Genomic DNA, 114784 nt, shown 5'->3' with positions numbered 1-114784 from the left:
CTGGCGCTCGAGGCGCTGGGGCCGAGCTTCGTGAAGATCGGCCAGATCCTCGCGACGCGCGGCGACCTGCTGCCGCCCGAATGGATCGCCGAGCTCGAGCAGCTCCACAGCGACGCGCCGACGCTGGCCTTCGAGACGATCCGCGCGGCAGTGGAGGACGCGCTGGGCGAGCCGCCCGAGGCCGCCTTCGCGCATTTCGATCCGGTGCCGCTCGCCGCCGCGTCGATGGCGCAGGTCCACCGCGCCCGATTGAAGGATGGGCGCGACGTGGTGCTCAAGGTCCGCCGCCCCGGCATTCGCCGCGCGATGGAAGCGGACATGCGGCTGATCGCCGAACTGGCCGCGCTGGTCGAGCGGAGCAGCGCCGAGGCGCGGCGCTTCGAGCCGGTGGCGCTGGCGCGACAGCTGCGCCAGGCGATGCTGGAGGAGCTGGACTTCACCCAGGAGGGCCGCAACGCCGATCGCATCCGCGAGGACCTGGTCGGCCAGCCCGATGTGCTGGTGCCCGGCATCCATTGGGAGTGGACCAGCGAGACCCTGCTGGTGATGGACTATGTCGAGGGGGTGAAGCCGCTTTCCGCCGAGGCGCTGGCGGCGCGCGGGATCGATCCGGAGGCGATCGCCGAACTCGGCGCCGATCTCGTCATCGAGATGGTGCTGGTCCATGGCCGCTTCCACGGCGATCCGCACCCCGGCAACCTGCTCTGCCTGCCCGGCAACCGGCTGGCGCTGCTCGACCTGGGCTCGATCGGCCATATCGGGCCGGGGCGGCGCGAGGAATTCCTGGGCTTCGTCACGTCGCTGGCCTGGGGCAATCCGCGGGCGCTCGCGGAAACGCTGGCGCTCTGGTCCGAAGGGCATGGCGTGCCGCGTGGCCGCATCGACCGCGCCGCCGAGCAGATCGTCCAGCGCCATGGCGGCGGGCGCATCGTGATGGCGGAGATGGTGCCTGATTTCCTGCGGCTGCTGCGCGAGGAAGGGCTGGTGATGCCGCCGGACCTGCTGCTGGTGTTCAAGGCCTTTGTGACGATGGACGGCGTGCTCGCGCGGATCGCGCCGGGCTTCGACCTGTCCGGCGCGATCCGGCGGGCGGCGGCGCGGCTGGTGGCGGCGCGCTTCGCGCCGGGGCGGCTGGCCGCGAGCGGCGGCATGCTGGCCTGGACCCTGGCAGGGCTGGGCGATGACGCGCCACGGCTGCTGCGCGCCGCGATCCGGCGGATCGAGGCCGAGCCGCCGAACGACGCCGCGACTGCCGCCGCGATCCGGGCGGGCACGGGCTGGATCGCCGCCGCGCTGCTGGGCGGGGCGGCGATCCTGGCCGTGGCGCTGGTGCTGGTCTAGTCCAGGGCCCGAACCAGCATCCGGGATCCGGCGATCGGGCCCTGGCGCTACGCCATCACGTTGCGGCCGCGCGTCACCACGGCGGTGTGCCCCACGCTGGCCTTGGTCGTGCGCTGGGTGACCGTGTCCAGGAACACCCAGTCGTTGCTCGCCTTTTCCGGCGTGAGCGTGAGCGCCATATAGCCGCGGCGGCTGGTGTCGCACCATTTCAGCTCGGGATTGGCGGCGACCAGGCCGGCGGCGATGATCTTCGGATCGGTAGCGGTGCTGTTCTCATAGCCCGGCGACGTGACGCTATGGCCGGCGAATTCGACGCCGGCGGGCTTGCCGTCCTGCCCCAGGTCGAACGCCCAGGCATTGTGGCTGTCGCCGCACAGCACGATCAGATTGGCGCCCGCCGCCTGGGCGGACTTGAGGAAACGCGCGCGGGCCGCCGGGAAGCCGCCCCAATTGTCGAGGTCCGACGGCACGCCGAGCTTGCTGGCGATCACGCCCGACTGGACATAGGCGCGCGTGCGGGCCGGGGCATCCGGCTTGATCCAGTCGAGCGCCTGCTCCGGCATGCGCTGCTTGCCCATGATCGTGCCGAAGCCGACCAGCTGCCACTTCTGGCCGGCGCGCACCGACTTGCGCATCGCATGGCCAAGCCACGCCTCCTGCTCGGTGCCGAGCATGGTACGCGCCGGATCCTGCAGTTCGCCGTCGCGAAAGGCGATCAGCGCCTTCTGCGCGTCGGCGGAGCGGAACAGCGGCGCGAGATCCGGCTCGTCGCTGCGCGCGAGGAGGCGGCTCTCGGTGCGGAACAGCGTGGCGAGGCCGCCAATGTCGTAGCTGCCCCAGGGCGTCTCGGAGACCGGCATCCATTCCTTGAACGCCTGGAGCGCCGCCGCCTTGCGGATGCTCCAGTCGCCTTCGTCCGGCTGATGGTTCTGCGCGCCGCCTTCCCAGCTGTTGTTGGTCGATTCGTGATCGTCCATCTGGATCAGCATCGGCTTGACCCGGTGCAGTTCCTGGAGATCGGGGTCGCTGCGATAGCTGGCATAGCGCAGGCGATAATCGGCGAGATGGACCATCTCGGTCGCCGGCTCGGGCCAGCGATCCGCCACCGCCCCGCCGGCCGGCGCATAGCCGCCGCGCTTATACTCGTAGAGATAATCGCCGAGATGGACCCACAGGTCGATATCGGCGCGCGCCGCGGCATGGCCATAGGCGTTGAAGAAGCCGAACGGCATGTTCGCGCAGGAGAAGACGCCGATGCCGAAGCGGCCGACATTGCCCATGGGCAGCGTCTTCGTCCTGCCCACCGGCGAGAAGCTGCCGTCCGGGGCCACGAAGCGATAGAAATAACTGGTGCCGGGCTCGAGCCCCTCGACCGTGATCTTGGCGGTATGGTCGCGCCACGGGCCGGTGATCTGCTGGCCGCCCGAGACGATCTTCGCGAAATCCGCGGTCTTCGAAATCTCCGCCCTCAGCTTCACCGCGCCGCCATCGGCGGGCACGTAGCGCGTCCAGAGCAGCATCGTGTCCTGCCCCGGCTCGCCGCTGGCGACCGAATGGGTGAAGCCGGCGGCCAGCGCCTGGGCCAGGGAGAAGCCCGGAAGCGCGAGGGCGCCGAGGCCCAGCGTGCCGGTGAGAAGAAGCGAGCGGCGATCGGTACGAAGCGTCATTTGTAGCGTTCCCGGACAATTTCGTCGCACGCCTTGCCGCGTTCCCGTGGCGAGTTCGTGACAGCGCGCGCGCGCGGCGCTAAGCACGGACCGGAATTAACCGGGAAGGGCCCGTTCGACAATCATGCTGCATCTCCTTCCGCCCGGGGCGCCGCGCTCCTGATGGCAAGCAAGTCCGAAGTGCTGGGGAGCCGGACTGCTCGCCTTTCCGATCTGGTCGCCGCGATCGCCGCCTTGCCGCGCTGGTCGATCCTGCTGCTCGCCGCCGTGGCGGTGCGCGCGATCACCTTCGGCAATCCCGTCGTCCATATCGATGAGGAATTCTACCTCGTTACCGCCCAGCAGATGCTGCACGGCGCCGTTCCCTTTGTCGATGTCTGGGACCGCAAGCCCGTGGGGCTGTTCCTGATCTACCTGCTGCCCGCCGCCTTCGGGGTCCCGGCGGGCATCTGGATCTACCAGATGATGGCGCTGGCCGCGGTGGTGGGCACCGCGCTGCTGATCTGGCGGCTCGCCGACAAGGCCGGCTGGAGTCGCGGCGGCCTCCCCGCCGCGCTCCTCTATCTGTTCATGCTCAATTTCGCCGACGGCCAGGGCGGGCAGGCGCCGGTCTTCTACAACCTGCTGACGGCATGGGCGGTGCTGCTGATCGTGCCGCAACCGGACGATGCGAGCGACGACCGCCGGCGCATCCATCGCGCCACCGCGGCGATGCTGATCATCGGCCTGGCGATGCAGGTCAAATATTCGGTGGTCTTCGAGGCGATATTCCTCGGCCTGTGGCTGATGTGGACCGAGGCGCGCCTGGGGACCAGCGCGGCGCATGTGCTGCGCCGCGGCGCGCTCTGGGCGGCGGCGGTGTGGCTGCCCACGCTCGCCACCTGGGCGGCGTTCATCCTGCTCGGCCATGGCGACCCCTGGTTCTATGCCAATTTCGGCTCGATCCTGGCGCGGCAGAGCGATCCGCCGATGGTGCTGATTCGCAACTTCCTGGAAGTCGCGCTGATGCTGGCCCCGCTGCTGATCGTCTCCGGGCTCTCGCGCCATGTGCCCGTGGGCGCGCGCAGCGAGCATCCGGTGCGGGCATTGCTCTTCGGCTGGCTGATCGCCGCGGTGATCGGGCTGCTGGTGTTCGGTACCTGGTTCAATCACTATGCGCTACCGGTCCTGTTGCCCGCGAGCCTGTGCTGCGCCGGCTATCTGGGCGGCACCGAGACCGGCCGCAAATGGGTGGCGCCGCTGCTGCTGCTCGTGGCTGCCATCGGCGGCGAAGCCAGGCTGGTCAGCGTGAAATTGCATCGCGGCAATGCCGCGCAGCTTCAGGCGCTGGCCGACGGCATCGGCCATGGCCCGGGCTGCATGTACCTCTATTCGGGCAATCCGATCCTCTACGGCTATACTGGGCGCTGCACCGTGTCGCCCTGGGTCTTTCCGAGCCACCTTTCGCGCGAGCGCGAGAATGGCGCGCTGGGCGTCGACCAGCTCCAGGAGATCGACCGCATCTTCACCCAGCGGCCGGAGATCGTGGTGATGCGCCCCGTCTATTTCGGCGAGCGCATGGCGTCGCACCAGCTCGCGGTGAAGCGGATGGAGGAGCTCGGCTATCGCCTGCGCGGCCGCTGGCCGCTCGGCGACCTCAATATCTCGGTCTACGCGCTGCCGGCGCCGCGCGCGCCGGCGCCGCCGCGCCTCGCCTCCAGCAAGCCCTCGTAATAGGCCATCAGTTCGGCGGCGTGGTCGGCGTCGCTGCGCACCTTGCCCGCGGCGACGCGGGCGGCGTTGCGCAGGATGGCCTGCTCGCGGCCGAACATGCGCCGGATCGCGTCCGCCGCCGAATAGGCATCGCGCGCGCGATAGGTTTCGGCGAAGAGCGGATCGGCAAGCTCGGCGAAGCCGCCCTCGTCGGGCCCGATCAGCGGCAGGCCCGAGGCCAGCGCCTCGGAAGCGACGAGGCCGAAGGGCTCGGCATCGGAGCCGTGGATCAGCGCATCGCAGCTGGCCATGATCCGCGAGAAGCGCACCCGGTCATAGACCGGACGGAAGATCTTGATATGCGGGCTGCCGGCGATCCGGGCCTCGAGCTGGCGGCGCTGCGGGCCGTCGCCGATCAGCATCAGGCCGACGGGCAGGTCGTTCGCCGCAGCCTCCACTGCGTCGATCACCAGCGGCCAGCGCTTCTCCTTGTGATGCCGGCCCAGGCCCAGCAGCAGATGCCCTTCCGGCGGCAGGCCGAGCTGGGCGAGCAGCGCCACGCGCAGCTTCTCGTCGCGCAGGTCGGGCGAGAACCATTGCCGCTCGATCCCCAGCGGCATCGAGGCATGGACATGCATGCCGCGCCGGCGGAACCGCTTGGCCAGTGCCGGGCCGTTGGTGACGAACGCGTCGTAATGCCCGAGGAAGCGGCTCATGTACCGCGTGTACCAGGCAAAGGCTCGCTCGACCTGGATCGGCGTCGCCACGCTGTCGAGCCAGCGCTGCGGATAGGCGCCGATATTGTCGCCATGGGCGAAGAACACCTTCACCGCATCGCCCTGCCAGCGCGCCACCGTCCAGGCCGGGAGCCAGGGCGAGCTGGTCTCCACGATGTCGGGCTTCAGCGCGTCGAGCAGGTTCCACACCGGTTCGTCATGGACGAAGATGCCATAGTTGCGATCGAGGATCAGCGGCGGCGCCTTGACCCAGAAGATGCGGCCGCCGCCGGGCCGCTCCTCGACGCTCGATTCGAGCGCCGGCGCGATCACGGTCAGCTCATGGCCCATATCGGCCATGATCCCCATCTTGCGATCGAGATAGGTGCGCACGCCGCCACCGGTCGGCGAGTAGAACTCGTTGACGTCGACGATGCGCATCGCCTTGCCCCTCAGTCGTCCAGCGGCGCGAAGCCGCCCAGACCCCTGAGATATTGGGCCTTTATCGAGATCTGTCCACCGCCTGGGCCGACATTGACCAGCGCCTGGCGTACCTTGGGGCGGCTGCGGCCGAGCTTCTGGTTGCTCGGGAAGCCGGCGCCGTCCTCCCAGAAGTTGAACTTGTTCTTGCCGTCGCGATCGTGCGTGAACAGCACCGCCCAGGTGCCCGGGCCCGGCGCGCGGATGCACAGGCGGACGGGCCCCGAAGCCGGCGTCTGCGCCCAGATGCGGCGGAACGGCTTGTTCTCGCGCTTCAGCGACGTGTCGTCGCGCAGGAAATCCTCCTCGTTCGGCGGATAGATCTCCAGCTTGAGCCGGCCGGTGCGGTCCTTGAGGCCGGTGACGTTGACGTAGAGCGGCACGCCGGCCCGCGTCGCGCAATTGCCGTCGACCGGATCGGGCTGCGCGGCGGCCACGGCGGCAGGCGCCGCGGCGAGGGCGAGCGCGGTCGCGGCGCCGGCGGCCAGCGAGGCGATCGGGAGGCGGATCATGGCTGCTTGTTCCTCGTGAGCAGGGCCTGCACGCTGAAGCCTCCGATCAAGGTGACATGGACGAGAAGGGTGAGGCCGGCGATCAGCGCCATCAGCTCGGACATGGCCGAGCCCTGGCCGATCACCACCCCGGTGATCGCGGCAAAGGCGGCCTCCTTGCTCGGCACCAGCGGCAGGCGCCAGACGAGCAGGCGGCCGGCCGCCATCATCAGCCACACGCCGATCGAGACGTTCGGCATCGCCAGGTGCCAGGCGATCGCAACGAGCAGCGAGCCGGTGACGATGCGCGCGCAGTGCACCAGGAACACCCACCACAGCTCGCGGCGGGGCAGCGAGAACACGCGCTTGGAGAAGAGCAGGAACGGCACCGACATCAGCAGCAGCACCACCACCGAGCCGAGCACCGCGCCCTTCCATTGCGGCGGCACCAGGCCCAGATAGAGCGGCAGGCCGACGACCATCATGATCAGCGTGATCGCGTTGCCGGCGATGGCCGACAGGATCATCACGTCCTTCACCGCACCGAACGGCGCCGCGACCATCTGGGTGCGCTGGCGCGCCCAGGCGTAGAAATAGGCCTCGCCCGAATAGCCGAACAGCACTTCGTTCGAGATGCGCTTCTTGTGGAGCGCGGCGAGCCCGGCGAGCGGGATCTGCCACAACCGCTTGAAGATCACATAGTCGAAGGTCGGCGGGCCGACATAATAGAGGGCGAAGACCAGGTAGAAGAGCGGGTTGGTGGGCAGGCTGCGATAGAGGCCCTGCAGGCCCGAGCCGAACAGCTCGCGGCCGAGCGCCACGATCATGAGCAGCGTCAGCGCGCCACCGAGAATCGCCGGCCAGCGGCGCCTGATCTTTTCGACGGGTTCGAGACCCGCAAGGTCGGGCGCGCCCGGGAGGGGGACGGCCTCGACAACGCTCGTGTTCAACGAAGCCTCCAGACTTGGTTCGTTCACCGATTCACATTCCGCCGCCCAAAACGGCCGTTTCCAGCACTTTATCCGCGTCTTGCGGCGTACAGCCCCCCAGTTTACGCCAACACGAAAATGGCTGGTGGCAGCAGATTGCGGTTTATTGCGGGGGCGATTTGGGCTTAAGAGTGGCAATCCGCAAGACCTATGTTGCACCGCACCCAATCCAAAACCGCACAACACATCCTCACCTATGCCCAGCAATTGCAGGGCGGCGGTGTGGAACGCGCGATGCTGCGCATGGCCGCGGGATGGCACGCGGCAGGGCGCCGGGTGACGCTGGTGCTGGGCAGCAGCGAAGGGCCGCTGGCCGCGGAAATCCCCGGCGGGATCGAACTGATCGAACTGGGCGACGGGCGGCACCAGGCCCTGTTCCGGCTCGCGGACGAAGTCCGGCGGGCACGGCCGGACCTGCTGTTCTGCCCGGGCAACCGCTATACCGGAGTCACTGCGCTCGCCCGGCTGCGGCTGGGCGCCGCCGCGCCGCCGATCGTGGGCAAGGTCTCCAACGCGCTGGTGCGCCCCGAGCTCTCGCGGGGCGCGGCATGGCGCTATCGGCGCTGGCTGCGGCTGCATCCGCGCTTTCTCGATCATGTCGTGGCGATGACCCCGGCAATGGCGACCGAGGCGATGGCCGAGATGGGGATGCCGTCCGAGCGCGTAGGGGTGATCGCCAATCCGCCCGCCCGGCCGATCGCGGGCGCCGCGCCGGTTGCGCTGCCCGCGGGCCGCTATCTGATCGGCGTCGGGCGGCTGGAGCCGCAGAAGCGCTGGGACCGGCTGCTCGCCGCCCTGCCCCGGCTGGCCGACAAGCAGGTGAAGCTGCTGCTGCTCGGCGAAGGCGGCGCGCGCGGCGCCCTCGACGCGCAGATCGCGGCGCTGGGACTGGGCGACCGGGTGGTCATGCCCGGCCATGCCGGCGATCCGCTGCCTGCCCTCAAGGGTGCGGCGGTGGCGGTGCTGACGTCGGACTATGAAGGCGTGCCCGGCGTGCTGCGCGAGGCGCTTTCGGTGGGCACCCCGGTGGTATCGACCGAATCGAGCGTCGCGGTGCGCGAGATCGTCCATGCGCCGGAACTGGGCACGGTGATCGCCCGCGAGGATGGCGATGCGCTGGTCGCCGCCCTCGATCGCTGGCTGGGGCCGGACGCGGTACGGCCCACACCGGTGATGGCGACGGGCGATTCGATCGCGGACTATCTGGCATTGTTCGACCGCGTGGTGGACAGCCACCGGCAATGACGGGGATCAGCGCAGCCGCAACCGCACGCCCAGCCACAGGGTGCGCGGCAGCGCGCGCTCGATCGCGCCCGGGCCGCTGATCCCGGCCTGCACCTCGGCATCGAAGATATTCTCCGCCCGCGCCTGGAGCGCGAAATCGTGCGCGAGCGGCAGCGTGGCGGCGGCATCGAGCGTGAAGGCGCCCTTCAGCGTGCGGCGGTTCTGGTCGTCCTCGAACTGCGGCCCCGCATAGCGGGCGGTGAGCGACGCCCCGGCCTCGCCCCGCGCCCAGCCGAGCGTCGCGCTCGCCTGGTGCCGCGCGGTCTGGGCCGGGCGCATGCCATCGAGCGAAGCCGCGACGCCCGATGCGGCCACGCGCGAATCGGTGAAGGCATAGGATGCGGCCAGGCTGAAGGCGCCGGCCACCCAGCGCCCGTCGAGCTCCACCCCCCTGGCGGTGACTGCATCGAGGTTCCGGCGTTGGCGATAGAAGCCCGCCGCGGAGACGAAGCCCACGCCGGGAAAGCTGCCCGGCCCCTGCGCCAGCGTGACGTTAGCGATCGCGCCGTCGAGGCGGTTCCAATAGCCGGTGGCACGGATGGTCAGTGCCGCGACGGGGCGCCAGTCCACCCCGATCTCCGCCCCGACCAGCCGCTCGGGAGCGAGCGCGGCATTGGCGGCGGTGGCGTCGGCACCCGCGCGGAAGGGGCGGTAGAGCTCGTTGAGCGTCGGCAGGCGCCAGCCCCGATATGCGGCCGTGCGCAGCGTCACGGCGCCCAGCCGATAGGCGGCGCCCGCGCGGCCGGTGGCTTCCCAGCCCCGGCGATCGGGGAAGCGGCTGCTCGCGATCACCGGGCCGGGCGCGAGCGACGTCTCGAGCAGCGTACCGTCGGCGATGTCCCAATGATCGAGGCGCCCGCCCAGGCTGAGCGTGAGCGGCCCGCTTTCGTAGCTGGCATCGGCGAAACCGCCGACGGTCAGGCTCTCGCCTCCCGCGACGCGGCGGCGAGTCGGGCGGCCGGCGACATAGGTATAGAGTTCCTCGGTCCGGCCCGAGACGCGGCGCAGGTCCGCACCGAGGCGAAGCGTCACGCCCCCGCCGACGGGCGGGGCGACCTCCAGCCGCGCGCCCAGGCCGGTGGCGGGCACGGCATATTGGTCGAGCGCCGGCGTGACGGCGGTACGCGCATCGTTGACCGCCGCGAAGCCCGAGGCGAAATCGCGTGCCTGGAGCCAGGCAAGCGCCGACCAGCCCCAGGCGCCGCGCCCCACGAGGCGAAGGCTGGCATCGGCGCCTTCGCTCTTCGCCCGCGTGAAATCCATGCCGCGGTCGCGGCGGTCGGTGAAGGCCGAGAGATTGGCCTGGAGCTCGGTATCGGCGCCGATGCCGGTGACGGCGCGCAGGGCGATGGCGGCCTGTTCATAGGGCGCCGGCCGGTCGACCGGCCCGCGATCCGCCGCGACGATCGGCGTGAAGCCGTCGCCGCGCGCATATTGCCCGGCAATGGTGGCGAAGCCGCGCCCGAGCTCGACCGCGCCGACGCCCGAGAGATCGAGGCTGTCGCGGCTGCCGCCGAGCGCGTCGAGCGAAAGCCGGCCAAGCTGCGACGGGCTGCCACTCTCCAGCTCGATCGTGCCGGCGAGCGCACCCGGCCCGGCATAGCCGCTGCCCCCGCCCCGCACGATTCGCGCACCGGCAAGGCGCACGGGAAGATAGGCGGGAAAGGCGATCCAGCCGCCGAAGGGATCGGCCTGGGGCACGCCGTCGAGCAGCAGCAGCGCGCGGCTCGACGCATTGCCGCCCAGGCCCCGCAGCGTGACTCCCTGCGAAGTCGGATGGGCCGAGCGCGAATCGGAGCGGCGGAACTGGGCGAGGCCGGCGGCATCGCGCAGCGCATCCTCCAGCCGGCCGCTGGCGGTGCCGGCGATGCGGTCGCGCGCGATCGTCACCACGTCATAGGCGGCATCGCCCGGCGGCGCCGCAAGCCCGCGGCCGGTGACGACGATCGCGTCGGGCTCCTGTTCCTGCGCCAGAGCGGGGGCGGCGAGCAGCAGGCCCGCCGCCAGCCCGGCGGCCCTCACTTGGGCGCCACCGCGTCGGGATGGGCGGCGGCGAAGGCGGGCAGCGCGGTGGCGGCGGCGTCGATCGCGACCAGCCGGGGGAAGGCGTCGAGCGGCGTCTCGAAGCGCCGGGCATTGTACATCTGGGGCACCAGGCAGAGATCGGCGATCCCCGGCGCATCGCCGCCGAGGAAGCGCCCGCCCCCCGCCATCGCTTCCAGCGCGGCGAAGCCCTCGGCGATCCAGTGGCGGGTCCAGGCGTTCCGCTCCTCCTCGTCCACGCCCATCGCCTTCAGGCGCCGCATCACGCGCAGATTGTTGAGCGGATGCGTGTCCGCCGCGATGACGAGCGCCCGGGCCATCGCCCCGGCGCGGGCATCGGGATCGGCGGGGATCAGCCGCGGCTCGGGATGGCGCGCATCGAGCCATTCGATGATCGCCAGGCTCTGGGTGATCACCTTGCCATCGACTTCCAGCGCGGGGACGAAGCCCTGGGGGTTGCGGGCGAGATGCTCCGGCGAGCGCTGCTGGTCCTCGAGCAGCATGACGTCGCGCCGCGCATAGGCCAGGCCCTTCAGGTTCAGCGCGATGCGGACGCGATAGGCGGCCGAGGAGCGGAAATAGTCGTGGAGGATCATGGTGCACCCACCGGCGGATCGAGCGGCGTGGCCGCCTCTTCCTCATAGCCCCGGCGCAGGCGGACGCGCCATTTGAGTCGCGGGCTCTCCTCCTCGGCGGCGCGGGCGGCGCGCTCCGCCTCGCTCTCCAGCGCGACCTTGATCATCGCCACGATCGGATCGGCCAGCGCCAGGCCGAGCACGCCGAACAGCGTGCTGGCGAGGATCTGCGACGAGAGGGTGAGCGCCGGCGGCATGTCTACCGTGCGCCGCGCGACCATCGGGATCACCACATAGCCGTCGAAATTCTGCACGCCGAAATAGATGATGATCGCCCAGATGCCGGTCTCGGTGCCGGCGCTGAAGCCCACCGAGATCATCATCACGCCGGAGATGAAGGCACCGATATTGGGGATGAAGGCGAGCACGCCGGTGATGATCCCGAGCAGCAGCGCCATCGGCACGCCGGCCAGCCACAGGAAGAAGGCGGTGACCACGCCTTCGAAGAGCATGCCGAACAGGCGCCCGGCAAGCAGCCGCCGCATCGTCGTCGCCATGCGGCTGATGGTGAGCGCGAACGAATCGCGTGCGTCCCTCGGCACCATCCATTGCAGGCCGCGCTCGTAGATGCGCGGCTCCAGCGCCACGAACAGGCCGATGACCACGATCATCAGCAGCGACGAGACCGCGCCGAACACCGAGCCCACCGCCGAAGTGAGCCGCCCGACGCTGCCCAGCGCCTGCTGGGCGAGGCCGGTGAGATCGGAGCGGCCCGGCATCAGGCCCAGATCGGCCACCCATTGGGCGACCTTGTTCGCCTGCACTTCCAGCGTGGTGCGCAGCTGTTCCGCCTGGGCGGCGATCTGGACGCCGGTCAGGTAGAAGATGCCGGCGAAGAAGGCGATCACCAGCAGGACGACGATCACGATCCGCAGCGCGCGCGGGATCGGCAGGATGCGGCCGAGCAGCCGCGCGCCGCCATCCAGCATCGATGCGAAGACCAGCCCGCCGAAGATGATCAGGATCGGCTGGATCAGCAGCACGAACAGGGCGACCGCGATACCGAGGCCGAACCAGACGCTCGCCTTCTTCAGTTCGGCGCGGACCAGCGGGTCGCGCAGTTCGTTGGGCCCCGGCTCCTGGACGACATGGACGTGCGGGGAGGCTAGCGGATCGCTCATCATTGACTGTCCCGTTGCGGGTGAAGCGAGGTGCCGGCGCGGCCGGGGCGGAAGGATCGGGGCCAGGTCAGCGGATTCCAGCTGGCGCTGCCGTCGAGGCTGAAGGTGATGAACTCGGCGCGGCCGCCGATATTCTCCCACGGCACCGGGCCGCCCAGCCCGCCCTGCGCGAGCGGGAAGCGGCTGTCGGCCGAATTGTCGCGATTGTCGCCCATCAGGAACACCTTGTCCCGGGGCACGCGGATCTCGGGATAATTGTCCGCGCGGCCGGGACGGAAGCCAAGGTCGACCGTGTCGTAGGAGCGGCCGTTGGGCAGCGTCTCGCGGAAGATCGGCAGGCGGCAATATTGCCGGCCGGCCCGCGTGACGAGGAAGCCGGGATATTGGTCCTCGCTGCAGCGCGTATTGGGATCGACGGGAATGTAGCGATCGCCCATCGCGCGACGCGGGACCGCCTTGCCGTTCAGATAGACGATACCGCCCCTGACGGCGATCGTGTCGCCGGGCAGGCCGATCACGCGCTTGATATAGTCGGTGTTGGTGCCGGGCGGCGTGACGATCACCACGTCGCCGCGCTCGGGCAGCCTGCCCAGGATACGGCCGTGCATGAAGGGCAGCACATGGAAGGTCGGCGTCACCCAGCTATAGCCATAGGGATATTTGGTCACCACCAGCCGATCGCCGACGAGCAGGCCGGGCAGCATCGATTCGCTGGGGATGAAGAAGGGCTTGGCGATCAGGCTGTGAAAGCCGAGCACCGCGAGCACCAGCCACAGGATGCCGCGCGCTTCCGCCCACCAGTCGGTGCGCGTCCGGGCTTCGGCCTCTTCCTCGAACGCTTCGTGACTCAACGCGAGCTCGTCCGCCCCCATCAATCTTCCTTCACCGCCTCGATCATGACCATGGCGAACGCCCAGGGATGATCGTCCGTCAGCGTCAGATGCACCTTGGCGACGTGACCCGCGGGGGTGATGGCGTCAAGCCTCGCCTTCGCGCCTCCGGTCAATGCCAGCGCAGGCGCGCCGGAGGGCGCGTTGACGACACCGATGTCCTTCATGAACACGCCCGCCTTGAACCCGGTTCCCACGGCCTTGGAGAAAGCCTCCTTCGCGGCGAAGCGCTTGGCGAGCGTGGCGGCATAGTTGTGCGGGCGGGTCTTCGCCTTGGCGATCTCCAGATCGGTGAAGCTGCGCTGCTCGAAACGTGTGCCGAAACGGTCCAGCGACTTCCGGATCCGCTCGATATTGCAGAGGTCGGAGCCCAGGCCGAGGATCATGACGGCGCAACCCTCACCGCGCCGCGTCCATCAGCGCGCGCATCCGCCGAATCACCGGAACGAGGCCGTCGAAGATCGCCTCGCCGATCAGGAAATGGCCGATGTTCAGCTCCATGACCTGCGGGATCGCCGCGATCGGGATCACATTGTCGAAGGTCAGGCCGTGGCCGGCATGCGGCTCGATCCCCGCCTTGGCGGCGAGGGCGGCGGCATCGGCGATTCGGCGCAGCTCGGCGGCGCGATCCGTCTCGGCCAGCTCGCAATAGCGGCCGGTGTGGAATTCGACGACCGGCGCGCCCAGCCGCAGCGCCGCGTCGATCTGGCGCGCGTCGGGCTCGATGAACAGCGACACGCGACTGCCATTCTCGCGCAGCCTCGCCACCATCGGTGCGAGATGGTCGAAATGCCCCGCGACATCCAGCCCGCCCTCGGTGGTGCGCTCCTCGCGCTTCTCGGGGACGATGCACACCGCATGCGGGCGATGGCGCAGCGCGATCGCGAGCATCTCGCCGGTCGCCGCCATCTCGAGGTTGAGCGGCACCGTCAGCTCGGCGGAGAGCCGGGCGATGTCGTCGTCGGTGATGTGCCGGCGATCCTCGCGCAGATGCGCAGTGATGCCGTCCGCGCCGGCCTCGGCCGCGAGCAGGGCCGCGCGCACCGGATCGGGATAACCCGAGCCGCGCGCATTGCGCACGGTGGCGACGTGATCGATATTGACGCCCAGGCGGAGCTTTCCGTTCACCCTCGGCGCCTCCCTATGCCGTGATCGCCCGGCTGCCGGGCTTGATCGCGGGAATCGCCGCGAGTTCGGGGGGCAGCTGGTCCGCCGGATAGGCGGGCACGTCCATCTTGAGCAGCGAGACGAGCGGCACGCCGACGTCTGCGCTGCCGTTCGAACGGTCGACAATGCAGGCGGCGCCGAGCAGCACGCCCGGATGCTTGCGGATCGCGGCGATGCACTCGCGCGACGAAAGCCCGGTGGTGACGATGTCCTCGACCATCACGATCCGGGCGCCTTCGGGAATCTCGAAGCCGCGGCGCAGCTGGAATTCGCCGTCCTCGCGCTCGACGAACACCGCCCTGCAGCCCAGCGCCCGGGCCGTCTCATAGCCCGGGATGATTCCGCCGATCGCCGGCGAGACGACCATGTCGACCTGTCCGAACGATTCGCGGATCAGCTTTCCTAGTGCACCGCACACACGCCCGGTGCGAACGGGGTCCTCGAAAATACGCATCTTTTGCAAGAAGATGGGTGAACGAAGGCCCGAGGAAAGAATGAAATGGCCCTCGAGCAACGCACCTGCAGCACGAAACTCGTCCAGAATTGCGTTGCCTTCCAATGCTCGCTCCATCGCCACCGGGATTGTCGATTTCCCTTAGGACCACCCTCCAACGACCGCAACGGGCGATCAAAAAGGGTTGAGAATGGATGCGTGGCTCGTATACGCCAGTTGCACTGGGGGTAATCCTTTCCCAGCCCGGGGCTCTTGCGGAACAGGGTGAAGATAGACGATGCGCATGCTTGGGTTGACTTCGATCCTCCTGGCGGCGGGGATGGCGTTCGCCACGCCCGCCTCGGCCCAGGAGCCTGTTGCAAACACCGCGGCGCCGGTCGCGAACGCCGCCGCTCCGGCCGCGGCCGCCACGCCGGCAGTCGCCGATCCCACGCTCGATGCTTCGGGCAAGCCGTTGACCAAGGCGGCACCGGGCATCGGCCAGCCGACGGCCGACGCGATCACGCTCCAGCCGCAGGTGACCGCCACCGGCCGCGAGGCGCATGATTTCCACAACTACATCCTGCTGCCGCTGATCACCTTCATCTCGATCTTCGTGCTGATCCTGCTGGTGTGGGTGATCTTCCGCTATCGCCGCGCCGCCAATCCGGAGCCGAGCCGCACCGCGCACAACACCGCGATCGAGATCATCTGGACGCTGGTGCCGGTGCTGATCCTGGTCGCCATCGCGGTGCCGTCGATCAAGCTGCTCGCCGCGCAGTTCAAGCCCGCGCCCAAGGATGCGATCACCTTGAAGGCGATCGGCAACCAGTGGTTCTGGAGCTATGAATATCCGGACAATGGCGGCATCCAGCTGACCGCCAACATGCTCAAGGAGCAGAGCCAGGTCCCGGCCGGCACGCGCTACCGCACCGATGCCGACGGCCCGCGCCTGCTCGCGACCGACCAGCGCGTCGTGCTGCCGGTCGGCGTGCCGATCCGCCTGATCACCACCGCGCAGGACGTGATCCACAGCTGGGCCGTCCCCGCCTTCTGGATCAAGCTCGACGCGGTGCCGGGCAAGCTCAACGAGACGAGCTTCACCATCGAGAAGCCGGGCCTGTATTTCGGCCAGTGCTCCGAACTGTGCGGTGCGCGCCACGCGTACATGCCGATCGCGGTCGAGGCCGTGTCGCCGGCCGAGTTCGCCCAGTGGGTGAAGTCGAAGGGCGGCACCATGCCGGCCGAGGTCGCCGCTGCCGCGGCAGCGACGGCCGCGCAGAACGCCGCCGCGCCGGCCGCCGAGACCAATGCCGCCGCCGAACCGGCCGCCACCAACGAGACCGCGCCGGCCGCCAACGCCGCCGCCGGCAACACGACGGGCAAGTGAGACCATGACCGATATCGCCCTCCACGCGCATGACCATGCGCATGATCACCACGATGCCGATCACAAGCCGGGCTTCTTCGCCCGCTGGTTCATGTCGACGAACCACAAGGACATCGGCACGCTCTACCTGATCTTCGCGATCGTCGCCGGCATCATCGGCGGCGCGATCTCGGGCCTGATGCGCGTCGAGCTGATGGAGCCGGGCATCCAGTATCTGCCGACCTGGCTGAGCTACCTGCACGGCAACGAGACCAAGTTCGACGACGCCATGCACTTCTGGAACGTGCTGATCACCGCGCACGGCCTGATCATGGTGTTCTTCATGGTCATGCCCGCGATGATCGGCGGCTTCGGCAACTGGTTCGTCCCGATCATGATCGGTGCGCCGGACATGGCGTTCCCGCGCATGAACAACATCTCGTTCTGGCTGCTGATCCCGGCCTTCCTGCTGCTGCTAGCCTCGCCCTTCGCCGGCGTCGGTGCCGGCACCGGCTGGACGGTCTATGCTCCGCTCTCCACCTATGGCGAGCCGGGGCCGTCGGTCGACATGGCGATCCTGTCGCTCCACCTGGCGGGCGCCAGCTCGATCCTGGGCGCGATCAACTTCATCACCACGATCTTCAACATGCGCGCGCCGGGCATGACCCTGCACAAGATGCCGCTGTTCGTGTGGTCGGTGCTGATCACCGCCTTCCTGCTGCTGCTGGCGCTGCCGGTGCTCGCCGCCGCGATCACCATGCTGCTGACCGACCGCAACTTCGGCACCGCCTTCTACGACCCGCAATATGGCGGCGACCCGATCCTCTACCAGCACCTGTTCTGGTTCTTCGGACACCCCGAAGTGTACATCATGATCCTGCCGGGCTTCGGCATCGTCAGCCAGATCATCGCCACTTTCAGCCGCAAGCCGGTGTTCGGCTATCTCGGCATGGCCTATGCCATGGTCGCGATCGGCCTGGTCGGCTTCGTCGTGTGGGCGCACCACATGTTCACCACCGGCATGTCGGTGACGATCAAGATGTACTTCACCGCCGCCACCATGGTGATCGCGGTGCCGACGGGCGTGAAGATCTTCTCGTGGATCGCCACCATGTGGGGCGGCTCGATCAGCTTCAAGACCCCGATGGTCTGGGCGATCGGCTTCATCTTCATGTTCACCGTGGGCGGCGTGACCGGCGTCGTGCTCGCGAACGGTGGCGTCGACGACTATATGCAGGACACCTATTACGTCGTCGCGCACTTCCATTACGTGCTGTCGCTCGGCGCGGTGTTCTCGCTGTTCGCCGGCTTCTACTATTGGTTCCCGAAGATGAGCGGCCGCATGTACAGCGAGCTGCTCGGCCAGCTGCACTTCTGGATCTTCTTCATCGGCGTGAACATTCTGTTCTTCCCGATGCACTTCCTGGGCCTGCAGGGCATGCCGCGCCGCTATCCGGACTATCCGGATGCCTATGCGCTGTGGAACCATGTCGCCACCATGGGCTATTTCATCATGGCGCTCTCGATGGTGATCTTCTTCGTCAATGTGATCTGGGCGCTGGTCGCCGGCCGCAAGGCGGAGGGCAATCCCTGGGGCGAAGGCGCGACGACTCTCGAATGGACGCTGTCGAGCCCGCCGCCGTTCCACCAGTTCGAGACGCTGCCGGTCATCGAGGACGGGCATCACCACTGATGCTTGCGCCGACAGGCTGAAACGAGAAGCGCCCCGGGAGGAAACTTCCGGGGCGTTCTCGTTGGGCCGCCGCCGGGCCGTCCGGTTTCGTCGCGCCGGAAGCGATATTCGTCGCATGACATCCGCGGTTCATCGTGCAGAAAGATGCGCAGGCGGAACGAACGCCGGAACATTTTCAGGGAGACCCGGTGATGAAGTTCCTGCCCTGCGCCTTTGCGCTGCTGTTCGCCGCCATGCCCGCCGCCGAGGCGCAGACGGCACCGCCCGCCGCGCCCGAGGCGGTGATCCAGATGAAGCCGTGGCGCACCCGCTGGGCCATGGAAGCCGAGATCGCCGGCAAGAAGGGGCTGTACCTGCTCGACACCGGCGCCGGCATCACGCTCGTCTCGCGCGAGACGGCCACCCGGGCCGGCTGCGAGCCCTGGGGGCGCCTTACCGGCTACAACATGATGGGCAAGCGCTTCGACGGCCCCCATTGCGGCGAGAATATCGCGATCACGGTGGGCGGGATCGTCGCTGCCAGGCCGCCGATCACCGGGCTGATAAACATGGCGGCGGACAATCCGAAGAACGCCGCGCTGGACGGGATCATCGGGCTCAACCTGTTCGAGGGCCGCACGGTGACCTTCGACTTCGCGGCCGGCACGATGACGCTCGAATCCGAAGCGAGCCGGGCCGTGCGCGTCGCCGGCATGCGGCCGCTGCGCATCCGGCTGAAGCGCGAGATCGATGGCGGCGCGCTGGCGGTGATGGCCGCGGTGCCGAGCAAGAAGGGCAGCCTGTGGTTCGAGCTCGATTCGGGCAATGGCGGCACCGTGCTCGTCTCCAAGCCCATCGCCGAGCTGGTGGGGATGGACCCGAAGCAGGAAGGCAAGCAGCCGGCCGATTTCGAAGTGCTGGGCGATATCCGCGCGACCACCGCCGACGCCTTCACGCCGGACATGATCATGGACGGCAATCTCGGCATGCCGTTCCTGCGCAACTGGGTGGTGACGATCGACCTTGCCCGCGGCCTCGCCTGGATCGGCAAGCCGCCCGTGCCGCCCAAGGCGGCGATCCCGCTCGACGAAGCGGCGAAGCACTAAGCGCGACCGGCCGTCGCGGACGACGAGCCCCATCGGGCCGAGCCGAAGGGCTGAAACGCGAAGCACCCGGAGGGAAACTTCCGGGTGCTTTCATTGGGGGGCGCCGCGGGGTTTCTCAGGATCGTTGCAATGTAGGATCGCGAATGTTCTATCTTTGTTCCAAACAAGGAGAACCGAGATGGCTTTCGTTACCGACACCGATTTGGCCTCGATCGCGGCGGGCAAGGGCGCCGCGCTGGTCGGCTTCGCGCAGGACAATCTTTCCGCCGCAGCCCGGACTGCGCTCGACAAGCTGCGCGAGTTCGCGACGTTCGAGGATTTCGGCGCGGCGGGCGATTATGACCCCGCGACTCAAACCGGCACCGACGACACCGCCGCGATCCAGGCGGCACTCGATTGGGCGCACGACACCGGCGGCGCCGTCCTGATGACCGCCCGCAATTTCCTGTGCGGCGCGATCACCACCTATGAATTCACTACGATCATCGGCACCGGCCGCCAGACCTCGGCCTTCTGGTGCAAGGCCGGGACCACCGGCAAATGGTGGAGCAGCAACGGGCATGGCGCGCAGAAAGTGATGCTGTCGGGCATCGCATGGTACGGCCGCTGCCAGGCCGGCGTCACCCATATCCTCGAGCTTGGCAACAACCCCAAATTCAACGATCCGACACTTCAGGAAACGCCGTTCGGCACCGAGGGCCTGCTCGAGGGCCTCTGGTTGCGCGAGGCGCCCAATGCGGTCGCGCTGCAGGTGCTCGGCAATGTCGGCATCATCGACAACGTCACCGTGCAAGGCTGCGCCACCAATCTTCAGGTCTTCGGCAATGCCAATCTGCTTTCGGGCATCGTCTCTATGCAGGCCTCGGCGGTGGGCGCGGACATCTACGGCGCCGTGGTGAACCGGATGGAGATCGAGGCGACCGGGGCAAGCGGGCTGCCGCTGCGCATCAATGGCGACGTGAGCGTGGACGGCCTGTTCATCTCGACTGACAGCGGCACCCACTACAGCCACCTGATCGAGGTCGACACAACCAACTATGATGAATGGGCGCTCGGCCGAGTCACGCTGCTCGAAGAGCCCTTCCCCGCCACCAACGGCATCCTGAAAATCGGCTCCTCCTATTACGGCGGCACGTCGGCCACGGGATTCAACGGCTCGAGCTACCAGCGCAACCTTGCCCTCTATTCGAGCGACTTCGCGGTCAAGCATCAGAAGATCCAGGCCTTCACCGTGCAGATCGTCAACGATGGCGGCACGATCAGGCACCGCATGGGAGCGCTCGCCGATGCGTCGCTGGCCTGCAACTTCCTCACCCGGGTCAACGGCGCGACCGGCACGCTGACCGCGACACCGACGGGAGCGGACGCTTCGACGGGCTTTGCCGCTGGCGGGAAGATCAGCAGCACCTATCCCTCGATGTTCGTCCTCGACACCGCCAGCCAGCCAGCCGCCGACCAGCTGGCGACGGCGCAGCTGCTGTACAACCAGTCGGGGACCGCGCTTACGGCCTGGGCGACGATCCTGTCGCTTAACGTAAATGGCGTGACCCGGCCGCGCCTGATGGTGCAGTTCTTCGATTCGGCATCGGGCACGCCGTACAATCTGACCGCGCTTCCCTCGGGCAAGGCTATCGTACTTGGCGTCACCGGCTACATTGCCTGACGAAGCGGCGCCCCGAGGGACACAACTCCCCGGGGCGCTTTCGCTTGGGCCGCGAACGGCCACCCCTTCCCCCCCGCCCCCCACGCCCCTATAGCCGACGCACGACCATGAGCACCGCTTCCGCCACCGTCACCCTGCCCGCCGACTGGCGCGACTTCCTCGCGCTCACCAAGCCGCGGGTGATGACCCTCGTCGTCTTCACCGGGCTGTGCGGCATGCTGGCCGCGCCGGTGCCGATCCATCCCGTGCTGGGCTTCACCGCCATCCTGTGCATCGCGCTGGGCGCGGGCGCGGCGGGGGCGCTCAACCAATGGTACGAGGCCGATCTCGACGCCAAGATGAAGCGGACGCAGAAGCGCCCCCTCCCGGCGGGGCGGATGGACCGCCAGTCGGCGCTGCACTTCGGCGTGGGGCTAGCGGGCTTCTCGCTGGTGCTGATGTATTTCGCGATCAACCTGGCGGCGACGATCATCCTCGCCGCCTCGATCCTGTTCTACGTGTTCGTCTACACGATCTGGCTCAAGCGCCGCACCCCGCAGAACATCGTGATCGGCGGCGCGGCCGGGGCCTTTCCGCCGATGATCGGCTGGGCCGCGGCGACGGGCGACGTGACGCTGATGCCGGTGTTGCTGTTCGCGCTGATCTTCCTGTGGACGCCGCCGCATTTCTGGGCGCTCGCGCTGTTCGTGAAGACCGACTATGCCAATGCCGGCGTGCCGATGCTGCCGGTGGTGGCCGGCGAAAGGTCGACGCGGATCCAGATCGGCCTCTACACCCTGCCCATGATCCTGTGCGCCGCGGCGCCCTGGCCGCTGGGCTTTACCGGCCCGATCTACGGGATCGTCGCCGCGGTGATGTCCGGCCTGTTCCTCGCCATGGCGGTGCAGGTGGCGATCCGCCGGTCCGAGCCCGAGGACATGATGGTGCCGGAGAAGCGGCTGTTCAAATTCTCGATCCTCTATCTGTTCATTGTTTTCGGCGCGCTCGTCGTCGACAGGTGGTTCGCATGACCGATGATCTGATCCAGGCCCCGCCTCCGCCGCCCGGCCCCGCCGAGGAAGCCGAGCTGATCCGCGCCCGCCAGCGCAGCCGCGCCACCGTGATGGCGGTGCTGCTGGGCCTGTTCGTGGTACTCGTCTTCGCGATCTCGATCGTGAAGATCCAGCTGGGCCATGGGGGATGATCCGCATCGGCCGGAACCTGCGCGTCGCGATCCTTGCCGGGATCGGCGTGTGCTCGATGACCGGGCTGGGCTTTGCGGCGGTGCCGCTCTACCGGATGTTCTGCGAGGCGACCGGGCTGAACGGCACCACCCAGCGCGGGGCCCGCGCCCCGGGCAGCGTGGGCCAGAAGATCACCATTGCCTTCGACAGCAACGTCGCCAAGGGCATTCCCTGGAAATTCCAGCCCGAGCGGCGATCGGACACGATCGACATCGGCGGGCGCGACATGGCGTTCTTCACCGCCACCAACACGTCCGACCATGAAGTGACGGGCACGGCGACGTTCAACGTCACGCCGGTCTTCGTCGGCAAATATTTCACCAAGATCCAGTGCTTCTGCTTCACCCAGCAGACGCTGAAGCCGGGCGAGACGGTGCGCATGCCGGTGATCTTCTATGTCGACCCCAAGATCCTCGACGATCCCGATGCGCGCGACGTGCAGGAGATCACCCTCTCCTACACCTTCTATCCGGCCGAATCGCCGGCAGTGAAGGAAGCGGCCGCCAAGGCCCATTGACGCCGTAGCCGCCCGCGCGCGACTATTGTTGCGGGAAGCGATTTCGCACCGTAAAGCTTGCCGCAAAACAGGAGCAGGGAAGTTCGATGGCCGGGGCAAAGAATCACCAGTACCATATCCTTCCGCCTAGCGTCTGGCCGCTGTTCGGCTCGTTCTCGGCGCTGGTTCTCGCGTCGGGCGCGATCATGTGGATGCACGGCGCGCACATCTCCCCGGAAAAGGACAATGGCGGCGGCTGGGTGTTCCTGGCCGGCCTGGTCGGCGTGGCGTTCACCATGTTCGGCTGGTGGGGCAAGGTGATCGAGGAGGCGCATGCCGGCGATCACACGCCGATCGTGCAGCTCCACCTGCGCTACGGCATGATCCTGTTCATCGCTTCCGAAGTGATGTTCTTCGTCGGCTGGTTCTGGGCCTGGTTCGACTTCTCGCTCTTCCCCTCGCACGTCGAGGCGGTGGGCGGGCAATGGCCGCCCAAGGGCATGGAAGTGCTCGATGCCTGGAAGTTCCCGCTGCTCAACACGCTGATCCTGCTGCTCTCGGGCTGCACCGTCACCTGGGCGCATCACGGGCTGATCCACAATGAGCGCGGCGGCGAGAAGAAGGGCCTGTGGGGCCTGATCGGCGTGGGCGAGAACGACACGGTCAAGAAGGGCCTGTGGCTCACCGTGATCCTCGGCATCACCTTCAGCTGCCTGCAGGCCTATGAGTATAGCGAGGCGCCCTTCCCCTTCCATGCCGCATCCGAAGGCGGATCGAGCTATGGCGGCGCGTTCTTCATGGCAACCGGCTTCCACGGCTTCCACGTGATCGTGGGCACGATCTTCCTGATCGTGAACCTGGTCCGCGCCTATCGGGGCGACTTCACTCCCAAGCAGCATTTCGGCTTCGAGGCGGCCGCCTGGTACTGGCACTTCGTCGACGTGGTGTGGCTGTTCCTCTTCGCCTCCATCTATGTCTGGGGCGGCTGGGGCGCGCCGGTCCACGGCTGACGTGACCGACAACGCGAACGACATTTCCGGGGGAGGCGGTCCAGCATCGCCTCCCCCGATCCTTTCGGGAACCAGGGGCGCCTGCCCGTGCTGCGGCGCATCCACCCTGTTCCGGAGCTTCGCGGGCTTTGCCGACCGGTGCACCGCCTGCGGGCTCGACTTCACCCGGTTCAACGTCGGCGACGGGCCGGTGGTGTTCCTCACCCTCGGCATCGGCGCGCTGGTCACGGCGCTGGCGCTATGGGTGGAGTTCGGCTTCCATCCGGGCCTGCTGATCCATGCGCTGCTCTGGATCCCGGTCACCACGGCGCTGGTGATCCTGGCGCTGCGCCTTTCCAAGGGCCTGCTGCTCGCGCTCGAATATCGCAACCGCGCGGGCGAAGGGCGGGTTCGGAGCGAATGATGCCACGTTTCCCCCTGATCCCGACGATCGTCGTCGCCCTATCGGTCGCCGCGATGATCGGGCTCGGCATCTGGCAGCTCCAGCGCCGCGCGGAGAAGCTCGATGCGCTGAAACTATATGCCGCCAATTTCGACAAGCCCGAAATGGCGTTCCCGCGCCTGCCGGTGGGTGACCGGTATCTGTTCCGCCGCGCCAGCGCCTTCTGCCTCCAGGTGGTGGGCTGGCAGAGTCAGGGCGGACGCGCGGCCAATGGCACCAACGGCTATCGCCATGTCGCGCAGTGCCGCACCGGCGCCGAGGGGCCGGTGCTGCTGGTCGACATGGGCGTGGCGCCCGACCCCAAGTTCCAGCCGGTTTGGCAGGGCGGGCAAGTGACCGGAACGATCACCCATGCCCCCGATCACCGCCCGCTCCTCGCCGGGCTGTTCGACGGCGAGCCCAAGCATCTGATGCTGATCTCGGCAAATGCCGCACCCGGCCTGGCGCCGACGGCGAAGCCCGACCTGTCGAGCGTGCCGAACAACCATCTCTCCTATGCGGTGCAATGGTTCCTGTTCGCGCTGGTCGCTTCGGTGATCTATCTGCTGGCGCTCAAATGGCGCCAGAAGCCCAAGCCATAGCCGCCATCCCGGCGTTCGCCGGAATGACGAGGCCGGTCTAAACATAGCCTATCTTGTTCAGTTCCCTCCACGCGGCTAGGCCCCGCCCTCATGCAATATCAGAGCACCCGAGGCAGTGCGCCGCTGCTTGGCTTCCGCGACGTGACCCTTGCCGGCCTGGCGAGCGACGGCGGACTCTATGTCCCGACCACATGGCCGAGCTTCAGCCGCGAGGATATCGAAGGGCTCAAGGGCCTGTCCTATGTCGAGACCGCCGTCCGGGTGATGGCGCCCTTCACCGGCGAGGATCTGCGCGAGGACGCGCTGCGCGCGCTCTGCGAGCAGGCCTATGGCCGCTTCTCCCAGGCCGCGGTGACCCCGCTCGTCCAGCTCGACCATCGCCACTTCCTGCTCGAGCTGTTCCACGGCCCGACGCTGGCGTTCAAGGACGTGGCGCTCCAGCTGCTCGGCCTGCTCTTCGAGAAGTTCCTGACCGGCAGCAGCGAGCCGCTGACCATCGTCGGCGCGACGTCGGGCGACACCGGCAGCGCCGCGATCGACGCGGTTGCCGGCCGGCACGGCGTAGACATCTTCATGCTGCACCCCAGGGGCCGCGTGTCCGACGTGCAGCGCCGCCAGATGACCACGGTGCTGGCGCCCAATGTCCACAACATCGCGATCGAGGGCAGCTTCGACGATGCCCAGGCGATGGTGAAGGCACTGTTCAACGACGCCGCCTTCTCCGGCCGTTTCCGCCTCAGTGCGGTCAACTCGATCAACTGGGCCCGGCTGATGGCGCAGGTGGTCTATTATTTCTACGCTGCGGTCCGCCTCGGCGCGCCCGCACAGAAGGTCGCCTTCGCGGTGCCGACGGGCAATTTCGGCGACGTGTTCGCCGGCTATGTCGCGGCGCGGATGGGGCTGCCGGTGGAGCGGCTGATCGTCGCGACCAACGTCAACGACATCCTTCACCGGGCGCTTTCCAGCGGCGACTATTCGGCGGGCACGGTCACGCCGACCGCGGCGCCGAGCATGGACATCCAGGTGAGCTCGAATTTCGAGCGGCTGCTGTTCGACCTCGCCGGCACCAGCGTGGCGGAGCAGATGCGCGGCTTCGAGACTTCGCGGGCGATGCGTCTCACCAACGCACAGACCGAAGGCGCAGCGAAGATCTTCGCGAGCGACCGGATCACCCCGGACGAGATGAACGCGACGATGCGCTGGGCCTCTGCCGAAGCGGCGCAGGTGATCGACCCGCACAGCGCGATCGGGCTTGCCGCCGCGCGCCGGGCGGAGGTTCCCGCCGGCGTGCCGGTAGTGACGCTGGCGACCGCGCACCCGGCCAAGTTCGCCGACGCAGTCGAGCGCGCCACCGGCGTACGGCCGTCGCTGCCCGCACGTGTGGGCGACCTGTTCGACCGGCAGGAGCGCTACGACGTGCTGCCGGGCACGCTCGACGCGGTCCGCGATTACATCGCCGGGCTGGCCAAGCCGCGCGCCTGAACCTCAAGCGGATCGGCAACTGGTGAGGCTGTTCCCCGGCAAAGGCCGGGGAGCGGCCTGGCGTTCGCGCGACATTCCTCCAACCCGACATCCGTCGTCCATCCCGCGCGGGGATGACGAGGTGAGGACTCGGCTCTAAAGACTCGCCGATGGACCTGATCACTCTCACCGGCGAGCCCTGGGCCGATTACGGGCTCGTCGACAGCGGCCATGGCCGCAAGCTCGAGCGCTATGGCAAATATCGCTTCATCCGCCCCGAGCCCCAGGCGATGTGGGCGCCCGCCTCCGGCAATTGGGAGGCACATGGCGAGTTCGTGCCCGGTGCGGACGAGGATGGCGGCGGTCGCTGGAGCTTCACCGGATCCGTGCCGCAGGACGGCTGGCCGCTCGCCTGGGAGGAGGTACGCTTCACGGCGCAGAACACGCCCTTTCGCCACCTTGCCTTCTTCCCCGACATGGCGCCGGTCTGGCACTGGATGCGCGCGCAAATCGAAGGGATGGACGCGCCCGAATGCATGAACCTGTTCGGCTATACCGGCGTCGGCTCGCTCGCCTTGGCCGCCAAGGGTGCCAGGGTGACGCATGTCGATGCCTCGAAGAAATCGGTCGCGGAAGGCAAGGCCAATGCCGCGCTTTCGGGCATGGAGGATTTGCCGATCCGCTGGATGATCGACGATGCCGCCAAGTTCACCGCGCGCGAGGTGCGGCGCGGGCGGCGCTATGACGGGATCATCCTCGATCCGCCCAAATGGGGCCGCGGCCCCAATGGCGAAGTGTGGAAGCTGGAGGAAGGCCTGCCCGGGCTGATCGCCGACGCGACGAAGCTGCTCGACCGGGATTCGCGCTTCCTGTTCCTGACGGTCTATGCCGTGCGCATGTCGGCGCTGGCGATCGGCGAGTTGCTGCGCCAGCACCTCTCGCACCTGCCCGGCAGAGTGGAGTGCGGCGAGCTGGCCGTGCGCGAGGAAGCGCGCGGGCTGGAACTGCCGACCGCGATCTTCGCGCGCTGGCGCCGCTGATGGGCCTCTCGGTCTTCCTCGCCACTGCGGTGGCGGACACCGTCGAGGGCCGCCGGCCGGGCGGTCGGCATGCGATGCTGATCTATGTTTCGGCCGACAGCTTCGAGGAAGCGCAGGCCAAGGCCGCCGGTGTCGCGCTTGGCACGGGCTGGATGCTGGTGCGGCTGGAAAAGGGCATGGAAGTCGCCGACCCGGGTGCGAGCGAAGACCCCGTGCTGCGCGCCGCCGCCATGGATGCGCTGGCCGAGGGCTCGGCGATGGTGGTGTATGGCGACGAGCTGCCGCCCGAGGCGTAAGCTCAGCCGCGCCGGTGGATCGCCACCACCTCCGGCGCCTGCGCATCGAGGAACATATAGGCGCGGCCGAGCAGCGCCTGCTTGCCGAAATCGTCGAACTTGTTCGGGCCAAGCGGCGTGATGAGCACTTCGCCGGTGGTGAGGCCCTGGAGGTGCTTCGCCTCGATCTCTGCCCGATGCGCCTTGGCGATTTCGCTTAGCACGATGTTGCCGGTGTCATGGCCGTAGCGGACCAGGATGTTGCCGTCGTCCATCGGCAGCGGGTTCATGTCGGGATGCGCGCAGAACACGCCCGCCAGCGCAGTGCGCGCTGCTGCACGCGCAGCCTCGTCGGACAGCCCGTCCGCAAGGATCGCGAAGGTGCCGTGACGGAACAGCGCGAAATCACGCTTGCCGTCCAGATAATAGCGGACGCGATCGGCGATGCGATCGAGCGGCGTAGCGAAGGAAGGATGCCAAGCTGGAACGGGTGGGAGGAGCGCCTTGTCCTGTTCCCGTGCCTTGACCCGCGCGGCGCCAAGCAAAGCCCCCAGACCGCCAAGGAACGAACGCCGCATCGTCTCAGCCCCGCCCCATCCGTACCGCCGCGCCCGCCACGAACGGGCAGCCCGCCACCAGCAACAGGCTCACCGCGCCGAGCAGCTTGAGCGCGCCCGGCTGCCCGGCGGTGGCGCCGAAGATCAGCAGCGGCACGGCAAAAGGCAGCATCACCAGCCCCGCCAGCGCCCCTGCCCCGCGCAATCCCGCGACCAAGGCGGCGGTAGCGACGCCCAGTGCGGCAAGCCCCGGCGTGCCGATCAGCAACGCGATCAGCAGCGGAGCCAGTGCCTCGCCGGGAAGCTGGAGCAGGCCCGATGCGATCACCGTGGCGGCGAGCAGCGCCGGTGCGAAGCCCAGCCAATGGCCCGCCACCTTGGCGGCAGCGACACCGGCATCGGGCAGCCCGCGCACCGCCAGCTGATCGAGCACGCCGCTCTCCAGGTCCGGCGCTACCAGCCGCTCGACCGGCAGCAGCGCCGCCAGCAATGCCGCCGCCCAGATCACTCCCGGCGCGATGCGCCCGAGCAACGCCGCATCGGGGCCCACCGCAAAGGGGAAGAGAATCGCGACGAGCAGGAAGAAGACGACCGGCAGCGCCAGCCCGCCGGTGCTCCAGGCGCGCCGCAGCTCGCGCAGGACGATCGCGGCATAGACGCTCACAGCGCCACCATCCGGGCTTGCGGGAGCGCGATGGGCAGATGCGTGGCCACCAGCGCAATGCCTCCGGCGGCACGATGCCGCGCGATCAGGCCCTCGAGCAGGGCGACGGAGCCGGTGTCGAGTCCGTTGGCCGGCTCGTCGAGCAGCCAGACCGGCGCGGCGCTCGCCACCACCCGCGCCAGCGCGGCACGGCGGCGCTGGCCAGTGGAGAGCATGCGGACGGGAACTGGGGCGAGATCGGCGAGATTCACGGCCGCCAGCGCCTCGCCCACCGCCATGCGCCGGCCGTCGATCCCGCTCCAGAAGCGCAGCGCCGCGCCGAGCGACAGCTCGGGATCGAGCGCCGGCACTTCGGCCATCAGCGCACGGGCGCCCTCGCCTGTCACGCTGCCGGCCGCGGGCGCCAGCAGCCCGGCTGCGATGCGGATCAGGCTCGACTTGCCGGCGCCGTTCGGGCCGGTGACCAGCGCCGCCTCGCCCGGCGCGAGCGCAAGGTCGAGCCCTTCGAACAAGAGCCTGCCTCCGCGCAGGCACGCGACGCCGCGAAGGGCGAGGGCGCTCACTCGGCCGAGTCTTCCAGCGCGTGCATGTCGTCGTCGGAAAGGCCGAAATGATGGCCGACTTCGTGCACTACCACATGCGTGATCAGCGCCTCGAGCGTCACGCCGGTGTGCACCCATTCGTCGAGCAGCGGGCGACGATACAGATGGATCTCGTCGGGCATGGTCACGCCGTCCCAGGCCGATTTCTCGCCCACCGGCCGGCCGCGATACAGGCCGGTCAGGTCGAACGGATCCTCGATACCCATGGCGTCGAGCGTCTCGTCATCGGCGAAATCCTCGATCACGAGCACGATGTCGGCAAGATGCGCCTGGAACGGTTCGGGAATGCGTGCGAGGGCGGCGCGGGCAAGGCGCTCGATCGCTGCGGCGTCTGGGGCTTGCCCGGTCATTCCGGGGGGAATAGGCCGGACAATGGAGCTACGGCAAGGGAGGCAATGATGGTGGCGCGTCTGACGGATGGACTTCGCGCGGAATCGCTCGCGGCGCTGCCCGATTGGCAATGGGATCCGGCGCGTGACGCGATCACCCGGCATTTCGCGTTCAAGGACTTCAACCAGGCCTTCGGCTTCATGGCCCGCGTGGCGTTGCTCGCCGAGAAGGCAGACCATCATCCCGAATGGTCGAACGTGTGGAACAAGGTCGACATCCTGCTGACCACGCACGACGCCGGCGGCCTCTCCACCCGCGACATCCAGATGGCGCAGGCGATCGACGCACTGCTGTAGGATCGCGGCGGGATGGGCCGGCTCGACGCGATCGGCCTAGGATCCGCAGCGCAGCTTGCCGGCGCGCGCATAGTCCGCCGCCAGCCGGTCCGTGTCGGCGGCATAGGGCCTGGGCAGCTCGGCCTTGATCCGGGCCCAGACGGCAGCGCCGCCGGGCGTGCAGATCACCCGCACGAAATCCAGGCCCTGGCCCTGCTCGTAATGCGCCCTGGGCATCAGCCCTTCCTGGACGCGCTGCCAGACCTGATAGGTCGCCCAGCCATGCTCGCGCATGAGATAATCGAAGCGCAGCTTGTCGGCGGGATCGAGCGGCCGGCTGCCGTCCATCCCCGCCCGGAACATCTCGGCGATGTCGCGCGAGCCGTAGATCGAGGCGCGGAAGGACGCCCATTGCGCCTGGGTGTCGTTCGCTTCGCTGCGCGCCGCCACCCGGTTGCTCTCGTAGAGCTGGATCCCGACGAAGACGAGCGAGAGCACCACCGCGAGCGCGCTGACGATCTGCCCGACGAACGCCCAATATTCCATCCGGTCCCGGTGGAAGATCGGGCGCCGGGAGGCCGGGCCCTCCCGGCTGCTCACTTGAATGCCCGGCGCTGGAGCTTGCGCAGGGTGCCGGGCATCCAGCGCGCCATGAACCAGAGGCGGTGCGCGGTCTTGCCTACGCGGGTGTGCACGTCGCGGCGGATGTCGAGCATGTGGCGGACGGTCTTCACCACTTCTTCGACCGGTGTGATCTCGAGTCCGGCGGCGCGCACCGATTCGCGCACGTTGCGGTTCGAATCCTGGGTTACGTGATTGAGCAGCGGCGTCTCGATGAAGCTCGGCATCAGCGAGCCGACATAGATGCCCTCCTGCCCCCATTCGGCGTTGAGCGCCTCGGCAAAGCCGCGCATCGCGAACTTGCCGGCGCTGTAGATCGACATGCCCGCATTGCCCGAGATGCCCGCCGCCGAGCTGGTGACGAGCATCGCCGATCCCGGCGTCGCCTTGAGCAGGTCGTGCGCGGCGCGCGCACCGTGGACGACGCCGTTGATGTTGATCGAAAGGCCGCGGTCGATGTCCGCGTCGGACATGGTCTCGAGCTGGCCGCCCACCGCGATCCCGGCATTGTTGAACAGGAAGTCGAGCCGGCCGCCGCTCTTGCCCGCGAAATCGGCAAGCGCGGCCTGCCATGCGTCACGGTCGCGCACGTCCATCGCATAGGTTTCGGCACCCGGGATCGCGGCCCTCGCCGCTTCCAGCCCCGCCGCGTTGACATCGGCCAGGCCGACCAGCCAGCCGTCCGCCGCCAGGCTCTTCGCGACGGCGAAACCGATACCCGATGCGCCGCCCGTGATGAATGCCGCCTTGGCCATTGCCTCGCCTCTCCTCTTTTGACCTTTGCCATTTCATCCCGCACAAAGCGCCGCGATGCCAGAGCAAAGCCGCTCCGTTACCTTCAAAAATGTCAGCAAGGTCTGGCCGGGGGGCGTGAGAGCCGTGGACGGCGTGTCGCTGGACGTGGCCGCGGGCAGCTTCGTGGCGCTGGTCGGCGCTTCGGGATCGGGCAAGTCGACGCTGCTCAAGATGGTCAACCGGCTGATCACCCCGAGCGAAGGGGCGGTGCTGGTAGGCGACGCCCCGGTGGATGCCGGCCCCGCGCCGGCGCTGCGGCGGCGGATCGGCTATGTCTTCCAGAATGTCGGCCTGTTCCCGCACATGCGGGTGGGCGAGAATATCGCGATCGGGCTGCGGCTGGCGGGCGAGAAGGACATGGCTGCGCGGGTCGCCATGCTGCTGGAGCTGGTCGAGCTTTCGCCCGAGATGGCCGGACGCATGCCGGACGCGCTTTCGGGCGGACAGCGCCAGCGCGTGGGCGTGGCGCGGGCGCTGGCGACGGGCCCCGGCATATTGCTGATGGACGAACCCTTCGGCGCGCTCGATCCCGTCACCCGCGACGGACTGGGCAGGGCGATCCGCGCGCTGCACGACCGGATGGAGCTCACCACCATCCTCGTCACGCACGACATGGCGGAGGCGCTGTTGCTGGCCGACCGCGTGCTGGTGATGGAGCGGGGCCGGATCGTCGCCGATGCCACGCCGCGCGAACTGCTCGCCGGCAAGGGCGGCGCGGTGGCGGACGCATTGGTCGCCGTGCCGCGCGAACAGGCGCACCGGCTGGCGGAGCTGGAGAAATGAACGCGCTGGCCCGCGTGCCCGACCTGCTCGCGCAGCATCTGCTGCTGGCGCTGGCCGCGCTGCTGCTCGGGCTGGCGATCGCGCTGCCGCTGGCAGTGTTCTCGGCGCGCAACCGGCTGGTCGGGCGCATCGCGCTGGGCTTCGCCAGCCTTGTCCAGACCATCCCGAGCCTCGCCCTGCTCGCGCTCTTCTATCCGATCCTGCTCTCGCTTTCGGCCCTGGTCGGCGGTGGCATTCCTGCGCTGGGCTTCCTGCCTTCGCTGCTCGCATTGTCGCTGTACGCGTTGCTGCCGATCCTGCGGAACGGCGTGACCGGGCTGGCGAACATCGACCCTGCGGTGATCGAGGCGGCGGACGGCGTGGGAATGACGGCGACGCAGAAGCTCCGGCTGGTCGAGGCTCCGCTGATACTGCCGGTGCTGATGGCCGGTATCCGCACCGCCGCGGTGTGGACGATCGGCGCGGCGACGCTGTCGACCACGGTGGGCCAGCCCAGCCTGGGCGACCTGATCTTCGCCGGCCTCCAGACGCAGAACTGGTCGCTGGTGCTGACCGGCTGCATCGCCGCCGCCGCGCTCGCGCTGGCGGTGGACGGGCTGCTGGGACTGGCCGAGCATGGCATTGCGAAGCGGAAGCGCGGGCTGATCTGGGGCAGCCTCGGCACGTTGCTGGTCGTCGTCGCGCTGGCGCTCGTCCCCGCACTGCCGGCGGCGCGCGGCACCGTAACCATCGGGGCCAAGGGCTTTTCCGAGCAATATATCCTCGCCCGGCTGATCGGGCACCGGCTGGAAGCGGCGGGATACAAGGTCCGCTATCGCGAGGGGCTCGGTTCCGCGGTCGCCTTCAGCGCGCTCGCGAGCGGCGATGTCGACGTCTATGTCGACTATTCGGGCACGATCTGGACCAACCAGATGCGGCGCAGCGACGTGCCGCCGCGCGACGCCATCGTGCGCGGCGTGGCCGACTGGGCCCGCGACCGGCACAAGGTGACGCTGCTGGGCTCGCTGGGCTTCGAGAACGCCTATGCCTTTGCGATGCGGGGGGACGACGCCCGGAAGCGCGGCATCGCCAGTATCGCCGACCTGGCGCCGGTCGCCGGCAGCCTCAACCTCGCCACCGATGTCGAGTTCCTCGAACGCCCCGAATGGGCGGCGGTGCGGAAGGCATATGGCCTGAGCTTCAAGTCCGCCCATCCCTATCAGCCGACCTTCATGTATCGCGCGCTCGCCTCCGGCACCGCGGACGTGATTCCCGCTTTCTCCTCGGATGGCAGGATCGCGGCGGACGGGCTCGTCGTACTGGCCGATCCAAAGGGCGCGATCCCCGGCTACGACGCGATCCTGCTGCTCGCCCCCGGCCGGGCCGACGACCTGCGCTTCCAGGCGGCCCTCAAGCCGCTCGTCGGCGCGATCCCGGTCGAGCGGATGCGCCAGGCCAACTACATGGTCGATCGCGACAGCGACAAGGCAAGCCCCGACGAAGCAGCGCGCTGGCTGGAGCGTGGACTCGCCCGATGAATTCCTGTTATCGCTACCAGAATATAAGAAGAGGAGGAGAGTGAAATGCGGCCCGGCCTGAAGCTTCTGCTGTCGACCACCATCATCTGGGCCGCATCGCCGGCTTTTGCGCAGCATGCGCCGACAGCGCTGTCGGACGCGAGCACGGCGCACCCCGGCAAATGGCCGACGGCCGGCTCGCAGGGCCTGGTCGATCCCGCGACCGAGAAGTTCGTCACCGATCTGATGGCGCAGATGACGCTGGAGGAGAAGGTCGGCCAGATGATCCAGGCGGACATCGGCGCGATGAAGCCCGAGGAGCTGCGCCGATATCCGCTGGGCTCGATCCTGGCGGGCGGAAGCTCGCCGCCGCTGGGCGCGCCGGACCGCTCACCTGCCGCCCCCTGGGTCGCGACCGCCCAGGCCTTTCGCAAGGTGGCGATGGAGCCGCACGGCAAGCACCGGCCGATCCCGCTGATCTTCGGCATCGACGCGGTGCACGGCAACAACAACGTGATCGGCGCGACGATCTTCCCGCACAATATCGGCCTGGGCGCGATGCATGATCCCGCGCTGATCCGCCGGATCGGCAGGGCGACCGCCGTCGAGACCGCCGCGACCGGCCCCGACTGGGCGTTCGGCCCCACCCTCGCCGCGCCGCAGGACGATCGCTGGGGCCGCAGCTATGAGGGCTATTCGGAGGACCCGGCGGTGGTCCGCTCCTATGCCGGCGCGATGATCCGCGGGCTGCAGGGCGAGCCCGGCACGAAGAACCGGATCCAGCAGGGCTATGTCGCGGCATCGGCAAAGCATTTCCTGGGCGACGGCGGCACGTTCGAAGGTGTCGACCAGGGCGATACCCGCGTCTCCGAGGACGAACTGATCAGGGTCCACGCCCAGGGCTATGTCCCGGCGATCCAGGCCGGCGCGCTCACCGTGATGGCCAGCTATTCGAGCTGGAACGGCGCCAAGATGCACGGGAGCAAGTCGCTGCTCACCGATGTGCTGAAAGACCGGATGGGCTTTCAGGGCTTCGTCGTCGGCGACTGGAACGGCCATGGCCAGGTGCCGGGCTGCACCAAGGAGGATTGCGCCGCCACCTTCAACGCCGGGCTCGACATGGCGATGGCGCCGGACAGCTGGAAGGGCCTGTTCGAAAGCACCGTCCGCCACGCCCGGGACGGCACCATCCCGATGGCCCGCATCGACGACGCCGTGCGCCGCATCCTGCGCGTGAAGGCGAAGCTCGGCCTGTTCGACCCCGCCCGTCCGATCGAAGGCAAGGCCGGCGTGCTGGGCAGCGCCGAGCACCGCGCGATCGCGCGCGAGGCGGTGGCCAAGTCGCTGGTGCTGCTCAAGAACCAGGGCGTGCTGCCGGTGAAGGCCTCGGCGAACATATTGGTCGCCGGGCCGGGCGCCGATTCGATGGCGCAGCAGACGGGCGGCTGGACGCTGAGCTGGCAAGGCGACGGCAACGACAATTCGATGTTCCCCAACGGCCAGACGATCTTCTCGGGCATCGCCGAGGCGGTGAAGGCCGGCGGCGGCACCGCGACGCTCTCGCCCGACGGCAGCTTCTCGACCAGGCCCGACGTGGCGATCGTGATATTCGGCGAGCAGCCCTATGCCGAGATGCGCGGCGACATCCCCACCCTCGAGTTCCAGCCGGGCGACAAGCAGGCGCTGGCGCTGCTCGGGAAGCTCAAGGCCGCGGGCGTGCCCACCGTCTCGGTGTTCCTCTCGGGCCGGCCGCTCTGGGTGAATCCCGAGATCAACACCTCCGATGCGTTCGTCGCGGCCTGGCTGCCGGGAAGCGAAGGCGCGGGCGTGGCCGATGTGATCATCGGCGACAAGGCGGGCAAGCCGCGCAGGGATTTCCACGGCACGCTCTCGTTCAGCTGGCCCAAGACCGCCGGTCAGTTCACGCTCAACAAGGGCAAGCCGGGCTATGATCCGCAATTCGCGCTCGGCTACGGCCTCAGCTACGCCAAGCCCGGCAAGGTCGGTACGCTCGGCGAGGCCCCGGGCTTCGATGCCTCGGCGCGCAACACCGGCGTCTATTTCGCCAAGGGCGTGACGCCGGCCCCCTTCGCGTTCGCCGCCGATTCGAAGGTGACCCGCGCACCGATCGACGGGCCGCAGACGCAGGAAGGCGCACAGCAGCTGTCCTGGCCCGAGGGCCCGGCGACGCTTCGCATCGGCGGCAAGCCGATCAACCTGGGGCGAGAGGCCAATGGCGACCTGTCGCTCGCCCTCACCTATCGCCTCGATCGCGCGGCCACCGGCCCGGTGACGCTCGCCATGGGCGAAGGCAAGGGCTTCGATGCGACCGGCCTGTTCACCGGCGAGACCGGCAAATGGCGCACGGTGAAGATCCTGCTCAAATGCTACCAGGCCAGCGGCACCGACATGAACGCCGTTTCGGCGCCGGTGGTGATCGGCGCCGCGGGGCCGCTGGCGTTCAGCCTGTCCGATGCGCGGATCGTGTCGGATCCCGCCAACTCGATCTGCCCCGGCGCGAAGTGACCCTGATGGCAGGCGATCCGATCGAGACGGTCGCGATCGCCCGCGGCCCCTATCGCGCCGAACTGATCACGCTCGGCGCGGCGCTCCGCCTGCTCGAAGTGCCGGATCGCCAGGGGAAGCCGGCGAACGTGGTGCTCGGCTTCGCGGACCTCGAAGACTATCGCGGGCCGCCGCGCTTCTACGGCGCAGTGACCGGCCGCTATGCCAACCGGATCGGCAGGGCGCGTTTCACGCTCGACGGCACCGAGCATCGCATCGCGGCGAATGACGGCGCGAACAGCCTCCATGCCGGGCCGCTCGGGCTCGACCAGCAATTCTGGGAAGTGGCGGCGCGATCGGAGGAATCGGTCAGGTTCCGCCATGTCAGCCCCGCCGGGCATAACGGCTTCCCCGGCACGCTGACGGTCGAGGCGCACTATGCGATCGAAGCGGACGGGCTTGCGATCTGCCTGACCGCGTTCACCGATGCGCCGACAGTGGTGAACCTCACCCATCACGCCTATTTCAACCTGGCCGGCGAAGCCAGCGGGACGACGATCCTCGACCACCTGCTGCGCATTCCCGCAGGCCGGATCACGCCAACCGACGCCGGGCTGATCCCGACGGGTGCGCTGGCCGACGTGGCCGGCACGCCCTTCGATTTCCGCATGCCCAGGCGAATCGGCACGGAGATCGATGCGGACGACGAACAGCTCCGGCATGGCCAGGGCTATGACCATAATTTCGTGATCGACGCTGCGAACGGAGAGCTTCGCCGCGTGGCGACTCTGTTCGATCCGGGCTCCGGCCGCGTGCTCGACCTCCATTCGGGCGAGCCGGGTCTGCAATTCTATTCGGGCAACCACCTCGCCGGCGGCGCGCCCGGGACGAGCGGGCGCGGGTATGCGGCGCGCGGCGGGCTGTGCCTGGAGCCGCAGAAGTTTCCGGACAGCCCGAACCGGCCGGACTTCCCCTCAGCGCGGCTGGATCCCGGCAAGGTCTACCGTCACGACATCGCCTTCCGCTTCCGGACGGCGGATGGCGTGGAAGCGGCCTTCCGCATCTGATTCCCTATCGGCGGCGAGGATCAGGCAGTGCATGGAGACCTCCGGTTGCAGGGAGGTCTCCAGCCTGAGGCATTTCGCGGCGGCCCGGCACGCGGCCCGGGCCGAACGACCGGCGGGATGAAGGTCAGCAGGCTATAGCGTCGGCTTGCCGTCGATGCGGCGCGGCACGCCCGCATCGCCGTCGCGCAGTTCGGCGGGAAGCAGCGCCGCCGGCAGGTCCTGATAGGCGACCGGGCGCAGGAAGCGATCGATCGCCAGCGTGCCTACCGAGGTGCTGCGGCCGTCCGCCGTCGACGGGAACGGGCCGCCATGGACCTGCGCGTCGGTGACTTCGACGCCGGTGGGCCAGCCATTGGCGAGGATGCGGCCGGCCAGCCGCTCGAGGATCGGCAACAGCCGGGCCGCGGTCTCGGTATCGACATCGTCGAGGTGCAGCGTCGCGGTAAGCTGGCCTTCGAGCAACGAGACGACCGCGAGCAGTTCGTCCAGGCTGGCGCAGCGCACGAGCAGCGAGGCGGCGCCGAACACTTCCTCGGCATGGCTGGGATCGGCGATGAAATCCGCGCCGGTCATCGTGAACAGCGCGGCGCGACCGCAGCTGGCCGCACCTTCCTGGCCCTGGGCAACCCGAGTCAGCCCCGGTGCCGAGGCCCAGCGCGCGACGCCGTTCTCATAGGCCTTGAGGATGCCGGGGGTGAGCATGGTCTGCGCCGCCACGCCGGACACGGCTTCGGTCGCCGCTGCCAGGAAGCGGTCGAGCGCCGGGCTCTCCAGCGCGAGGACGAGGCCGGGATTGGTGCAGAACTGGCCGGCGCCCATGGTCAGGCTGGCGATATATGCCTTGCCCAGCGCCTCGGCCCGCGCTTCCAGGGCGTGCGGCAACAGGAACACCGGGTTGATGCTGCTCATCTCCGCATAGACGGGGATCGGCACCGGGCGGCTCGCGGCGAGCTTCATCAGCGCCGTGCCGCCGCCGCGCGAGCCGGTGAAGCCAACCGCCTTCACGCGCGGATCGGAGACCAGCGCCGAGCCGACCTCGTTGCCGGCGCCGTTGATCAGCGAGAACACGCCCGCGGGCATGCCGGTCTTCTCCACGGCCCGCGCGATCGCGCCGGCAACCAGCTCCGAAGTGCCGGGATGTGCGGAGTGCCCCTTCACGATCACCGGGCAGCCCGCGGCAAGCGCCGAAGCGGTGTCGCCGCCGGCGACCGAAAAGGCGAGCGGGAAGTTGGAGGCCCCGAAGACGACGACCGGGCCCAGCGGGATCATGCGCAGGCGCAGGTCCGGCTTGGGAGCAGGCTGGCGATCGGGGATCGCATGATCGATGCGTGCGCGCAGATACTCGCCGAGGCGCAGTTCCCGGGCGAACAGGCGCAGCTGGCCCGAGGTACGGCCGCGCTCGCCGGTGAGGCGCGCGTGCGGCAGGCCGCTTTCCTGCATCGCGCGCTCGGTGAGCGTCTCGCCCAATGCGTCGATCTCGTCGGCGATCGCCTCGAGGAACGCGGCGCGCTTCTCGCGCGGCAGGTTGGCATAGACGGGAAAGGCAGCTTCGGCGGCGGCGGCGGCGGCCTCGACATCTTCTCGCACTGCCATGCTGAAGCTCGGCTCCAGCGGCGTGCCGGTCGAAGCGGCAACCGCCTGGAAGCCCGGTCCGTCGCGCCGCACCCGCTTCGATGCAATGAACAATTCGCCGGTCAGCGCCATGCCTGCTCTCCTGTCTTTCCGATATACGTTAGCGGTAACATTGCCCTTGCGGGACTTAGGCAGCGCCATAGCAAAATGCAATCGGGCGCACCTGCGAAGTTGCGCGGCGGGACGATCGGAACAGCGCTCAGCGGGCGAGGCGCCGATCGCCGGCGCCGTTCGCGGGTTTGCGCGCTTCCATGGTGTCCTGGAAGCCGCGCTCGACCAGCCGCGCCATCGCATCGTGCGCGCGTTCGGCATCCTGCGCTTCGATCGCCTCGAGCACCGCGAGATGGACCGGCAGCGCGTCGTGCGGGGCGGGCAGGTGCCGCTGCTTGAACGCGGTAGTCAGTTCGATCGCCGCCGCGACGCCGCTGGTGAGCGACATGATGAAATCATTGCCCGAAGCTTCGAGCAGCGCCGAGTGGAACGCTTCGTCGCAGCATCGCCCCTCCTCGGAATCGAAGCCGTGGCGATCGACGCCTGCGAGCCCTTCCTGCATGCGGGCGAGCTGCTCGGGCGTGCGGCGGAGCGCGGCGAGGCGGGCGGCGTCGGGCTCGACGATGCGGCGCAGTTCGAACAGGCTCTCGATCAGCGCATCGTCGGGCGCTCCGGCAAAGATCCAGCTGAGCACGTCGGGATCGAGCAGATGCCATTCGCGGCGCGGGCTCACCTGGGTGCCGATCTTGGGCCGGGAATGGACAAGGCCCTTGGCGGCCAGAATGCGGATCGCCTCGCGATAGGCGGTGCGGGAAACCTTGAACTGCTCGCTCGCGGCGATCTCGCCGTCGAGGATCGCGCCCGGCGCGATCTCGCCCGAGACGATGCGGACGCCGAGCGTCCGGGCGACGGTGCCGTGCAGGCGCAGGGAGCGCGGCCGGGGCTTGCGCGAACGGGGCTTTTTTTCGGTGAGCGTGGAGGAAGCGCCTCGCATCGAATTTCCTAGGCGACGGCGAAGACGGGAGGTTTCGTCTGCCAGCTGGGCATGGTTCGAACCCCTAGGCCCTTTGCATCCCACTGCCAAGAGCCGTGCGAATCGCCGGAAGAGTCGGAAATACCCTGCCCGCCCAAGCGTCCACTTCGGTGGGGCGTCCGGGAGAAACCGGGGGAAATCAAGAGCTTAAAGGAGTGGCGGAGACGGAGGGATTCGAACCCTCGATACGGTTTCCCGTATGACGCTTTAGCAAAGCGTTGGTTTCAGCCACTCACCCACGTCTCCGGATAACGGCTCGAAGGCGAGCGCTATAGCGAGGGGTTTCCAGGCAATCAACGCCCAGCTTGACGTGAAATCGACTCAATCCGCCGCTCGTTCATTGCCGGGACAGCCGCGCCCTCTATAGATCGGGCATCTGCTGGGCTGGGGTAATTCGACCATGCGCGTTCGTGATCTGGTGTTGACGGCGGCGACGGCCGCGCTCGCGATGGGCGCCCTGCCCGTCGCGGCGCAGCAGCAGATGACCACGATCGACCCCAACACCGCGATCGATTCGGACCTGCACACCCCGCCGCCCGCGCAGGACCCCTATGCCGCCCCCGCGCAGCAGCGCCAGGATGCGCCGCCCGCGCAGGACGATCCCTATCCGGCCCAGCAACAGCCCCAGGGGCCCGCCGGCCAGGCCCCGTACAATCCCGGCGGCAGCGCCCGCCAGCAGGCCACCACTTATCAGCGCGACGAGCTGGTCGGCGCGGCCGAGGGCGTGTTCGGCAAGGGCGCATCGGGCCTGGGCAAGCTGATCGAGGACATACTCAAGGACCAGGGCCAGCCCAACGCCTATATCGCCGGCAGCGAAGCCGCAGGCGCGGTGGGCGTGGGCCTGCGCTACGGATCCGGCATGATGTTCCACAAGGTCGAAGGCCAGCGGAAAGTCTATTGGACCGGCCCGTCGATCGGCTTCGACCTGGGCGGCGACGCCAACAAGGTGTTCGTCCTCGTCTACAATCTCTACGACAGCCAGGAACTGTACAAGCGCTTCCCCCAGGGCGAAGGCCGCGCCTATTTCGTCGGCGGCCTCTCGGCATCCTATCTGCGGCGCGGCGACGTGGTGCTGATCCCCGTCCGCTTGGGCGTGGGCTGGCGGCTGGGCGTGAACGCCGGCTACATGAAGTTCAGCGAGAAGAAGCGCTGGCTGCCCTTCTAGGGCGCCGACCCCGGAGCAGACCATTCGAACCCGCCGGCGCGGACCGTTCCGCACCGGCCACTTCGCCTATCTCACAACGAACCAGATAGGTACTTTTCGATTGACATCGTAACGCTGATATGGCACAAGCAACGCACGCTGAAGAATTGCGAGTCGGGCCGGGGCGGCAACGCCTTCCGGCCCTTTTCATGTCGGGAGAGGCGTTGTGGAAGAGGATGGGCGGCTGACCCCGGCCTCCATCCTTCTCCGTCATAACCGTCTCCATCGCCCTCCCCGCGAAGTCGGGGATCCCGGATAGTATCGGGACAGAAACAATCTCGAGGGCGTGTTTGCGTTCTCAACCCACGCCGCTTCCCGGCGGGGGGCGGACCACCCGGGTTTCAGGAGACGATGCATGAAATGGTTCGGGCGGAAGTCCGCACGCGAAGGCGCGCGGCCGGCATTGTCGCGCGCGGGAACCCAGATGGGCGCGATCGGCGAATGGCCGCGCAGCTACGAAGCGCAGGTACGTGAAGCCTATTGCCACAATCCGGTGGCGCAGCGCGCGGTGAAGCTGATCGCCGAAGGCGCGGGCAGCGCGGTGCTGTCTGCAAGCGACCCCGCGCTGCTCGCGCTGGTGACGGCGCGCTCCGGCGGCCAGCCGCTGATCGAGACGCTGGCGGCGCACCTGCTGCTGCACGGCAACGGCTATGTGCAGGTGCTGGCCGACGAGGGCGGCGCGGTGCGCGAGCTCTATGCGCTGCGGCCCGAACGCGTGACGGTGGAACCCGATGCGCGCGGCTGGCCGGTCGCCTATCGCTACCGGGTGGGAGAGAATGTCGCACGGCTGGCGGCGGAGGATGCGTCCGGGCGCCCGGCGGTGATCCATCTGCGCAGCTTCTCGCCGGTCGACGATCACTATGGCCTGGGCTGCCTGGGCGCGGCGGCGGGCGCGGTGGCGATCCACAATGCCGCGGCGCGCTGGAACAAGGCGCTGCTCGACAATGCGGCGCGGCCATCGGGCGCGCTCGTCCATGATCCCGGCGACGGCAGCGCGCTGGCACCCGACCAGTTCGAGCGGCTGAAGCGCGAGATGGAGGCCGGATTCGCCGGCGCGGCCAATGCCGGCCGGCCGATGCTGCTCGAAGGCGGGCTGAAATGGCAGGCATTGAGCCTTACTCCGGCCGACATGGATTTCGTGGGGCTGAAGGCAGCGGCGGCGCGCGACATCGCGCTGGCCTTTGGAGTGCCGCCGATGCTGCTCGGGCTGCCGGGCGACGCCGCCTATGCCAATTACCGCGAGGCCAATCGCGCATTGTGGCGCCTCGCCATCCTGCCGCTGGCCGGCAAGCTATTGCGCGGGATCGCCGAGGGGCTGGCGGGCTGGTTTCCGGAAGCGGCGCTGGCGGTGGACCTGGATCAGGTGACCGCGCTGGCCGAGGATCGCGAGCGGCTCTGGGCGCAGGTGAGCGCCGCCGGCTTCCTCTCCGACGACGAGAAACGCGAGATGGTGGGCATGCGCCCCTGATTGGCCCGCCGATGGGGAACGGGCCGGCACGGAAAGGAACGAGAGATGAGCGAGGAGATGCTGGCGCAGCTGATCGGCCACGCCGAGAGCGAAGGCGCCGAGCTGGTGACGCTGCGCGCGATCGCCGAGGAAGCGGGAACGCTGGGCGCCCAGCGGGCACTGGCGCGGCTGGGGCTCGAGGATGCCGGCGCCGCCAAGGACATGAGCGAGCTGCGCGAATTGCTGGGCGCATGGCGCGATGCCAAGCGATCGGCGTTCAAGGCGGCCTTTCAATGGGCCGGCCGGATGGTGGCGGCGCTGGTGCTGGTAGGGCTGGCGGTGAAGCTCGGCTTTCCGGGCTGGCTCAGGTGAGCGTGCGCTTCGCCGGCTATGCCGCGGTGTTCGACGCGGTGGACCGTGGCGGCGACGTGGTGCGCCGGGGCGCCTTTGCCGGCGCGCGCCGGGTGCCGCTGCTCTGGCAGCACCGGGGCACGCCGGTGGGCGAGATCGAGGCGATCGGCGAGGACAGGCGGGGCCTGCGCGTGATCGGGTGCGTCGAGGCGCCGGAGCTGGCCGAGCGGCTGCGGCGCGGCGCGGTGACCGGGCTCTCCTTCGGCTATCGGGTGAAGCAGGCGAGCCGCGGCACGCCGCGCGAGATCACTGCGCTCGACCTGATCGAAGTGAGCCTGGTCGCCAGTCCGATGCAGCCGCTGGCGCGGGTGCACGCGCTGGACTGACATTTTCGAAGGACCGGATTTCTGCCCGGCGGGACGCTCCCGCCCGGGTCCCTTGGCATGGACGGGAGACGAGGATGATCGAAGTGAAGGCGGACGCGCTCGAGGCAAGCTTCGAGGCGGTGGAGAAGGCGGGGCTGCCGCCCGAACGGCCGATGCTCGCCGGAGCGCGGCCCATGACGGGCGCGGCGTTCGAGCAGTTCCTGCGCGCGGGCGGCGGGATCGAGGCCAAGGCGATGAGCGGCGCGAGCGACGGCGCTGGCGCCCATGCCGTGCCGGACGACCTCGACGCCCGGATCGATGCGACGCTGAAGAGCGTGTCGCCGATCCGCGCGATCGCCAGCGTGGTGCAGGTGGGGTCGAGCGGCTATCGCAAGCTGGTGGCGAGCGGCGGCTTCGAGAGCGGCTGGGCGGCGGAAACCGCGGCCCGCGACGAGACCGACACGCCGGTGTTCAACGAAGTCGCGCCGCCGATGGGCGATCTCTACGCCAATCCGGCGGCGAGCCAGGCGATGCTCGACGATGCCGCGTTCGACGTCGAAGCCTGGCTGGGCGACGAGATCGCGCGCGAGTTCGCGGCGGCCGAGGGCGCGGCGTTCGTCGGCGGCAACGGCGTCAACAAGCCGCGCGGCTTCCTGGCGGCGCCCAATGCCGCGGCCGGCGATGCGACGCGCGCGTTCGGCACGCTGCAATATATCGCCAGCGGCGCGGCGGGGGCGTTCGCGGCCAATCCCGAGGAGAAGCTGATCGACCTGGTCCAGGCGCTGCGCCCGCCCTATCGCCAGGGGGCGAGCTGGGTGATGAACTCGGCGACGCTGGCCCGGGTGCGGAAGTTCCGGACGAGCGACGGCGCCCTGCTCTGGCAGCCGGGGCTCGCCGCGGGGCAGCCGGCGACGCTGCTGGGCTATCCGGTGGTCGAGGCCGAGGACATGCCCGACATCGCGGCGAACAGCCTGGCGATCGCCTTCGGCAATTTCCGGGCGGGCTATCTCGTCGTCGAACGCGGGGAGACGCAGGTGCTGCGCGACCCCTACAGCAACAAGCCGTTCGTCCATTTCTACGCGACCAAGCGCGTGGGCGGGATGGTGAGCAATTCGGAAGCGATCAAGCTGCTGCGATTCTCGGCAGCCTGATCCTTGCCGGGGCGCCGTTCGGGGAGGGCGGCGCCCGTTTCTCCACACCGATGGGAGGTGACATGGATTCTCCGCCTTTTCCCGCGGCGGTGATCGCGGCCGCGCGCGAAGCCGCCAAGGCGCATCTGCGGATCGCCGGGGCAAGCGAGGACGCGCTGATCGACGGGCTGGCCGCGACGGCGCTGGCGCTGGCCGAGCGCTTCACCGGCACCGTGCTGATCGCGCGCGACTTCGCGGAGGCGCTCGAACCGGCGCGGCATTGGCAGGCGCTGGGTGCGGTGCCGGTGACGGAGATCGAGGCCGGGCGCGACGCGGCGATCGACATCGACGCCCAGGGAGTGGGCCGGGTGCGCACGGCGGCACGGGCGCGCGTCGCCTATCGCGCCGGGGCGGCGGCGGGCTGGGGCGACCTGCCGCCGCCCATCGCCACGGGGGTGGTGCTGCTGACCGCGCACCTGTTCGACCATCGCGGGGGCGAGTCGGCGCCGCCGGCCGCAGTGACCGCGCTGTGGCGGCCGTGGCGGCGTATGCGGCTGGCAGCGGCATGAGCGGCGCGGTGAGGCGCGCGATCGGCCGCGTGGCGGCGGCGGTGCGCGTGGCGGCGCCCGACGCGCGCGTCGAGGTTCGCGACGACGGCATCGCGATCGAAGGCCGCCGCCTGCGCGCGCGGCTGCGCTGGATCGGAGGGCTGGTACGATGAGCGTGCAGGAAGTGCTGCAGGCCGCGCTGGTCGAGGCGCTGGCCGGGCTGGCGGTGACGCGCGTGTTCGACGCGCCGCCGGTGCGCGCCGCCCGGCCCTATGCCCTGGTCGAGGAGGCATGGCTCGCCGACTGGAGCACCAAGGACATGGCCGGACGCGAGGGCCGGTTCGCCGTCGCGCTGTTCGACACGGGCGAGCGGCCGGCCCGCCTGCGCGCGCTCGCCGGAGCGGCGGAGGCGGCGATCGAGGCGATGCCCCGGGTGCTGGGGGAAGGCTGGGCGATCGCCAGCCTGACGCTGCTGCGCAGCCGCATCGCCCGCGACGGCGATGCGCGCTGGACGGCGATGAGCGAATTCCGCGTGCGGATGCTCCGCAGCGAATATTGAAAGGAAGCGAAATGGCGGCGGAAAGAGGCAGCGCGTTCCTGCTCAAGGTGGGGAATGGCGCGACGCCGGCGGTCTATGCGACCGTGGCGGGACTGCGCACCACCCAGCTGAGCGTGAACGGCGAGATGGTGGCGATCACCAGCAAGGATTCCGGCGGCTGGCGCGAGCTGCTCTCCGGCGCCGGGGTGCGCTCGGTGAGCGTGTCGGGCGCAGGCGTGTTCACCGGATCGGCCGCGGAGGCGCGCGTGAAGGCCAATGCGCTTTCGGGCATGCTCGACGACTATCGGCTCAGCTTCGAGAGCGGCGAGACGATGACCGGCCGCTTCCTGGTCACGCGCCTGGACTATGCCGGCGACTTCAACGGTGAGCGCAGCTACACGCTGAGCCTCGAAAGCTCCGGCCCGGTGGTGTCGGCATGAGCGGCGCGGCGAACCCGGCGCGCGGCGAGGTGGCGCTGGTGCTGGGCGGCGTCTCCCATGTGCTCCGGCCCAGCTTCCAGGCACTCGTGGCGGCGGAAGGCGAGCTCGGGCCGCTGTTCGAGTTCGTGGAGCGCGCGGCATCGGGCAAGCTTGGCATCGCCGAGATCGCCGGGCTGTTCTGGCATTGCCTGAAGGATCCCCCGGCGATGGATCGCGCGGCATTCGGCGAAGCGCTGGCCGCTGCCGGCCTCAAGGCACTGGCGCCGGCGCTGCGCATGCTGATCGGACAGATACTGGCGGGCCGGTGATGCGGTTCGCCGAGAATGCCCGGCGGCTGGCCGGGGCGGCTGGCGCGATGTTCGGCTGGCCGCCCGACGCCTTCTGGGCGGCGACTCCGGCCGAGCTGGGCGCGCTGCTCGACGCGATCCGCGGCGAAGCGGCGCTGCCGCCCGACGCGGGCACCCTGGCCAGGCTCAAGGAGCGATTTCCCGATGGATGAGGAAGAGATCGAACGGCTGATCGTGAGCGTGCGCGCCGACACGCGCGCCTTTGCCCGCGACGTGGAGGAGATGCGCCAGGGGCTGGAGGGGCCGCTGGGCGCGGGCGCGGACCGCGCCGGCCGCGCGATCGAGAATGCGCTGCTGCGCGCGGTGCGCACCGGCACCTTCGGGTTCGAGGACCTGAAGCGCGTGGCGCTGGGAGTGATGGACGAGATCGCGCGATCGGCGCTGCGCGACGGCATCGCTTCGCTGGGCGGCGGATCCGGTGGCGGCGGGCTGGCCGCGCTGACCGGCCTGGCGATGTCGCTGTTCGGCGCGCCCGGCCGGGCGACCGGCGGGCCGGTGAGCCCGGGCCGTCCCTATCTCGTGGGCGAGCGCGGCCCCGAACTGTTCGTGCCGGCAAGCGCGGGCAGCGTCGCCGCCACGCCGGCCGCTGCCGGCCCGCGCGAGGTGCGCGTGGCGATCACGGTGAATGCCGCGGCAGACACGGCCCCGCGGGCGCTGGCGCAATCGAGCCGGCAAGTGGCGCGGGCGGTGAAGGCGGCGCTGGCGGGGGCGGACTAGGCGCGTGCGAAGGCTTCCGGCCTGGGCCGAAATTCGTTCAAGTGGAGGAGTAACGCATGGTAATTGCTGTAAATTCCGTGGCCGGCGTCAAGGCTATGGACGTTGCCGACCTGTCCGTCATTCTCGACGCGGCGGGTCTCGAAGGTCTGTTTTTCTGGACCGAAGGCGATTTCACCACCCAGGCTGCCGACACCGACAATATCATCGAAAGCGATGACGTGCCGATCGCCGATGGTGCCTGGGTGCGCCAGACGACCGACGCGATCACGCACGCGCATTTCGCGCCGGGCGCGGTGCGCCGATCGGCGGCCGCCAAGCTGACGGAATGGGTTTCGGTCACCGATTTCGGCGCCAAGGGCGATGCCGACCGCAGCGGCGGCGGCACCGACGATACCGCCGCGATCCAGGCGGCGATCGATGCATCGAACAACGTCTATTTCCCGGGTTCGCGCCAGGGTCGACTCTACAAGTTCAGCAACCTCATCCTGAAGACCCGGACGCGGCTGCATGGCGACGGGCCGCGGGCTTCGGTGCTGCGCCAGCTTCCGACCGCCATGGGCTATGCTCTGCGGGTGGTCGAGGATCTTGGCGGCCCGCCGCCCGCGGTGCCGGTCAACGACATCAGCGAAGGCGCGTTAGGCTTTCGCCACCTGGGTATCGAGGCGTCGCCGCTCGCGGGCACGACCATTGGCATCGGACCCGGTTCGTGCGCGTCGATGCTGACCACCGAGAATCTCCGGATCGCGAACCAGCACGCCGAAACGCTGGTCGGCGAGCCTTATTCGGTGCCGCCCGGCACCGTCGCAATCGCTTTCGACGGCGGTCCAGGCCAAGTAGGTCCGGTGTTCGTCGGCGACCATCGCAATCTGGAAATCCGCTCCTTCGAGACCGCTGTCTGGGCGCGTAACGGCGTGAACGAGCAGAATTTCTCGAGCACCTGGATCATCGACTGCCGGCGCGCCTTCGATCTGGACATGATCTCGACCTGGTCGGTGGAGGCATCGGTCGAAACGAAAGTCGCGGACGCGCGAGGCTTCGTCCTGACCGGACCGGTGGGCAATCTCAACATTCGTGGCGGCCGATATGAGATGCTCATCGACGGCAGCTATCTCTTCGAGCTCGGGACATCGGCAGCGCTGGAGAATGTCGTCGTCTCGCCGCCGCCGAATCTGTTGATCCGAGGGGATAGCGGCAGCGTGTTTCTTCCGGGCCGGAAGGTGTTGGGCGCTTGGCCCAAGCAGCTCTACATCGAAGGCTTCGAGACCTTTGCCGATGCCACCAAGGGGCGCCGGATCGTCGCGGGCTCGCGGTCGGCCGATAGTAGCGGTTCCGAATATCAGTTCGCGGTCAAGCAGCTGATGCTCGGCGGCGCGGCCGCCGGAAACGGCAAGTTCGTGATCGGCGACAATTCGGGCACCGCCGACGCCGTCCTCGAGAATGACGGCAGTCATTTCAACCTCTCCTACCCGGGCGGCGTGCGCTTTCCCCAGTCTGGCGGCACGACCGGCTATGCGCATCCGGTGTGGCTCGGCAGCTATGCGCTGTGGGTGGATGGCAGCGGAACGCTGCGCATCAAGTCCGGGACGCCGGCCAGCGATACCGATGGCCAGGTCGTGGGCTCGCAGACCTAGGGCATATCGACTTGGGCAGCCGGGCTTTCGCGCCCGGCTGCCCCTTATCCGAGGGAAATCGTAGATGGGTTGGTGGCTCGCCGATGCGCGTCGCGGGCAGGCCGAGGGCGTGCTCTCGCGCTTCGATCCCGCTTACTGGACGGTCAATTTTCCGCGGCCGATGATGGCTTCGGTGGTAACCACCGCGCCCGATGCGCTGCGGGTGGACGCGGTCTTCTATCGCCAGGACGACCTTACCGGGCTGATCTGGGAGGCCGAGGACCGGCACGATCATCCACTGCTGCGCTACGAGACCGCGCGGGACTTTCGCACCTGCCGGCTGCGCTTCCGCTGGCGCGCGTCGGGCGTGAAGCCGCTCGACGCGGTCAACGGCCCGGTGCTGACGATCGAGGGGCGCGACGCCGCCGGCGATCCGCGCGCCTGGTACGTCCGGCTGTGGAACTATGCCGAGGGGACGGCGGAGGATGCGCTGGTCTCGATCGACTTCGCCACCGTGCAGGGCGGCTTCCTGCTGCCGGCCGAGGCCGATCCGGTATGGGCCGGCGATGTCGACCGGATGTTCGTCTCGCTGGTCGCACCCGGCCATAGCGGGGCGGATGCCGACCTGGCGGCACCGGCCGAGGGCTGGGTCGAGCTAAGCCAGATTGCCTGCGAGGGCCCGGGCTCGGTGCTGGCGATCGGCGACGTGATCGTGCCCGAGCATGGGCTGGAGATCGCCAATGGCTATGACGACAATTATCACCTGACCCCCGAGCGGTTGCTGCGCAATATGATGCAGCTCGGCTGGCGCGGGGCGATCCTGCACTATGTGGGGATGAGCCATTATTTCCGGCTCGAGGCCAGTTCGGGCGGCCATTATGCGAGCCTGGGCGCGACGGCGCTCAACGTGGCGTGCCGGGCCTGGCACGCGGACTATGCGCGGCGGGCCAGGGCTTTGGGCTATGCGCTGATCCTGTCGCTGTCCTACGAACTGTTCGACCGGCATTGCTGGGGCGACTGGAAACAGCGCGCGGCCGACGGATCGCCGGCGCTGACCGGCTGGGAGCCTCCCTCCACCCTGCTCTCGCCCGCCCATGCGGGAGCAATGGCCTATCTGCAGGCGGTGGCGCGCGAATTCGCCGGGATCGCGAAGGAAGCGGGCCTCAGGGTGCGCTTCCAGATCGGCGAGCCCTGGTGGTGGACGCTGCCCGACGGGAGCCTGTGCATCCACGACGCGGCGGCCCGGGCGGCGCTGGCCGGGGCAAGCGACGTGCCGGCGGCAGCGGGGGCGCTGCTCGCCGCATCGACGCTGGCGCTGCGCGACGCGGTGCGCGCGGTGGATGCCGGGGCGGAGGTGCTGCTGCTGGTCTATACGCCGACCGCGCTGACCGCCCCGGCGGCGAACGTGCCGATCGGCTGGGCGGCACCGGCCTTCGACGTGCTGCAGCTGGAGGACTATGACTGGGCCGCTACGGGCCATGAAGCGGCGAGCGTGCGCGGGATCGCAGCGGTGGAGGCGCGGCTCGGCTACTCCGTGACGGATCAGCACTATCTCGCCGGCTTCGTGCTGCGGCCCGAGGATCGCCGGCAGTGGCGGCACATCGAAGCCGCGGCGGCGCGGGCACGGCGGCGCGGCGTGGCCCGTACCTTCCTGTGGGCGCTGCCTCAGGTGCTGCGCGACGGCTTCGTGCATTTCGATCAGGAGGAAGCGATGGACGCGTTCGACGACGTGCTGTTCCCGCTCGCGCTGGGGCGCGAGGCGGAAGTGGCGCCGGAGGTCTCGACTTCGATCGTGACCAGTGCCGGCGGGCAGGAGAAGCGCAACGCCGAATGGGCCGAGGCGCGGACCCATTATGATGTCGGGCCCGGATTGCGCTCCGAGGACGACATCGCCGAGCTGCTCGCCTTTTTCCGGGCACGCATGGGGCCGGCGCGTGGCTTCCGCCTGCGCGACCCCTTCGATTGCGAGGCGTTGGACGAATTGATCGGCACGGGCGACGGCACGACCGCGCGGTTCGCGCTGGTGCGGCGCTACGGCGACGTGGCGCGGCGGATCACCCGGCCGATCGCCGCAACGGTACGGATCGCGATCGACGGGGCGGAGACCGGGGATTTCGCGCTCGGGGCGGGCGGGATGGTGACGCTGGGCCGGGCACCGGCCGCGGGAGCGGCGGTGCGCGCCAGTTTCGTGTTCGACGTGCCGGTGCGCTTCGCCGACGACCGGCTGCAGGTGAGCCGCGCGACCTTCCTGGCCGGCGCGCTCGCCTCGGTGCCGCTGGTCGAGATCCGCGAATGAGCTGGCTGGAAGGGGCGCTCACCACGCTGGCCCTGTGCTGGCGGATCGAACGGTGCGACGGCGTGACGATCGGGCTGACCGCGCATGACCGCGACCTGGAGTGGAACGGGCTGGTGCATCGCGCGGCCCCCGGCATGGTGCCGAGCGCGATCACCCGCGGGGCGGGGCTCGATCCCGGCGGCATGGACGTGACCGGCGCGCTGACCAGCGCGGCGATCAGCGAGGCCGATCTGCTCGCGGGGCGCTGGGACGGGGCACGGGTGACGATCTTTGCCTGCGACTGGACCGATCCGGCGAGCCAGGTCGCGCTGGGCGAAGGAACGATCGGCGCGATCGAGACTCGCGACGGCGTGCTGACCGCCGAATTGCGTGGCGCGATGGCGGCGATCGAGCGGCCGGTGGCGGAGGAGACTTCGCCCAAATGCCGCGCCGCGCTGGGAGACCGGCGCTGCCGGGTGGCGATGGCCGGGCGGAAGCGCTTCGCCCTGGTGACCGCGATCGAGGATGCGGTGCTCATGCTCGATGCCATGGAACCTCTGCCCAACGCCTATGGCCAGGGGCGGCTGCGCTGGATCGGCGGGGCCAATTCCGGGCTGGACGATGCGATCCTCCGCTCCGACGGCGCGACCGTGACGCTGCGCCGGCCGCCGCGCTTCGATGCCCCGGGCAGGGTGCTGCTGATCGAAGGATGCGACAAGACGCTGGCCATGTGCGCGGCGCGCTTCGGCAATGCCCTCAACTTCCGCGGCGAGCCCTATCTGCCGGGCATCGACCTGCTGACCCGCTATCCGGGCGGATGAGCGGCGACCTGGTGCTCGCCCGCGCGCGGGCGGCGATCGGCACGCGCTTCCGGCCGCGAGGGCGGACGCCGGAGAGCGGGTTCGACTGTGTCGGGCTGGCCGGATGGGCGCACCGAAGGGCGGTGCCCGCCGGCTATGCGATGCGCAGCGCCGATGCGGCGCGGGTGGCGGCGGTGGCGGAAGCCGCGGGACTGGTTCCGGCGGAAGGACGGCGCGCGGGAGACCTGGTGCTGCTCGCGAGCGGCGCGGGGCAAATGCACCTGGGCATCGATAGCGGGACGGGCCTGGTCCATGCCGACGCGATGCTGCGCCGGGTGGTGGAGCGGCCCGATCCGCTGCCCTGGCCGGTGATCGGCCGCTGGCGACGAAAGGAGGACTGACATGGCGACGATGGTGCTGACCATGGCCGGCGGCTTGATCGGCGGCCCGTTGGGCGCGGCGATCGGCGGGCTGATCGGCAATGCCGTCGATCACGCGATCCTGCCCGCCGGCAAGCGCCGCGAGGGGCCGCGGCTGAGCGACCTAAAGGTGCAGACTTCCTCCTATGGCACCCAGCTTCCCAGCTTGTTCGGCACGATGCGGGTGGCGGGATCGGTGATCTGGGCCACCGACCTTGTCGAGCATCGCGACAGCCGATCGGGCGGCAAGGGGCAGCCTGGCAGCACGACCTACAGCTATACGGCCAGCCTGGCGGTGGCACTCTCGGCGCGGCCGATCCTGGGGGTGGGGCGGATCTGGGCGGACGGGCAGCTGCTGCGCGGCAGCGCCGGCGACTTCAAGGCACGCACCGGCTTTCGCCTGTATCTGGGCGGCGAAGACCAGCCAGCCGATCCGCTGATCGCGGCTGCGGAGGGCATCGGGCTCGCCCCGGCGCATCGCGGCATCGCCTATGCCGTGTTCGAGGATCTGGAGCTGGGGCCCTGGGGCAATCGAATCCCGTCGCTGACGTTCGAAGTGCAGGCGGATTCGGGGCCGGTTGCCGCCGGCGACATCGCCGTCGCACTCGGCGCAGTGGCGGCGAGCGGCCCGACCCTGGCGCTGGCCGGCTTCGCGGCGCAGGGCACGAGCCTGGCCGCCGTGGCGGAGCTGCTGGCGGAAGCCGCGGGCGGCTGGTTCGGCCCGGGCCCGACGCTGCTCTGCGGACCGGGGGACGCGATCGTCATCCAGGACGAAGGCGCCGGCGGCCGGGGACGCGCGAACCGGTCGGTCGCGCCCGCGACGCGCGCGCCACGGGCGCTGACGCTCAGCCATTATGACCCCGCCCGCGACTATCAGATCGGCGTGCGCCGAGCCGCCGCGCCCGGGGCAGGCCTGAGCGAGGCGCGGATCGAGCTGCCCGCCGCGATGGATGCCGGCACCGCGCGGACGCTGGCGGAGGCGGCATTGCTCCGGGCCGATATCGAGCGGACCCGGCGAAGCGTCCATGTCGGCTGGGAAGCGCTTGCCATCCCCCCTGGCGCGCGCGTGCGGATCGCCGGAACGCCCGGCATCTGGCGCGTCGACGGCTGGAAACTCGAGGCGATGACGATATCGCTCGACTGCGTTGCGCTGGCCCCGGCAGTGAGGCCGATCGCCGCGAGCGGCGGACGCGTGAACCACGCGCCCGATACCGCGATCGGCCGGACGATATTGCACGCGTTCGAACTGCCGCCGGTCGACGATGGCGTGGCCGCCGTGCCCCGCCTCGCCGTGGCGGCGGCGGGCGACGCTGCCGGATGGCGCCGCGCCGCGCTGCTGCTCAGTACCGACGATGGCGCGGCATGGCGGCCGAGCGGCGGCACCCGCGGCATCGCGGTGCTCGGCGACATCCGCATTCCCCCGGGCTCCGCCCCGCCGCAGATCGACGATCGGCGCAACTGGACCGAAGTGGCGCTCGCCCACGCCGCCATGCAGCTCGACCAGGCCGATGCGACGGCACTCGACCAAGGCGCCAACCTCGCGATGCTGGGCGACGAACTCATCCAGTTCGCGCATGCACAATCGCTGGGCGGCGGCCGCTGGCGCCTTTCCGGACTGTGGCGCGGACGGCACGGCACCGAGCGGGCCATCGGCACCCAGCGGTCCGGCGACCGCTTCGTGCTGCTCGACGCGGATGCGCTAACGCTGATCGATCTGCCTCGAACGGCACTGGGCACCGAAGTGCGACTGCTGGCCGAAGGGGCCGGCGACACGGGTGGCCCCGCCGAGGCCCGCGCCCCGGTGCGCGGCATTTCGCTGCTGCCATTGGCGCCGGTGCACCTCGCCGCGCAGCCGCTCCCCGATGGGGACGTCCACCTGCGCTGGGCACGGCGCGGCCGGCACGACTCGCGATGGCGCGATGGCGCGGACGTGGCGCCCGAGCCTGGGGGCGAGCGCTATCGCATAATGCTGAAACCCGCCGCCGGCCCCGCCTGGACGGTGGACATGCTCGCGCCGGGAATGCGGCTCGGCACCGCTATCGACGCCAGCGGGCTGGAGATCGAAGTCCGCCAGGTCACCGCCGCGGGCCTTTCGCCCGCCGCGACCCTGACCCTGCCGATTCGTGGAGAGGAAGCATGACCGAGACGACCGATCGACTCGCCCTGCCGCTGTTGAACGCGGCCCAGGCGCAGAAGGAAATGTACCACAATGAAGCGCTGGTGCGGCTCGACTTGCTCACTCAGGCCGCTGCCGAGGGGGTCGGCGCGAACACCCCTCCCATCGATCCGCAGCCCGGCCGCTGTTGGATCATCGGCGATGCGCCCGAAGGCGCCTGGCGGGGGCGTGCCGGCGAGGTGGCCGGCTGGACCGAAGGCGGCTGGCGCTTCGTGACTCCGCGCGAGGGCATGCGCCTGTGGCTCGGCCGGGGCGCGGGCCACGCCCTCTTCACCAACGGCGGCTGGCGTGCGGGCGAGGTCCATGGGCGGCTGATCGTCGAGGGGCAACAGGTCATCGGCGCTCGCGCCGCCGCGATCCCGGAACCAGAAGGCGGGACGGTGGTTGATGCCGCAGCGCGGGCCGCAATCTCCGCGGTACTGGTTGCGTTGCGCGCCCATGGTCTGATCGAAGAAGGCGGACTGTGACGTTCATGCAACAGTACCCGGATTTGTGCGCTTGCGCAGAAACTTTCGTTTCGGTACTGAGTTTTTCGCTGTCCGTAGTGACAATCATGAAAGGGGATTAAGATGCGGAAGCTTGCCGTTACTCTGGCACTCGCGACGACCGCGCTCAGCACGCCCGCCCTCGCCCGCGACGATGCGTGGTACGTGGGTGTCGAAGGCGGCGCGATGCTCGTCGAGGACATCAAGTTTGACATTGGCGCGGCTAAGGACGCCGCGACCGTGCATCACAAGGCCGGCTGGGATGCCGACGCTGTGGTCGGTTACGATTTCGGTCCGTTCCGCGCGGAAGCCGAAGTCGGCTATCGTCAGGCTTCGATCAACCGGCTCACCAGCACGGTCACCATGCCGTACCGCAATTCGGCCGGTGCCGCGTTCAATGCACCTCCCGGCAGCTATGGCTATGCCGGCGGTCGTTCCTCGGCGCTGAGCTTCATGGTCAACGGCCTGCTCGACTTCGGTGAAGACACCGGCGTGCAGGGCTTTGTCGGCGGCGGCGTCGGCGTGGCACGCGTCAAGACGAAGCTCGGCCTGAACACCTATCAGGACGCGATCGACGATTCGGACACGGTGTTCGCCTGGCAGGCGATCGCGGGCATCCGCGCGCCGCTGACGGACTCGATCGACATCTCGCTGAAGTATCGCTTCTTCAACGCCGACAATGTGAAGATCACCGACGTTTCGGGTCGCGTGTGGGACGGTCGCTTCCGTTCGCACTCGATCCTGGGCGGCCTGATCTTCAACTTCGGCGCCCCGGCCCCGGCCCCGACGCCGGTTCCGACGCCGGAGCCCACTCCGACGCCGACCTGGACGCCGACTCCGGAGCCGACCCCGACGCCGACCGTCGTCTGCACCCCGGGACCGTACATCGTGTTCTTCGACTGGGATAAGTCGGACATCACGCCGGAAGCCGCGAGCATCCTCGACAACGCCATCAGCAACTATCAGAACTGCGGTAACGCGCAGGTGATGCTGGCTGGCCACGCCGATCGCTCGGGTTCGGCCAGCTACAATGTCGGCCTCTCGCAGCGTCGCGCTGACTCGGTGAAGGCCTATATGACTGCCCGTGGCATCGCCGCCGGTGTGATCTCGACCGAGGCCTTCGGCGAGAGCAAGCCGCGCGTCGAAACCGCCGACGGCGTTCGCGAGCTGCAGAACCGTCGCGTGGAAGTCACCTACGGTCCGGGTTCGGGCAACTAAGCCAGACCCGTCCGCAAGGACTGAGAATTGGGGAGGTCGGGAAACCGGCCTCCCTTTTTCTTTGGGCCTTTTCCTTGATGATAGTCTCGATTGCGAGCGCGCCCGCCGATTATGGCAGCGTTTGCCGCAATGCCATCCTCACCCCGGGCCTGTTCCAGGTGAAGGCAGAACGGGGTAGATCGCCGGAGCTGGCAATCCACACAATCGCCCCTTCCCTCGGCTGCGGAGCCTTCGCGCAGCGGGCTAGAGGCCAATGTCGCCCGCTTGCACGACAGACAGCTGGGAGCTGAAATCGCGAATCCCGATATCCGCCAGGCGCGGCGACTCCCCCAGCGCCGGATCGGAATCCGGCTTCGATTCCGGCAAGGAAGGCAATGCCGCGCTCTGGCGGCGGCGAAATTCCTCGACGGACGTCATTTCTCGGGACACCAGCCCCTGGAGGATATGAGGCAGATCGATCTGAGGGGCGTCACCCCCCGCGCTCGTGCAATTGCCGGCCTCCGCCTCTGTCAACGCCTCGGGTAGCGTGGCGCGCAGCGGCCCCCCTTCCTGCCGCAACCGCCGGCTCAGCATGGCTTCCAGTTCGGATAGCCCCAGTCCTTCGATCTCCTCCGGTTCCGACATTCTGCAATATGTCGCGCGAATCCAAGGGAGAATTCCGAAATCAACGATCGCATGATCTTCCCCGCGAGCACGCCCCTTGGGCGCCATCGGAGGCGAAGGTTCACAACAAGCTTTGCATCCATTCCGGCACCAGCGCATCGCCCAGCGCCTCCACGCGGCGCAGCTCCACCATGAGGCCCAGCTCCGGATAGCTGGCGCGGGTGCGATCGCCCGCCTCGCCGATCGGCGCCACCACCAGCCGGCGATTGACCTTGGCCCGGTAGTGCATGCGCGCCGTATTCTCCTGGCCGACATAGCAGCCCTTGGCGAAGCTGACGCCGTTCAGCTCGGCGGCGTTGCATTCCAGCCACAATGTCTTGTCCTGGCCGAGCTCGGCCGTGCCTTCGGTGACGCCGAGCGACAGGCGATGGGCACGCCAGGCCGCGCTGGCATCGCCGCCGGAATCTTCACTGAGCCACCGCCAGCCAAGCGCGGCGAGACGCGGATCGGCAACTGCATGCGCGCGCGATACAGGCGACCAGTGTACAGCGACACCAGACTCCAGGCCGATATGAATCTGCCGACGCAGGCGATACAGCATGAGGCGACGCATCAGCGCCCCTGCCTGCACCTCCTCACCGTCGATCAGGATATCCTTGCCATCATCCCACAGGATGAAATCGAACAGCACCTTGCCCTGCGGCGTCAGCAGCGCTGCCCATTGCGGGGATGCGGGCGCGACAAGACCCATGTCCTGCGTCACCAATCCCTGAAGAAATCCGCGAACATCGTCTCCCGCAATGCGGATCAAGGCGCGGTCGGCTAGCGCGGTGCTGGTATCGGTCATGCCGAACAGGTAGGGGGTAGCCGGGGGCGACGGAAGAGGCGCGGATATGAATGTCGATCTGAAGCTCAAGGGCGGGCGCGTGCATCTGCCAGGCGGTCCAGCCGAAACGGATATCGGCGTCGCCGATGGGCGCATCGTCGCGATCGGCGGCACGCTGGAAGCGGGCGAGACGATCGACTGCACCGGGCTGGACGTGCTGCCCGGCGTGATCGACAGCCAGGTCCATTTCCGCGAGCCCGGGCTGGAAGCCAAGGAGGACCTGGAGAGCGGCGCCCGTGCCGCGGTGCTCGGCGGGGTGACCGCGGTGTTCGAGATGCCGAACACCAAGCCCAACACCGATTCGGCCGAAGCCGTACAGGACAAGCTCGCCCGCGCGCGCGACCGGATGTGGTGCGACCACGCCTTCTATGTCGGCGCGACCAATCACAATGCCGAGCATCTTGCCGAGCTGGAACGCCTGCCGGGCACGGCAGGCGTGAAGATCTTCATGGGCGCCTCCACCGGCGACCTGCTGGTCTCCGATGACGCGAATCTGGCGCGCGTGCTCGCTTCGGGCCATCGCCGCGTCGCGATCCATGCCGAGGACGAGTTCCGCATGCAGGATCGGCTCGGCGAGCGCGTGCCGGGCGACCCGTCCAGCCACCCGGTCTGGCGCGACGACGAGAGCGCGATGCTCGCGACGCGCCGTATCCTGGGCCTGGCGCGCGCGGCGCGGCGGCGGATCCACGTCCTCCATGTGACGACTCCGGCCGAGCTGGAACTGCTCGGCCGGCACAAGGACATCGCGACCTGCGAGGTCACCCCGCAGCACCTGACGCTGGCCGGCGAGGAAGCCTATCCCAGGATCGGCACCTTCGCGCAAATGAACCCGCCAATCCGTTCGGCCGCGCACCGCGCCGGGCTGTGGCACTGGCTCAACCAGGGCGTGCCCGATGTGCTGGGCTCCGACCATGCGCCGCACACGCGCGAGGAAAAGGCCAGGCCCTATCCCGACAGCCCCAGCGGCATGCCGGGCGTGCAGACCCTGTTGCCGCTGATGCTCAACCATGTCGCCGAGGGGCGGACGACGCTGCAGCGCGTGATCGACCTGACCAGCGCGGGTCCGCAGCGCATCTTCGGCATCGCCGGCAAGGGCCGGATCGCCGTGGGCTATGACGCGGACTTCACCGTGGTGGACCTCAAGGCACGCTGGACGGTGGAGGAGAGCTGGCTCGCCTCGCGGTGCGGCTGGTCGCCCTTCACCGGAATGCAGCTGACCGGCAGGCCCATCGGCACGATCGTGCGCGGCAACCGGGTCATGTGGGAAGCCGAACTGGCCAACCAGGCGATCGGCAGGCCGGTCCGCTTCGAGGCAGTCGAGTTCGGGTGAGGACAGTCTCCCGCACCGATCGCGCGTCGCGGCTGATCAAGGCGCCGGCGAGCCAGGTCTATCGCGCCTTTATCGATCCCGCGGCGCTGGTGCGCTGGCTGCCCCCGGAGGGGATGACCGGCGAGATGCTGGCGTTCGACGCGCGACCGGGCGGCGGCTATCGGATGGCGCTGCACCATGAGGACGCCGAACATGCGACGCCGGGCAAGACTTCCGAGCATAGCGATGTCGTCGAGACGCGCTTCGTCTCGCTGAACCCGGGCAGGGGCATCGTCCAGTCGGCAGTGTTCGATTCGGAGGATCCGGCCTTTGCCGGGACGATGCGGATGACCTGGACCTTCGAGCCGGCCGAAGGCGGCACGCGCGTCGCGATCACCTGCGAGGACGTGCCACAGGGCATCCGCAAGCAGGATCACCTCCAGGGATTGAAGTCGTCGCTCGCCAATCTTGCGGCGTTCGTTGGCGGATAGCCGGGGCGGCTAGGCCGGGATGGCGGCGGCCCAGGCGGCGGCTTCGTCCTCGCGCCGGGCATGCACGAGCGGTGGCTCGGCCGTCGCCAATGCCGGGTCGACTTCGATGCTCGCATCGTAGAGGAAGGTCGCGTTGCCGAGGATCGTGACCATGCCGGCAGCGTCCGACGATCCCATCACCAGCCCGCCCTTGTTGAACACCTTCATCGTCGTGCCGAACGGCACGCGGCCCGTGCGGCCGGCGGCATAGACCGCCGAGGCCATGGCGCTGCCGCAACTGTCGGTCAGGCCGACGCCGCGTTCATAGGTGCGCACGAACAAATCCTGCCCGCGCAGCTCGACGAAGGAGACATTGGCGCGCGCCGGGATCAGGCCGGGCCCGGCCTCGCACCAGTCGCCCAGCGCCGTCAGCTCGGCTTCGTCCACCGCGTCCACGAACGCGACGAGATGCGGGTTGGGCATCGCGACCGCCGTGAAGGCCCGCGTGCTGGGCAGGCCGGGGATGGCCGCATCGATCACCGTCTCCGCCGCGATGCGCAGGCCGACGGCACCGGTGCGGGTGGAAGCCGGGCCGGCAGTCTCGCAAATGGTCACCACGCCCGGCGCGAGCGGTTCGGCACGGGCCACTTCGGCACTGCTCGTCTTCAGCCGCACCCGCGCCGCATCGACGCCGAGCAGTTCGAATCCCAGCCGCGCGACGCAGCGCAAGCCATTGAGGCAGGTCTCCGCTTCCGAACCGTCCGAATTGAACATGCGCATGCCGAAATCATGGCCGGCATCGTCCCCCGCGGTGAGCAGCAACAGGCCGTCGCCACCGACCGGCCCGGCACGATCGGCGAGCGCGCGCGCCACACCCGCCCAATCCGCATCGGGCAGGTCGAGCGCACGCGCGTCGATCAGGGGAAAATCATTCCCCGAGCCGTGACATTTGATGAAGGCGAGCCGCATGGCGCCCATCTAGGCACGCCGGGCCGCGCTGGCTAGCCGGCAAGCACCTCGCGCTGCACCGGGCCACCCATCGCATCGATCATCGCGCGGTCGCGGGTGATGATGGCGGCGAAGCTCGGCCGCGCGTGCATCGCCGCAACCCATTCCGCCAGTCGCGGATAGATCGTGGCATCCACGGTCACGCCGATGCAGCCCAGCGTCGCGAGCGGGCTCGCCACCGCGATGTCCGCCAGGGTCAGCCGATCTTCGACAAGGAAGCCGCTCTCGGGGATCGCGGTTTCCAGATAGGCGAGGATCGGCGGCATCAGGTCGCGCTCGGCGGCGTCCGCCGCGGCATGGTCGCATTCCATCTTGAGCACCCGCGGGCGCACGAAGCGCTGGCCGAAGATCGCGCCGCCGGCTGCCATCATGATCGTGTCGGCAAGCTCGTCGAACCAGATCGCCCGCGCGCGCGCGCGGGGCTCGGCCGGGATCAGGCTCGGCTCGGGATATTTGGCATCGAGATAGGCGACGATCGCCGAACTGTCCGAGATCAGGAAATCGCCGTCCTTGAAACCCGGCATCTTGCCGAACGGGCTCGCCGCCATGAATTCCGGCCCGCCCCGGCCCATGCCGGCGGCCTGCAGCTCGAGATCCAGCCCCTTCTCGGCACCGAACACCATTACCTTGCGCACATAGGGCGAAAGCGTCGAACCAAACACGATCATGCCAACCTCTCCTCGGCTTGGGCATCAGGCTATCAAATCAGTTGCCATTTGCAACTGGTTAATGCGCGACAGGTGCGCTCCACTATGCGAAGAGGGGATGCGTGATTGCTCTCACTCTCCTCCTCATATTGGGCGCGGCTGCGGCCTTTTATGTCGTGCTGCGGCGCATCGCCTTTCTGGAGGAAGAACTGCGCCGTGTCGAATCGCTGATCGCCGCGCGCGACCATGCCGCACCCGAGACATCGGCGCGCTCGCCTGAATCCTCGACGCCCCCCGCCCCTGCGATCGAAGCGCCGAGCCGGGTCGCCGAAGCCCAGCCGGAGCACGAGCCCGCACGGACGGGAGTCGAGCCGCGCCCCCTGCCCCAGTTCAGCCTCGAGACGCTGATCGGCGGGCGATTGCCGATCTGGATCGGCGGCGCCGCCCTGGTGCTCGCCGGCTTCTTCCTCGTCCGCTATTCCATCGAGAGCGGATTGCTCGGGCCGGGAACGCGAACCGTGCTCGCAGCGCTGTTCGGCGCGGCACTGATCGCGGGCAGCGAGGTCGTGCGGCGCCTGCGCGCCACCGCCGACGATCCACGCGTGGCCCAGACACTGGCCGGGGCGGGCATCGCGAGCCTCTACGGCACGCTCTACATGGCGGCGGCGCTCTACCATCTGATCGCACCGCCCGCCGCTTTCCTGTTCGTGCTGCTGATCACCGGCGGCGCGCTCGCCCTGGCGCTGCGCCACGGACCGCCCACCGCGGCGATGGCGCTGATCGGCGGGTTCGCCGCACCCCTGGTCGCCGGGTTCGACGCCGCGGGGATCGGCCCGTTGCTCGTCTATCTCGCGCTGTTCACTGCCGCCCTGTTCGGCCTGGCCATCCATCGCGGCTGGGCCTGGCTGGCGCTGGCCGCCTGTGCGTCGGGCTTTGCCTGGGTCAACTTCCTGATCGCGATGCTGGTGGCGCGCGAAGGCGATCTTTCCGCCGTCGGCGCCTTCACCATGCTGCTCGCGATCGGCGCCAGCGCGGCGCTGCCGGCGACCGGCGCGGGCAATCGCTGGCTTCGTCTGGCCCCGTTGGTGGCAGGATGCCTGCAACTCGCCATACTCGCCCCCGCGCTCGATTTCGGCTGGCTCGCCTGGAGCCTCTACCTCACCCTCGCCGCCGCCGCGCTTTTCCTCGCCTGGCGCGACACGGTCTATCTTCCCGGCGCGCTTGCCGCCTGTGTCTTGCTGCTCGTGCTGGAAATGCTCGCGATCGACCTGCGCGCGCCCAATTTCACGCCGGTCGCCGCCATTCTCGCCACCGGGCTGTTCGCCGTGCCCGGCCATGCACTGGCACGGCGCCATCCGCTCTGGGCGGGGATCGCGCTGCTCGGCACCGCCGGTCCGCTCCTCATCGCCCATTTGCGCGCGCCGGAGCTGCTATCCGCCATGCAATGGGGAGGGATCGAGCTGGCGGCTGCAGCCGCGGTGTTCGGCCTGGCCTGGCGGAGCCGTGCCGACGGCACGCATTCGCTGCTCGTCCCGGCGACTGCGCTGGCGGCCTTCCTCGCGGGGCTTGGCCTGGGCCAGTTCGTACCGGGCGACTGGCTCGCGCTGCCCCTTTCCTGCATCGCCGCCGCCCTCGCCTGGTGGGCGCACAAGATACGCGCGCCGCGGCTCTATGCGCTGCCCGCCTATCCTCTCGCTGCCGCGCTGATCGCCGCCGCGCTACCGCTCGGCACGCTGAGCGAGTTGATCCTCGCCTCGCTTTCCGGAGAGCGGCTCACCTATGCGCTGCTCCCCGCCCTGCCCGAGCTGCTCCGGGAGCTGGCGCTGCCGGTGGCGCTCGCCGCCGCGCTGCTCCTCGATCCCGCGCAGTTCGGCCGGGTCCGCCGAGTCGCGTCGCTCTTCGCCGTCACGCTCGGCGTGCTGCTGCTCTATGCGCTCGCCAAGCAGCCGCTCGCCATCGCCACCCTCCCGCGCTTCGAGACGTTCGGCTTCGTCGAGCGCGCGCTGCTCACCCAGGCCTGCCTCGCCGCCGGCTGGCTGCTCCTTCGCCGCGCCAGGGCAGTCACGCTCGGCCATGTGCTGCTCGCGCTCGGCCTGTTCCGGATCCTGTGGTTCGACCTGTTGCTGCTCACGCCGCTGGCGGAGCCCCAGGCGGTCGGCCCGCTGCCGCTCCTCAACGCCGCCGTGCTCCATCTCGCGCTCGCCAGCTTCTGGCTGTGGACCCTGCCCCCGCGCTGGCGGCCGGGCGCGGCGCTGCTCGCCCTTCTGGCCGTGCTGGCGGCGGTGCGCCAGGCCGCGCATGGCAACCTGCTCACCGGCCCGATCGGAACCGGCGAGAATGGCGGATACAGCGCCGCGATGCTGGCGCTCGCACTGTTCTGGCTATGGCGGGGCATTGCCGCCGGCGCACGCGACCTGCGCGTCTTCGGCCTGGCCTTGCTTACCGGCGTCACCTTCAAGGTATTCCTGATCGATGCCGCGGCACTCGACGGGTTGCTGCGCATCCTTTCCTTCCTCGGCCTCGGCATCGCGCTGATCGGAATCGGCTGGGCCTATGGCCGCTTCGTCGGCAAGGGCGCCGCGGCACCGGAACCGCTCACCTGATGCCGTAGAAATCGGCGACGCGATCGAGCGCGAAGCAGAGCACCAGCTTGCCCGCCCGGCTCGGCCAGCCCAGCGCCTTCTCCGCCGGCCCCAATCCCTCGCCCGCACAGACCACGCGCCACAATATGTCGGCCAGCCCGGCACCAGCCGCCGTCGTCGCGCCGTCGAACCGGCGCCGCGCGGCGATCTGCGCCAAGCTGGGGTCGAGCCGTTCCGGCATGCCGCCCGGCAACCGCGCCGCCGACGCGGCGTCCCAGCGCATGGTCACGCGCGGCCCCAGCGCCGCCATCTCGTAATCGGCACGAAGCCTTTCCCCCGCCTCGAGCTGCCGCGCGCACACATGGCCGCGCGCCGCCAGCCACGCCAGCGGCGATTCGGCCTGGTTCACCGTGACCCGCCGCCGGAGTCCCGCCCCATCCTCGATCGTCCGCTCCACCAGCTCGCGCATTGATGATCTCCTTTTGTTCCAATCTCGCACTCTTGCCATGAAGGCTCGATTGTAGGAAAGAAGAAAACCGATTTGGTTAGGAGACGTGTCGATGATCACAGCCATCCGCGAAGTGCGCCGCGCCAAGGGGCTCACGCTGGAGGAAGTGGCGGCGCGTTGCGTGCCCGCCACCACGGCGCAGACGATCGGCCGGCTGGAGATGGGCACCCGCACCGTTTCGGTTGGATGGCTCAATCGCATCGCCGCCGCGCTCGGGGTGGACAGCGCCGACCTGGTCAGGCTGCCCGAACGGCCGGAGATCCCGGTGGCGGCCATGCTCGACAATGCCGGCGCCCAGGCCCCGCGCAGGCCGGCGGCAATGGTGCCCCCGCATGCCGAGCCGGGCATGGTCGCGGTAGCGGTGGCGGCGGGGATCGGCGACTATCGCGCCGGGGACGAAATCTGGTGCCGCACGCTGGCGCCCGAGGGTTTTGCCGGCGCGCTCAACCGCGACGTGCTCGTGCCTCGCCCCGCGGGACGCTTCCTGTTCGGGCGGCTGATCGGGCGGGAGGGCGACCGGCTCCACCTCCTCCCTCTCGGCGCCGGCGCCCGCCAGCAAGTGGTGGCCGACCCTGCTTGGATCGCCGAAGCGATCCGCCTGGTCCGTCCCCTCTGAATCGGCTTGCGGAGTGTCGCGGACAGGCGCATTTTGCCGGCAAAAGCAGGAGGGGCATTTCATGCTGAAACTGGGTCTGGCGACAATTGCCGCAATCGTGATCGCAACGCCCGCAATGGCGGACGATTGGGATTTCGTGCTGATCAACAACACCGGCAAGGCGATCAAGACGGTCGAGATCGCGCCGACGGGCACCACCACCTGGCAACCCAACAAGGTCGATCCCGATTTCAAGAAGGACGATGCGACGGTGAAGCCCGGCGCCCGGATGACAGTGCATTTCAACAAGGGCACCGTCTGCAAGTACGACCTGAAGCTCAACTTCGCCGACAACAGCAACAGCGTATGGATGGGCATCAACGTGTGCGACAATTCCTACGTTACCGTGAAGTACAACCCTGCGGGCGCGACGGTCTTCACGGCGAACTGATCGCGCGGCCGCGCATCGACACGAATGGCGGGGGATCGCAGGGGCGATCTTCCGCCATTCGCGTCGATGCGCCCGACGAAAGATCCGGCCCGGCCGGATTTCCCGAATCGCACGGTCTCGATTCCGAAATCGGATATCGGCGGAAGAGTGGACGAAGTATCCACCATTAATAGGAGTCGACTGTCCGGTCTGTTAAAGTTATCCACAGCCTGTCGAGTCGCCTTAGATATCATGGCCGCCAAGGGGTCGCGGCTGCTTCACATGTACATTGCCAGTTCCGGGAGACGCGCCGCGTCTTTCCGTGTTCTCATGGTCGAACGTCCCCGGTATCGCTCCGGGGCGGGCGCGCAATGCTGTCGGGTGAGCGGGCGTGGACAATCTCGTGACCGGATTGCTGGGCGACAGCGAGGCAATGGTGCGGCTGCGCACCATCGTTCCCAAGATCGCGCGCTGCGACGCTCCGGCGCTGATCACCGGCTCCACCGGCACCGGCAAGGAACATTGCGCGCGCACCATCCATGCGTTGAGCGAGCGCCGCTGCGCGCCCTTCGTCGCGATCAACTGCGGTGCGGTTCCCGACAGCCTGTTCGAGGCCGAGCTGTTCGGGTTCGAACGCGGCAGCTTCACCGGGGCGGTGCGCAGCCAAACCGGCAAGGCGGTGATCGCCGGCGCCGGCGGCACGCTGTTCCTCGACGAAGTGGGCGAGCTCTCGCCGTTCAGCCAAGTCAAGCTTCTGCGGCTGCTGGAAGAGAAGGAAGTGCAGCCGATCGGGCGCGAGAAGCCGGTGAAGGTCGATCTGCGCGTGATCGCGGCAACCAACCGCGACGTCGAGCAGCAGGTGGAGGAAGGAAGCTTTCGCGCCGATCTCTATTACCGGCTCAATGTCGCCCGGGTGACTCTGCCCGACCTTGCCGAGCGAACCGAGGATATCGCGCTCTACATCACGCACTTCATCGAACGCTTCAATCGCCGCTGCGGCTGCGACGTCGCCGCGCCCGATGCCGAATTGCTCGACCTGCTGATGCACTATGACTGGCCAGGCAATGTCCGCGAGGTGCGCAACTTCGTCGAGGCGGTCTTCATCGATCCCCCGCGCGGCGCGATCCGGCGCGACCATATTCCCGATGCCTTTGTGCGGCTGCAGCGCAGCTTCGATCGCTCGGGCAAGGACGAGCGCGCCCGCATCCGCGCCGCGCTCGACCGCACCGACTGGAACCGCGCCGAGGCCGCGCGCGCGCTCAGCTGGTCGCGGATGACGCTCTACCGCAAGATGACCAAGTACGAGATGACCCGCGGCGGCCCCGAAGGCCTCGAGGACGGTCCCGCGCTGTAACGGGCGCGCGTAACCCTGATACGCCCGCACCGTTCCATTGTTACGCAGCGCTATGCTGGCTGACCGGATAACCCTTTGTTATAAAGTCATTTCATCGTCTGGCACACGGCTTGCTCCTGATCCGTCAGGAGGCATGCCGGATGAATCAGGGCAGCGTGGCGGACAGGGATGCGGACCCGGCGATGCGCGCCGAGACATCCCGCGCGCCTGCCAGCTACGTCAATTATTTCGAGCTCGGCCAGAACCCCTTCGAATTCCTGATCGACCTCGGCCAATATTATCCGAGCGGCAACGAAGGCGTCGGCGCGATCGCCATCCACACGCGGCTGGTGCTCACCCCGCCCTATGCGAAGATGCTTTCCGAACTCCTCGCCCGCTCGGTCCACGAACATGAGCGCGAAAACGGGCCGGTCGCCCAGATCGGCCAGGAAAGCTGCCCCTTCGACATCGTCCTCTCCTCGATCGGCGACTTCGAGGAGCGCGCCCGCGCGCTGCGCGCTGCGCGCACGCGATCCGATGCGGCTCCCGGCGACGATGCCGGCCGCAATTCCCCTTCCAGCAACGACAGGTGATCCATGACTGCTCAGATCCGTCCCAATCGCATGGAGGTCAGCGATCGGTTCCCGATGCTGGGGTTCGCCGTTCGCGTCGATCGGCCCGATGTCGAGATGCAGATAGTGCTGGCGACCGATGTCTCGCTGTTCGATCCCGCGAACAAGCCGCATCGCACCGCCGCCAATTTCTATTGCAGCGACGAGCAGGGGCGGCTGAGCGTGCCGCGCGGCGACGGCGTGTTCGTGGTGCCGTCCGAAGTGCTCGCGCGCTTCATCGGCGGCCAGAAGATCTATTTCGGGCTCGCGACCGGCCATGCCGGCAATGGCGGGCTGAACGTGGACGCGCTGCCGCGCGAGGGCAGCCCCTATGTCGCGCTCAGCAATTTCACCGGGCGCAGCCTGCGCCGTAGCTATACGGCTCCGCGCACCACGCCGGTGCTCGAATGGGCGGGCGACGCCCCGCAGCCCGGCAGCCGCGCGGCCGCGCCGCCGCCCGCGGCTTCCGCGCCGATCGCCGCGACGCGCGCGCCGGCGGCCCCGGGCGGCAACGGCACCTATGACGACGGCTTCGGCCCGATGCCCGATATCCCCGCGAAGAGCGCCGGCCTCGCGCGGTCCGCCCCCATGGCGGCGGGATCGCGCGGCAACGTCGCGCTCAACATGGCATCGGGGCTCGGCGCCGGCGATGCGCTCGGCTGGATCATGGAGAAGGTGCGCACCGCCGCCGCGACGGCGGGCAGCGAAGTCAATCCGCCCCGCCTCTACCGGTTCGGCGCCGCCAGCAGCACCTTCGTCGCCGCATGGCAGGCGGGCTTCGGGATCACCGGGCTGATCAACCCGCTCAACGCGTTCCTCGCCGCGCTGCCCCAGCTCGCGGCGCGCAGCAGCGTGACCATCTCGGTCGGCCCGGCACTCGATACGCCGGTATTCGGCGGCGGCGTGGGCGCCGTCTTCGCGCCCGACGGCCAGGCCGCGCTGTTCGGCACTGCCGATTCCAGCTTCGACGCGCAGGGCGTCAGCGACTTTATCGAGCATCTGAAGCTCGCGCTCCAGGCCCGGTTCAAGCTCGGCTACAATGCCGGCGGCATCGACGGCTTTGCCGGTCTGCGCAAGGTGGCAGCCCTCAATGTCGGCGAGGAGCTCGTGGTCGGCGCCGAGCTGTGGCTCGACGGCGCCGACCAGGGCATCGGCGGCGCGGTCTCGATCGGCGCGGGCTTCGCACTGCAATTCGGGCAGGAAGAGGCCGCCTATGTGCCCCCGGCCCTGCCCGGCCTCGGCGCGCGCGACCGGGCCAGCCGGATCGGCGGCGCGTTCGCCACGCGGATCGGGGAAGCGCTCGATCTCGGCCTGGCCGAAGCGGCGGTCACGCCACTGCTCGAGAGGCTCGAGAGCGCGAGCCGGCCCGATCCGCTGCGCGCCTCGGCAAGCGCGCTCGCCTATGCCCGCGCCCAGGCGACGAGCCGCAGCATCAACTGGAACGGCGTTGACTGGATCGCCCAGCCCAACGACAATGCCTGCTGGGCGACCACGCTGGCGATGCTGATCGGCTGGAAGGACCAGAAATGCTATGAGCCGGCGACGATCGCGCAGCGTTGCGGCCGCGACATCGAGCAGGGACTCCCCTGGGATCAGCGTGCCACCGTCGCCGCGGCGCTGGGCCTGGGGACGCTCCAGCCGCAATGCTACACTCCCGAGGGCTTTTTCAGCCTGATCGAGCGCCATGGCCCGCTCTATGTCGGCAAGATGGCGAGCGCGGCCAACCTGTCGGGCCATGCCGTGCTCGTCGTCGGCATGTACGAGGATGGCGGCCAATATTATGTCCGCGTGGTCGATCCCTGGGATCGCCCGGTCGGCACGCCCGGCGCACCCGGCGCCTATGCCAGCACGCACGAGCGCGGCAGCCGCTACATCCTGCGGTTCGAGGATTTCGAGACCGAGTATGAGATGGCGGCGGACGGCAACCCCGCCTATGTCCAGATCATCTATGCCGGCATCCCCGCGGGTCGCCAGCCCGATACCGGCACCGGCGCGCCCTCGGGCTTCGCGATGGCGGCGGCGCGCACGGCCGGAGCGATGGCCGCGGCCGACTGGTCGATCAACTGGGACGGGGTGCAGCTCATCCCGCAGCCCACCGGCAATGGCTGCTGGGCCACCACCATCGCCATGCTGCTCGGCTGGCGCGACGAACGCAGCGTCTCGCCCGAATCGATCGCGCAACGCTGCGGCAACGACATCGAACAGGGCCTGCCCTGGACCGAGCATGCCGCCGCCGCGGCCAGGCTGGGCCTCACTGCGCATCCGCCGCAATGCTATGCGCCCGACGGCTTCGCCGCGCTGATCGAGAACAACGGCCCGCTCTATGTGAGCAAGATCGCGACTTCGACGATCCTGTCGGGCCATGCCGTGCTCGTCGTCGGCATGTATTCGAGCGGCGGCGACTATTTCGTGCGCATCGCCGATCCCTGGGATCGCCCGGTCGGCAGCCCCGGCAGCCCGGGCGACTATGCCCCCACCCATGCGCGCGGCAGCCGCTACATCCTGCGCTATGAGGATTTCCAGACCGAGTATGAGATGGCGGCCTCGGGCAGCAATCCGGTCAATGTGCAGATCCTGAGTGGCGGGGTCCCGGCCGGGCGCCAGATCAACGGCGGCACCACCGCGCCTGCCGGCTATGCGATGGCGGCTCCCCGCACCTTGCCCGCGCCGCCGCCCGCCCGCACCCGCGCGCTGGACATCGGCGCCGCCGCCACGATCGCGGGCACCGCGGTGCAGATCATCGCGGCCAATAGCGGCGACATCCATACCAACCTCGCCAGCTGGAACGGCATCAAGCATCCGGGCGACCGCGCGCCGGCGCGCGCCGCCGCCTTCCAGGACGGCGCCATCGAGCTGCGCGACTGGCCGATGGTCGGCGGCACCTTCGGGCTGGACGACATCTATTGCTGGCTGCGGATTCGCTGGCAGTACAACGGCACCTCGCTCGGCCATATCTATATCGACGATATCGGCCATGACGATGCCGCCGGCTGGGGCCTGACCGTCAATGCGACGATCGAGGACGACGCACGGCTCTATGCCCGCAGCTCGCATGCCAGCGCGACGGGACCGGCGCGGGTGCCGGCGCTGCACGTCAACATCACCTATACGTTCGACGAGGTCATCGCCGACGATCAGGTCGCCCATTCGCGCATCACGCTCTACGCCGACGGCACCCACGACATCGAGAGCCGCTGGGTCCAGCACTCGCGGCCCGGCGGCGGCACGCCGACCAGCATAGCCCGCCCGCTCGCATACGCGTGATCCGATGCCGGGTGCCCGCCCCCTTCCGCCGCCTCCGGCGGCCACGTCCCGGCAGGCGAGTCACGTCGCCACGCCAGCGCACGCCATGGCGGGCTCGTTCTGGGGCAATGACGGCGCACAGCCGCAGCCCACGCCGCAGGACGCGCCGGGAGCGAGCGCGCCATCCGGAGCCGGCAAGGCACCGCCCGCGACCGAAACCATCGGCCGGCGTGCCGGCGCGCTCTCCGACGAACTCAACTTTCCCGATTTCGTCGCCTCGCTGATCCACGGCACCTGGGACGCGATGGTGGATTCCTCGATCCGCCAGATGGACAGCTATGCCGATCTGGTCGCGGCGATATCGAAGCCGCTTTCCCAGTTCCGCGACGAGAACGTCACCGCCAATCAGGCGCGCGACTGGCTGATCGCGCAATATCCCGGCGATATCGGGCTGGCCCGCGGCGATGCCGAGGGTACGCTGGTGCCGCGCAAGGCCAATGGCGAGTCGGGCGAGAGCAATGCGCCGGCCTGGCTCTCCGATTTCGGCCTGGGCGGCCAGGAGCTCACTCCGGAACTGATCGAGGAGCAGCTCGTCCCGGCGGCGCGCGACCGGCTGGCGGGCGACCGGATGCAGACCCTGGCGACGCTGGTGATGCTCGGCATGAACCGCATCGTCGTGAAGGACGGCTCGATCACTGCGCGCCTGCGCTTCCGCGCGGCGGCAGCGGACAAGACCGTGGTCGACTATGCAGTGAGCGACGATCCCGGCAACGCGACGCCGTCGGGCAGCTGGTCGACGCGCGGCAGCACGTCGTATCAGGCGCCGGTCACCAAGGTCTCGACCGTCGGTGTCAATGCCCAGACCGACAGCCAGCTCAACGCCGAGCTGTTCGGCGAAGTGAAGATCAACTTCGCCAGCGAGACGCTGCCGCTCGACCGGTTCGTCGACGATGCGCGGCGCACCCTGCTCGAACGCGCCGCTCGCCCCGCGCAGATAGCTGCCAAGGCGCCCGCCGCCGCACTGCCGCCACCGGGGCCTGCGCCCGCTCCCGCCCCGACGGCGCCGCCCGTCGCGCCACCGGGAGGCGCCGCATGACCCAGGCTGCGCCCCGCCCGCTGGAGGACCTGATCGGCGAGCTGCTCGACGGTATCGCCGCGCTGCCGACGGTCGGGGTGCGCGCGACGGGCATCACGTTCGACTTGCCGATCGAGGCCCGGGTCGATGCCGGCCCCGCCGGCCCGCTGGTCCGCGCCGACCTGCCGCGCACCCGCACCCGCACCTGGTTCGATCGCCCGATCGGCCGCCTCTCGCTCCGCATCGGCACGCTGCCGGTGGAGGAGGCGCGATGATCGGCGAGACCGGCGAAGCGGTGGCGCTCGAGGATTTCATCCAGGCGGTGCAGTCGCAGCTCGATACCGCCCAGGCCCGCATGACGCTCAAGGCGCAGAACGACCGGCTGCCCCTGACCTTCGCGATCCGGGACATCTCGATGGACCTGAAGGCGCATCTCGAGCTCAACCAGGGCGAGTTGCGCATCCGCCCGGCCGGCCCCAGCGACAAGGACCCCACGGTCCTCCATCTCGTCTTCACTGCGATCACCAAGCCGATGATCGAGGAGAATGCCGTCCCCCTCTCGGTCGACGACAAGAACGACGTGCCGCTCTCGGCGTTGGGCGACGAGCTCGACCCCGCCGAGCGCCGCCGCCTGGAAGGCATCGGCGTGCGGACCGTCGAGAAGCTCAACGAGCTCGAGCGCCGCGGCCTCTCCAATTCGGTCGGCCGGATCACCCGGCTGGCGCCGGACAAGCTCGAGCAGGTGCTCGCCCGCGCCTCGCGTCCGATGGTCGACGATGTCAGCCGCGACGGCGCCGACGATGGCGACCAGGCCGACGCGTTGCGCCAGCGGCTGCGAGTGAAGGGCCGCAACCTGCTGCGCGGCGGGATGCCGCCCCAGGTGACGATTGCCGGTCGCCCGGTCGACATCGTCCAGGCGCACGACCATGAGCTCGTCCTGGCCCCCGATCGCGACCAGCTCGCCGGGCAGATGAGCCTGACCCACGACCCCCGCGCGCCGACCGAATTGTGGTTCGACCAGGCGCCGCGCCGCGCCCTTTCCACTCCGCCCTCCAACGGCTTCGACGGAGGCCAGCCATGACCGCCCGGCTCGGCCGCCTCGTCCAGCCCTGGGCGCACCGCGCCGGCGCCTATGCCGCGCCCGGCAGCCTGCTCGTGCGGCTGAAGCTGGGCGAAGTGCCCGCCGGCATCCCCGCCGCGCTCGACGTCCGCCGCCGCGCCGCCCAGCCCGCCGAGACCACGCGGCACGACATACTCGACCGGGTGGTCAAGTCGTTCGGCGGCACGCTGCGCGTCTCCCGCCTCCACGCCGCCGCCCAGGCGCTCCACGCGATCGGCGCGCGCAACCGCGGCTATAGCGAAGCCGAGGAGATCAGCGGCATCGCCCGCGTGCTGCGCCTCGACGTGGAGCCGGACACCCATATCGGCTCGCTCGCCGTCTCGCTGATGCAGCTCGACATCGTCGAATCGGCGATGCCCAACTATCTCTGCACGGTCGGCCTGGATGGGCTCGCCCATCCTCCCCGCCGCGACGAGGATGACGACAATCAGGGCTGGGACCCGCGCGACATGATCCATGCGCGCCAGGCGCTCGCCTATTGCGCGGGGGACGGCGGCGTGATCGTCGGCGTGGTCGACAGCGGCATCAACCCGCATCACCCCGAATTCTCCAGCCAGGCGCTGGACACGGGCGATCGGCTCCGCCGCGGCTATGACACGGTGCAGCTGAGCGAAGGCCAGCTCGCCACCGGCATCCGGCTGCTCGGCGACAACAAGGGTGCCGATACCGATCCCACCGATCGCTATGTCGGCCATGGCACCGCCTGCGCCGCGATCATCGGCGGCAGCGGCGCGGGATTGCCGCCGGGCGTCGCCGGTGCCTGCCGCCTGCTGCCGATCCGCTCGCTCGGTGCGGCACAGCCGCCGGATCACAAGCCCATCGGCATCGGTGCGATCAGCGATCTCGACATGGGGCTGGTGATGGCCGCCCAGCTCGGCGCCAACGTGATCAACTGCAGCTTCGGCACCGATGACGAGGCGATCGAGCCCGGCATGCCCAAGCCCCATGCCGAGGCCGTTGCCTATGCCACCGAGCGCGGCTGCACGCTCGTCGCCGCCTCGGGCAACAGCGGCGACCGGCGCGTCTACTGGCCCGCCGCCTTTCCCCAGGTGATCGCGGTCGGCGCAATCGATGCCGAGCGCCGGGTCGCCGGCTTCTCGACCAGTGGCGACCATGTCGCGCTGTGCGCGCCGGGCGTGAATATCCGCACCGCCGATCTCGACGGCTATCAGCGCGCCACCGGCACCAGCTTCGCGGCGCCCTTCGTCGCCGGCGCGGCGGCCCTGCTCGTCGCCCGGGCGCAGGAGCGCGCCGCCGCGCTCGATCCGGAAACGATCCGGAGAGTGCTGATCGCCAGCGCCCAGCCCCACCGCGCCGACATCGCCGACGGCAACGGCGCCGGCATCCTCGATGCGGCGCGTGCGCTCGCCTTGCTCGATCGCGCGATCGACGCCGACGACACCACCGAATTGGGAGGCGCCGATGACGGCTAGAGCCCGCCCTGCGCGCTAGCGCCCCCGCGCCTCAAACGAAGGACATCGATCTCGAAAAGGAACTTTGAAAATGGCCGACATCCTTATCCCGACCATCCGCTTCGTCGACATCGCCAAGCGCGAGCAAGCCGCCCGCGACGCCATTCTCGACAGCCATGCAAATCTCACCGCCCGGCTCGCCAAGCTGGGCCAGCTCAGCCAGGCGGATGCCGCCGAACTGGCACGCGTCAAGGAGCTGAAGGCGCTGATCGACGGCACCCAGAAGAACCGGCTCTATTTCGATCCCCTCTTCGCGACGGTGCGCGCCGCGCTCGCCTCGGCCGATACCGGGCTTCGGCCGCGCGACGTCGAGCAGGAAGGCGGGGTCCTCAAATTCCCGGAAATGGCCGGTGACAACGCGACCGAAGCCGAGCGCGATGCCGAAGTCGCCCGCGTCGGCCTGATCCTCGGCCTGCTCCAGTATAACGGCACGCCGTTGCCGCAGCTGATCGCCGTCGAGCAGAGCAAGCTCAAGACCCCGCGGCCGGATCCGGCGGATCCCAACAGCGCGGCCTTCGGAGAGGGCCTGTTCAAGGCGGTGGGCCGCATCGCGGGACGGCTGGAGCTCGCCGAGCGCACGCTCAAGCAGGTCGCCGCTGCAGTCAACATCCAGGGCGACAAGCAGCAGCCCGGCGTCTCTTCCGCCGAATATGCGCGCGTGTTCGAAGGGCTGGTCGATCGCGGCGTGACTGCCGGCGACGTCAATCTGAAGCGGCTGGTCGAGGACCAGTTCGACAAGGTCCAGGCGCTCGGCGACGATCAGGCGATGCACGACATCGTGATCGACCTGCCCGACCTGGAGGCGACCACGGCGTTCGAAGTCGTCGCCAGCCATTGCAAGCTGATGGGCTCGTTCATCTTCGCTTCCGCCTTCGAGGAGCTGAAGGCGTTCCAGGTGGTCGACAAGCTGGTCGAGATGTCGCAGCGCGGCGATCTCGCGCTGGTCAAGGGGCCCGCCGGCACCCAGCTCTACAGCTATTGGCGCGAGGCACCGAACCGGATGAGCGAGAGCGAACGCCAAGGCTTCTACGCGATGATGCTCGGCCTGCCGACCGGCCAGCCCGGCATCAAGGTCAACACCGAGTTCCAGGACCTGTGGCTGCGCTTCGTCTCCTCCGTCTCCACGCTGGTGCGGGAAGCGCGCGTCGACGCGCTGATCCGCGCGGCCACGCCGATGGCCGTCAACCAGCAACAGGTGAAGAAGGCGGCGCGCGACCTGGCCACCAACATGTCGCTGCACGGCTATGGCATGGCCTTCTATGCCGCGGCCGACCTCCAGAAGCAGATCAACGACATGATCGCGCTGCTGCAGGACCGGGAATTGCTCTCGGCCTTCGGCGCGAACGACATGTGGGGCGTGATCGACCAGGTCGCCCAGACCGAACTGGGCGGCGCGCGCAACAGCTCCAAATACCGGATGCTCGCCACTAGCGGCGCGATCATCACCGCATGGATCGCCGGCAATACCGAGCGGCTGCGCGATCCCACCTCGCCGATGGTCGACCTCGGCATCGTCGGCAACCCGCCGACCCGCCCGCGCGGCCAGTCGGCGGTGTCGCATCCCAACGACTATGACCTCGTCAATGCCTGCGAGATGTGGCTCGCGGACTCGGCGATGGACGAGGGCCGCATCGAGCAGATGTCGCAGCCGCGCGAGGCACCCAACATGACGAGCCGGCCGATCCAGATCCCGTCGATCGCGCGCGACCTGCTCGACAGCGCCGGGCTCGGCATGGGCATGGGCTATGACCAGGCGCCGCGGGCGAACGGGCACGCCCCGTCCCGCTACGCCGGCTATTGAGCGCGGGCTGGAGGAGAAGGCCATGGGCTACGAACCACTCAGCACGCAGGTGAAGGGGCGGCTGGTCAGCGCCTCGCGCAAGCTGCGCACCGCCAATCCGATGGGCTTTGTCGGGCGGATGCTGGAGGACAGCTTTCCCCTGCCCCTCGGCGATCCGCGCTATGCCGCCAACGCGCTGGTGCCGGGCGCCGCGCCGATAGAACCGGTGTTCGGATCGAACCAGAGCCGCGCGCTCGCCTTCCATCTCGAGCCGCTCGGCCCCGAGGCATCGGGATGCGAGCGGCGCGACATGGCCAGCCGCGAGATGCGGCGGCTGGTGGGCGACAATTTCGGCCGCGAGGCGCTGTACTGGTTCGACGGCGCGAGCGAGAGCCATCGCAGCCTCACTCGCTCCGGGGGCCTGCGCTACGGCGCATTCTTCGGATCGAGCTTCGACCAGAACGGGCTGGAGAGCGCCACCGTCACCTATGAGGGCGGCGGCAGCAATCCGATGACCGAAGTGAATCCGGCGCTCGCCCGGCTGATCGGCCAGGCGATGGCGGCGATGCCGGGCCTGCGCCCGGTTTTCACCACGCTGGTGGCGGGGCGCGACTATGGCAGCCAATGGATCACCTTCCTGCTCACCAACCGCTTCCGCATCGCCGACATGCGGCCGATGCTGGACGAGCTGGGCCTGGGCGAGCGGCTGGCGAGCATCCTGCAGATCGTCGGCGTCGCGCTGGGCGGCCGGTTCGACGTGCCCGACGGCGCCGCCCTCGTGGCCTTCGGGCGCAGCCCCCAGGGCGTGGAGCTCGACCTGCAGATCATGCTCGATGCGATCCCGGACGTGCCGCCCAATTTCCTCCAGCTGCTGACCATGAACCTGCGCGAGCGGCCGCGCGAGCTGGCGGCGCTGGAGCGCTTCCTCGAGGCATTCACGCCCGCCGACGATATCTGGCCCGGCCGCTTCACCATCCTCGGCATCCGCGTCGGCCCCGGCGGGCCGCCCAGGGTGAAGCTCTATCTGCGCCCGGTGGAGTTCGAGATCACCCCCGCCGCCTCGCTGGTAAGCGCCGCGCCGCCCGTTCCCGTCGCCGCCTGAATCGCGGCCGGCCAGTCAAGGACCGAGAAATGAACGCTCCCGCCCAAATCGCCGCCCCCGGGCCCGTGGCGCCGGCCGAGGGAACGCCGCGGCCCGAAGTGCGCGCCAAGGTGCGCGAGATGCTCGCCGCGACGCCGTCCTTCCACCAGCTGCCCCCCGATACCCAGATGCAGGTGGCGCGCGATACCGCGCTGATCGCCGACGCGCTGGTCGGCAAGGCCGAGGCGGGGGCCCAGTCGGTCACCGCGCAGCCGATGGCGCAAGGGCCGACGGGGCAGGAGCAGTGGGAGTCCGACAAGCAGGCGGTCGACGATATCGGCAAGGAGCAATTCTCCGCCGGCTCGCTGATGGCCGGCGCCCAGGCGGCGGGCGAGTTCATGCGCCAGGTGAACTTCGTCGAATTCGTCTCGGGGCTGATCGACGGCGTGTTCAACTCGATCATCACCTCGAACATCCAGCAGATGGAGGCCTATTCGAAGATGGTCTCCGACGTGTCCAAATCCCTGAACCAGTTCCGGGACGACAACACGACGTCGAACGACGGCAAGGACCAGCTCTGCGAGCAGTTCCCCGATCTGTTCGACATCGGCGCCGACTCCTTTTCCGGTGGAGCGCCCCAGCTGCGCGTCAAGGACGGCGCGGACCTCGATGCCGGGCTGTCGAACGTGCGCGATGCGCTGGGCAGCTATGCCGACAAGGAGATCGACTCGATCGACGTCACCGATCCCGAAGTGCAGGAGACGCTGATCAAGGCCGCGCGCGGCCAGATCGCCACTTCGCGCCAGCAGCTGCTCGCCACCATGGTGATGATGGGCCTGTCGCGGATCGTCGTCACCAACGGCAAGATCCAGGCGAAGATCCTCTACGACTTCAACGCGTCGAGCCAGCGCACGCTTTCGCGCACCGCCATGGCGCGCGACTATGCGCGCGACGCCTCGGGCAACCTTGCGGTCACTACCGACGGCGAAGGCGAAAGCGAGCGCAGCGGCAAGAGCAAGGGAGACTATAACAACAGCTATGAAAGCGGGAAGAGCACCTACACGGGCAATTACGACTCCGATTACTATACCAAGGGCAAGTACAAATATTCGCAGAAGCCGGTGATGACCGCCCAGGCGGTGGCGAGCGACCAGAGCGTCGACCAGATCACCGCCAAGGCCAGCCTGGCCGGCACCGTCGACGTGAATTTCAAGAGCGACTATCTGCCGCTCGAGAAGATGGCGACGCCCGAGATGATCGCGGCGATCCAGATGCGCTCCAAGCCGGTCGATCACAACAAGCCGCAATACACGCCGGGGCCCGCGCCCGCCGCCGCGGCACCCGCGCCGGCACCGGCGCCCGCGCCTGCCTCCGCCCCCGCGCCGGCCCGTGCCTGAACCATGGCCCCGCCGCTCCCTTCCGATCCGCAGCCGCAATCGCCGCCGCTCCATGGCGGGCCGGGCGGCATGACCCCCGCGGCAATCGCGCGGGTGCGCCCCAGGGTCCAGGCGATGCTCACCGGCATCCCCGCCTTTGCGATGCTGGGCGCGGCCGAGCAGACGAAGCTCGCCAACGACATGGTGAAGGTCCTCGCCTATATCGACGATCCCGCCGGCGTGGTGGAGCAGGCGGCGACCGCGCCGGCACGCGGCATGGCGGATGCCAACGAGCAGACCCGGCAGAACCTCTCCAGGTCGCCGGGCTTCGCGGGGAAGGATTTCGTCGCCGGCGCCGCGGCCCAGGGCACGCAGCAATTCACCAACCTCGTCCACAATGTCGATTTCCCCGCGTTCGTCGGCGGGCTGATCAACAATGTCTTCAAGTCGATCGTCGAAACCACGATCGAGCAGATGCGCGCCTATGCCGAACTGATCGCCGCGGTGGCCAAGACCGCCGAGGAATATATGGCCGAGAATATCGGCATGGGGCAGGGCCGCGACTATATGGTCGACCGTTTCCCCGACCTGCTGGCGCTCGATGTCGACGCGGACGGCGGCAAGACGAAGCTGCGCGTCACCGGCGAGGACGAGGAGGCCGCGCTCGGCGAGATCCACGCGACCCTGGGCATGGCGGGGCCCGCCCCCACCGACCTGAGCGAGGAAGAGACGGAGGCCGCGTTCGTCAATGCCGCGCGCATCGTGATGGCCAAGTCGCGCCAGCAGCTGCTCGCTTCGATGGTGATGCTCGGCATAAACCGGATCGTGGTCACCGACGGATCCATCACCGCCAAGGTGAAGTTCGACATGCGCGCCACCGACGAAGCCAAGCGCGACTATCGCGCCGCCGCCTATGACCGCCAGTCGAGCCGCAACCGCAACGTCAGTGCGTTCGGCGGCAGCTTCCTGGGTTTTGGCGGCGGCTCGGTGAACGTCAACGAGCAGTCGCATGTCGCCACCGTCAGCACCAGCGTCGACGAGACCAGCGAGTCCAAGCTCGAGCTTGCGGCCAAGATGCAGGGCGAAGTGCGGGTGAACTTCAAGTCCGACTATCTGCCGCTCGAGAAGATGGCCACGCCCGAGATGATCGGCGCAATCCAGGGCAATTCGATACCGCCCTCGCCGCGCGGCGGCACCCGGCCGGCGGCACCCGGCGCTGCCACGCCCACACCCACGCCCGTGCCGGCGGGGCCTTGAGCGATGCAGCACATGACCAGCCTTGCCCTTGCGCTCGAAGCCCGGCCGCCCCTGCCGCATGGGCTGATCCGCGCCGTCGACGATGCCGAGCGGCTGCTCCTCGCCGTCCATGCGCATGCGACGATGCTCGCCGAGCTGGGCGATATCGAACTGCCGCCCGCCGCGCGTGCCGATGCCATGCAGGTGCGCGCCATCGCCAGCCTCTATCTCGCCTCGACGCTGGAGATGGCGGGCCTGATCCAGGCGGCGGACGACTTCACTCGGCTGATGCGCACCGGCGCGCTCGACGGCGACATCGGCGATGCGGCCCCCGCGATCGAACGCTTCTGGCAGGGCCGGAACCAGCGGCCCAGCGAAGCCGAGCGGCTGTCGCTGTTCGGGCGATTATTCGGTGCGCCGACCGGCCCGGAGGATGCCAGCGCCCGCGCCAATGGCGATTTCGAGGAGCTGCTGCTCAACCTGTGCGATGCGATCATGAAGGCCGCGGACGGCGGCAGCCAGGGACGCGCCCGCCAGGCCGCGATCCAGGTCGCGGAGAATGTCTCCGGCGCGGCGAGCGGCATGGTGCTGATGCTCGCGCGCCAGATCCTCGACACGCTTTCCCAGGCCATCGCCCTCCTCAACAATGCGCAGGTGCGCGCGCTGCTGCATGCCCGTACCCTGTGGGACGCGGTCGGCGCGATCGACCGCAAGTTCCGCCGCACGCCACGGCCGACGCTCACGCTGCTGCGCCGGGGCCGCGCCGGCATGGCCGTGCTCGCCTGGCTCGCCGAGCATGTCGACACGATCGAGACCGCCGGCGGCAATCTGGTCCAGGCCAGCGATCCCGTCGTCGATTCCGCAGTCGACTGGGTCGACGAGACGCTGTCGATCGTGCGCGGGCAGGGCAGCGCCCCCCCGGCGCCCAATCCCCCATCCGCTCCCGGCGGCGCGAGCACCAGCTGGCGCGACCTGGGGAGCTGAGCCGTGGCGGCGGCGCTCGCCACCCCTTCGCCGGCGGTGCGCGGCGCGATCCGCGATTCGCTCACCGCGGCCAGCGGCTTCGACGATCTCGACGCGCGTGACCGCCACGAGATCGCCAATGCGCTGGTGCGGATCGCGCACGCCGCGCAACTGTTCGAGGCCGAAGCGAGGGCCGGCGTCGCGCCGCGGAAACCCGCCGCGCTCGCTGCCGGGATGAACGCCGGCGATCATGTCTCGGGCACCGCCGTCGCGGGCGTCGCGGGCACCACCCATGCCGTCCTGCGCGCGATCAGCTTCCCGCGCTTCGTCGCCGAACTGATCAACGGCATCTTCCGCGCGATGGTCGACACCAACCAGCAGCAGCTCCGGCAATATATCGAACTCGTCCGCGGCGTCTCGCAGTCGCTCGACGGCTTCGCCTCGACCGGCGGATCGAGCGACGATCCCGCCAAGCGCTGGCTCGCCGAGCAATTTCCCCAGAGCTTCCGCATCGAGGAGCCCGAACCGCCCGATCCGCGCGACGTGCCGGACCCCGAGGACGTACCCGATCCGATCCGGCTGATCCCGGCGGGCGCACCGCCGACGATCGATGCCGTGCGCGCGGCGCTCAACCTCGAGCCCGACGCCGCGATCCCCGGCACCGGCGCCCAGGAGCTGATCCCCTTCGTGCGCAGCTCGCTGGCGCGCAACCGCCAGCAGATGCTGGCGACGATGGTGCAGATGGGCATGCAACGCATCGTCATCGATTCCGGCAGGATCGCCGCGTCGATGCGCTTCCATATCGACGCCCAGTCGGCCGCGCGCGAGCAGGAGCATAGCGGCTTCGACACCCGCACCTCGCTCGCCGCCAGCGCATCGGGCGGGTTCGGATTCTGGAGCGCGTCGGCATCGGTCAATTCGACCATCGGCTATGTGCGGACCGACGACGTGACCACCAACGAGAGCACCAACGTCTCGGCCGATCTCGACAGCTCGGTCGAACTGCATTTCCGCACCGACCAGGTGCCGCTCGACCGGATCGCATCGCAGAACACAGTCGAACGGCTGCGGCTGAACACGCTCAACCCCGAGCGCGAGGCACAGATCGCGGCCGAGACCGATCGTGCGCGCATCACCGCTGGCGGGGCCGCGAATCCACCGGCCGCGGCCAGCGGCGGAACGGGCCTGGCGCCGGCGCAGACGGTGACCGCACCGGCCCTGGCGCCCGTCACGCCGCGCGGCGCCGCACCGGCTCCCGCGGCGCCGGCGGCAGGCGCGTCCGGCGGATCCAGCGCCCCGCCACCGGCCGGTGGCGGGGCCGCTGCAAACCCGCCCGCGGCCGCGGCACCCGCGCATTGAGGCGAGGGCCGGGCGGCCGACCCTCCGGCACGAGCGCGAGGGGTTGCCGTCGCGGTTGTTGGCAACGCGCATCGCACCGGCGATCGTCAGACAGCATCGGCCCGGGTTTCTTCATCTGTATTTTCCCGATGCGACGTCGCATAATGGGCCAGACCAAATACTTCGGACATGAAAATCAATGTCCTGCCGATTGCAAGAATTCCTGCGGCGTGGAATTTAGCAGATCATGATTATGACCGGCAGCCATGATGCCTTTCTGGTGATGCTGTCGATTCTGATTGCGATCTTCGCGTCTTTCACTGCGCTCAGCCTGGCGAGCCGCATCCGATCCTCCACGGGCTGGACGCGACGCGTATGGATTTCGGCCGCGGCGGCGGCATTGGGCGGTGGCATCTGGTCGATGCATTTCGTCGCCATGCTGGCCTTCCACATGCCGGGCATGCGGATGAGCTATGACTTCGGGCTCACCTTGCTTTCCCTTGCGCTCGCGCTCGGGTTCACCGGCGTCGGCTTCGCCACCTTGAACTGGCAGTCGGTATCCCAGGGAAGGATCGTCGCCACCGGCCTGCTGATCGGCTCGGGCGTGCTCGCGATGCACTATGTCGGCATGGCCGCCATGCGGATGCCCGCGACGCTCAGCTATGAACCCCTCTGGTTCGGCATCTCGGTTCTGATTGCCCTTGGCGCCGCCACCGCCGCGGTGTGGCTCGCATCCCGCGACCGCAAGATGAGCCATCGCATCGCCGCCGCGATCCTGATGGGGTTCGCCATAGCGGGCATGCACTATTCCGGCATGCGCGGCGCAGTGTTCACGGTGAGCGCGCACGCCGAACTGGGCGACGGGCTGCCGAGCGTCGGGCAAGCCTATCTCGCGGGCGCCATCGCCGCCATCACCGTCCTGATCCTGCTGCTCGCGCTGGGTGCCGCGACGCTGGAACGGCTCTTCCAGGGCTTTTCGAGGCGCGAGGCGCGGAGCGCGCTTCGCCTCGAGATCGCGGACATCCTGCGGGAGCGCGATACCGATGAGGCGCTGCACCAGGTCGCGGCGCTGATGGGGAAGCATTTCGGCGTCGCCCGTACCGGCTATGGGAGGCTGGATCCGGCCGAGAAGCTGTTCGACTATGACGTCTGCTGGACGGATGGAGCCGTGCCGCCGCTCCTCGGCCGGCTGCCGGCCGCCGCTTTCGGGATCAAGATCGTGGCCGCACTCGGCAGGGGCGAGACCGTCGTGATCGACGACCTGCTGGAAGCGGCGCTGAGCGACGAACTGCATACCCGCGACACCGCGCGCAAGGTCGACACGCGCTCGATCCTGGTCGTGCCGTTCCTTCGCGACGGGCGCCTGCGCACCATCGTCTATCTCAACGATCGCCATCCGCGGCGTTGGCGGCAGGACGAGATCGCCTTCATGGAGGAGATTGCCGAACGTACCCGCCTGGTGACGGAGCGTGCCGCGGTCGAGGATCAGCTGCGCGAGCTCAACGCGACTCTCGAGGCGCGTGTCGAGGCCCGTTCGATGGAGCTGCGCCGCGCCCAGGAAGCCTTGCTCCAGAGCCAGAAGATGGAAGCGGTCGGGCAGCTGGTTGCCGGCCTTTCGCACGACTTCAACAATGTGCTGGGTGCGGTAGTGGGCGCCTTCGAGCTGATCCGCCGCCGCATGCATGAGCCCGACAAGGTTCGGCATTTCTCCGAAGCCGGGTTGCAGGCCGCCGAACGGGGCTCGAGGCTCACCGCGCAGCTGCTTGCCTTCTCCCGTTCGCAGGACATCCAGCTGCAACCCATATTGATGCGTGACGTGATCGAAGCGCTGGCCGACCTGCTGCGCCGAACGCTGGGCCCGATGATCGCTCTCGAACTGCGTTTCGATCCCTCGCCGGCACCGGTCATGGCCGATCCGACCCAGGTTGAGATGATGGCGCTCAACCTGGCGATCAATGCGCGCGATGCGATGCCGGACGGTGGGCGGCTGACCATTTCGACCGCGCTGCGCACGATCGCCGGCGATCCCGAGATGCGGGATGGCGACTATGTCGAGATCGCCTTCGCGGACACGGGCACCGGCATGGACGAAATGACGCTGCGGCGGGCGATGGAGCCCTTCTTCACCACCAAGCCGGTAGGGAAGGGCACCGGCCTCGGCCTGGCGCAGATCTATGGCAGCGTGCGTCAGGCGGGCGGCACGGTGCGCATCGACAGCGTGCTCGCGCAGGGAACCGAGGTCCGCGTGCTCCTGCCCTGTACGGATCGCGCACCGATGCCGATCGAACAGGGCGAGCCGGAAGTCGCAGCCGCTCTGGGCAGGAGCGTTCGGATATTGCTGGTGGACGACGATCCGGATCTGCGGGTCGTGTTCGCCGCTGCGCTGGAAGCATCGGGGCATGTCGTGACCAGTGCCGCCGACGGACCCGCCGCCCTGGCCCTGCTCGAGGAGGCGGCGCCGGACGTGCTGCTGCTCGATTTCGCAATGCCCGGAATGAATGGCGCGGAAGTCGCCAGCGAGATCCGCCGCCGCAGGCCGGGGCTTCCGATCGTGTTCGCGAGCGGTTTTCCGGATGTCGGAGCGATCGAGGCGATCCAGGGATCGACGGCGATCCTGCGCAAGCCCTTTCATATGGACGAGCTGCTAAAGGCGCTGGGGGACGCCGTTCGCAGCCGCTGATCCTTGCGCGCCGGCCCGTCCGGACCTCGGGGGTGCGCGCGATGCCCCCTTTGCGCGATCGCGCCGAGCGGCAGGTTCGATCGGGTTGCAACGATCCGGTTGACGCTGGCGCATATGCTCGCTTTCTACTGGGTCGATGCTCGGCAAGATGCTGTTCAAAGGGACCTGGCGCGACTATCAGGCGCGCGTGCTCGCCGAGATGGACCGGCATCTTGCCGACGGGCGGTTGCACATCGTCGCCGCGCCGGGATCCGGCAAGACGGTGCTCGGATTGGAGGCGATGCGGCAGATCGGGCGGCCCGCACTGATCCTGTCTCCCAGCATCACCATCCGCGATCAATGGCGCGAGCGGCTGTTTCCGTGGTTTCTCGACGATCGCCATGGCTGGGATGCTCATATCTCATCCGACATCGAGACGCCCGCGACCATGACGATCGCGACCTATCAGGCGCTCCATGCCATATATGCCATGGGCGAAGATCGGTTCGACGCGCTGATCGTGGCGCTGGAGCGCCAGGGGCCGCTGACGCTGATCGTCGATGAAGCGCATCATCTGCGCCGCGAATGGTGGAGCGCGCTGTTCGCGCTGCGCGACCGGTTGAAGGGAACGGTGCTGATCGCACTTACCGCGACACCGCCCTATGACGCACCGCTTTCCGAATGGAACCGCTATGCGGCGCTTTGCGGGCCGATCGACAGCGAGATCTCGGTGCCTGAGCTGGTCCGCAACGGCGATCTCTGCCCACATCAGGATCATGTTCATTTCTCGGTGCCGAACCAGGACGAACTGACGATATTGCTCGAGCGACGGGCGGCGATCACAGCCCTTGTCGCAGGCCTTCTGGGCGATGCCGAGCTGGTCGCGTGCCTTGCCGCACATCCCTGGCTGGTCGAACCCGAGGCGCACGAGGCAGAGCTGTTCGAGCGGCCGGACCATCTCACCGCGCTGATGATCTTCCTGCAGGCTGCGGGACATGCGATCCCGCGCGCGGCGACCCGGCTGCTCGGCGTAGGCGACGCGGAATTGCCGCCGCTCAGCGCAGCCTGGCTCGAACGGCTGTTCGACGGCCTGCTCAACGAACCGCGTAGCAAGGTTCAGCTCGGCGATGCGCGTTGCGCCGAGCTGCGCCGCGTCCTCAACACGCTGGGTGCGGTGCAGAACGGGCGGGTAACGCTCGACGAGAGCAAGCCGGTCTTCACGGCCATGGCCGGCAGCGTCGCCAAGCTCGGCAGCATCGCCGCCATCGTGCGCGCCGAAGCGGTCGCCATGGGCGATGGGCTCCGCCTCGTCATTCTTTCCGACCGGGTTCGCGCGGATGAATTGCCGCCACGCGCCGATGCGTCCTTCGTTCCGGCGAAGCTGGGCGTCGCTCCGATCTTCGAGACATTGCGTCGCGCAGGCCTGGTGGAGAACGGCCTGGCGGTTCTGACCGGAACGCTGGTCATCCTTCCGATCGCCGCGGACATAGCGCTTGAGGCGGAAGCGACGGCGGCACGCATCGACTTGGCGCGCATCCGCCGACGCGCACTGCCCGGATGCCCCGGCCATGTCGCGCTGGAGTTCGGCGGCGGTGAGACGCAGCCGGCAGTGCTGCTGGTGACGCGCCTGTTCCAGCGCGGCGTGATCCGGGTGCTGATCGGCACCCAGGCATTGCTGGGAGAAGGATGGGACGCACCCGCGATCAACAGCCTGATCCTCGCGAGCAATGCCGGCTCCTATATGCTGTCCAACCAGATGCGGGGGCGTGCGATCCGCATCGATCCCGACCAGCCGGGCAAGGTCGCGGCAATCTGGCACCTCGCGACCGTCGCGCCGCGAGGATCGGGCCAGAATTTCTCGGAAGAGAGCGACATGATCGCGCTGGTGCGCAGGTTCGATGCGTTCGAGGGCATCTCGAACGGGGAGGGCCGCATGATCGAGAACGGGATCGGCCGGCTCGGGCTGGATGCCCTGGATGGGCCGGACCAGCGGAATGCCGCGTCGTTCGCATCCGCCCGCGATCGCGCCCGGGTCGCCGACAAGTGGCGCGTCTCGCTTGGCGATGCGACGTCCCGCAGCCATGTCCGGTGCGTCGCCGAGGCGCGTTACGCGCCGCGCCAACTCGCCTGGGCCGACACCTTGCAGGCGTTGATACTGTCGGGGATCAGCGGCGGCGCCCTCTCCGCCGCCGGGGTCGTGCGCCAGTTTGCGCATCTGGGTGGCGCGGCCACGCTGGCAATGCTCTTCTTCGGCGCGACATTTGTCTATGCCCTGCCCAAGCTCGCGCTTGCGGCACGGCTCTGGCGGCGCAACGGCACATTGGAGCGCAGCCTGGCGCAAGTCGGCAGGGCGCTATGCGCCAGCCTGTGCCATGCCGGCGCCCTGGGGCGCGACGAGACCGATTACGAGATCCTCGTGCGGCGATCGCTGTCCGGGCATTGCGAAGTGATCATCGATGGCGCGACCAGGGCCGAGGAACGCGTTTTCCTCGATGCGCTCGCCGAACTGCTCGGCCCCATTCAGAACCCGCGCTACCTCCTGGTCCGCAGAAGCGCGCTATGGGGCAGATCACGCATGGACTATCATGCGGTCCCCGCATCGCTTGGCGTGCGCAAGGAACTCGCCGAGCATTTTCTGGGCGAATGGCGTCGGCGGGTCGGAAGCTCGCGCCTGCTCTTCGCGCGGACGCAGGAGGGGCGTCGCGCGCTGCTTCGGGCGCGGGTCCAGTCCTTTGCCGGAGGGATGCAGCGCGCCTTCCAACGGCGCTCGGTGTGGATGTAGCGCAGCGGGCTTTCCTGCCGACCTGGATTGGTCCGACATGCCGCGCTAGGGTCCGGAACGACGTAGCAACGAAACAAGGATCATGGCGCGCCTACTCCTCGTCGAAGATGACGCCCCCCTGGGCCGAGGCATGCGGGCCGCGCTGGAAGACGCCGGCCATGCAGTCGATTGGGCCAGGACCGGCGAAGAGGCATTGCTGGCGTGCCGCAGCGAAGCCTATGGCGTCATCCTGCTGGACCTCGGCCTTCCCGACATCGCGGGGCTGGCGGTGCTCCGCGAACTTCGGGACAAGAACCGGCTCGTCCCGGTCATCGTCATCACCGCGCAGGACCGGATCACCCAGCGCGTTGCGGGGCTGGATGCCGGTGCCGACGATTATCTGGTCAAGCCGCTGGATATCGACGAGCTGGCCGCGCGCGTGCGCGCGCAGCTGCGGCGGCGCGACGGACGGGGATCCGATCTTCTCGTCGCGCGCGACGTGGCGCTCGACCTCGGAGGACGCACCGTCCGGCTACGCGACCGGCCGGTCGCGCTGACCGCCAAGGAATTCCGGATAGCCGCGCTCCTCATGCGCCGGGCCGGCCGCTTCGTCAGCAAGGCGGAACTCGAAGCGGCGCTGTACGACCAGGATCAGTATATCGAGAGCAATACGGTGGAGGTGGCCATCTCGGCGCTGCGGCGCAAGCTGGACAAGGACTTCATCGTCACCGCCCGCGGGCTCGGCTACATGGTCGCGAAATGAAGGGGGCGATCGGCAGCTCCCTTACCGGCGCCCTCTATGTCCGCACCCTGCTCCTGGTCGCAGTGACGGGAATGCTGATGGCCGGGGTGCTCTTCGCGATCGTGCGCGCCGATATCAACCAGCGCGCGGACCAGCAGCTGATCACCGCGACCCATGTGCTGCATCTGCTCATGCGCGAGGAATTCACCGCGGAGGACCCCAAGTCGCGGACGAACCACGATACGCCCTATCGGAGGCTGCTCAGCGAAGAGGATCTCAGCGCGTTCCGGGCCTCGGCCGCCTGGCGCCAGTTCGCCGTCTTCCATTTCGGCATTCCGGCGGTGCGGCCGACGCGAAGCGATGTCGAGAAGGGCGTGGCCGCGACGCCCGGATTTCGCACCTTCGACGTCGGCGACGCCAGATGGCGCAGCTATGGCCTGGCGGTTCCGGAGCAACGGCTGCTGATCGTGGTGGCCGAACCGATGCAGGTGCGCGGCGGGCTGATCCTGCGCGTCGGCGAGCAGCTGGCGATACCGATCATGCTTCTGATCCTCGGCAGCGCGGTGCTGCTATGGCTCACCTTGCGGCGCGGGCTGTCGGCGGTGCAGCAGCTCAGCGCGACGCTCGCCAACCGGTCCGCGGCCGAATTGGAGGCGCTCCACCTCCCTGCCATGCCGAGCGACCTGGCGCCGATCATTGCCGCGCTGAACGGCCTGCTCGAACGGGTGCGGGCCGCGATCGAGCATGAACAGGCCTTTGCCGATCAGGCCGCGCATCAGTTGCGCACGCCGCTTGCCGCGCTGAAGGTACGGGCGCAACTGCTGCTGCGGCGGGCGCCGCCCGAATCCGAGGAGCATGCGGCGCTTTCCGATCTGCTGGAAAGCGTGGATCGCGGCAGCGACACGATCACCCAGATGCTGCAGCTCGCCCGGCTCGACGCGGCGACGCTCACGCGCGAACGGGTCGATCTGCGCGAACTGGCGGGCGAAGTCATCGCGGATCGCGCACTGTTCGCGGCGCGGGCCGGTGCCGATTTCTCGCTGACGGCCCCCGCAGTGGCAATCGCCTCGACCGACCCGACGCCGTTGCGGGTGGCACTGGCGACGATCATCGACAATGCCGTGGAGCATGCGGCAAGCGGCGGGACGATCGATGTCGAGATCCGCTCCGTTGGCGGGAGGACGGCGCTGGTCGTGCGCGATCGCGGCCCGGGCATGGATCCCGAACGCCTGTCGGGAGCGGCGGGCCGGGACGGCGATTCCCGCCCCGGCGGGGGGCTGGGCCTGGCAATCGCCCGGCGGGCGGTGACGGTGCTGGGCGGCGAACTGCTGCTCGAGAACCGGGACGACGGCCCGGGGCTGCGGGCGACGATTTTCCTGCCGGATTGACCGCCGCCTTCAGTTTCGCATCAGCTTCGCGATCTATCGGCGGCGCTTCTCCTGCCGTTCGAGGTTGCCTTGACCGAAACCGTCCCGCCCGCGCCATCGCCGGAAGCGCTGCCCCGCAGGCGGCAGATCGCCTATGTGCTGGCCGGCGCGGCGATCCTGCTGGCCGCGATCGTGCTGGCGTCGCTGCTGCACCGGCAGGATCCCGATCCGGCGGAGACACCGGGCGAACCGGGGATATTCCAGGCGACCCCGGATCAATATGCCGCCATGGAGATCCGCGCGGTGGGAACGGCGGCGGATGGCGCGACTGTGCGCGCGACCGGCACCATCTCGGTCGATGAAGACCGTTCCACGCCGGTGCTGCCGCCGCTGACCGGCCAGGTGACTCGCGTGTTCGTCGAAGCCGGGCAACGCGTCGCCCATGGCCAGCCGCTGTTCGAAATCCGATCGACCGAGCGGGCGCAGGGCGCCAACAGCCTGGTCGCGGCCGCCGCCCAGCGCGACACCGCGCGCGCCCAGCTCGGCATCGCCCAGGGCAATGCCCAGCGCGAGGAACTGATCTACCGGAATGGCGGCGGCGCGCTGCGCGACTATCAGCAGGCGAAGAGCGAGCTGGTCGCCGCGCAGGCGGCGATGCGCACCGCCGATGCCGCCTATGTCGTGGCGCGCAACCAGATCGCGATCCAGGGCGGCACGGCGGGGGACATCGCGCGTATCGCCCGGGGCGGGCTGGCCGGAAATGCGATCGTGCGCGCGCCGATCGGCGGGATCGTCGCCAATCGCGCGATCAGCGCCGGCCAGTATCTCGGCGCGGCTTCGGAGGGGCCGGCGCTGGTGATCACCGATCCCGCCTCCGTATGGCTGGTGGCGCAAGTTGCCGAGAGCGATGCGAGCCGGGTCCGCGTCGGCGATCAGGTGACGGTGACGACCCCGGCCGCTCCGGGCCGGCACTTCACCGCGCAGGTGCGGATGATCGGGTCCGCGCTCGATCCGAATACCCATCGCCTGCCGGTCCGCGCCGTCATCGCCAATCCCGACGGCGTGCTCAAGCCCCAGATGTTCGCAAGCTTCGCCATCGCCGCACCGGCAAGGGCCGCGCCCGGCACCGCGCTCGTCGTCCCCGCGGAAGCCGTCATCCGCGAAGGCGACAATGCCCGCGTCTGGGTCGCCCAGCCCGGCCGACGCCTCGTCGCCCGCAACGTGGCCGTGGCGGAGGGCCCGGGCGACGGCACGATCCGGATCACCGCGGGGCTCCGCCCCGGCGAGCGGATCGTCACCAAGGGCGCCATCTTCGTCAACGAAGCCGGCATTCCGGGCTGATCGCGATGAACCGCCTGGTCGCCTTCGCGCTGCATCAGCGCGTGCTCATGGTCCTGCTGCTCGTCGCGATGATCGCCACGGGCGGCTTCGCCTTCCTCAGGCTCAATATCGAAGCCTATCCCGATCCGGTGCCCCCCGCGGTAGAGATCGTCACGCAGAATCCCGGCATCTCGGGCGAGGAGATCGAGCGCAACATCACGATCCCGATCGAAGTGGCGATGGCGGGCATCCCGCACATCACGTCGGTCCGCACCATCTCGTTGTTCGGCCTGAGCGACGTGAAGATCCAGTTCAGCTACGACTATACGTTCGAGCAGGCGCAGCAGCAGGTGATCAACCGGCTGAACCAGATCGACGGGCTCCCGGCCGGCGTACAGCCCGGCATTTCGCCGGTCAGCCCGATCGGCGAAATCTATCGCTACCGCGTCGTCGGGCCGCCGGGCTATTCGGTGATGGACCTGAAGACGATCCAGGACTGGGTGGTCGAGCGCCGGATCAAGGCGGTGCCGGGCGTGATCGACGTGACCGGCTGGGGCGGCAAGACGCGCACCTACGAAGTCGTCATCGACAACGACAAGCTGGTCGCCGAAGGCGTCACCGCCGCCAACGTGATCGACGCGCTCGGCAAGAGCAACGCGAATGTCGGCGGGCAGACGGTGACGTTCGGGCCGCAGAACGCGATCGTGCGCGGCGTCGCGCTGATCCACTCGGTCGACGACATCAACCGGGTGCTGGTCGGCACGCATGGCAGCGCGCCGGTCAGGCTGGGCGACGTGGCGACCGTCAAGGTCGGCAACCAGCCGCGGCTCGGCATCGCCGGGCAGGACCGGGACGACGACATCGTCCAGGGCACCGTGCTGATGTATCGCGGCGCGCAGTCGAGCCCGACGATCAAGGCGGTCGAGAACGCGGTCCAGGACATCAACGCGTCCGGCATCCTGCCGCCCGGCGTCAAGCTCGAGCGGATCTACGACCGGTCCGGCCTGATCGCGCTGACGACCAGCACCGTCATCCGCAACATGATCGAGGGCATCCTCCTCATCTTCCTTCTGCAATGGCTGTTCCTGGGGAATCTGCGCTCGGCGCTGATCGTGGCGACGACGATTCCCTTCGCGCTCTGCTTCGCGGTGCTGATCCTCACCGTCCAGGGCGAGTCGGCGAACCTGTTGTCGGTCGGCGCGCTCGATTTCGGGCTGATCGTCGACGCGACCGTGATCATGGTCGAGAACATCTATCGCCACCTGGTCGAGCGCAGCCATGCCGTCGCGCGGGGCAACGGGCATTATACGCCCGGCAACCGGCTGTCCGCGATCCTGAACGGCGCGGGCGAAGTCAATCGCGGCATCTTCTTCGCCGCCGCGATCATCATCGCCAGCTTCATCCCGCTGTTCACGCTCTCCGGCGTCGAGGGCCATATCTTCGGGCCCATGGCGAAGACCTATGCCTATGCCATCGCCGGCGGGCTGATCGCCACCTTCACGGTCTCGCCGGTGCTTGCCGCGCTGCTGCTCCCCGACCGGCTGAGCGAAGTCGAGACCTGGATCGTGCGCAAGCTGCGCGGCATCTACGAGCCGGCGGTGCGCTTCGCGATCGCCAATCGGGTGCTGACGCTCGGCGGCGCCGGTGCGCTGGTGATCGCGGCCGGCGCCACCACCTTCACGCTCGGCGTCGAGTTCCTCCCCAAGCTGGAGGAAGGCAACATGTGGATACGCGCCACCATGCCGGCCTCGGTCTCGCTCGAGGAGGGGCAGAAGGTGGTCAACGAGGCGCGCCGGATCATCCGCTCCTATCCCGAAGTGCAGACCGTGGTGTCGCAGCATGGCCGCCCCGACGACGGCACCGACGCGACCGGCTTCTTCAACGCCGAATTCTTCACGCCGCTGAAGCCGAGCGACCAATGGCCGCACGGGATGACCAAGGCCAAGCTGACCGCCGATATGCAGAAACGGCTGAGCGATCGCTTCCCCGGCGTCGAGTTCGCCTTCTCGCAATATATCCAGGACAATGTCGAGGAGGCCGCCTCGGGCGTGAAGGGAGCGAACTCGATCAAGCTGTTCGGCCCCGATCTCGCGACGCTGGAAAGGACGGGCAAGCAGATCGAGGCAGTGATGGCCAAGGTGCCGGGCATCGCCGATCTCGGCATGTTCGAGCTGCTCGGCCAGCCGACCGTCCAGGTGGTGCCCGACCGCGACAGGGCGGCGCGCTACGGCCTGACCCCGGAGGACATCAACCAGGTGGTCCGCGCCGCGATCGGCGGCGAGGAGGCCGGCGACCTGTACGAGCGCGCCACCGACCGGCACTTCCCGATCGTCGTGCGCCTGCAGCCCGGGCAGCGCGACAGCCTGGAGAGCATCCGCCGGATCACCGTCGGCGCGCCGGGCGCCAATGGCGCGGTGGTGCAGGTGCCGCTTTCGGAAGTCGCCGAAGTGAAGCTGACCACCGGCCCCTCCTTCGTCTATCGCGAGCATCAGGAACGCTATGTTCCGATCAAGTTCGCAGTGCGCGGGCGCGACCTGGGCGGCGCGGTGAGCGAGGCGCAGCAGGCCGTGGCCCAGCAGGTCAAGCTCCCGCCCGGCTATCATCTCGAATGGGCCGGCGAGCTCGGCAATCTCGAGAATGCGGTATCGCGGCTGAAGCTGGTGGTGCCGATCAGCCTCGGGCTCATCCTGCTGCTGCTCTTCCTGAACTTCGGCTCGGCGATCGACATGCTGCTCGCCGCCTCGGTGATGCCGATGGCGCTGATCGGCGGGGTGCTGGCCCTGGTACTGACCGGCACGGCGTTCAGCATCTCCGCCGCGATCGGCTTCGTCGCGCTGCTCGGCGTCTCGGTGATGGACGGGATCATCGTCCTGACTGCCTTCAACCAGGCGATCGACGAAGGCATGGCGCGCGCGCAGGCGCTGGCGCGGGCATGCAGCCAGAGCCTGCGGCCGGTGGTCATGACCTGCCTGGTCGCCGCGATCGGCCTGGTTCCGGCCGCCTTTTCCAGCGGCATCGGCAGCCAGGTGCAGAAGCCGCTGGCGATCGTGGTGGTCGGCGGGATGATTCTCGCGCCGCTGCTGATCCTGCTGGTGCTGCCCGTGCTGGTCGACCTGTTCTCGCGGCACAAGCCCATCCTCGTCGGCGAAGGGGAGGCATCCGCGTGAAGCCGTATCCCGCAATGGTGGCCGTCGCCCTGCTGTCGGGCTGTACCGTCGGCCCGTCCTTCACGCCGCCTGCGGCACCGTCCAGCTCGGCCTATACCCCCGTCGCGCCGCCCGCGGAGATTCCCGCGACGGCAAGCACGCCCGGCGAGGCGCTGGCGATGGGTGCGGAGCTGCCGGCGCGCTGGTGGACGCAATTCGGCAATCCGGCGCTGAACCGCCTGGTCGACATGGCGCTCGCGGCGAACACCGATGTGGCGATCGCCGACGCCAACCTGCGCCAGGCGCGCGCGCAGGCGGCGGCGGCCGCGGGAAGCCGCCTGCCCGAGGCCGATATCGGCTATCAGGCATCGCGCACCCGGGCATCGGAGTCGCTCTCCGATCCGCTGTCGGAGCCTGGCGTCTTCCTCTACGGCCTGCACACCACGACGTTGAACATTTCCTATCCGCTCGACCTGTTCGGCGGGGCGAGGCGGCGGGTCGAATCCGCCCGCGCGACGGCCGAGGCCTCCGCCTTCCGGCTCGAAGCCGCCCGGGCGGCCGTGGCGGCCAACACCGTCCTCGCCGCGATCGAGGAAGCGGCGCTGCGCGAGAAGATCGCGGCCACCGAGGCGAGCATCAAGGCCAGTCGCGAGGTGCTGGCCCTGCTGCGCGTCCAGCAGGATGCCGGCGCCATCGGAAAGGCGGATGTCGCGGCCCAGGTCGCGGTGCTGGCCCAAGCGGAAGGTGCGCTGCCGGCGCTGATCAAGGCACTGGGCCATCAGCGCTCGGCACTGTCGATCCTGCTCGGGCGCGAGCCTGCCGAGCCGCTTCCGGCGACGCCCGATCTCGACACGCTGGCGCTGCCCGCGACGCTGCCCGTTTCCCTGCCGTCCCTATTGGTCCGCCAGCGCCCCGACGTGCGTGCCGCCGAGGCATCCCTGCATGCGGCAAGCGCCGATGTCGGCGTCGCCATCGCGGCTCGCCTGCCGTCGATCAGCCTGAGCGCGTCGGCGGGCGGCCAGGCCTCGCGCTTCGGCGACATGTTCAGGGGCGGCAACCCGTTCTGGTCCCTGATCGGCGGCATCACCCAGCCCCTTTTCCATGGCGGCGCGCTTCGCCAGCAGCAAAGGGCGGCCGAGGCCGCGCTCGACGGGGCCAAGGCGCAATATCGTGCCGCGGTCCTTGGCGCATTCGGTGACGTGGCCGATGCCCTGACCGCGCTGCATGCCGATGCGGCAGCCCTGGCCGCGGCCGAGAAGGCGGATGGGGCGGCGGCCGAGAATCTCGGATATCTCGCCTATCAACTCCGCCTTGGACAGGTCGGCACGCTCGCTCTCCTGAATGCGACCGCGACCCGGAGCCAGACCGCGATCGCCCTTGTCGACGCCCGCGCTACCCGGTTCGGCGACGTGGCGGCGCTGTACCTCGCACTCGGCGGCAGCACGCAGGACGCGCGATAGGAGGAGGATGCAATGGGCGGCGTGATCGGCGCAATAGGCGCGAAGTTCGTGATCGCGGCGACGGGATTGCTGGTCTCGGCCTCGATCGAGGGACATCGGCTGCAAGCCAGGATCGACCCGGGTTCCGAATCCTCAACCGTAAGCGCGCGCATCGCGGACCAGGTCGACGGGCGTGGCGCACCCCATGGCGCCGGCAGCATGTTGCGGCGCGGCCGCCCGATGACGATCGCGATGTCGGGCGGGACCTTTCCCGTCGAAGCCCTGGCCGTCGCGCCTTCGCGACCGGAAGCGGGAGGCGATTTCCGCATCGGCCGCGACATTCTCGAAGGCCATGTCTTTGATCTGGATTTCCGAAGCCGCCAGATCCGGATGGTGCTGCCCTATGAATATGCGCGCGCGACCCGGCGCCTGATCGCGGTCGACTTGACGCCCGGCCCGGATGGAAGCTGGACCTTCCCGGCCAGCGTCGGCGGAAAGCCGGTTGCCGCGACGCTGCGACTGTCCGATCCGCGCGGCGCGACGATCGGCCTTCCGTCATCGGCGAACGGCGGCGCCCCCCTTGTCCTTGCCGTGGGTACGACGACCCTTTCGATCTCCGACGTGGTGCGCGCGGCCCCGGCAGATGCGCGCGCCCCGGTCGTCCTCGGCCTCGGGGCCTTTGATGGCCGTCGCGTCATGCTCGATCTGCCGCATCGACTATTCTGGATCGACCCGCGCGGCTCCCGCGCGGGAGGAGAGACCGGCCGCAGCCACCGGATACGAAACGGCGCCTGATTCGACCTGGCCGATCTAGAGAGAGTCCATCGTGGCGCGAAACGCCGGGACGACCCAGTCGCGGAAGCGAGCGACCTTGCGGGCATGCCTGCGGTTTTCCGCATAGGCGAGCCAATAGGCAGTGCCCTCATCGGCCACATGGGTGAAGGGACGCACGAGGCGACCGCTCGCGAGTTCGGAACTCCAGAGCATCGGGGTCATCAGCGCAAGTCCATGCCCCGCCATTGCCGCCTGGCCTTCGCTTGCCTGCGAGTCCATGCGAATCCCGCCGCGCCTGGCATCGTCCATGTCCTCCACCCCGGCACTCCGGAACCATATCGGCCACCATCGATCCTGCGGGCTGATCCTCCGCATGTCCCGCGCCTCGCGGACGTCCAGCGGCAAGGGGCGCCCCTCGAGTAGCGCCGGGCTGCACATCGGCGTGAAGGACACCATGGCCAGATGCTCGGCCTTCAGGCCCGGCCAGTCGCCGCGGCCGGTGCGTATCGCAACATCGATGCGGGCTTCCGCGAGGTCGATCACCGCGCTGCCGACTTCGAGCTCGATCTCGATATCCGGATGCGCAGCTTGGAAGGAGCCGATGTTCCGCGCGAGCCAGTTGTTCGCGACGCTCGCCGTCGTGGCAATGCGCAGCACCGTCTCGCTCTCGCCGGTCAGTTCGTCGAACGCCATCTCGATCTCGTCGAAGGCGGTCGCCAGCCGCGCTGCGACGCGAGCACCGCCGGCGGTCAGCTCGGCGCGCCTTCCCCGGCGAAAGAAAAGCGGTTCGCCGACCCGCTCCTCGAGTATCCTGATCTGATAGCTGATGGCGGCCTGGGTCATCCCCAGTTCGGCCGCCGCCGCCGTGAAGGTGCCGTTGCGCGCGACTGCTTCAAAGGCCCGGACTGCAGGAAGCGGTGGTAGCCGTCGCATGGCGCTTGATAAAGCCTCTTGATAAGGCAAGTCGATCCTTTTGTTGGAAGCCGCCGCCGAAGATCCGCATCTCCCTCCCGGTCGTACGAGGCCAGGAGGCAGCCATGATCGATGAGATGTATGATCGCGCTTGGGTTGAGCATCGCGGACGCTTCGGCAAGGACGTGCAGGCCCTGCTCCGAAAGGTCGGGGGAGCGTTGAAGCGCGTCCTCGCGCCCGGCCGGCGGCCGGCGGGGCGGCGTTCCGGGCGCTAGAACCGCTTGGCCATGCTGAACCCGAAGATGCGCGGGTCGAGCGTGAAGACATTGGTGGTCAGGCCGCTGTCGTCGGAATTGATGAACGCGCCGGTGATCGGGGTCTTGTTGAAGACGTTCTTGACGTAGAACTGGAATGCGAGGCCGGAAGCCGGGCGCTCGACGGTGAGCGCGAGGTTGACATTGTCCCACCCGCGCAGGCGATCGTTGACGGCGTTATAGACCCGCGCCCAGCTTGCCCCCTGCGCATAGTAATCGGCGCGAAGCGTTGCCTTCCAGGCATCGATCGGAAGCGCGTACTGCCCGCCAAGGTTGAACGTCCAGTGCGGCGCATTGGGCAATTCCCTGCCCGAAAGATCGGCGTAGAAACCGCGCCCCTGATTCTGGCCGACATCGGCATAGGTAAGCGGGTCGTAGGTGACGCCGTACAGGACGGATCCCGCGCTTCCGGGCGTGAAGGTGCCCGCGGCGAGGTTGTTGGTGTACGGGCAGAATCCGGTGATCCGCGTGTCGGATATGGAAGCGAAGCGGCGCGGATTGGCGGCCGTTACGGCAAGGTATTTCTCGACGAGCGCCTTGGGCGCGATGCAGTTGGACGCGGTCTGGATCCATGGCTTGACCAGAATCCAGTCGTCATGCCCCTGCGTGCGATTCATAACGTCGATCGAGCGCATGCCGCTGCCGATGCGGGTCTTCAGCAGGCCGAAATTGGCGTTGAAGCTCAGCCGCGATGTGGGCCGCCAGATCGATTCCAGTTCGAGGCCGTAGCTGGTTGCGTTGAAATTCTCGTTCTTGGTCGCGCGATCGATGATCTGGGAGACCTGATAGTCCTTGTAGTCGTAATAGAATGCGGTGGCGTTGAGGCTCAGCCTGCCGCCGGCAAGGTTGTTCTTCGTGCCGATTTCGAACGCGTTGATATATTCCGGCCGGAAGCGAGGGTCGGTTTGGAAAAAGCCGATATTGGCGGGATCGGAACCGATGCCGGGCGAATTGGTGCCGCCGGCCTTGTACCCTCTCGCATAGGAAGCATAGAGCAGGGTGTCGTCGGTGAACGATAGACGCGGCTTCCAATCGACCACGAAGCGCCCGGTGACCGCTCCCCATTTCTGCCTGATATCGGGAGAGGCCGGATAGCCGCTGTTGACATAGCCTCCGCCCAGGGGCCCGGGCGTCAGCAGCAACTGCGTGGCATAGGGCGTGGTAGTCTTGATGTCGCGGGTATAGCGCAGCCCGGCGGTGATCTTCAGGCGATCGGCCGCCTTCCAATAGAGTTCTCCGAACCCTGCCCAGGACTGCGTATGCGCGACATTGCGGCTTCGGAAATAATTATGCCCATTTCCGTCGATGCTTCCGATGGGGTTGGGATCGATATACATGCACGAGTAACCAGCACCGACATAGGGAAGCGTGGTCACATTCTGCGGACATGAATCCACCGGCCTCGACCCGGCCGTGCCGGATTTGTTGAACAATATCGTCCCGACTAGCGAGAACGTATTATTGAATACGTAATAATCTTCATCGATCTTGAAATCCAGATAATTGGCCCCAAGGTTGAAATTTATCGGGCCGTCGAATGAGGATTGCAGGCGAAACTCCTGAGACCATTGGCTGCTTGTGGATCGATTGAGATCGACGGCCAGATACCCTTTCGAGCATCCAAGCTGCGGGTCGCACCAGACGCCGTCCGGTAGAAGATTATAGGCAGGTATCCGTACGTTATTGGAATCGGCATAGGTTATGCCGTTCGCTGGGTCCGTATTGGTGAAGATCGGCTGCGAGGGAAACCGGCTGTAATCTTGCGTCGAATAATATTCGTCGCGAGACCATCCCGCCTGGGACACGAACCGCAATCCATCGTTCAACTTGAATTCGAGATTGAATTGCGCGACGTCGTTCGTCGCGCGGAACACCGGATCATAGGTTGTGCCGATCACGCGCAGGTCACGCGATTGCACCACGCCGGCAAAGGGATCGGTGGCGAATGGAATGGCGAAGACCCCGGTACCCGTATTGCCCTGGAATCCCACCGCTCCGGACACGCTCGAGCTCGCCGCCGCCACATTGGGCAGGCTGGCTCCATTGGGCACCCCGAACGCGGCGTCGTCATAGAGCGAGCCTGGCTTGCAGCCCTGGCTGAAATATCCGCGATTCTGCGGATAGATCGAAATGCCGTCCAGATTGGCGGGGCTGGGATCGCTGTGGCAAAGCTGCTTCCCCGTCCGCGATCGATCATCGTCCTCGTGGAAATGCTCCCAGACCAGGCTGGCGGTGAAGCGGGAGGACGGCTTCCACAGGATCGATCCGCGCGCGCCCCACAAATCTCGGCCGTTGACGCCGCGTTGCGTCACCATGTTGTAGTCATAGCCATCGCGAGAGGTCCACGCCCCCGCCACGCGCACCGCCAAGGCATCGGTCAGGGGCAGATTGAGCATTCCGCTTGCCCGCATCGCCGAATAATTGCCCGTCTCGAGCTTGAGCGATCCCGCCATCTGGCCGGGATCCGCGAGGATCGGAATCATGTTGACCACGCCGGCAGTGGCGTTGCGGCCATATAGCGTACCCTGGGGGCCGCGCAGCACCTCGACCCGTTCGACGTCGAAATACTCCTGCTCGAACAGGCGATTGCGAATGAGCGGCATCGCGTTGAAGCTGATTGCGACCGCCGGATCGGTCGTCACCGACAGCGCCTGCGTACCGATCCCGCGGATCTGGAAGTTGTAGCTGGCGAAATTGGTCTTGGAGAAGCTGACATTCGGCGTTCCGCGCAGCAGCTCCGATCCGCCTTCAATCTTCTGGTCGTCCAGGGATTTGGCCGTGAAGACCGAAATGGCGATCGGGACGTCCTGCATCTTCTCGCGCACTTTCTGCGCGGTCACGATGATGTCCGCTTCGGCCGCCTGATCCTGCGCGCCGCCGCTGCCATCGATGCCGATGCTGGATTGCTGCACGGGCTCGATGATGATCGCTCCCGAAGATGTCGTGCGGGCGCGCAGGCCGGATCCGGTCAACAGCCGCTCGAGCACCTCGGTGATGGAATAGCTTCCCCGCACCGCAGGCGCCCTGCGCGACCGGACGAGGTCCGCATTGAATTCGATCTCGCGGTGGCTCTGGATCGCCGCCCGGTTCAGGGCCGCGCCCAGATCCTGCGCGGGAATGTCGAAGCTTGTCCTGGGATTGCCCTGCGCCGCCGCCGGCATCGAAATCCATAGTGAAGCGCAGCCGGCAAGTGCCGCGATTCTCACGCGCAGCCCGAAGCGACGTGCCATCGATATCCTCCCCTATATGGGCGCCGTTATCGGCTGCCAATTTCAGGGACGCAGGCAATTCGAGAACCCGTAACCGCGTCGTGACTTTATTCCGAAGGGCCGATCGTGCGGCCGCGGCGCTCATTCCGGGCTGGGCAGGAGGAGCGGATTGCCGCGCGCATCATGCGCCACGCGCAAATGAAAGACTTCCGCCATCGACTCTGCGAAATGCTGGGAGTCGCCGGTCTTGAAGACACCGCTGACCCTGAGGTTCGCGATGTCCCCGCCGCCCAGGCCGATGGGGCGCGCGGTATAGCGGTTCATTTCGGCAACCGCCCGTCCGAGCGGCATATCGTTGAACGACAAGGTCCCCGACACCCAACTGGCCGCGCCCTCCGCTTCGGACGCGGATAGCCGCAGCGCACCGGGCCTGGCGGAATCGAAGAGTTCGCCGGCGCGCATGGTGATTTCGCCCGTCCGGCGATCCGGCATGGCCGACCCGGCGAAGTCGAGCCCCGCGACGCGGACCACGCCTTCGATGAGCGCGACGCTTGTCTTCGGGGAGCGACCATGGCCTTCCACCCGAACGTTGAACCGCGTGCCCACCGCCGTCACCCGCTGGCTGCCGGCATAGACCTGGAACGGTGCCGGCTGATGCTTGGCGACGACGAACAGGGCCTGGCCCTTCAGCAGCCGGATTCCCCGCTCCTTGTCGGTATAGGCGATGCGCATCGCGCTGTCCGTATCCAGCACCGCCACCGAACCATCGGGCAGAGTCACTTCGGCGCGGCCGCCGATAGTGGTTCGATAGAGCGCGCGCGCCGGGCCGGCGGCGGCAATGCCGTTGCGATGCACCGGCCCCGGATAGACTTCGCGGAAGACGAGTATCGACGTCAGGACGACGACCAGCAATCCGGCCACCGCCGCCATCATGCGGGATAGCGGCCAGCGGCGCTCCGGCCGAGCCGCCAGGGCCCGGGATCGCATCGCCAGAAACTCCCTGTCGGCGGCATTGTCGGCCACCGTCCGCAAGGCCGTGGCCACGTCATCCCAGGCGGCCTGGTGGCGCGGGTCGGCCGCGAGCCAGGTCTCCAGGCGCGCGCGGTCAGCGTGCCCCAGCGCGACCGCCTCGCTTTGCAGGAACCATTTGGCCGCCACTTCGTGCGGCGACATCGCGGGGATTCCGGAAGGGGCAGCGGGATTGGTCATGACCGTCGCCCCGCCCTTTCGCCAAGATACGCGACCGCCCTGTGCAAATGCTTTTCGACCGTGTTGAGCGAAACGCCGAGCCGGCGCGCGATCTCGGCCTGTTTCATTTGCTCGAGCCGGGCCAGGATGAAAATGGTGCGCGTGCGCTCGGGCAGTTCCTTCAGCGCCACCACGACGGCGCGCAGCGCCTCGCGTCCCGCGCAGATGGTTTCCGGATCGAGGTCGAGCGGCGCGTGGAGCACGTCGTCGAACAACTCGTGCCGATCGTTCGCGCGCACCGTGGCACGGCGATGCAGGTCGGTCGCCACATTGGCCGCCGTCGCGAAGATATAGCTTTCGGGCTGATGGACGTCGTCCGCGAGCGCCTTGCGCTGGCTCAACCGGACGAAGACTTCCTGCACGGCGTCTTCCGCGTCGAGCGGCGCCACGCCCCGGCGCTGGAAATAGCGCAGCAACGTGGATCGATACCGCCGCGCGAGATCGTCGACCACATGGCGATCGACATCCAGATTCCGGATCGGACTCTTGCCCTTCATTGGCCGGTGGTCGACATTTCGGGTGCCCCGATATCGGAAGATCCTATCTCAGGGACGTTCGCCCGCGCAAATACCGTAATGCCGGTCGTCAAATGCCGGATCGGCCCCATCGAAGGAACCGGAGCCGGACGGGATCGATACCGGGCGCGGGCCTGGTCAATCCCCGGTGCCGCCCTCGTCGCGCGCCTGCCCGGCCGCCATCGCAAGTCCGAGCGCCGCCACGGCCTCGCGGATGTCCGCCGCTGTCGAGGGGATCGCCGCGGCCATGCTGAAACAGCCATGGATGTTGCCGCGCGCTTCCCGATACGTGACCGGTACGCCGGCCGCGATCAGCGCCCCGGCATAGATCCGGCCTTCGTCCCGCAGCGGATCGAGCCCGGCCGTCACCAGCACGGTCGGCGGCATGCCCGTCGGATCGGCGTGCAGCAGATCGAAGCGCGGATCGCCGGCCGGCGCCGCATATTGCTTGAAGAACCAGTCTATGCTGGCGCTTGTCAGCAGAAACCCCTCCGCGAATTCCGCGCGCGACCGGGTGCCGCCCGCGCTGTCGACGCACGGATAGGCCAGGAACTGCGCCGAGACCGGCACGGCAGCCGGCGCGTCGCGCAGGGCCCTTGCGGTAACCGCCGCGAGATTGGCGCCCGCGCTGTCGCCGGCGAGGACGAGCGATGCAATCCCGCGGTCGAGGGCATCTTCCGCATGCTCGGCGAGCCACCGTGCCGCCGCTTCGGCGTCATCGGGGGCCGCGGGCCATGGGTGCTCCGGAGCGAGGCGATACTCGACCGATACCAGCGGCAGGTCCAGTTGCTCCGCAAGCGCGATGCAGAGCGCATGATGCGTGTCGAGATCGCCGAGCACGAAGCCGCCGCCATGGTAATAGATCACCAGGGGCCCCGGCGCCCGCTCCGCCCGGCGATCATAGAAACGCATCCGGAGCGACCGTCCGTCGAAACCGGCCTCGAGATCCCGCAACACCGCAAGATCGTGCACGACGGAAGGCGCCGTCGCCCTGACCTGGTTCATGATCGCGCGTACCTGCTCGGCCGGGAAATCCTCCATGCGCGCGAGCAGCGACGCGTTCCAGAAATCCAGAAAGGCCCGCGCATCCGGGCGTATGACGGGTTCAGTCACGATCATTTCCTCCACCCGAAACTGTCGACAGGCCGACGATCAGAAATTGCGCCCCACCACCAGGCCGAACGTGCGGGGCTGGGAAATCGTGACCGCGACCGGAGTGCCCGGCACATATTGGTTGAAGACGGTGCTCGCCGAAACCTCGCCGCGCCTGTCGAAGACATTCTTGACATAGGGCCCGATTTCCCAGCCGCTCGCCGTCCGCAGCGACAGCGTCGCATCGACGACGGAATAGGCGGCAAGCTTGTAGAGCGGCGCGATCGCGCTCCCCGCATACCCTGCCGTGCGCTCGCCGATATGCCGGATTCCGAGATTGAACGTGCCGCTCCACCGGTCGCCGAGATCGAAGTCGTAATTGCCGGCAAGGGCGATGGAGACCCTTGGCGAAAGCGGGATGCGCGCACCGGCATGGTTGACGCCGAGCGCCGGCGCGGCGGTCGTCAGCTTCGCATCGGTATAGGCCCCGGAGAGCAACAGGCTGACTCCGGGAACGACTCGGTAGGACAGCGCGGATTCGACGCCGTTGATGCGGGCATTGCCGGCGTTGACCAGCTGGTTGATGCCGCCCACGTTCCTGACCTGCTGGATGTTCGTCCAGTCGATATGATAGCCGCTGATATTGAAGAAGCCGCGCCCGCCGCCGAAACCGTGCTTCAGGCCGAGCTCGTAGTTCCACAGCGTGTCGGCCTCGAAGCGATCGCTTCCGGTGCCGACGCCGTTGATCACGAGATTGGGACCTCCGGGGCGATATCCGCTGGCGATCCGTCCATAGACCAGCGTTCGCGCGGTCGGCCGATAGCGCAGGTTGAACAGATAGGTTCGGACGCTCTCGTTCGATTCTCCGGTGCTGGTGACCGGCGTCGTCGGTGCGCGCGAATTGACCAGCAGGCCGACGCCATTGGTGGTGAAGACCTGATCGTTCCAGCTTTGGCGAACGCCGATCGTGGCATCGATGGTCGAGGTGAAATAGACGGTTCCATTGGCAAACAGCGCAAATTCGCGCGCCGTGCTGGGAAGCTTCAACTCCGCCAGGGTCAAACCCAGGAGCTTGCCCTGCGGATCGGCGGCATTGAGCGCCCTTATGTTCTGGAGAGTGTCCTCGTTGGAATAGAAGCCGCCGACCACCCATTCGAACGACTTGTTGTTGCCGGATGCCAGCCGCACTTCCTGCGTGAAGCGCTTCGTACCGACATCGGCGGGCACGCCGTAGGGATTGGCCCCGGCCGGTCCGATCGCCGCGCGCAGGATGGCGCTGTAGGGCACGGTGAAGTCGCGGATGCTGTTGATCGTCGTCTTCTGATAGGCGGTGATCGAAGTCAGCTTGGCGAAGCCGAGCATCCAGTCGATCACGGCGCTGCCGACGTACAGCGTCGCCTCCGACGGCTGCTCGAGAGCGAACGACTGGTCATAGACGCCCCCGGTCGGCCGATGCGTGACGGGATCGCGGAAGACGACGGCGTTGCCGTTGCTCCGGATCCGCTGCGCATAGCCGTTGAGGCGGATGCTCAGATCCGGTGTCGCCTGGAACAGCAGCGAAGCGCGCCCCTGCAACGTGCGCGCGTCGCCGAGATTCCGGCGATTATGCGCCGGATCGTCGGCATATCCCGCATCCTTCGACACAAGGCCGGTGGCACGCAGCGCAACACGATCTCCGAACGGCAGATTGAGCATGGCCCGCCCCGCGAGATTGGCGTCGCCATGCGCCGTGTATCCGGCCTCTCCCTCGATCCGCCCCCTGGTTTCGTCCAGCACCGGGATCTCGGTGATGTAGCGCAAGGTGCCGCCAAGGGCATTGGCGCCGAACAGCGTTCCCTGCGGACCGTTCAGCACTTCGATCCGCCGAAGGTCGAACATCCCAAGATTGATGGCCTGGACACCGAAGCCGAACGGGGTGCTGGAGCCGATCGGCACATCGTCCAGATACAGGCCGATGGCGCTGTTGAGCTGCGTGCCGCCGGTGGTGATGCCGCGGATGACGACCTTGTTCGTGCTCGGCGTCGTGGTCTCGAAACTGACGCCTGGCGTATAGGCGGCGAAGTCCGCGAGCGATTTGGCGCGGAGCCGCTCGAGGGTGTCGCCCGTCAAGGCGCTTACCGCGCCAGCAACGTCCTGGAGCCGCTCGTTGCGGCGCGTCGCGGTGACGATGATCTCGCTGTCCTGCCCGCTCGCCGCCGAAATCTCCGGCGGCGCGCGATCCTGTGCGGCCGCGCCCGGCGCCGCCATTGCGCAGACGACCGCCCCGCCCGCACCGACCAGAAGTGTGAACCTGCCCATCCGTGCCTCTCCCCATTGCCTCTTTTGTAAAGGCTTACAAAGGCCAATAGCAGCAAGCTCCGCGCCATACAAGGCACGGCGATCATCGGGCGGAACTAGCGTGCGAGCGCGGAGCGGCCGGTCATTGCGCCGCCGGGTGCGCGGCGCGCGTCGATCGGCGCACGACCAGCTCGGCGTCGATCTCGACAATCCTTGGCGCGGCGTCGGTTTCCGGCATGGCGATCAGGTCGATCATATGGCCGACCATCTCGACAAGGGGGGTCTTGACCGTCGTCAGCGAATAGCTGGCATGGGCGGCCTCGGCGATATCGTCGAAGCCGATGATCGCGACGTCGTCCGGGATCCTGAGCGACAGGCGATGCCGGATCGCGTCCATCGCGCCCAGGGCCATGATGTCGGTCATGCAGACCACCGAATCCGGACGGTCCGCGCGATCCATGATCGCGAGCGCCGCCTCGTACCCGCCCTCATAGGTCAGCCCCCCGTCGACGATCGCCACGACGCTGGCGTCCGGCGCCGCCTGCAGCCGGTCGACAACGGCACGCTGGCGCTCGACCATCGTGGTGAGGCTCGATGGGCCGGCGACGATGCCGAAACGCCTGCCGCCTCCCCGCAACAGCAGTTCCGCCGCCCGGGTCCCGCCATCGCGCGCATTCGGGCGCACGCTATGGACGGGAAGCCCCGGAACGTGGCGGCCAAGCATCACGACGGGCACGTTGCGATCCAGGCAAAGCGCCGCCATGCGATTGGAAATGGTCGCGGCGGCGATGACGATGGCATCGACCTGATATTCCAGCATGCGGCCCAGCGAGCGATCGAAGTCGGATTCGTCGCTCGGCGTGAACAGCAGCACCTGCTTGTTCAATTCCTCGAGCCGCCGGCTGACCTCGGCAAGCATCGCCGCATAGATCGGATTGCTCATCCTGGGGAGCATCAGCGCGACGATGTTCGTCTGCCGCGTGATCAGGCTGCTGGCGAGGCTGTTGGGCACGTAGTTGAGCTGGCGCGCGGCCCTGCGCACCTTTTCGGCGAGTTCGTCCGATATGCTGCTGCCCGGCGTAAACGCGCGACTCACCGCAGCGATCGAGACTCCCGCCAGCCGCGCCACGTCCAGAGAATTCGCGCGGTCACTGCGCCTCTTCGTCATGTCCTTCGATACCCCTTCAAGGCCTCCGGCCCTCCCACGCCGCGCGCGATCGCGTCCTGCGCCTTGATCGCAACAAATGCCCTCCGGAAGCAATCATGCCCCCCGCGGTCGGCAAGGTCGAGCCGCAACCATGGCCGCCCCCATCCGGGCCTTGTATACCTTTACATAGTCGAGTGTCGAGGGTAGCCCATCCGCAAATCGGGCCTGGCTGGTTCATCGCGATCGATGGCTCACGTCGCTTCGGGAGGAAAATGTGGGAAAGCCGTCGACAGTCGGAAGCGGCACCGCCGGCCGCGCAAGCATGGAGGATGCGGGCGCCCCGCCGGCCATCCTTACCCTGACCGACGTGATCGAGGCCGGATGCGGGGGCCTGCCTTCCGACCTGCCGACCAGCAGCTATGATCTGCTTCGAAGGTCCGCCGAGCGCCACGGGGAAAGGACCGCGCTGGCCAGCTTCCGCGATGTGGCGACGCATCGGGAGGTGCGCCGGATGTCCTATGGCGAACTCTTCGCCGACGTGACCAGGGCAGCCAATCTGTTCGGGATGCTTGGCGTGGGCGCGCAGGACGTCGTGGCGGTGCTGCTCCCGAATCTGCCGGAGACCCATATCGCCCTATGGGGCGCGGAAGCGGCGGGCATCGTGATGCCGCTCAATCCGATGCTCGAAGCGGAGCCGCTCGCATCGCTGCTCACGGCCGCGAAGGCCAGGGTGCTGGTCACGCTCGGCGCCGGTTCCGACCTGTTCGACAAAGTGGGGGCGATCCTGTCCAGGGCGACCGCGATCGAGCACCTGGTCCTGATCGACGAACGGGAAGGCCCGCCTGCGCCGGCCGTCCTGCCGGCTCCTTCGCGGGCGGGCGTGACCGTCCACGATTTCGCCCGCGCGCTCCGCGCGATGCCGGCCGACCACCTGGTCGCCGGGCGCGATATCGCGCCCGGCGATACCGCCTCCTATTTCTGCACCGGCGGCACCACGGGGCTCCCCAAGATCGCGGTACGCACCCATGCCCAGGTCATCGCCAACAGCTGGATGGCTGCGCGGATGATCGGCCCCGCATTGACCGAGGAATCCCTCCTCTTCTGCGGCTTGCCCCTGTTCCATGTGAACGCGGTGATGGTCACGGGGCTGATCCCGTTCCTGAAGGGGGCATCGGTTCTTCTCGGCACGCCGCAGGGGTTTCGCGCGCCCGGCCTCCTCCCGCGTTTCTGGGAGATCGTCGAGCATCATCGCGTAACCGGCTTCAGCGCGGTGCCCACGCTTCTCGCCGCGCTGCTGGAATATCCCAGCGAAGCGTTCGACCTGTCGTCCTTCCGTTTCGCGATATGCGGCGCATCGCCCCTGTCGGCCGATCTCCTGCAACGCTTCGAGAAGACCTGCCGCGTCTCGATCTCCGAAGGATATGGCCTGACCGAGAGCGCCTGCGTCGCCTCGCTCAATCCGATCGACGGCGAGCATCGGCCCGGATCCGTCGGCCTCCCACTGCCGACCGAGGATATCCGCATCGTCATTCTCGATGCCGCCGGCGCCTTTCTGCGCGATTGCGAGGTCGATGACATCGGCGTGGTCACGATTGCCGGCCCCAACCTGTTCTCCGGCTATCTCGACGATCGGCACAATGCCGGCGCATGGGTCGATCGGGGCGATGGCCGCAAATGGCTCAACACCGGCGACCTTGGGCGCATGGATGCCGATGGCTATCTGTGGCTGACCGGTCGCGCCAAGGACTTGATCATCCGCGGCGGCCACAACATCGATCCATCGACGATAGAGGAAGCGCTCTATTCGCACCCGGATGTCGTCCTCGCGGCTGCCATCGGCCGGCCCGATGGCTATGCCGGCGAAGTACCGGTGGCGTTCGTCCAGCTCCGCAGCGACGCCGCCACCGACGCGCCGGCCCTTCTGGCGCATGCCGCGGCGCGGATCGGCGAGCGTGCCGCCATCCCCAGGCGCATAGCCATCCTCCCATCGATGCCGCTCACCGCCGTGGGCAAGATCCACAAGCCGAGCCTGCGGCTGATCGAAGTCGCGGCGGCGGCGCGCGAGGTGCTCGATCAGGCCGGCATCCCCTTTGCCGACATATGTGCGCGCGACGATCCCCGGCGCGGCACGGTCGTCCGCATCTCGATCGACGCCCCGAACGGCATGGCCGTTCGCGACGCGCTTGCGCGCTTCAGCTTTCAGATCGATATCGACTGCCGCGCCGGCAACTAGCTCGACCGGTCAGCCGGCCGGGCTCGGGAATATCCCTCTTCTTCCCGAGAAGCCTGCCTCCTCGCCGCACCGGCCCTCATTCGGTCGACTCCATATCCTCTTCACGCGCGCGCAGTATCGCAGCCAGGGTGCGCAGCCCCGTATCGAGCTGGTCCATCGCCGGAGTCGCCAATGCGAGCCTGACGGCATTGGGCGCATGGCCCGGAGTGACCGCAAAGGTCGTCGAAGGGGTCAGCGCAACGTCCCGCCTGGCCGCCGCGACGACGAAGTTCTGCGAGCGCCAATGCTGCGGGAGCGTCAGCCAGAGGTGATAGCAATTCTCGTTCGCCCGAATCTCGAACCCGGAGAGATGCTCGGCCGCGCGCTTCTGGCGCGCACGGGCGTCGAGCCGTTTCAGCCTGACCAGCTCGGCAACCGTGCCGTCCCCCATCATGCGCTGGGCTGCGGCGAACGCAAATCCCGAGGCGGTCCAACCGCCCGAGCGGACCAGCGCCTTCATGTCCTCGCGCAGATGCGGCGGCGGGATGATGAAGCCGAGCGAAAGGCCGGGCGCCACCCTTTTGGACAGGCTGTCGACGACAACGCATGCGTTCGGGGCAAGCGCGGCGAGAGGCGGCGCGTCATCGAGAAAGCCATATACCCGGTCTTCGATGATCATGATCCCAAGCGCTTCGGCCACCCGCAAGAGATCGGTCCGACGCGAAAGCGGCATCGTGATGCCGAGCGGATTCTGAACCGCCGGCTGAACATAGAGGGCCGAGAGCCGCGCTTCGCGGTGGGCCTTCTCCACCGAATCCGGCCGCACGCCATCTTCGTCCATCGTCAGCGGAACCAGGGTGATGCCCAGCCGGGAGGCGATTCCCTTGATGAAGGGATAGGTCAGGGTTTCGACCCCGCAGCGCCCGCCGGTCGGAACCAGGGCGGCAAGCGCGGCGGCGATGGCCTGTCTCCCATTGCCTGCGAAGACGAGTTGATCGGCGTCGGGCAACCAGCTTCCCTGCGCCAGAAACGCAGCGCCGATATTTCGAGCCGCCTCCGTCCCGACACTGGTCGCCTGTCGCAACGCGGCCTCCAGCGGCGCGGGTGCGTCGAGACCCTTCAGGCTCTTCGCGATCAGTGCGGTCTGACCGGGCAGGATCGGATAGTTGAATTCGAGATCGATCCGGATGCCGCGCGGCTCACCCGGTGCTTCGACGCCACGCCCGGATTGCCCCGAGACAAAGGTGCCGCGCCCCACTTCGCCGACCACGAGGCGCCGACGGAGCAATTCGGCATAGACGCGGCTCGCGGTCGAAACGGCAATATCGTGCCGATAGGCGAAAGCGCGCTGCGGCGGCAGGCGATCGCCCGGCTTGAGCACGCCGTTCACGATATCGGCGGCGATGGCATCGGCCAGCTTCGCATATTCGGAGGTCGACATATATTGCTCCGAGATCAATCTTTGAATTGCACCGAATAGTATATCGGATCATTCCCCCCATCAACCCGGGCGACCGCGACACGCAAGCATCGGCAATCGCGACGCAGGGGCTGTGGAGACCGACATGGAACTGACCCTTGCGACGATCCTCGTCGCCTTTGCCGGCGTATTCCTGATCAGCTTCATGCGCGGTGCATTCGGTGGCGGGTTCGCCATTATCGGCATTCCCCTGCTCTCGCTCGTGATGGACCCGGTCACTGCAGGCGGCCTTCTCGCCCCCCTGTTCATTGCGATGGACCTGGTCGCGCTGCGCTACTGGAAGCCCTCGACCTGGTCGCGGCCGGATCTGAAGCTGCTCGTGCCAGGCCTCGTGATCGGCATCGGCTTTGGCTATCTGGTGTTCCAGATGCTGGATCATCGTGCCATCGCGATCCTGATGGCGGCGATCACCCTTGCCTTTGTCGGGCTCTGGTTCGTGCGCGGCGCCGATGTGACCGTTCGCCCGCGCTCCACGCCCAAGGCGATCGCGGCCGGGTTCACCTCTGGAATCACCACCATGGTCGCCCATTCCGGCGGTCCGCCGCTCGCAATGTATCTGCTGCCGCTGGGCCTGAGCAAGGCACTCTATGCCGGCACCACCAGCCTGTTCTTCACGGTCGGCAATGCGACCAAGCTGGTGCCGTGGCTGCTCCTGTCGCAGCCCGGCGCCAAGACCTGGCAACTGATGGGAATCTGCCTGCTCGCGATCCCCACCGGCATTTGGGCCGGCTGGCGGCTGCACGGCACGCTCGATCAGCGCCAGGTATATCGTGCCTGCTACGGCCTGTTGGTGGTGACGGCGCTGAAGCTGTTGTGGGATGGGATTTCCGGCTACGTCGCGTGACATCGGCGCTCCCGGGCTCCCGGCGCCGCGCGCAAACGCGGCCGAGCGCGTCATGGACAGATGCCGCGCTGCACCCTATCAGCCCGGCGTGGCGCGCGCCTCTTTCGGGTTTCCGGCTGTCGCGTCCTTCCCTCCGAGCCCGTGAAACTGGAGATGCGCCATGGCGTGGCTCGTGCTCGGCATTGCCGTGATCACCGAAATCATCTGGGCGCTCAGCCTCAAATGGGCGGCCATGCAGGGCAACTGGATGGCGTCGGCGGTGCCGATAACGCTCAGCTTCGTGAACATGGGCCTGCTCGCGCTCGCGATGCGCGGCCTGCCGGCGGGCACTGCCTATGCCGTGTGGACGGGCCTGGGCGCGGTGGGCGTCACGATCTTCGGCATCCTGCTGTTCGGCGAGAAGCTCAACCCGGTGCAGATGGGCTTTATCGGCCTGATCATCGTCGGCGTGGTGGGGACCAAGCTGTTCGCCAGCGCATGAGGGCGGCGGAACGGGACGGCATCGGCCCCCGGCCCGATGCCCGCTCGTTTCCAGTCAGGCCCGGCAGCGCGTTGCCGCTAGAATCTCTTTCGGATTTGAAGTCGGATCGTTCGGCCCAACGGATCGATTTCATCATGGGTATAGCCTGTGGGGATCTGGCCGTTGACGAGCGCGACGCGCCGATACCTGTTGAGCAGGTTCTGGACAGTGGCAGATATCTTCCAGCCCTTCGTCAACGGATTGTCGCGCCAGCCCCTGAAGATGTTGTCCGGGTTCAGGAAAGTGGAAAGACCGATCGTTAGCGGCGGGGTGACCCGAAACGCCTGGTCTGGATTGGATCCGGGGCTGACGATGCGCGCGGCGCTGTTCCAGCTTGCACCGAGCGAGGCCCCCAGGCCGCGCGTTCCGACATCGAATTGCAGGCTGACCGTGTGACGCGACAGGCCACTCCCTCCCCTAAGGCGATCGATGACGGGCAATCCCGCTTTGACGAGCATGTCGCTTTTCAGATGGTATGTCTCGTTCAATGCCAGCGTGTATTGAACCGGATCCGCGCGTGCGCCCGGGATCGTCGTTGCGTTGCCGCCGGCAAAGCGCAGCGCCAGGCCACCCGATAGGTCGGCGATACGATCCTTGGCGATATTGATCGATCGCGCGTCGATCGATACGAGATTGCCGTCCGCGTCACGGGCAATACGGTCCTTGAATGCCGCTTCGATCGCCGGCGTCAGCTCCGGCAGCGGGCTTGGCATGTTCTTCGAGACCGTTTGACGATATCCGACATTGAAGGTCAGCATTCCGCTCTTCAGCGGACGCACCATCGCCGAGACCCTCATTTCGCGGCGGCTGCCCCCTTTGAGTGCCGGATTGCCTCCCGTGATCACGATCGGCTCGGCAACAACCTGCTTGGCGTAATCGACCATTCGCATGACGGTCGTGATGATTGGCCCGTCCAACTCCGCCATCGAAGGCGAGGCCTGCTGATCGTCGAGCATCGCTCGGAACTGGACCGCTGAGATGGGGGACCAGGTGACACCGCTGCTCAGGCGCCATTGCGGTTTGCTTTCGCTCATCGACTGCCATCCCGCCGTCAGGTCAACGGACAGGTCTCCGATCGGAGATGGCGGTCCGTTGCCGCGTCGCGCGATCGGGACGGCGAGCCCGGCCTGTACATTTGCCTGATCCCGTGACCTGTCATTGGTCGATATCGCATTCCCCATGGTATCGTGTTGGCGCATGTGCGTGGCGGTGCGGCTGGCATTGCCCGAAAGGCTGATCGTCAGCGGCCCCGCCGGCAGTTGAACGACGCCTTTCTGGAGATCGATTCGAACGCTCCAGTCATCGGACGCGGTTCTTGTCCTCGTCCCCAATAGCAAATGCCGGGGCCAGCGGGCGTAGGGGTTGAAGGCCGGGTCCCCGATATCCAGCAGACGCTGCACGCTTCGCGTGTCGATGCCCGTCTCCAGGAGATTGTCGTTCCGGCTGATGCGGTAGTTGATGCCCAGATTGGCTTGCCATCCGGCGACCGAACCGTTCAACATCAGGGAGCCGCCCAATGATTGTGCAAGATTGTTGGCGCGCAGCGCGCTGATGCCATCGAGCGGCCGCGTCAGCAGGATGGCGCGCGAGAAGGGCGACCAGGGATTGCCTGCCGGCAACACCACCGATGCCATCGGAACCCCGCGTAGCGCTTCGCTGCCAAGGCTATTGGCCGTGAGGGAGAGCGACAGGCCGAACGGACCGACGGGTCGCGCCATGCCGATCGTCAGGCTCACCGATTTTCGCGCGGGTTGTAGCGAAATATATGCATTCGGATCGAACGGGTCGCCCTGCCCCGCAGTAGCGACAAGATCCGCCAGCGCGGGCGGCATGGTAGGCGCGAGGCCCGGAAGAGCGGCGGTTGTGATCGTCGAGCCGGCCGCGGCGCTGAGCGCGGGATCGATCTCACCTCCATCGGGGGCGGAGATGACGCCCGACCGGTCATAGACCCCGGCATCCCGCGGGATGGACCGGGCATTCTTGCGCATGCCGCTGTCACGCCCGATGTTCGCGCGAATATTCCAGCGCGCATCCCCGTGGACGATGGTGCGGGCCGCGATAAGACCATTGCTCATCTGGCCGCCACGAAGGGGAGCCGATGTGCTGGCATCCAGATCGAGGCTGGCGAAATGTTGCTTGAGCACGAGATTGACGACGCGCCTTCCGGGAGCGGCGCCATAGCGCGCGGCCGCTTCCGGTTTGAGAATGGCCAGTCGAGTGAGCGCCTCGGGCGGATAGCCCAGAATTGAACGATCAAAGCCAGCCGGTCTGCCATTGATCAGTAGAACCGGCTCCTCGCCGTCGGGACCGAGAAAGGGCCGAAGGTGCAACAGCAGGTCATCGATCGAGTCCAGACCCTGGGAGGCTATCTGATCCTCGCTGAATTCGGTTTCGGCAGCGACTTGCGCATCGCCGCGCCGGGGCGCGGTGACGACGATGTCATCCTGCCCGGGCTCCCGATCCTGCGCATTGCGCTGCGCCTGATCGCTTGCACGCCGGGTCGCGGCTTCGCCTGCCGCTATCCTGCCATCGGCGGGCGCCGGCGCCAAATTCAGCGTGAGGAGGACGCTAGCAATTGATCGTCTGGACCAGCGCACATTGCAAAATCCGTTGGCGCACCGTACCGCGGCAATTCCCATCCATGCCATCCCAGATGGAAATGGCACCGCGCCGCTCGGAACGACGCGGTGCCTGTTGGACGGGTCTGGGGGCGGGTGCTTCAATCGGCGATCCGCCGGTCGGAGCATCCGCCTACTGCATTGAACAATCGTGCCTTACGGCACGTATGTCAGGGTGCCGACGGTCATGTCGGCCGCCACCGCGCAAGCGCCAACAGTGACGGGTGCCGAAGGATCGACAAATGCGTTCACCTTGGGCCCCGATAGATTGGTATACTCGACCACGTTCGTGTAGATCGTGGACCCGCTGCTGCAAATGACGGTGGACGTGGGAAGATAGGTAACAACTACGTTGCTCAACGAACCGTTCGCCCAGACGCGAGCGGTGACCCCGTAAGCAGAACAAGCCGTTGCCGAATTGTCAAACGTCACATCCACATAGGTACCGGACGAATCTACCGACCCGTTGACAGTTGCGCCGGTGCAGGGGGTGCCATTCACATACCCCGTACCGCTCCCGGAAACCGTCGTCGGCGCCGGGGTAAAGCTCTGCGCATAGGCAGGCATTGCGGTCACGCCGACAAGCGCGGCGACTGCGCTGATAGAAGCCTTCAACATAATCCTTCTCCTACTTGTACGCGACATGAGAGGTGTCGCTCCCCAGATGGTCGCAGAATTTGAGTGCTCCCTGCGAACATCATCGCTCACTTTCATGGAGCGATCCCAGAAGTTCTGGCAAGTTGGACGAAATTAC

The 114784-nt window shown here is 68.3% G+C and carries 103 protein-coding genes and 1 tRNA gene (1 of these 104 running past the window's edge); 69 read left to right on the top strand and 35 right to left on the bottom strand.

Going from position 1 to position 114784, the window contains the following annotated elements; translation table 11 throughout:
- Positions 1 to 1341 carry the 3' portion of an ABC1 kinase family protein gene (locus FHR20_RS15090; protein ID WP_167300380.1) on the top strand. 165 nt of this gene lie to the left of the window's left edge, so only the last 1341 of its 1506 coding nucleotides appear in the window; its start codon lies off the left edge, out of view; it ends in the stop codon at positions 1339 to 1341.
- Positions 1342 to 1388: 47 nt separating this feature from the next.
- Here the strand turns inward: FHR20_RS15090 and FHR20_RS15085 are convergent, their stop codons facing one another.
- Positions 1389 to 3008, bottom strand: a complete 1620-nt coding sequence (locus FHR20_RS15085; protein ID WP_167300379.1) for an alkaline phosphatase D family protein — start codon at positions 3006 to 3008, stop codon at positions 1389 to 1391.
- Between the two features lie 162 nt (positions 3009 to 3170).
- Between FHR20_RS15085 and FHR20_RS15080 the strand changes: the two genes are divergently transcribed.
- Positions 3171 to 4721: an ArnT family glycosyltransferase gene (locus tag FHR20_RS15080; RefSeq protein WP_167300378.1), complete on the top strand. Its 1551-nt coding sequence runs from the start codon at positions 3171 to 3173 to the stop codon at positions 4719 to 4721.
- Here FHR20_RS15080 and FHR20_RS15075 read toward each other — a convergent pair.
- The 3 genes from FHR20_RS15075 to FHR20_RS15065 are packed head-to-tail and all read right to left on the bottom strand — an operon-like array spanning position 4658 to position 7337.
- Positions 4658 to 5857 carry a glycosyltransferase gene (locus FHR20_RS15075; protein WP_167300377.1) on the bottom strand — a complete coding sequence of 400 codons (1200 nt, stop codon included), beginning with the start codon at positions 5855 to 5857 and terminating at the stop codon, positions 4658 to 4660. The two genes, FHR20_RS15080 and FHR20_RS15075, sit on opposite strands and share 64 nt — an antisense overlap.
- 11 nt (positions 5858 to 5868) lie before the next feature.
- A complete protein-coding gene (locus tag FHR20_RS15070; RefSeq protein ID WP_167300376.1) occupies positions 5869 to 6408 on the bottom strand; it encodes a DUF2141 domain-containing protein in 540 nt (179 codons plus the stop codon).
- Positions 6405 to 7337, bottom strand: a complete 933-nt coding sequence (locus FHR20_RS15065; protein ID WP_208413598.1) for a hypothetical protein — start codon at positions 7335 to 7337, stop codon at positions 6405 to 6407. The genes FHR20_RS15070 and FHR20_RS15065 overlap by 4 nt, the downstream gene beginning before the upstream one ends.
- 192 nt (positions 7338 to 7529) lie before the next feature.
- Here FHR20_RS15065 and FHR20_RS15060 point away from each other — a divergent pair, with 192 nt between their 5' ends.
- Positions 7530 to 8621, top strand: a complete 1092-nt coding sequence (locus tag FHR20_RS15060; RefSeq protein ID WP_243857330.1) for a glycosyltransferase — start codon at positions 7530 to 7532, stop codon at positions 8619 to 8621.
- Positions 8622 to 8627: 6 nt separating this feature from the next.
- Here FHR20_RS15060 and FHR20_RS15055 read toward each other — a convergent pair whose 3' ends face one another.
- Genes FHR20_RS15055 through pyrE form a run of 7 tightly spaced genes read right to left on the bottom strand, consistent with a single transcriptional unit; the run spans position 8628 to position 15087 of the window.
- Entirely contained in the window at positions 8628 to 10682 is a 2055-nt protein-coding gene (locus FHR20_RS15055; RefSeq protein WP_167300374.1) for a TonB-dependent receptor domain-containing protein, read from the bottom strand.
- Entirely contained in the window at positions 10679 to 11299 is a 621-nt protein-coding gene (maiA, locus tag FHR20_RS15050; protein WP_167300373.1) for a maleylacetoacetate isomerase, read from the bottom strand. The genes FHR20_RS15055 and maiA overlap by 4 nt, the downstream gene beginning before the upstream one ends.
- Positions 11296 to 12462: an AI-2E family transporter gene (locus tag FHR20_RS15045; RefSeq protein WP_167300372.1), complete on the bottom strand. Its 1167-nt coding sequence runs from the start codon at positions 12460 to 12462 to the stop codon at positions 11296 to 11298. Before FHR20_RS15045 ends, maiA begins: the two co-directional genes overlap by 4 nt.
- Positions 12459 to 13331: a signal peptidase I gene (gene lepB / locus FHR20_RS15040; protein ID WP_167300371.1), complete on the bottom strand. Its 873-nt coding sequence runs from the start codon at positions 13329 to 13331 to the stop codon at positions 12459 to 12461. Before lepB ends, FHR20_RS15045 begins: the two co-directional genes overlap by 4 nt.
- Positions 13331 to 13735: a holo-ACP synthase gene (gene acpS / locus FHR20_RS15035; protein ID WP_167300370.1), complete on the bottom strand. Its 405-nt coding sequence runs from the start codon at positions 13733 to 13735 to the stop codon at positions 13331 to 13333. Before acpS ends, lepB begins: the two co-directional genes overlap by 1 nt.
- Before the next feature lie 13 nt (positions 13736 to 13748).
- Positions 13749 to 14477 carry a pyridoxine 5'-phosphate synthase gene (locus FHR20_RS15030; protein WP_167300369.1) on the bottom strand — a complete coding sequence of 243 codons (729 nt, stop codon included), beginning with the start codon at positions 14475 to 14477 and terminating at the stop codon, positions 13749 to 13751.
- Positions 14478 to 14490: 13 nt separating this feature from the next.
- The gene (gene pyrE, locus FHR20_RS15025; protein ID WP_208413674.1) at positions 14491 to 15087 is read right to left on the bottom strand and encodes an orotate phosphoribosyltransferase; all 597 of its coding nucleotides are present in this window, start codon (positions 15085 to 15087) and stop codon (positions 14491 to 14493) included.
- 166 nt (positions 15088 to 15253) lie between these two features.
- Between pyrE and coxB the strand changes: the two genes are divergently transcribed.
- From coxB to FHR20_RS14960, 13 genes are all read left to right on the top strand, one after another.
- Entirely contained in the window at positions 15254 to 16339 is a 1086-nt protein-coding gene (gene coxB / locus FHR20_RS15020; RefSeq protein ID WP_380925821.1) for a cytochrome c oxidase subunit II, read from the top strand.
- Between the two features lie 4 nt (positions 16340 to 16343).
- Positions 16344 to 18011 carry a cytochrome c oxidase subunit I gene (gene ctaD, locus FHR20_RS15015; protein ID WP_167300366.1) on the top strand — a complete coding sequence of 556 codons (1668 nt, stop codon included), beginning with the start codon at positions 16344 to 16346 and terminating at the stop codon, positions 18009 to 18011.
- A gap of 191 nt (positions 18012 to 18202) precedes the next feature.
- Positions 18203 to 19096, top strand: coding sequence for an aspartyl protease family protein (locus FHR20_RS15010; RefSeq protein ID WP_167300365.1), 894 nt, complete (start codon positions 18203 to 18205; stop codon positions 19094 to 19096).
- A 178-nt stretch (positions 19097 to 19274) separates the two neighbouring features.
- Complete coding sequence (locus FHR20_RS15005) at positions 19275 to 20759, top strand: hypothetical protein (protein ID WP_167300364.1); 1485 nt, start codon at positions 19275 to 19277, stop codon at positions 20757 to 20759.
- Between the two features lie 107 nt (positions 20760 to 20866).
- Positions 20867 to 21769, top strand: a complete 903-nt coding sequence (locus FHR20_RS15000; protein WP_167300363.1) for a heme o synthase — start codon at positions 20867 to 20869, stop codon at positions 21767 to 21769.
- A complete protein-coding gene (locus tag FHR20_RS14995) occupies positions 21766 to 21942 on the top strand; it encodes a hypothetical protein (RefSeq protein WP_167300362.1) in 177 nt (58 codons plus the stop codon). Before FHR20_RS15000 ends, FHR20_RS14995 begins: the two co-directional genes overlap by 4 nt.
- Positions 21939 to 22499 carry a cytochrome c oxidase assembly protein gene (locus tag FHR20_RS14990; RefSeq protein WP_086127483.1) on the top strand — a complete coding sequence of 187 codons (561 nt, stop codon included), beginning with the start codon at positions 21939 to 21941 and terminating at the stop codon, positions 22497 to 22499. The genes FHR20_RS14995 and FHR20_RS14990 overlap by 4 nt, the downstream gene beginning before the upstream one ends.
- An 86-nt stretch (positions 22500 to 22585) precedes the next feature.
- Complete coding sequence (locus tag FHR20_RS14985; protein ID WP_086127484.1) at positions 22586 to 23488, top strand: cytochrome c oxidase subunit 3; 903 nt, start codon at positions 22586 to 22588, stop codon at positions 23486 to 23488.
- Between the two features lies 1 nt (position 23489).
- Positions 23490 to 23891: a DUF983 domain-containing protein gene (locus FHR20_RS14980; protein WP_286712022.1), complete on the top strand. Its 402-nt coding sequence runs from the start codon at positions 23490 to 23492 to the stop codon at positions 23889 to 23891.
- Entirely contained in the window at positions 23891 to 24511 is a 621-nt protein-coding gene (locus tag FHR20_RS14975; RefSeq protein ID WP_167300360.1) for an SURF1 family protein, read from the top strand. The genes FHR20_RS14980 and FHR20_RS14975 overlap by 1 nt, the downstream gene beginning before the upstream one ends.
- Positions 24512 to 24601: 90 nt before the next feature.
- Complete coding sequence (gene thrC / locus FHR20_RS14970; RefSeq protein WP_167300359.1) at positions 24602 to 25993, top strand: threonine synthase; 1392 nt, start codon at positions 24602 to 24604, stop codon at positions 25991 to 25993.
- A gap of 149 nt (positions 25994 to 26142) precedes the next feature.
- Complete coding sequence (locus FHR20_RS14965) at positions 26143 to 27012, top strand: class I SAM-dependent rRNA methyltransferase (RefSeq protein ID WP_167300358.1); 870 nt, start codon at positions 26143 to 26145, stop codon at positions 27010 to 27012.
- Complete coding sequence (locus tag FHR20_RS14960) at positions 27012 to 27308, top strand: hypothetical protein (protein ID WP_167300357.1); 297 nt, start codon at positions 27012 to 27014, stop codon at positions 27306 to 27308. The genes FHR20_RS14965 and FHR20_RS14960 overlap by 1 nt, the downstream gene beginning before the upstream one ends.
- Positions 27309 to 27310: 2 nt before the next feature.
- Here the strand turns inward: FHR20_RS14960 and FHR20_RS14955 are convergent, their stop codons facing one another.
- Genes FHR20_RS14955 through FHR20_RS14940 form a run of 4 tightly spaced genes read right to left on the bottom strand, consistent with a single transcriptional unit; the run spans position 27311 to position 29460 of the window.
- Positions 27311 to 27865: a hypothetical protein gene (locus FHR20_RS14955; protein ID WP_167300356.1), complete on the bottom strand. Its 555-nt coding sequence runs from the start codon at positions 27863 to 27865 to the stop codon at positions 27311 to 27313.
- 4 nt (positions 27866 to 27869) lie between these two features.
- Complete coding sequence (locus FHR20_RS14950) at positions 27870 to 28508, bottom strand: heme exporter protein CcmB (protein WP_167300355.1); 639 nt, start codon at positions 28506 to 28508, stop codon at positions 27870 to 27872.
- Positions 28505 to 29071, bottom strand: coding sequence for a heme ABC exporter ATP-binding protein CcmA (gene ccmA, locus FHR20_RS14945; protein WP_167299462.1), 567 nt, complete (start codon positions 29069 to 29071; stop codon positions 28505 to 28507). The genes FHR20_RS14950 and ccmA overlap by 4 nt, the downstream gene beginning before the upstream one ends.
- The gene (locus FHR20_RS14940) at positions 29068 to 29460 is read right to left on the bottom strand and encodes a metallopeptidase family protein (protein ID WP_167300354.1); all 393 of its coding nucleotides are present in this window, start codon (positions 29458 to 29460) and stop codon (positions 29068 to 29070) included. The genes ccmA and FHR20_RS14940 overlap by 4 nt, the downstream gene beginning before the upstream one ends.
- Before the next feature lie 45 nt (positions 29461 to 29505).
- Here FHR20_RS14940 and FHR20_RS14935 point away from each other — a divergent pair, with 45 nt between their 5' ends.
- Positions 29506 to 29796, top strand: a complete 291-nt coding sequence (locus tag FHR20_RS14935; RefSeq protein ID WP_167300353.1) for a 4a-hydroxytetrahydrobiopterin dehydratase — start codon at positions 29506 to 29508, stop codon at positions 29794 to 29796.
- 36 nt (positions 29797 to 29832) lie between these two features.
- Here the strand turns inward: FHR20_RS14935 and FHR20_RS14930 are convergent, their stop codons facing one another.
- Together FHR20_RS14930 and FHR20_RS14925 are read right to left on the bottom strand one after the other, a co-directional pair.
- Entirely contained in the window at positions 29833 to 30375 is a 543-nt protein-coding gene (locus FHR20_RS14930; protein ID WP_167300352.1) for a hypothetical protein, read from the bottom strand.
- Positions 30372 to 31151, bottom strand: coding sequence for an SDR family oxidoreductase (locus FHR20_RS14925; RefSeq protein ID WP_167300351.1), 780 nt, complete (start codon positions 31149 to 31151; stop codon positions 30372 to 30374). Before FHR20_RS14925 ends, FHR20_RS14930 begins: the two co-directional genes overlap by 4 nt.
- A gap of 55 nt (positions 31152 to 31206) precedes the next feature.
- Here FHR20_RS14925 and FHR20_RS14920 point away from each other — a divergent pair, with 55 nt between their 5' ends.
- From FHR20_RS14920 to FHR20_RS14905, 4 genes are read left to right on the top strand one after another with little or no spacing between them, the layout of a single operon-like run.
- Positions 31207 to 31974 (top strand): ATP-binding cassette domain-containing protein, encoded by a 768-nt coding sequence (locus FHR20_RS14920; protein WP_167300350.1) that lies wholly within the window; start codon positions 31207 to 31209, stop codon positions 31972 to 31974.
- Complete coding sequence (locus FHR20_RS14915; protein WP_167300349.1) at positions 31971 to 33491, top strand: ABC transporter permease/substrate-binding protein; 1521 nt, start codon at positions 31971 to 31973, stop codon at positions 33489 to 33491. The genes FHR20_RS14920 and FHR20_RS14915 overlap by 4 nt, the downstream gene beginning before the upstream one ends.
- Before the next feature lie 45 nt (positions 33492 to 33536).
- Positions 33537 to 35996, top strand: a complete 2460-nt coding sequence (locus tag FHR20_RS14910; protein WP_167300348.1) for a glycoside hydrolase family 3 protein — start codon at positions 33537 to 33539, stop codon at positions 35994 to 35996.
- 5 nt (positions 35997 to 36001) lie between these two features.
- Positions 36002 to 37042, top strand: a complete 1041-nt coding sequence (locus FHR20_RS14905; protein ID WP_167300347.1) for an aldose epimerase family protein — start codon at positions 36002 to 36004, stop codon at positions 37040 to 37042.
- 132 nt (positions 37043 to 37174) lie between these two features.
- On the opposite strand, the gene FHR20_RS14900 is transcribed toward FHR20_RS14905, so the two are convergent.
- The 3 genes from FHR20_RS14900 to FHR20_RS14890 all read right to left on the bottom strand — a co-directional run bounded on the left by FHR20_RS14900 (position 37175) and on the right by FHR20_RS14890 (position 39944).
- Positions 37175 to 38746: an aldehyde dehydrogenase (NADP(+)) gene (locus FHR20_RS14900; RefSeq protein WP_167300346.1), complete on the bottom strand. Its 1572-nt coding sequence runs from the start codon at positions 38744 to 38746 to the stop codon at positions 37175 to 37177.
- Between the two features lie 127 nt (positions 38747 to 38873).
- On the bottom strand, positions 38874 to 39659 hold the full coding sequence (locus FHR20_RS14895; RefSeq protein WP_167300345.1) for a FadR/GntR family transcriptional regulator: 786 nt from the start codon (positions 39657 to 39659) through the stop codon (positions 38874 to 38876).
- A gap of 195 nt (positions 39660 to 39854) precedes the next feature.
- Positions 39855 to 39944: transfer RNA gene (locus tag FHR20_RS14890), tRNA-Ser, on the bottom strand.
- Between the two features lie 154 nt (positions 39945 to 40098).
- Here FHR20_RS14890 and FHR20_RS14885 point away from each other — a divergent pair.
- The 19 genes from FHR20_RS14885 to FHR20_RS14795 all read left to right on the top strand — a co-directional run bounded on the left by FHR20_RS14885 (position 40099) and on the right by FHR20_RS14795 (position 55768).
- Positions 40099 to 40863, top strand: a complete 765-nt coding sequence (locus tag FHR20_RS14885; protein WP_167300344.1) for a DUF1134 domain-containing protein — start codon at positions 40099 to 40101, stop codon at positions 40861 to 40863.
- A 394-nt stretch (positions 40864 to 41257) separates the two neighbouring features.
- Positions 41258 to 42370, top strand: coding sequence for a phage portal protein (locus FHR20_RS14880; RefSeq protein WP_167300343.1), 1113 nt, complete (start codon positions 41258 to 41260; stop codon positions 42368 to 42370).
- A gap of 45 nt (positions 42371 to 42415) precedes the next feature.
- Positions 42416 to 42721 (top strand): DUF6127 family protein, encoded by a 306-nt coding sequence (locus tag FHR20_RS14875; protein ID WP_167300342.1) that lies wholly within the window; start codon positions 42416 to 42418, stop codon positions 42719 to 42721.
- Positions 42718 to 43086 carry an HK97 family phage prohead protease gene (locus tag FHR20_RS14870; protein ID WP_167300341.1) on the top strand — a complete coding sequence of 123 codons (369 nt, stop codon included), beginning with the start codon at positions 42718 to 42720 and terminating at the stop codon, positions 43084 to 43086. The genes FHR20_RS14875 and FHR20_RS14870 overlap by 4 nt, the downstream gene beginning before the upstream one ends.
- Positions 43087 to 43160: 74 nt before the next feature.
- Positions 43161 to 44216, top strand: a complete 1056-nt coding sequence (locus FHR20_RS14865) for a phage major capsid protein (protein ID WP_167300340.1) — start codon at positions 43161 to 43163, stop codon at positions 44214 to 44216.
- Between the two features lie 62 nt (positions 44217 to 44278).
- On the top strand, positions 44279 to 44764 hold the full coding sequence (locus FHR20_RS14860) for a head-tail connector protein (RefSeq protein ID WP_167300339.1): 486 nt from the start codon (positions 44279 to 44281) through the stop codon (positions 44762 to 44764).
- Positions 44761 to 44916: a hypothetical protein gene (locus tag FHR20_RS14855; protein WP_167300338.1), complete on the top strand. Its 156-nt coding sequence runs from the start codon at positions 44761 to 44763 to the stop codon at positions 44914 to 44916. The genes FHR20_RS14860 and FHR20_RS14855 overlap by 4 nt, the downstream gene beginning before the upstream one ends.
- Entirely contained in the window at positions 44913 to 45302 is a 390-nt protein-coding gene (gp17, locus tag FHR20_RS14850) for a tail completion protein gp17 (RefSeq protein WP_167300337.1), read from the top strand. Before FHR20_RS14855 ends, gp17 begins: the two co-directional genes overlap by 4 nt.
- An 11-nt stretch (positions 45303 to 45313) precedes the next feature.
- Positions 45314 to 45721: a phage major tail protein, TP901-1 family gene (locus FHR20_RS14845; RefSeq protein ID WP_167300336.1), complete on the top strand. Its 408-nt coding sequence runs from the start codon at positions 45314 to 45316 to the stop codon at positions 45719 to 45721.
- Entirely contained in the window at positions 45718 to 46029 is a 312-nt protein-coding gene (locus FHR20_RS14840) for a GTA-gp10 family protein (RefSeq protein ID WP_167300335.1), read from the top strand. Before FHR20_RS14845 ends, FHR20_RS14840 begins: the two co-directional genes overlap by 4 nt.
- Positions 46029 to 46220: a phage tail assembly chaperone gene (locus tag FHR20_RS14835; RefSeq protein WP_208413596.1), complete on the top strand. Its 192-nt coding sequence runs from the start codon at positions 46029 to 46031 to the stop codon at positions 46218 to 46220. Before FHR20_RS14840 ends, FHR20_RS14835 begins: the two co-directional genes overlap by 1 nt.
- Positions 46213 to 46785, top strand: a complete 573-nt coding sequence (locus FHR20_RS14830; RefSeq protein WP_167300333.1) for a tail tape measure protein — start codon at positions 46213 to 46215, stop codon at positions 46783 to 46785. The genes FHR20_RS14835 and FHR20_RS14830 overlap by 8 nt, the downstream gene beginning before the upstream one ends.
- Positions 46786 to 46841: 56 nt before the next feature.
- Entirely contained in the window at positions 46842 to 48416 is a 1575-nt protein-coding gene (locus FHR20_RS14825; RefSeq protein WP_167300332.1) for a glycosyl hydrolase family 28-related protein, read from the top strand.
- Between the two features lie 64 nt (positions 48417 to 48480).
- Positions 48481 to 50691: a DUF2460 domain-containing protein gene (locus FHR20_RS14820; RefSeq protein WP_167300331.1), complete on the top strand. Its 2211-nt coding sequence runs from the start codon at positions 48481 to 48483 to the stop codon at positions 50689 to 50691.
- A complete protein-coding gene (locus FHR20_RS14815; protein ID WP_167300330.1) occupies positions 50688 to 51491 on the top strand; it encodes a DUF2163 domain-containing protein in 804 nt (267 codons plus the stop codon). Before FHR20_RS14820 ends, FHR20_RS14815 begins: the two co-directional genes overlap by 4 nt.
- Entirely contained in the window at positions 51488 to 51871 is a 384-nt protein-coding gene (locus FHR20_RS14810; protein WP_167300329.1) for an NlpC/P60 family protein, read from the top strand. Before FHR20_RS14815 ends, FHR20_RS14810 begins: the two co-directional genes overlap by 4 nt.
- 1 nt (position 51872) lies before the next feature.
- Complete coding sequence (locus FHR20_RS14805) at positions 51873 to 54029, top strand: phage tail protein (protein ID WP_167300328.1); 2157 nt, start codon at positions 51873 to 51875, stop codon at positions 54027 to 54029.
- Positions 54026 to 54532 (top strand): DUF2793 domain-containing protein, encoded by a 507-nt coding sequence (locus tag FHR20_RS14800; RefSeq protein ID WP_167300327.1) that lies wholly within the window; start codon positions 54026 to 54028, stop codon positions 54530 to 54532. Before FHR20_RS14805 ends, FHR20_RS14800 begins: the two co-directional genes overlap by 4 nt.
- Positions 54533 to 54634: 102 nt before the next feature.
- Entirely contained in the window at positions 54635 to 55768 is a 1134-nt protein-coding gene (locus tag FHR20_RS14795; RefSeq protein ID WP_167300326.1) for an OmpA family protein, read from the top strand.
- Between the two features lie 243 nt (positions 55769 to 56011).
- Here the strand turns inward: FHR20_RS14795 and FHR20_RS14790 are convergent, their stop codons facing one another.
- Complete coding sequence (locus FHR20_RS14790) at positions 56012 to 56392, bottom strand: hypothetical protein (RefSeq protein WP_167300325.1); 381 nt, start codon at positions 56390 to 56392, stop codon at positions 56012 to 56014.
- A gap of 100 nt (positions 56393 to 56492) precedes the next feature.
- A complete protein-coding gene (gene ygfZ / locus FHR20_RS14785) occupies positions 56493 to 57218 on the bottom strand; it encodes a CAF17-like 4Fe-4S cluster assembly/insertion protein YgfZ (protein ID WP_167300324.1) in 726 nt (241 codons plus the stop codon).
- A 46-nt stretch (positions 57219 to 57264) separates the two neighbouring features.
- Here ygfZ and FHR20_RS14780 point away from each other — a divergent pair, with 46 nt between their 5' ends.
- The gene (locus FHR20_RS14780; protein ID WP_167300323.1) at positions 57265 to 58587 is read left to right on the top strand and encodes a dihydroorotase; all 1323 of its coding nucleotides are present in this window, start codon (positions 57265 to 57267) and stop codon (positions 58585 to 58587) included.
- The gene (locus FHR20_RS14775) at positions 58584 to 59057 is read left to right on the top strand and encodes an SRPBCC family protein (RefSeq protein WP_167300322.1); all 474 of its coding nucleotides are present in this window, start codon (positions 58584 to 58586) and stop codon (positions 59055 to 59057) included. The genes FHR20_RS14780 and FHR20_RS14775 overlap by 4 nt, the downstream gene beginning before the upstream one ends.
- Positions 59058 to 59066: 9 nt before the next feature.
- Here FHR20_RS14775 and dapF read toward each other — a convergent pair whose 3' ends face one another.
- Both dapF and FHR20_RS14765 read right to left on the bottom strand, forming a co-directional pair.
- Positions 59067 to 60005 (bottom strand): diaminopimelate epimerase, encoded by a 939-nt coding sequence (gene dapF, locus FHR20_RS14770; protein ID WP_208413595.1) that lies wholly within the window; start codon positions 60003 to 60005, stop codon positions 59067 to 59069.
- Positions 60006 to 60037: 32 nt separating this feature from the next.
- The gene (locus FHR20_RS14765) at positions 60038 to 60712 is read right to left on the bottom strand and encodes a glutathione S-transferase family protein (protein WP_167300320.1); all 675 of its coding nucleotides are present in this window, start codon (positions 60710 to 60712) and stop codon (positions 60038 to 60040) included.
- A gap of 101 nt (positions 60713 to 60813) precedes the next feature.
- On the opposite strand from FHR20_RS14765, the gene FHR20_RS14760 reads away from it, so the two are divergent.
- Positions 60814 to 63294, top strand: coding sequence for a DUF2339 domain-containing protein (locus FHR20_RS14760; RefSeq protein ID WP_167300319.1), 2481 nt, complete (start codon positions 60814 to 60816; stop codon positions 63292 to 63294).
- On the opposite strand, the gene FHR20_RS14755 is transcribed toward FHR20_RS14760, so the two are convergent.
- Positions 63287 to 63742, bottom strand: a complete 456-nt coding sequence (locus tag FHR20_RS14755) for a DUF6456 domain-containing protein (RefSeq protein WP_167300318.1) — start codon at positions 63740 to 63742, stop codon at positions 63287 to 63289. The two genes, FHR20_RS14760 and FHR20_RS14755, sit on opposite strands and share 8 nt — an antisense overlap.
- Before the next feature lie 91 nt (positions 63743 to 63833).
- Here FHR20_RS14755 and FHR20_RS14750 point away from each other — a divergent pair, with 91 nt between their 5' ends.
- The 23 genes from FHR20_RS14750 to FHR20_RS14640 all read left to right on the top strand — a co-directional run bounded on the left by FHR20_RS14750 (position 63834) and on the right by FHR20_RS14640 (position 95663).
- Positions 63834 to 64397 carry a helix-turn-helix domain-containing protein gene (locus FHR20_RS14750; protein WP_167300317.1) on the top strand — a complete coding sequence of 188 codons (564 nt, stop codon included), beginning with the start codon at positions 63834 to 63836 and terminating at the stop codon, positions 64395 to 64397.
- 61 nt (positions 64398 to 64458) lie between these two features.
- The gene (locus FHR20_RS14745) at positions 64459 to 64827 is read left to right on the top strand and encodes a hypothetical protein (RefSeq protein WP_167300316.1); all 369 of its coding nucleotides are present in this window, start codon (positions 64459 to 64461) and stop codon (positions 64825 to 64827) included.
- A 370-nt stretch (positions 64828 to 65197) separates the two neighbouring features.
- Positions 65198 to 66160: a sigma-54 interaction domain-containing protein gene (locus FHR20_RS14740; protein ID WP_208413594.1), complete on the top strand. Its 963-nt coding sequence runs from the start codon at positions 65198 to 65200 to the stop codon at positions 66158 to 66160.
- 140 nt (positions 66161 to 66300) lie between these two features.
- Positions 66301 to 66732, top strand: a complete 432-nt coding sequence (locus FHR20_RS14735) for a DUF3467 domain-containing protein (protein WP_167300315.1) — start codon at positions 66301 to 66303, stop codon at positions 66730 to 66732.
- Positions 66733 to 66735: 3 nt separating this feature from the next.
- Positions 66736 to 70014, top strand: coding sequence for a papain-like cysteine protease family protein (locus FHR20_RS14730; RefSeq protein WP_167300314.1), 3279 nt, complete (start codon positions 66736 to 66738; stop codon positions 70012 to 70014).
- 85 nt (positions 70015 to 70099) lie between these two features.
- On the top strand, positions 70100 to 71089 hold the full coding sequence (locus tag FHR20_RS14725) for a hypothetical protein (protein WP_167300313.1): 990 nt from the start codon (positions 70100 to 70102) through the stop codon (positions 71087 to 71089).
- Positions 71086 to 71343 carry a hypothetical protein gene (locus FHR20_RS14720; protein ID WP_167300312.1) on the top strand — a complete coding sequence of 86 codons (258 nt, stop codon included), beginning with the start codon at positions 71086 to 71088 and terminating at the stop codon, positions 71341 to 71343. Before FHR20_RS14725 ends, FHR20_RS14720 begins: the two co-directional genes overlap by 4 nt.
- Entirely contained in the window at positions 71340 to 72149 is an 810-nt protein-coding gene (locus tag FHR20_RS14715; protein WP_167300311.1) for a hypothetical protein, read from the top strand. The genes FHR20_RS14720 and FHR20_RS14715 overlap by 4 nt, the downstream gene beginning before the upstream one ends.
- Positions 72146 to 73621: a S8 family peptidase gene (locus tag FHR20_RS14710; RefSeq protein WP_167300310.1), complete on the top strand. Its 1476-nt coding sequence runs from the start codon at positions 72146 to 72148 to the stop codon at positions 73619 to 73621. Before FHR20_RS14715 ends, FHR20_RS14710 begins: the two co-directional genes overlap by 4 nt.
- 70 nt (positions 73622 to 73691) lie before the next feature.
- A complete protein-coding gene (locus tag FHR20_RS14705; protein WP_167300309.1) occupies positions 73692 to 75461 on the top strand; it encodes a hypothetical protein in 1770 nt (589 codons plus the stop codon).
- Between the two features lie 22 nt (positions 75462 to 75483).
- Positions 75484 to 76542, top strand: coding sequence for a hypothetical protein (locus FHR20_RS14700; RefSeq protein ID WP_167300308.1), 1059 nt, complete (start codon positions 75484 to 75486; stop codon positions 76540 to 76542).
- Between the two features lie 29 nt (positions 76543 to 76571).
- Positions 76572 to 77918 carry a hypothetical protein gene (locus FHR20_RS14695; RefSeq protein WP_167300307.1) on the top strand — a complete coding sequence of 449 codons (1347 nt, stop codon included), beginning with the start codon at positions 76572 to 76574 and terminating at the stop codon, positions 77916 to 77918.
- A gap of 69 nt (positions 77919 to 77987) precedes the next feature.
- A complete protein-coding gene (locus FHR20_RS14690; protein WP_167300306.1) occupies positions 77988 to 79154 on the top strand; it encodes a hypothetical protein in 1167 nt (388 codons plus the stop codon).
- A 12-nt stretch (positions 79155 to 79166) separates the two neighbouring features.
- Positions 79167 to 80117: a hypothetical protein gene (locus tag FHR20_RS14685; RefSeq protein ID WP_167300305.1), complete on the top strand. Its 951-nt coding sequence runs from the start codon at positions 79167 to 79169 to the stop codon at positions 80115 to 80117.
- A gap of 3 nt (positions 80118 to 80120) precedes the next feature.
- Positions 80121 to 81455 (top strand): hypothetical protein, encoded by a 1335-nt coding sequence (locus tag FHR20_RS14680; protein WP_167300304.1) that lies wholly within the window; start codon positions 80121 to 80123, stop codon positions 81453 to 81455.
- A gap of 232 nt (positions 81456 to 81687) precedes the next feature.
- The gene (locus tag FHR20_RS14675; protein ID WP_167300303.1) at positions 81688 to 84114 is read left to right on the top strand and encodes an MHYT domain-containing protein; all 2427 of its coding nucleotides are present in this window, start codon (positions 81688 to 81690) and stop codon (positions 84112 to 84114) included.
- A gap of 148 nt (positions 84115 to 84262) precedes the next feature.
- On the top strand, positions 84263 to 86875 hold the full coding sequence (locus FHR20_RS14670) for a DEAD/DEAH box helicase family protein (protein ID WP_167300302.1): 2613 nt from the start codon (positions 84263 to 84265) through the stop codon (positions 86873 to 86875).
- A gap of 82 nt (positions 86876 to 86957) precedes the next feature.
- On the top strand, positions 86958 to 87617 hold the full coding sequence (locus tag FHR20_RS14665; RefSeq protein ID WP_167300301.1) for a response regulator transcription factor: 660 nt from the start codon (positions 86958 to 86960) through the stop codon (positions 87615 to 87617).
- Positions 87614 to 88984 carry a sensor histidine kinase gene (locus FHR20_RS14660; RefSeq protein WP_167300300.1) on the top strand — a complete coding sequence of 457 codons (1371 nt, stop codon included), beginning with the start codon at positions 87614 to 87616 and terminating at the stop codon, positions 88982 to 88984. The genes FHR20_RS14665 and FHR20_RS14660 overlap by 4 nt, the downstream gene beginning before the upstream one ends.
- Positions 88985 to 89053: 69 nt before the next feature.
- The gene (locus FHR20_RS14655) at positions 89054 to 90304 is read left to right on the top strand and encodes an efflux RND transporter periplasmic adaptor subunit (protein WP_167300299.1); all 1251 of its coding nucleotides are present in this window, start codon (positions 89054 to 89056) and stop codon (positions 90302 to 90304) included.
- Positions 90305 to 90309: 5 nt separating this feature from the next.
- Positions 90310 to 93450 carry an efflux RND transporter permease subunit gene (locus FHR20_RS14650; protein ID WP_167300298.1) on the top strand — a complete coding sequence of 1047 codons (3141 nt, stop codon included), beginning with the start codon at positions 90310 to 90312 and terminating at the stop codon, positions 93448 to 93450.
- Positions 93447 to 94889: an efflux transporter outer membrane subunit gene (locus FHR20_RS14645; protein WP_286712078.1), complete on the top strand. Its 1443-nt coding sequence runs from the start codon at positions 93447 to 93449 to the stop codon at positions 94887 to 94889. The genes FHR20_RS14650 and FHR20_RS14645 overlap by 4 nt, the downstream gene beginning before the upstream one ends.
- Before the next feature lie 66 nt (positions 94890 to 94955).
- Complete coding sequence (locus FHR20_RS14640) at positions 94956 to 95663, top strand: pepsin/retropepsin-like aspartic protease family protein (protein WP_208413593.1); 708 nt, start codon at positions 94956 to 94958, stop codon at positions 95661 to 95663.
- Between the two features lie 15 nt (positions 95664 to 95678).
- On the opposite strand, the gene FHR20_RS14635 is transcribed toward FHR20_RS14640, so the two are convergent.
- From FHR20_RS14635 to FHR20_RS14605, 7 genes are all read right to left on the bottom strand, one after another.
- Positions 95679 to 96575, bottom strand: coding sequence for a LysR substrate-binding domain-containing protein (locus tag FHR20_RS14635; protein ID WP_167300296.1), 897 nt, complete (start codon positions 96573 to 96575; stop codon positions 95679 to 95681).
- A gap of 250 nt (positions 96576 to 96825) precedes the next feature.
- Positions 96826 to 100098 (bottom strand): TonB-dependent receptor, encoded by a 3273-nt coding sequence (locus tag FHR20_RS14630; RefSeq protein ID WP_167300295.1) that lies wholly within the window; start codon positions 100096 to 100098, stop codon positions 96826 to 96828.
- 120 nt (positions 100099 to 100218) lie between these two features.
- Positions 100219 to 101235: a FecR domain-containing protein gene (locus tag FHR20_RS14625; protein WP_167300294.1), complete on the bottom strand. Its 1017-nt coding sequence runs from the start codon at positions 101233 to 101235 to the stop codon at positions 100219 to 100221.
- 47 nt (positions 101236 to 101282) lie between these two features.
- The gene (locus tag FHR20_RS14620; protein WP_167300293.1) at positions 101283 to 101777 is read right to left on the bottom strand and encodes an RNA polymerase sigma factor; all 495 of its coding nucleotides are present in this window, start codon (positions 101775 to 101777) and stop codon (positions 101283 to 101285) included.
- Positions 101778 to 101978: 201 nt separating this feature from the next.
- Positions 101979 to 102959 (bottom strand): alpha/beta hydrolase, encoded by a 981-nt coding sequence (locus FHR20_RS14615; RefSeq protein WP_208413592.1) that lies wholly within the window; start codon positions 102957 to 102959, stop codon positions 101979 to 101981.
- Between the two features lie 33 nt (positions 102960 to 102992).
- Positions 102993 to 105230, bottom strand: coding sequence for a TonB-dependent receptor (locus tag FHR20_RS14610; RefSeq protein WP_167300291.1), 2238 nt, complete (start codon positions 105228 to 105230; stop codon positions 102993 to 102995).
- Between the two features lie 121 nt (positions 105231 to 105351).
- On the bottom strand, positions 105352 to 106377 hold the full coding sequence (locus tag FHR20_RS14605; RefSeq protein WP_167300290.1) for a LacI family DNA-binding transcriptional regulator: 1026 nt from the start codon (positions 106375 to 106377) through the stop codon (positions 105352 to 105354).
- Between the two features lie 253 nt (positions 106378 to 106630).
- Between FHR20_RS14605 and FHR20_RS14600 the strand changes: the two genes are divergently transcribed.
- On the top strand, positions 106631 to 108589 hold the full coding sequence (locus FHR20_RS14600) for an acyl-CoA synthetase (RefSeq protein WP_208413591.1): 1959 nt from the start codon (positions 106631 to 106633) through the stop codon (positions 108587 to 108589).
- Between the two features lie 76 nt (positions 108590 to 108665).
- Here the strand turns inward: FHR20_RS14600 and FHR20_RS14595 are convergent, their stop codons facing one another.
- Complete coding sequence (locus tag FHR20_RS14595; RefSeq protein WP_167300289.1) at positions 108666 to 110009, bottom strand: aminotransferase-like domain-containing protein; 1344 nt, start codon at positions 110007 to 110009, stop codon at positions 108666 to 108668.
- 124 nt (positions 110010 to 110133) lie between these two features.
- Here FHR20_RS14595 and FHR20_RS14590 point away from each other — a divergent pair, with 124 nt between their 5' ends.
- Positions 110134 to 110892: a sulfite exporter TauE/SafE family protein gene (locus tag FHR20_RS14590; protein ID WP_167300288.1), complete on the top strand. Its 759-nt coding sequence runs from the start codon at positions 110134 to 110136 to the stop codon at positions 110890 to 110892.
- A 160-nt stretch (positions 110893 to 111052) separates the two neighbouring features.
- The gene (locus FHR20_RS14585) at positions 111053 to 111373 is read left to right on the top strand and encodes a DMT family transporter (protein WP_167300287.1); all 321 of its coding nucleotides are present in this window, start codon (positions 111053 to 111055) and stop codon (positions 111371 to 111373) included.
- Positions 111374 to 111450: 77 nt separating this feature from the next.
- Here FHR20_RS14585 and FHR20_RS14580 read toward each other — a convergent pair whose 3' ends face one another.
- Entirely contained in the window at positions 111451 to 114051 is a 2601-nt protein-coding gene (locus tag FHR20_RS14580; protein WP_167300286.1) for a porin family protein, read from the bottom strand.
- Positions 114052 to 114186: 135 nt separating this feature from the next.
- Positions 114187 to 114648: a hypothetical protein gene (locus FHR20_RS14575; RefSeq protein WP_167300285.1), complete on the bottom strand. Its 462-nt coding sequence runs from the start codon at positions 114646 to 114648 to the stop codon at positions 114187 to 114189.
- Positions 114649 to 114784 lie beyond the last annotated feature (136 nt).

It is taken from the genome of Sphingomonas leidyi (assembly GCF_011761945.1).
Classification (GTDB): domain Bacteria; phylum Pseudomonadota; class Alphaproteobacteria; order Sphingomonadales; family Sphingomonadaceae; genus Sphingomonas; species Sphingomonas leidyi.
Note: the sequence above shows the minus strand (reverse complement) of the source record. Positions and strands in the feature narration are given on the sequence as shown.

Excerpts from the sequence above, each read along its gene's own strand:
- FHR20_RS14880 (WP_167300343.1), top strand. The coding sequence starts at position 41,258 with ATGAAATGGTTCGGGCGGAAGTCCGCACGCGAAGGCGCGCGGCCGGCA.
- FHR20_RS14805 (WP_167300328.1), top strand. The coding sequence starts at position 51,873 with ATGGCGACGATGGTGCTGACCATGGCCGGCGGCTTGATCGGCGGCCCG.
- FHR20_RS14985 (WP_086127484.1), top strand. The coding sequence starts at position 22,586 with ATGGCCGGGGCAAAGAATCACCAGTACCATATCCTTCCGCCTAGCGTC.
- FHR20_RS14895 (WP_167300345.1), bottom strand. The coding sequence starts at position 39,659 with ATGCGAGGCGCTTCCTCCACGCTCACCGAAAAAAAGCCCCGTTCGCGC.
- FHR20_RS14835 (WP_208413596.1), top strand. The coding sequence starts at position 46,029 with ATGCGGTTCGCCGAGAATGCCCGGCGGCTGGCCGGGGCGGCTGGCGCG.
- maiA (WP_167300373.1), bottom strand. The coding sequence starts at position 11,299 with ATGATCCTCCACGACTATTTCCGCTCCTCGGCCGCCTATCGCGTCCGC.
- FHR20_RS14735 (WP_167300315.1), top strand. The coding sequence starts at position 66,301 with ATGAATCAGGGCAGCGTGGCGGACAGGGATGCGGACCCGGCGATGCGC.
- pyrE (WP_208413674.1), bottom strand. The coding sequence starts at position 15,087 with ATGGAGCGAGCATTGGAAGGCAACGCAATTCTGGACGAGTTTCGTGCT.
- FHR20_RS14995 (WP_167300362.1), top strand. The coding sequence starts at position 21,766 with ATGACCGATGATCTGATCCAGGCCCCGCCTCCGCCGCCCGGCCCCGCC.
- FHR20_RS14675 (WP_167300303.1), top strand. The coding sequence starts at position 81,688 with ATGACCGGCAGCCATGATGCCTTTCTGGTGATGCTGTCGATTCTGATT.
- FHR20_RS14845 (WP_167300336.1), top strand. The coding sequence starts at position 45,314 with ATGGCGGCGGAAAGAGGCAGCGCGTTCCTGCTCAAGGTGGGGAATGGC.
- FHR20_RS15080 (WP_167300378.1), top strand. The coding sequence starts at position 3,171 with ATGGCAAGCAAGTCCGAAGTGCTGGGGAGCCGGACTGCTCGCCTTTCC.
- FHR20_RS15005 (WP_167300364.1), top strand. The coding sequence starts at position 19,275 with ATGGCTTTCGTTACCGACACCGATTTGGCCTCGATCGCGGCGGGCAAG.
- FHR20_RS14605 (WP_167300290.1), bottom strand. The coding sequence starts at position 106,377 with ATGACGAAGAGGCGCAGTGACCGCGCGAATTCTCTGGACGTGGCGCGG.
- FHR20_RS14750 (WP_167300317.1), top strand. The coding sequence starts at position 63,834 with ATGATCACAGCCATCCGCGAAGTGCGCCGCGCCAAGGGGCTCACGCTG.
- coxB (WP_380925821.1), top strand. The coding sequence starts at position 15,254 with ATGCTTGGGTTGACTTCGATCCTCCTGGCGGCGGGGATGGCGTTCGCC.
- FHR20_RS14765 (WP_167300320.1), bottom strand. The coding sequence starts at position 60,712 with ATGATCGTGTTTGGTTCGACGCTTTCGCCCTATGTGCGCAAGGTAATG.
- FHR20_RS14885 (WP_167300344.1), top strand. The coding sequence starts at position 40,099 with ATGCGCGTTCGTGATCTGGTGTTGACGGCGGCGACGGCCGCGCTCGCG.
- FHR20_RS14730 (WP_167300314.1), top strand. The coding sequence starts at position 66,736 with ATGACTGCTCAGATCCGTCCCAATCGCATGGAGGTCAGCGATCGGTTC.
- FHR20_RS14990 (WP_086127483.1), top strand. The coding sequence starts at position 21,939 with ATGATCCGCATCGGCCGGAACCTGCGCGTCGCGATCCTTGCCGGGATC.
- FHR20_RS14840 (WP_167300335.1), top strand. The coding sequence starts at position 45,718 with ATGAGCGGCGCGGCGAACCCGGCGCGCGGCGAGGTGGCGCTGGTGCTG.
- FHR20_RS14855 (WP_167300338.1), top strand. The coding sequence starts at position 44,761 with ATGAGCGGCGCGGTGAGGCGCGCGATCGGCCGCGTGGCGGCGGCGGTG.
- FHR20_RS14830 (WP_167300333.1), top strand. The coding sequence starts at position 46,213 with ATGGATGAGGAAGAGATCGAACGGCTGATCGTGAGCGTGCGCGCCGAC.
- FHR20_RS14615 (WP_208413592.1), bottom strand. The coding sequence starts at position 102,959 with ATGATCGTGACTGAACCCGTCATACGCCCGGATGCGCGGGCCTTTCTG.
- FHR20_RS14810 (WP_167300329.1), top strand. The coding sequence starts at position 51,488 with ATGAGCGGCGACCTGGTGCTCGCCCGCGCGCGGGCGGCGATCGGCACG.
- ctaD (WP_167300366.1), top strand. The coding sequence starts at position 16,344 with ATGACCGATATCGCCCTCCACGCGCATGACCATGCGCATGATCACCAC.
- FHR20_RS15085 (WP_167300379.1), bottom strand. The coding sequence starts at position 3,008 with ATGACGCTTCGTACCGATCGCCGCTCGCTTCTTCTCACCGGCACGCTG.
- FHR20_RS14975 (WP_167300360.1), top strand. The coding sequence starts at position 23,891 with ATGCCACGTTTCCCCCTGATCCCGACGATCGTCGTCGCCCTATCGGTC.
- FHR20_RS14800 (WP_167300327.1), top strand. The coding sequence starts at position 54,026 with ATGACCGAGACGACCGATCGACTCGCCCTGCCGCTGTTGAACGCGGCC.
- FHR20_RS15045 (WP_167300372.1), bottom strand. The coding sequence starts at position 12,462 with ATGATGAGCGATCCGCTAGCCTCCCCGCACGTCCATGTCGTCCAGGAG.
- lepB (WP_167300371.1), bottom strand. The coding sequence starts at position 13,331 with ATGGGGGCGGACGAGCTCGCGTTGAGTCACGAAGCGTTCGAGGAAGAG.
- FHR20_RS14940 (WP_167300354.1), bottom strand. The coding sequence starts at position 29,460 with ATGACCGGGCAAGCCCCAGACGCCGCAGCGATCGAGCGCCTTGCCCGC.
- FHR20_RS14860 (WP_167300339.1), top strand. The coding sequence starts at position 44,279 with ATGGATTCTCCGCCTTTTCCCGCGGCGGTGATCGCGGCCGCGCGCGAA.
- FHR20_RS14575 (WP_167300285.1), bottom strand. The coding sequence starts at position 114,648 with ATGTTGAAGGCTTCTATCAGCGCAGTCGCCGCGCTTGTCGGCGTGACC.
- FHR20_RS14955 (WP_167300356.1), bottom strand. The coding sequence starts at position 27,865 with ATGCGGCGTTCGTTCCTTGGCGGTCTGGGGGCTTTGCTTGGCGCCGCG.
- FHR20_RS14935 (WP_167300353.1), top strand. The coding sequence starts at position 29,506 with ATGATGGTGGCGCGTCTGACGGATGGACTTCGCGCGGAATCGCTCGCG.
- FHR20_RS14920 (WP_167300350.1), top strand. The coding sequence starts at position 31,207 with ATGCCAGAGCAAAGCCGCTCCGTTACCTTCAAAAATGTCAGCAAGGTC.
- FHR20_RS14660 (WP_167300300.1), top strand. The coding sequence starts at position 87,614 with ATGAAGGGGGCGATCGGCAGCTCCCTTACCGGCGCCCTCTATGTCCGC.
- FHR20_RS14690 (WP_167300306.1), top strand. The coding sequence starts at position 77,988 with ATGACCCCCGCGGCAATCGCGCGGGTGCGCCCCAGGGTCCAGGCGATG.
- FHR20_RS14705 (WP_167300309.1), top strand. The coding sequence starts at position 73,692 with ATGGCCGACATCCTTATCCCGACCATCCGCTTCGTCGACATCGCCAAG.
- FHR20_RS14610 (WP_167300291.1), bottom strand. The coding sequence starts at position 105,230 with ATGGGCAGGTTCACACTTCTGGTCGGTGCGGGCGGGGCGGTCGTCTGC.
- FHR20_RS14865 (WP_167300340.1), top strand. The coding sequence starts at position 43,161 with ATGATCGAAGTGAAGGCGGACGCGCTCGAGGCAAGCTTCGAGGCGGTG.
- FHR20_RS14580 (WP_167300286.1), bottom strand. The coding sequence starts at position 114,051 with ATGGGAATTGCCGCGGTACGGTGCGCCAACGGATTTTGCAATGTGCGC.
- FHR20_RS14915 (WP_167300349.1), top strand. The coding sequence starts at position 31,971 with ATGAACGCGCTGGCCCGCGTGCCCGACCTGCTCGCGCAGCATCTGCTG.
- FHR20_RS14965 (WP_167300358.1), top strand. The coding sequence starts at position 26,143 with ATGGACCTGATCACTCTCACCGGCGAGCCCTGGGCCGATTACGGGCTC.
- FHR20_RS14815 (WP_167300330.1), top strand. The coding sequence starts at position 50,688 with ATGAGCTGGCTGGAAGGGGCGCTCACCACGCTGGCCCTGTGCTGGCGG.
- FHR20_RS15070 (WP_167300376.1), bottom strand. The coding sequence starts at position 6,408 with ATGATCCGCCTCCCGATCGCCTCGCTGGCCGCCGGCGCCGCGACCGCG.
- FHR20_RS14905 (WP_167300347.1), top strand. The coding sequence starts at position 36,002 with ATGGCAGGCGATCCGATCGAGACGGTCGCGATCGCCCGCGGCCCCTAT.
- FHR20_RS14780 (WP_167300323.1), top strand. The coding sequence starts at position 57,265 with ATGAATGTCGATCTGAAGCTCAAGGGCGGGCGCGTGCATCTGCCAGGC.
- FHR20_RS14635 (WP_167300296.1), bottom strand. The coding sequence starts at position 96,575 with ATGCGACGGCTACCACCGCTTCCTGCAGTCCGGGCCTTTGAAGCAGTC.
- FHR20_RS14960 (WP_167300357.1), top strand. The coding sequence starts at position 27,012 with ATGGGCCTCTCGGTCTTCCTCGCCACTGCGGTGGCGGACACCGTCGAG.
- ygfZ (WP_167300324.1), bottom strand. The coding sequence starts at position 57,218 with ATGACCGATACCAGCACCGCGCTAGCCGACCGCGCCTTGATCCGCATT.
- FHR20_RS14725 (WP_167300313.1), top strand. The coding sequence starts at position 70,100 with ATGGCGGGCTCGTTCTGGGGCAATGACGGCGCACAGCCGCAGCCCACG.
- acpS (WP_167300370.1), bottom strand. The coding sequence starts at position 13,735 with ATGATCCTCGGCCTGGGCTCCGACCTCTGCAATATCGAGCGGATCCGG.
- FHR20_RS14825 (WP_167300332.1), top strand. The coding sequence starts at position 46,842 with ATGGTAATTGCTGTAAATTCCGTGGCCGGCGTCAAGGCTATGGACGTT.
- FHR20_RS14710 (WP_167300310.1), top strand. The coding sequence starts at position 72,146 with ATGACCGCCCGGCTCGGCCGCCTCGTCCAGCCCTGGGCGCACCGCGCC.
- FHR20_RS14875 (WP_167300342.1), top strand. The coding sequence starts at position 42,416 with ATGAGCGAGGAGATGCTGGCGCAGCTGATCGGCCACGCCGAGAGCGAA.
- FHR20_RS14790 (WP_167300325.1), bottom strand. The coding sequence starts at position 56,392 with ATGTCGGAACCGGAGGAGATCGAAGGACTGGGGCTATCCGAACTGGAA.
- FHR20_RS14925 (WP_167300351.1), bottom strand. The coding sequence starts at position 31,151 with ATGGCCAAGGCGGCATTCATCACGGGCGGCGCATCGGGTATCGGTTTC.
- FHR20_RS14595 (WP_167300289.1), bottom strand. The coding sequence starts at position 110,009 with ATGTCGACCTCCGAATATGCGAAGCTGGCCGATGCCATCGCCGCCGAT.
- FHR20_RS14755 (WP_167300318.1), bottom strand. The coding sequence starts at position 63,742 with ATGCGCGAGCTGGTGGAGCGGACGATCGAGGATGGGGCGGGACTCCGG.
- FHR20_RS14685 (WP_167300305.1), top strand. The coding sequence starts at position 79,167 with ATGACCAGCCTTGCCCTTGCGCTCGAAGCCCGGCCGCCCCTGCCGCAT.
- FHR20_RS15075 (WP_167300377.1), bottom strand. The coding sequence starts at position 5,857 with ATGCGCATCGTCGACGTCAACGAGTTCTACTCGCCGACCGGTGGCGGC.
- FHR20_RS14900 (WP_167300346.1), bottom strand. The coding sequence starts at position 38,746 with ATGGCGCTGACCGGCGAATTGTTCATTGCATCGAAGCGGGTGCGGCGC.
- dapF (WP_208413595.1), bottom strand. The coding sequence starts at position 60,005 with ATGCGGCTCGCCTTCATCAAATGTCACGGCTCGGGGAATGATTTTCCC.
- thrC (WP_167300359.1), top strand. The coding sequence starts at position 24,602 with ATGCAATATCAGAGCACCCGAGGCAGTGCGCCGCTGCTTGGCTTCCGC.
- FHR20_RS14720 (WP_167300312.1), top strand. The coding sequence starts at position 71,086 with ATGACCCAGGCTGCGCCCCGCCCGCTGGAGGACCTGATCGGCGAGCTG.
- FHR20_RS14745 (WP_167300316.1), top strand. The coding sequence starts at position 64,459 with ATGCTGAAACTGGGTCTGGCGACAATTGCCGCAATCGTGATCGCAACG.
- FHR20_RS14695 (WP_167300307.1), top strand. The coding sequence starts at position 76,572 with ATGAACGCTCCCGCCCAAATCGCCGCCCCCGGGCCCGTGGCGCCGGCC.
- FHR20_RS14715 (WP_167300311.1), top strand. The coding sequence starts at position 71,340 with ATGATCGGCGAGACCGGCGAAGCGGTGGCGCTCGAGGATTTCATCCAG.
- FHR20_RS15000 (WP_167300363.1), top strand. The coding sequence starts at position 20,867 with ATGAGCACCGCTTCCGCCACCGTCACCCTGCCCGCCGACTGGCGCGAC.
- FHR20_RS14585 (WP_167300287.1), top strand. The coding sequence starts at position 111,053 with ATGGCGTGGCTCGTGCTCGGCATTGCCGTGATCACCGAAATCATCTGG.
- gp17 (WP_167300337.1), top strand. The coding sequence starts at position 44,913 with ATGAGCGTGCAGGAAGTGCTGCAGGCCGCGCTGGTCGAGGCGCTGGCC.
- FHR20_RS14795 (WP_167300326.1), top strand. The coding sequence starts at position 54,635 with ATGCGGAAGCTTGCCGTTACTCTGGCACTCGCGACGACCGCGCTCAGC.
- FHR20_RS14665 (WP_167300301.1), top strand. The coding sequence starts at position 86,958 with ATGGCGCGCCTACTCCTCGTCGAAGATGACGCCCCCCTGGGCCGAGGC.
- FHR20_RS14910 (WP_167300348.1), top strand. The coding sequence starts at position 33,537 with ATGCGGCCCGGCCTGAAGCTTCTGCTGTCGACCACCATCATCTGGGCC.
- FHR20_RS14650 (WP_167300298.1), top strand. The coding sequence starts at position 90,310 with ATGAACCGCCTGGTCGCCTTCGCGCTGCATCAGCGCGTGCTCATGGTC.
- FHR20_RS14670 (WP_167300302.1), top strand. The coding sequence starts at position 84,263 with ATGCTGTTCAAAGGGACCTGGCGCGACTATCAGGCGCGCGTGCTCGCC.
- FHR20_RS14820 (WP_167300331.1), top strand. The coding sequence starts at position 48,481 with ATGGGTTGGTGGCTCGCCGATGCGCGTCGCGGGCAGGCCGAGGGCGTG.
- FHR20_RS14630 (WP_167300295.1), bottom strand. The coding sequence starts at position 100,098 with ATGGCACGTCGCTTCGGGCTGCGCGTGAGAATCGCGGCACTTGCCGGC.
- FHR20_RS14700 (WP_167300308.1), top strand. The coding sequence starts at position 75,484 with ATGGGCTACGAACCACTCAGCACGCAGGTGAAGGGGCGGCTGGTCAGC.
- FHR20_RS15010 (WP_167300365.1), top strand. The coding sequence starts at position 18,203 with ATGAAGTTCCTGCCCTGCGCCTTTGCGCTGCTGTTCGCCGCCATGCCC.
- FHR20_RS14590 (WP_167300288.1), top strand. The coding sequence starts at position 110,134 with ATGGAACTGACCCTTGCGACGATCCTCGTCGCCTTTGCCGGCGTATTC.